General features: G+C 66.7%; 111 protein-coding genes (2 of these 111 only partly in view). 66 read left to right on the forward strand and 45 right to left on the reverse strand.

All coding sequences use genetic code 11. From position 1 onward, the window contains the following. Together RR42_RS27575 and RR42_RS27580 are read left to right on the forward strand one after the other, a co-directional pair. Positions 1–62 carry the final stretch of an MFS transporter gene (locus RR42_RS27575; protein WP_043354670.1) on the forward strand. It extends 1,096 nt beyond the left edge of the window, so 62 of the gene's 1,158 nt are visible here — the last part of the coding sequence; its start codon lies beyond the left edge, outside the window; it ends in the stop codon at positions 60–62. 85 nt (positions 63–147) lie between these two features. After that, the gene (locus RR42_RS27580; RefSeq protein WP_043354671.1) at positions 148–1,062 is read left to right on the forward strand and encodes a glutaminase; all 915 of its coding nucleotides are present in this window, start codon (positions 148–150) and stop codon (positions 1,060–1,062) included. A gap of 139 nt (positions 1,063–1,201) precedes the next feature. On the opposite strand, the gene RR42_RS27585 is transcribed toward RR42_RS27580, so the two are convergent. Together RR42_RS27585 and RR42_RS27590 are read right to left on the reverse strand one after the other, a co-directional pair. Continuing rightward, positions 1,202–2,005 (reverse strand): BPL-N domain-containing protein, encoded by an 804-nt coding sequence (locus tag RR42_RS27585; RefSeq protein ID WP_043354673.1) that lies wholly within the window; start codon positions 2,003–2,005, stop codon positions 1,202–1,204. Between the two features lie 68 nt (positions 2,006–2,073). Further along, positions 2,074–2,718 (reverse strand): LysE family translocator, encoded by a 645-nt coding sequence (locus RR42_RS27590; protein WP_043358072.1) that lies wholly within the window; start codon positions 2,716–2,718, stop codon positions 2,074–2,076. 288 nt (positions 2,719–3,006) lie between these two features. Between RR42_RS27590 and RR42_RS27595 the strand changes: the two genes are divergently transcribed. Both RR42_RS27595 and RR42_RS27600 read left to right on the forward strand, forming a co-directional pair. Beyond that, complete coding sequence (locus tag RR42_RS27595; protein WP_043354674.1) at positions 3,007–3,249, forward strand: hypothetical protein; 243 nt, start codon at positions 3,007–3,009, stop codon at positions 3,247–3,249. 460 nt (positions 3,250–3,709) lie between these two features. Continuing rightward, positions 3,710–4,006 carry a hypothetical protein gene (locus RR42_RS27600; protein ID WP_043354676.1) on the forward strand — a complete coding sequence of 99 codons (297 nt, stop codon included), beginning with the start codon at positions 3,710–3,712 and terminating at the stop codon, positions 4,004–4,006. Positions 4,007–4,021: 15 nt separating this feature from the next. Here the strand turns inward: RR42_RS27600 and RR42_RS40030 are convergent, their stop codons facing one another. After that, on the reverse strand, positions 4,022–4,225 hold the full coding sequence (locus tag RR42_RS40030) for a hypothetical protein (protein ID WP_144409978.1): 204 nt from the start codon (positions 4,223–4,225) through the stop codon (positions 4,022–4,024). A 13-nt stretch (positions 4,226–4,238) separates the two neighbouring features. On the opposite strand from RR42_RS40030, the gene RR42_RS27605 reads away from it, so the two are divergent. Next, positions 4,239–5,045, forward strand: a complete 807-nt coding sequence (locus RR42_RS27605) for a GntR family transcriptional regulator (RefSeq protein ID WP_144409979.1) — start codon at positions 4,239–4,241, stop codon at positions 5,043–5,045. 49 nt (positions 5,046–5,094) lie between these two features. Here the strand turns inward: RR42_RS27605 and RR42_RS27610 are convergent, their stop codons facing one another. The 3 genes from RR42_RS27610 to RR42_RS27620 form a co-directional block, all read right to left on the reverse strand. Continuing rightward, positions 5,095–6,429, reverse strand: coding sequence for an MFS transporter (locus RR42_RS27610; RefSeq protein WP_052495016.1), 1,335 nt, complete (start codon positions 6,427–6,429; stop codon positions 5,095–5,097). A gap of 209 nt (positions 6,430–6,638) precedes the next feature. Beyond that, a complete protein-coding gene (locus RR42_RS27615; protein ID WP_043354679.1) occupies positions 6,639–7,526 on the reverse strand; it encodes an alpha/beta fold hydrolase in 888 nt (295 codons plus the stop codon). Between the two features lie 47 nt (positions 7,527–7,573). Beyond that, complete coding sequence (locus tag RR42_RS27620; protein ID WP_043354680.1) at positions 7,574–8,629, reverse strand: sugar phosphate isomerase/epimerase family protein; 1,056 nt, start codon at positions 8,627–8,629, stop codon at positions 7,574–7,576. A 174-nt stretch (positions 8,630–8,803) separates the two neighbouring features. On the opposite strand from RR42_RS27620, the gene RR42_RS27625 reads away from it, so the two are divergent. Then, a complete protein-coding gene (locus RR42_RS27625) occupies positions 8,804–9,352 on the forward strand; it encodes a TetR/AcrR family transcriptional regulator (RefSeq protein WP_236702208.1) in 549 nt (182 codons plus the stop codon). Positions 9,353–9,665: 313 nt separating this feature from the next. Beyond that, positions 9,666–10,661, forward strand: a complete 996-nt coding sequence (locus RR42_RS27630; RefSeq protein WP_419188913.1) for an SGNH/GDSL hydrolase family protein — start codon at positions 9,666–9,668, stop codon at positions 10,659–10,661. 95 nt (positions 10,662–10,756) lie between these two features. On the opposite strand, the gene RR42_RS41520 is transcribed toward RR42_RS27630, so the two are convergent. Further along, complete coding sequence (locus tag RR42_RS41520) at positions 10,757–10,885, reverse strand: hypothetical protein (RefSeq protein WP_269083432.1); 129 nt, start codon at positions 10,883–10,885, stop codon at positions 10,757–10,759. 230 nt (positions 10,886–11,115) lie between these two features. Beyond that, complete coding sequence (locus tag RR42_RS40545; protein ID WP_158408322.1) at positions 11,116–11,361, reverse strand: DUF3562 domain-containing protein; 246 nt, start codon at positions 11,359–11,361, stop codon at positions 11,116–11,118. A 446-nt stretch (positions 11,362–11,807) separates the two neighbouring features. Here RR42_RS40545 and RR42_RS27640 point away from each other — a divergent pair, with 446 nt between their 5' ends. Together RR42_RS27640 and RR42_RS27645 are read left to right on the forward strand one after the other, a co-directional pair. After that, positions 11,808–12,584 carry a CDP-diacylglycerol diphosphatase gene (locus RR42_RS27640; protein WP_043354685.1) on the forward strand — a complete coding sequence of 259 codons (777 nt, stop codon included), beginning with the start codon at positions 11,808–11,810 and terminating at the stop codon, positions 12,582–12,584. Positions 12,585–12,673: 89 nt separating this feature from the next. Continuing rightward, entirely contained in the window at positions 12,674–12,928 is a 255-nt protein-coding gene (locus RR42_RS27645) for a hypothetical protein (protein WP_043354686.1), read from the forward strand. A gap of 75 nt (positions 12,929–13,003) precedes the next feature. Here RR42_RS27645 and pstS read toward each other — a convergent pair whose 3' ends face one another. From pstS to RR42_RS27660, 3 genes are all read right to left on the reverse strand, one after another. Continuing rightward, positions 13,004–14,047 (reverse strand): phosphate ABC transporter substrate-binding protein PstS, encoded by a 1,044-nt coding sequence (pstS, locus tag RR42_RS27650; protein ID WP_052495018.1) that lies wholly within the window; start codon positions 14,045–14,047, stop codon positions 13,004–13,006. A gap of 237 nt (positions 14,048–14,284) precedes the next feature. Beyond that, the gene (locus RR42_RS27655; RefSeq protein WP_043354688.1) at positions 14,285–15,103 is read right to left on the reverse strand and encodes an alpha/beta hydrolase; all 819 of its coding nucleotides are present in this window, start codon (positions 15,101–15,103) and stop codon (positions 14,285–14,287) included. A gap of 121 nt (positions 15,104–15,224) precedes the next feature. Continuing rightward, positions 15,225–15,893 carry a helix-turn-helix transcriptional regulator gene (locus RR42_RS27660; RefSeq protein ID WP_043354690.1) on the reverse strand — a complete coding sequence of 223 codons (669 nt, stop codon included), beginning with the start codon at positions 15,891–15,893 and terminating at the stop codon, positions 15,225–15,227. Positions 15,894–16,064: 171 nt separating this feature from the next. Here RR42_RS27660 and RR42_RS27665 point away from each other — a divergent pair, with 171 nt between their 5' ends. Beyond that, the gene (locus RR42_RS27665) at positions 16,065–16,529 is read left to right on the forward strand and encodes a RidA family protein (RefSeq protein ID WP_043354692.1); all 465 of its coding nucleotides are present in this window, start codon (positions 16,065–16,067) and stop codon (positions 16,527–16,529) included. Between the two features lie 33 nt (positions 16,530–16,562). Here RR42_RS27665 and RR42_RS27670 read toward each other — a convergent pair whose 3' ends face one another. Then, complete coding sequence (locus RR42_RS27670; RefSeq protein ID WP_043354693.1) at positions 16,563–17,519, reverse strand: LysR family transcriptional regulator; 957 nt, start codon at positions 17,517–17,519, stop codon at positions 16,563–16,565. Between the two features lie 295 nt (positions 17,520–17,814). Here RR42_RS27670 and RR42_RS27675 point away from each other — a divergent pair, with 295 nt between their 5' ends. From RR42_RS27675 to RR42_RS27720, 12 genes are all read left to right on the forward strand, one after another. Beyond that, positions 17,815–18,738, forward strand: a complete 924-nt coding sequence (locus RR42_RS27675) for an alpha/beta hydrolase (protein ID WP_043354695.1) — start codon at positions 17,815–17,817, stop codon at positions 18,736–18,738. A gap of 143 nt (positions 18,739–18,881) precedes the next feature. Further along, positions 18,882–20,153, forward strand: coding sequence for an efflux RND transporter periplasmic adaptor subunit (locus tag RR42_RS27680; protein ID WP_043354696.1), 1,272 nt, complete (start codon positions 18,882–18,884; stop codon positions 20,151–20,153). Positions 20,154–20,376: 223 nt separating this feature from the next. After that, positions 20,377–23,568 (forward strand): efflux RND transporter permease subunit, encoded by a 3,192-nt coding sequence (locus RR42_RS27685; RefSeq protein ID WP_043354699.1) that lies wholly within the window; start codon positions 20,377–20,379, stop codon positions 23,566–23,568. A gap of 35 nt (positions 23,569–23,603) precedes the next feature. Beyond that, entirely contained in the window at positions 23,604–25,127 is a 1,524-nt protein-coding gene (locus RR42_RS27690) for an efflux transporter outer membrane subunit (RefSeq protein WP_043358077.1), read from the forward strand. A 187-nt stretch (positions 25,128–25,314) separates the two neighbouring features. Next, on the forward strand, positions 25,315–25,911 hold the full coding sequence (locus tag RR42_RS27695; RefSeq protein WP_052495019.1) for an SRPBCC family protein: 597 nt from the start codon (positions 25,315–25,317) through the stop codon (positions 25,909–25,911). Positions 25,912–25,994: 83 nt separating this feature from the next. Further along, positions 25,995–26,108, forward strand: a complete 114-nt coding sequence (locus tag RR42_RS41280; RefSeq protein ID WP_236702210.1) for a hypothetical protein — start codon at positions 25,995–25,997, stop codon at positions 26,106–26,108. A gap of 22 nt (positions 26,109–26,130) precedes the next feature. Beyond that, positions 26,131–26,394 (forward strand): oxidoreductase-like domain-containing protein, encoded by a 264-nt coding sequence (locus tag RR42_RS27700; RefSeq protein WP_052495020.1) that lies wholly within the window; start codon positions 26,131–26,133, stop codon positions 26,392–26,394. A gap of 73 nt (positions 26,395–26,467) precedes the next feature. Further along, the gene (locus RR42_RS27705) at positions 26,468–27,328 is read left to right on the forward strand and encodes an NAD-dependent protein deacetylase (RefSeq protein WP_043354701.1); all 861 of its coding nucleotides are present in this window, start codon (positions 26,468–26,470) and stop codon (positions 27,326–27,328) included. Between the two features lie 273 nt (positions 27,329–27,601). After that, positions 27,602–28,513, forward strand: a complete 912-nt coding sequence (locus RR42_RS27710; RefSeq protein WP_043354703.1) for a LysR family transcriptional regulator — start codon at positions 27,602–27,604, stop codon at positions 28,511–28,513. 3 nt (positions 28,514–28,516) lie between these two features. Continuing rightward, the gene (locus RR42_RS40550; protein WP_158408323.1) at positions 28,517–28,666 is read left to right on the forward strand and encodes a hypothetical protein; all 150 of its coding nucleotides are present in this window, start codon (positions 28,517–28,519) and stop codon (positions 28,664–28,666) included. Next, the gene (locus tag RR42_RS27715; protein WP_201777393.1) at positions 28,666–29,364 is read left to right on the forward strand and encodes a DUF4286 family protein; all 699 of its coding nucleotides are present in this window, start codon (positions 28,666–28,668) and stop codon (positions 29,362–29,364) included. Before RR42_RS40550 ends, RR42_RS27715 begins: the two co-directional genes overlap by 1 nt. Before the next feature lie 80 nt (positions 29,365–29,444). Beyond that, positions 29,445–30,704, forward strand: coding sequence for an MFS transporter (locus RR42_RS27720; RefSeq protein WP_201777405.1), 1,260 nt, complete (start codon positions 29,445–29,447; stop codon positions 30,702–30,704). Between the two features lie 5 nt (positions 30,705–30,709). Here the strand turns inward: RR42_RS27720 and RR42_RS27725 are convergent, their stop codons facing one another. Next, positions 30,710–31,420, reverse strand: a complete 711-nt coding sequence (locus RR42_RS27725; protein WP_043354704.1) for a GntR family transcriptional regulator — start codon at positions 31,418–31,420, stop codon at positions 30,710–30,712. A 102-nt stretch (positions 31,421–31,522) separates the two neighbouring features. Further along, a complete protein-coding gene (locus RR42_RS27730; protein WP_236702211.1) occupies positions 31,523–32,494 on the reverse strand; it encodes a tripartite tricarboxylate transporter substrate-binding protein in 972 nt (323 codons plus the stop codon). Between the two features lie 217 nt (positions 32,495–32,711). Between RR42_RS27730 and RR42_RS27735 the strand changes: the two genes are divergently transcribed. Both RR42_RS27735 and RR42_RS27740 read left to right on the forward strand, forming a co-directional pair. Beyond that, positions 32,712–33,440 carry a GntR family transcriptional regulator gene (locus RR42_RS27735; RefSeq protein ID WP_043354705.1) on the forward strand — a complete coding sequence of 243 codons (729 nt, stop codon included), beginning with the start codon at positions 32,712–32,714 and terminating at the stop codon, positions 33,438–33,440. Between the two features lie 140 nt (positions 33,441–33,580). Further along, positions 33,581–35,074, forward strand: a complete 1,494-nt coding sequence (locus RR42_RS27740) for a fumarate hydratase (RefSeq protein ID WP_043354707.1) — start codon at positions 33,581–33,583, stop codon at positions 35,072–35,074. 21 nt (positions 35,075–35,095) lie between these two features. Here RR42_RS27740 and RR42_RS27745 read toward each other — a convergent pair whose 3' ends face one another. Beyond that, the gene (locus RR42_RS27745; RefSeq protein WP_043354709.1) at positions 35,096–35,323 is read right to left on the reverse strand and encodes a DUF3820 family protein; all 228 of its coding nucleotides are present in this window, start codon (positions 35,321–35,323) and stop codon (positions 35,096–35,098) included. Between the two features lie 127 nt (positions 35,324–35,450). Here RR42_RS27745 and RR42_RS27750 point away from each other — a divergent pair, with 127 nt between their 5' ends. Continuing rightward, positions 35,451–35,915, forward strand: a complete 465-nt coding sequence (locus tag RR42_RS27750) for a DUF2127 domain-containing protein (protein WP_043354711.1) — start codon at positions 35,451–35,453, stop codon at positions 35,913–35,915. On the opposite strand, the gene rrtA is transcribed toward RR42_RS27750, so the two are convergent. Then, the gene (gene rrtA / locus RR42_RS27755; protein WP_052495022.1) at positions 35,890–36,471 is read right to left on the reverse strand and encodes a rhombosortase; all 582 of its coding nucleotides are present in this window, start codon (positions 36,469–36,471) and stop codon (positions 35,890–35,892) included. The genes RR42_RS27750 and rrtA overlap by 26 nt on opposite strands. A gap of 49 nt (positions 36,472–36,520) precedes the next feature. Further along, positions 36,521–38,647: an ExeM/NucH family extracellular endonuclease gene (locus RR42_RS27760; RefSeq protein ID WP_173430732.1), complete on the reverse strand. Its 2,127-nt coding sequence runs from the start codon at positions 38,645–38,647 to the stop codon at positions 36,521–36,523. A gap of 162 nt (positions 38,648–38,809) precedes the next feature. Between RR42_RS27760 and RR42_RS27765 the strand changes: the two genes are divergently transcribed. Both RR42_RS27765 and RR42_RS27770 read left to right on the forward strand, forming a co-directional pair. Beyond that, positions 38,810–39,433, forward strand: coding sequence for an HAD family hydrolase (locus tag RR42_RS27765; protein WP_043354713.1), 624 nt, complete (start codon positions 38,810–38,812; stop codon positions 39,431–39,433). A 114-nt stretch (positions 39,434–39,547) separates the two neighbouring features. Continuing rightward, positions 39,548–40,180: a CDP-alcohol phosphatidyltransferase family protein gene (locus tag RR42_RS27770; protein ID WP_043354714.1), complete on the forward strand. Its 633-nt coding sequence runs from the start codon at positions 39,548–39,550 to the stop codon at positions 40,178–40,180. Positions 40,181–40,209: 29 nt separating this feature from the next. Here RR42_RS27770 and RR42_RS27775 read toward each other — a convergent pair whose 3' ends face one another. From RR42_RS27775 to RR42_RS27820, 11 genes are all read right to left on the reverse strand, one after another. Continuing rightward, positions 40,210–42,414, reverse strand: coding sequence for a phosphocholine-specific phospholipase C (locus RR42_RS27775; RefSeq protein WP_043354715.1), 2,205 nt, complete (start codon positions 42,412–42,414; stop codon positions 40,210–40,212). A gap of 133 nt (positions 42,415–42,547) precedes the next feature. Further along, positions 42,548–43,999: an aldehyde dehydrogenase family protein gene (locus tag RR42_RS27780; protein WP_043354717.1), complete on the reverse strand. Its 1,452-nt coding sequence runs from the start codon at positions 43,997–43,999 to the stop codon at positions 42,548–42,550. 210 nt (positions 44,000–44,209) lie between these two features. Beyond that, entirely contained in the window at positions 44,210–46,021 is a 1,812-nt protein-coding gene (locus tag RR42_RS27785; RefSeq protein WP_043354719.1) for a hybrid sensor histidine kinase/response regulator, read from the reverse strand. 3 nt (positions 46,022–46,024) lie between these two features. Next, positions 46,025–46,687, reverse strand: coding sequence for a response regulator transcription factor (locus RR42_RS27790; protein WP_043354721.1), 663 nt, complete (start codon positions 46,685–46,687; stop codon positions 46,025–46,027). Positions 46,688–47,177: 490 nt separating this feature from the next. After that, positions 47,178–48,041 (reverse strand): phosphodiesterase, encoded by an 864-nt coding sequence (locus RR42_RS27795; RefSeq protein ID WP_043354723.1) that lies wholly within the window; start codon positions 48,039–48,041, stop codon positions 47,178–47,180. Beyond that, complete coding sequence (locus tag RR42_RS27800) at positions 48,038–49,111, reverse strand: ABC transporter ATP-binding protein (protein WP_043354725.1); 1,074 nt, start codon at positions 49,109–49,111, stop codon at positions 48,038–48,040. Before RR42_RS27800 ends, RR42_RS27795 begins: the two co-directional genes overlap by 4 nt. Continuing rightward, positions 49,104–49,985 (reverse strand): ABC transporter permease, encoded by an 882-nt coding sequence (locus RR42_RS27805; RefSeq protein WP_043354726.1) that lies wholly within the window; start codon positions 49,983–49,985, stop codon positions 49,104–49,106. Before RR42_RS27805 ends, RR42_RS27800 begins: the two co-directional genes overlap by 8 nt. Before the next feature lie 11 nt (positions 49,986–49,996). Then, complete coding sequence (locus tag RR42_RS27810; protein ID WP_043354728.1) at positions 49,997–50,815, reverse strand: ABC transporter permease; 819 nt, start codon at positions 50,813–50,815, stop codon at positions 49,997–49,999. Beyond that, complete coding sequence (locus RR42_RS40040) at positions 50,808–51,062, reverse strand: hypothetical protein (RefSeq protein WP_144409981.1); 255 nt, start codon at positions 51,060–51,062, stop codon at positions 50,808–50,810. The genes RR42_RS27810 and RR42_RS40040 overlap by 8 nt, the downstream gene beginning before the upstream one ends. A 248-nt stretch (positions 51,063–51,310) precedes the next feature. Further along, positions 51,311–52,342 (reverse strand): ABC transporter substrate-binding protein, encoded by a 1,032-nt coding sequence (locus tag RR42_RS27815; RefSeq protein ID WP_043358092.1) that lies wholly within the window; start codon positions 52,340–52,342, stop codon positions 51,311–51,313. 59 nt (positions 52,343–52,401) lie between these two features. Continuing rightward, a complete protein-coding gene (locus tag RR42_RS27820; protein ID WP_043354729.1) occupies positions 52,402–53,511 on the reverse strand; it encodes a substrate-binding domain-containing protein in 1,110 nt (369 codons plus the stop codon). A gap of 518 nt (positions 53,512–54,029) precedes the next feature. Here RR42_RS27820 and RR42_RS27825 point away from each other — a divergent pair. The 8 genes from RR42_RS27825 to RR42_RS27860 all read left to right on the forward strand — a co-directional run bounded on the left by RR42_RS27825 (position 54,030) and on the right by RR42_RS27860 (position 61,091). Further along, positions 54,030–54,695, forward strand: coding sequence for a fumarylacetoacetate hydrolase family protein (locus RR42_RS27825; protein ID WP_052495263.1), 666 nt, complete (start codon positions 54,030–54,032; stop codon positions 54,693–54,695). Continuing rightward, positions 54,692–55,456 (forward strand): fumarylacetoacetate hydrolase family protein, encoded by a 765-nt coding sequence (locus RR42_RS27830; RefSeq protein WP_043354731.1) that lies wholly within the window; start codon positions 54,692–54,694, stop codon positions 55,454–55,456. Before RR42_RS27825 ends, RR42_RS27830 begins: the two co-directional genes overlap by 4 nt. Before the next feature lie 59 nt (positions 55,457–55,515). After that, on the forward strand, positions 55,516–56,976 hold the full coding sequence (gene hpaE / locus RR42_RS27835) for a 5-carboxymethyl-2-hydroxymuconate semialdehyde dehydrogenase (RefSeq protein ID WP_043354734.1): 1,461 nt from the start codon (positions 55,516–55,518) through the stop codon (positions 56,974–56,976). 37 nt (positions 56,977–57,013) lie between these two features. Continuing rightward, positions 57,014–57,862: a 3,4-dihydroxyphenylacetate 2,3-dioxygenase gene (gene hpaD / locus RR42_RS27840; RefSeq protein ID WP_043354735.1), complete on the forward strand. Its 849-nt coding sequence runs from the start codon at positions 57,014–57,016 to the stop codon at positions 57,860–57,862. A gap of 65 nt (positions 57,863–57,927) precedes the next feature. Continuing rightward, the gene (locus tag RR42_RS27845) at positions 57,928–58,317 is read left to right on the forward strand and encodes a 5-carboxymethyl-2-hydroxymuconate Delta-isomerase (protein ID WP_043354736.1); all 390 of its coding nucleotides are present in this window, start codon (positions 57,928–57,930) and stop codon (positions 58,315–58,317) included. A gap of 63 nt (positions 58,318–58,380) precedes the next feature. Continuing rightward, on the forward strand, positions 58,381–59,184 hold the full coding sequence (gene hpaH / locus RR42_RS27850; RefSeq protein WP_043354739.1) for a 2-oxo-hept-4-ene-1,7-dioate hydratase: 804 nt from the start codon (positions 58,381–58,383) through the stop codon (positions 59,182–59,184). 21 nt (positions 59,185–59,205) lie between these two features. Beyond that, positions 59,206–60,009 (forward strand): 4-hydroxy-2-oxoheptanedioate aldolase, encoded by an 804-nt coding sequence (hpaI, locus tag RR42_RS27855; RefSeq protein WP_043354740.1) that lies wholly within the window; start codon positions 59,206–59,208, stop codon positions 60,007–60,009. Positions 60,010–60,083: 74 nt separating this feature from the next. Beyond that, the gene (locus RR42_RS27860) at positions 60,084–61,091 is read left to right on the forward strand and encodes a Bug family tripartite tricarboxylate transporter substrate binding protein (protein ID WP_144409982.1); all 1,008 of its coding nucleotides are present in this window, start codon (positions 60,084–60,086) and stop codon (positions 61,089–61,091) included. Between the two features lie 7 nt (positions 61,092–61,098). On the opposite strand, the gene RR42_RS27865 is transcribed toward RR42_RS27860, so the two are convergent. Beyond that, entirely contained in the window at positions 61,099–61,938 is an 840-nt protein-coding gene (locus RR42_RS27865) for a DNA-binding transcriptional regulator (protein ID WP_052495023.1), read from the reverse strand. Between the two features lie 179 nt (positions 61,939–62,117). Between RR42_RS27865 and RR42_RS27870 the strand changes: the two genes are divergently transcribed. The 7 genes from RR42_RS27870 to dmpG are packed head-to-tail and all read left to right on the forward strand — an operon-like array spanning position 62,118 to position 69,764. Further along, complete coding sequence (locus tag RR42_RS27870) at positions 62,118–63,053, forward strand: alpha/beta fold hydrolase (RefSeq protein ID WP_052495024.1); 936 nt, start codon at positions 62,118–62,120, stop codon at positions 63,051–63,053. A gap of 33 nt (positions 63,054–63,086) precedes the next feature. After that, positions 63,087–64,949: a bifunctional 3-(3-hydroxy-phenyl)propionate/3-hydroxycinnamic acid hydroxylase gene (locus RR42_RS27875; RefSeq protein WP_052495025.1), complete on the forward strand. Its 1,863-nt coding sequence runs from the start codon at positions 63,087–63,089 to the stop codon at positions 64,947–64,949. A 1-nt stretch (position 64,950) separates the two neighbouring features. Further along, positions 64,951–65,901, forward strand: a complete 951-nt coding sequence (locus RR42_RS27880; RefSeq protein ID WP_043354743.1) for a 3-carboxyethylcatechol 2,3-dioxygenase — start codon at positions 64,951–64,953, stop codon at positions 65,899–65,901. A 17-nt stretch (positions 65,902–65,918) separates the two neighbouring features. Further along, positions 65,919–66,710: a 2-keto-4-pentenoate hydratase gene (mhpD, locus tag RR42_RS27885; protein WP_162484922.1), complete on the forward strand. Its 792-nt coding sequence runs from the start codon at positions 65,919–65,921 to the stop codon at positions 66,708–66,710. A gap of 52 nt (positions 66,711–66,762) precedes the next feature. Beyond that, a complete protein-coding gene (locus RR42_RS27890) occupies positions 66,763–67,743 on the forward strand; it encodes a Bug family tripartite tricarboxylate transporter substrate binding protein (RefSeq protein ID WP_043354745.1) in 981 nt (326 codons plus the stop codon). A 26-nt stretch (positions 67,744–67,769) separates the two neighbouring features. After that, entirely contained in the window at positions 67,770–68,720 is a 951-nt protein-coding gene (locus RR42_RS27895) for an acetaldehyde dehydrogenase (acetylating) (RefSeq protein WP_043354746.1), read from the forward strand. 27 nt (positions 68,721–68,747) lie between these two features. Further along, positions 68,748–69,764, forward strand: a complete 1,017-nt coding sequence (dmpG, locus tag RR42_RS27900; protein ID WP_043354748.1) for a 4-hydroxy-2-oxovalerate aldolase — start codon at positions 68,748–68,750, stop codon at positions 69,762–69,764. A gap of 207 nt (positions 69,765–69,971) precedes the next feature. Here dmpG and RR42_RS27905 read toward each other — a convergent pair whose 3' ends face one another. Next, positions 69,972–70,619, reverse strand: a complete 648-nt coding sequence (locus RR42_RS27905) for a hypothetical protein (RefSeq protein ID WP_043354750.1) — start codon at positions 70,617–70,619, stop codon at positions 69,972–69,974. A 152-nt stretch (positions 70,620–70,771) separates the two neighbouring features. Then, positions 70,772–71,527, reverse strand: a complete 756-nt coding sequence (locus RR42_RS27910) for a Crp/Fnr family transcriptional regulator (RefSeq protein ID WP_236702212.1) — start codon at positions 71,525–71,527, stop codon at positions 70,772–70,774. A gap of 159 nt (positions 71,528–71,686) precedes the next feature. Here RR42_RS27910 and RR42_RS27915 point away from each other — a divergent pair, with 159 nt between their 5' ends. The 3 genes from RR42_RS27915 (at position 71,687) to RR42_RS27925 (ending at position 75,445) form a co-directional block, all read left to right on the forward strand. Next, positions 71,687–73,324 (forward strand): acyl-CoA synthetase, encoded by a 1,638-nt coding sequence (locus RR42_RS27915; RefSeq protein ID WP_043354751.1) that lies wholly within the window; start codon positions 71,687–71,689, stop codon positions 73,322–73,324. Positions 73,325–73,994: 670 nt separating this feature from the next. Further along, positions 73,995–75,014, forward strand: coding sequence for a M35 family metallo-endopeptidase (locus tag RR42_RS38920; RefSeq protein WP_082055128.1), 1,020 nt, complete (start codon positions 73,995–73,997; stop codon positions 75,012–75,014). Further along, entirely contained in the window at positions 75,014–75,445 is a 432-nt protein-coding gene (locus RR42_RS27925) for a hypothetical protein (RefSeq protein WP_043354752.1), read from the forward strand. The genes RR42_RS38920 and RR42_RS27925 overlap by 1 nt, the downstream gene beginning before the upstream one ends. A gap of 135 nt (positions 75,446–75,580) precedes the next feature. Here the strand turns inward: RR42_RS27925 and RR42_RS27930 are convergent, their stop codons facing one another. The 3 genes from RR42_RS27930 to RR42_RS27940 form a co-directional block, all read right to left on the reverse strand. Then, positions 75,581–76,765, reverse strand: coding sequence for a M20 aminoacylase family protein (locus RR42_RS27930; RefSeq protein WP_052495027.1), 1,185 nt, complete (start codon positions 76,763–76,765; stop codon positions 75,581–75,583). 53 nt (positions 76,766–76,818) lie between these two features. After that, positions 76,819–77,868, reverse strand: a complete 1,050-nt coding sequence (locus RR42_RS27935) for an MFS transporter (RefSeq protein ID WP_236702213.1) — start codon at positions 77,866–77,868, stop codon at positions 76,819–76,821. 799 nt (positions 77,869–78,667) lie between these two features. Further along, the gene (locus RR42_RS27940) at positions 78,668–79,591 is read right to left on the reverse strand and encodes a LysR family transcriptional regulator (protein ID WP_043354754.1); all 924 of its coding nucleotides are present in this window, start codon (positions 79,589–79,591) and stop codon (positions 78,668–78,670) included. Positions 79,592–79,940: 349 nt separating this feature from the next. Between RR42_RS27940 and hfq the strand changes: the two genes are divergently transcribed. Then, positions 79,941–80,315 (forward strand): RNA chaperone Hfq, encoded by a 375-nt coding sequence (gene hfq / locus RR42_RS37950; RefSeq protein WP_052495028.1) that lies wholly within the window; start codon positions 79,941–79,943, stop codon positions 80,313–80,315. A 189-nt stretch (positions 80,316–80,504) separates the two neighbouring features. Here hfq and RR42_RS27950 read toward each other — a convergent pair whose 3' ends face one another. The 4 genes from RR42_RS27950 to RR42_RS27965 all read right to left on the reverse strand — a co-directional run bounded on the left by RR42_RS27950 (position 80,505) and on the right by RR42_RS27965 (position 87,001). Beyond that, the gene (locus RR42_RS27950) at positions 80,505–80,909 is read right to left on the reverse strand and encodes an FKBP-type peptidyl-prolyl cis-trans isomerase (protein ID WP_043354756.1); all 405 of its coding nucleotides are present in this window, start codon (positions 80,907–80,909) and stop codon (positions 80,505–80,507) included. A 179-nt stretch (positions 80,910–81,088) separates the two neighbouring features. Beyond that, a complete protein-coding gene (locus tag RR42_RS27955) occupies positions 81,089–82,543 on the reverse strand; it encodes a short-chain fatty acid transporter (protein WP_082055129.1) in 1,455 nt (484 codons plus the stop codon). Next, positions 82,540–83,532 (reverse strand): ornithine cyclodeaminase family protein, encoded by a 993-nt coding sequence (locus RR42_RS27960; protein ID WP_043354758.1) that lies wholly within the window; start codon positions 83,530–83,532, stop codon positions 82,540–82,542. Before RR42_RS27960 ends, RR42_RS27955 begins: the two co-directional genes overlap by 4 nt. A 43-nt stretch (positions 83,533–83,575) precedes the next feature. Further along, a complete protein-coding gene (locus RR42_RS27965; RefSeq protein ID WP_043354760.1) occupies positions 83,576–87,001 on the reverse strand; it encodes a molybdopterin-dependent oxidoreductase in 3,426 nt (1,141 codons plus the stop codon). Between the two features lie 95 nt (positions 87,002–87,096). On the opposite strand from RR42_RS27965, the gene RR42_RS27970 reads away from it, so the two are divergent. Both RR42_RS27970 and RR42_RS27975 read left to right on the forward strand, forming a co-directional pair. Further along, positions 87,097–88,014: a LysR family transcriptional regulator gene (locus RR42_RS27970; protein ID WP_043354762.1), complete on the forward strand. Its 918-nt coding sequence runs from the start codon at positions 87,097–87,099 to the stop codon at positions 88,012–88,014. 317 nt (positions 88,015–88,331) lie between these two features. Further along, on the forward strand, positions 88,332–89,564 hold the full coding sequence (locus RR42_RS27975) for an alpha/beta fold hydrolase (RefSeq protein ID WP_043354764.1): 1,233 nt from the start codon (positions 88,332–88,334) through the stop codon (positions 89,562–89,564). A gap of 65 nt (positions 89,565–89,629) precedes the next feature. Here the strand turns inward: RR42_RS27975 and RR42_RS27980 are convergent, their stop codons facing one another. After that, entirely contained in the window at positions 89,630–90,031 is a 402-nt protein-coding gene (locus tag RR42_RS27980; RefSeq protein WP_043354766.1) for an OsmC family protein, read from the reverse strand. Between the two features lie 202 nt (positions 90,032–90,233). Between RR42_RS27980 and RR42_RS27985 the strand changes: the two genes are divergently transcribed. From RR42_RS27985 to RR42_RS27995, 3 genes are all read left to right on the forward strand, one after another. Then, the gene (locus RR42_RS27985; protein ID WP_043354768.1) at positions 90,234–90,884 is read left to right on the forward strand and encodes a VTT domain-containing protein; all 651 of its coding nucleotides are present in this window, start codon (positions 90,234–90,236) and stop codon (positions 90,882–90,884) included. A gap of 196 nt (positions 90,885–91,080) precedes the next feature. Beyond that, positions 91,081–91,335: a type II toxin-antitoxin system Phd/YefM family antitoxin gene (locus RR42_RS27990; RefSeq protein ID WP_043354770.1), complete on the forward strand. Its 255-nt coding sequence runs from the start codon at positions 91,081–91,083 to the stop codon at positions 91,333–91,335. Next, the gene (locus RR42_RS27995; RefSeq protein WP_043354772.1) at positions 91,325–91,615 is read left to right on the forward strand and encodes a type II toxin-antitoxin system RelE family toxin; all 291 of its coding nucleotides are present in this window, start codon (positions 91,325–91,327) and stop codon (positions 91,613–91,615) included. Before RR42_RS27990 ends, RR42_RS27995 begins: the two co-directional genes overlap by 11 nt. Before the next feature lie 23 nt (positions 91,616–91,638). Here the strand turns inward: RR42_RS27995 and RR42_RS28000 are convergent, their stop codons facing one another. Next, positions 91,639–91,950, reverse strand: a complete 312-nt coding sequence (locus RR42_RS28000; protein WP_144409983.1) for a hypothetical protein — start codon at positions 91,948–91,950, stop codon at positions 91,639–91,641. Positions 91,951–92,013: 63 nt separating this feature from the next. On the opposite strand from RR42_RS28000, the gene phnC reads away from it, so the two are divergent. From phnC to RR42_RS28025, 5 genes are all read left to right on the forward strand, one after another. Then, a complete protein-coding gene (phnC, locus tag RR42_RS28005) occupies positions 92,014–92,853 on the forward strand; it encodes a phosphonate ABC transporter ATP-binding protein (RefSeq protein ID WP_043354773.1) in 840 nt (279 codons plus the stop codon). 69 nt (positions 92,854–92,922) lie between these two features. Next, complete coding sequence (gene phnD, locus RR42_RS28010) at positions 92,923–93,915, forward strand: phosphonate ABC transporter substrate-binding protein (protein ID WP_043354775.1); 993 nt, start codon at positions 92,923–92,925, stop codon at positions 93,913–93,915. A 108-nt stretch (positions 93,916–94,023) separates the two neighbouring features. Next, positions 94,024–94,815: a phosphonate ABC transporter, permease protein PhnE gene (gene phnE, locus RR42_RS28015; RefSeq protein WP_043354777.1), complete on the forward strand. Its 792-nt coding sequence runs from the start codon at positions 94,024–94,026 to the stop codon at positions 94,813–94,815. Between the two features lie 59 nt (positions 94,816–94,874). Further along, positions 94,875–95,411 (forward strand): phosphonate degradation HD-domain oxygenase, encoded by a 537-nt coding sequence (locus tag RR42_RS28020; RefSeq protein ID WP_043354779.1) that lies wholly within the window; start codon positions 94,875–94,877, stop codon positions 95,409–95,411. 43 nt (positions 95,412–95,454) lie between these two features. After that, positions 95,455–95,952: a GNAT family N-acetyltransferase gene (locus RR42_RS28025; protein WP_052495030.1), complete on the forward strand. Its 498-nt coding sequence runs from the start codon at positions 95,455–95,457 to the stop codon at positions 95,950–95,952. Between the two features lie 27 nt (positions 95,953–95,979). Here RR42_RS28025 and RR42_RS28030 read toward each other — a convergent pair whose 3' ends face one another. After that, positions 95,980–96,909, reverse strand: a complete 930-nt coding sequence (locus RR42_RS28030; protein WP_043354781.1) for a LysR family transcriptional regulator — start codon at positions 96,907–96,909, stop codon at positions 95,980–95,982. Positions 96,910–97,056: 147 nt separating this feature from the next. Between RR42_RS28030 and RR42_RS28035 the strand changes: the two genes are divergently transcribed. The 6 genes from RR42_RS28035 to RR42_RS28060 all read left to right on the forward strand — a co-directional run bounded on the left by RR42_RS28035 (position 97,057) and on the right by RR42_RS28060 (position 104,474). Continuing rightward, a complete protein-coding gene (locus RR42_RS28035) occupies positions 97,057–98,034 on the forward strand; it encodes a tripartite tricarboxylate transporter substrate binding protein (RefSeq protein WP_043354783.1) in 978 nt (325 codons plus the stop codon). 111 nt (positions 98,035–98,145) lie between these two features. Then, on the forward strand, positions 98,146–100,251 hold the full coding sequence (locus RR42_RS28040; RefSeq protein WP_043354786.1) for an acetate--CoA ligase family protein: 2,106 nt from the start codon (positions 98,146–98,148) through the stop codon (positions 100,249–100,251). Between the two features lie 146 nt (positions 100,252–100,397). Further along, a complete protein-coding gene (gene fabG / locus RR42_RS28045) occupies positions 100,398–101,147 on the forward strand; it encodes a 3-oxoacyl-ACP reductase FabG (protein ID WP_043354787.1) in 750 nt (249 codons plus the stop codon). Next, entirely contained in the window at positions 101,140–101,964 is an 825-nt protein-coding gene (locus RR42_RS28050) for an enoyl-CoA hydratase/isomerase family protein (protein ID WP_052495031.1), read from the forward strand. Before fabG ends, RR42_RS28050 begins: the two co-directional genes overlap by 8 nt. Then, entirely contained in the window at positions 101,961–103,157 is a 1,197-nt protein-coding gene (locus tag RR42_RS28055) for an acetyl-CoA C-acetyltransferase (RefSeq protein ID WP_043354788.1), read from the forward strand. Before RR42_RS28050 ends, RR42_RS28055 begins: the two co-directional genes overlap by 4 nt. Before the next feature lie 36 nt (positions 103,158–103,193). Further along, positions 103,194–104,474: a CoA transferase gene (locus tag RR42_RS28060; RefSeq protein ID WP_052495032.1), complete on the forward strand. Its 1,281-nt coding sequence runs from the start codon at positions 103,194–103,196 to the stop codon at positions 104,472–104,474. On the opposite strand, the gene phnN is transcribed toward RR42_RS28060, so the two are convergent. The 4 genes from phnN to phnF all read right to left on the reverse strand — a co-directional run bounded on the left by phnN (position 104,428) and on the right by phnF (position 107,881). Beyond that, the gene (gene phnN / locus RR42_RS28065; RefSeq protein WP_052495264.1) at positions 104,428–105,057 is read right to left on the reverse strand and encodes a phosphonate metabolism protein/1,5-bisphosphokinase (PRPP-forming) PhnN; all 630 of its coding nucleotides are present in this window, start codon (positions 105,055–105,057) and stop codon (positions 104,428–104,430) included. The two genes, RR42_RS28060 and phnN, sit on opposite strands and share 47 nt — an antisense overlap. Before the next feature lie 11 nt (positions 105,058–105,068). Beyond that, on the reverse strand, positions 105,069–105,830 hold the full coding sequence (locus RR42_RS28070; protein WP_043354789.1) for a DUF1045 domain-containing protein: 762 nt from the start codon (positions 105,828–105,830) through the stop codon (positions 105,069–105,071). A 26-nt stretch (positions 105,831–105,856) separates the two neighbouring features. Continuing rightward, positions 105,857–107,053 (reverse strand): alpha-D-ribose 1-methylphosphonate 5-triphosphate diphosphatase, encoded by a 1,197-nt coding sequence (locus RR42_RS28075; protein ID WP_043354791.1) that lies wholly within the window; start codon positions 107,051–107,053, stop codon positions 105,857–105,859. 93 nt (positions 107,054–107,146) lie between these two features. Further along, positions 107,147–107,881 carry a phosphonate metabolism transcriptional regulator PhnF gene (gene phnF / locus RR42_RS28080; RefSeq protein WP_043354793.1) on the reverse strand — a complete coding sequence of 245 codons (735 nt, stop codon included), beginning with the start codon at positions 107,879–107,881 and terminating at the stop codon, positions 107,147–107,149. A 196-nt stretch (positions 107,882–108,077) separates the two neighbouring features. Here phnF and phnG point away from each other — a divergent pair, with 196 nt between their 5' ends. The 4 genes from phnG to RR42_RS28100 form a co-directional block, all read left to right on the forward strand. Further along, complete coding sequence (phnG, locus tag RR42_RS28085; protein WP_043354795.1) at positions 108,078–108,596, forward strand: phosphonate C-P lyase system protein PhnG; 519 nt, start codon at positions 108,078–108,080, stop codon at positions 108,594–108,596. A 79-nt stretch (positions 108,597–108,675) separates the two neighbouring features. Then, positions 108,676–109,254 (forward strand): phosphonate C-P lyase system protein PhnH, encoded by a 579-nt coding sequence (phnH, locus tag RR42_RS28090; RefSeq protein ID WP_052495266.1) that lies wholly within the window; start codon positions 108,676–108,678, stop codon positions 109,252–109,254. Between the two features lies 1 nt (position 109,255). Next, entirely contained in the window at positions 109,256–110,410 is a 1,155-nt protein-coding gene (locus tag RR42_RS28095) for a carbon-phosphorus lyase complex subunit PhnI (protein ID WP_043354796.1), read from the forward strand. Then, positions 110,407–111,127: the 5' portion of an alpha-D-ribose 1-methylphosphonate 5-phosphate C-P-lyase PhnJ gene (locus tag RR42_RS28100; protein WP_043354798.1), read on the forward strand. 191 nt of this gene lie beyond the right edge of the window; only the first 721 of its 912 coding nucleotides appear in the window; its start codon is at positions 110,407–110,409; its stop codon lies off the right edge, out of view. The genes RR42_RS28095 and RR42_RS28100 overlap by 4 nt, the downstream gene beginning before the upstream one ends.

Here is a 111,127-nt window from a genome sequence, read left to right on the forward strand (position 1 = left end):
TGGCGTTGCTGGCGGTGGGGGTGTCGGCGTCGCTGGATCGGGGTGGGCGGGTGGCGGCTTAGTACCAGCCGCGCCATGGCACGCGGAGTCCCGGCGGGGCCAGTCGGGCTGTAGGATGTTGCCAGCAACGTTTTCTTTGGGCCCGGCATGGACTACGCACACATCCTCCAACGCATCCACCGCGACATCGCGCCCTTGCTCACCCAGGGCCGCGTAGCGGACTACATCCCCGAGCTCGGCAAGGTGCCCGCTACCCATTTCGGCATGGCGCTGGTGTTTGCCGATGGCCGCAGCCATTGCGTGGGCGACGCCGCGGTGCCGTTCTCCATCCAGAGCATCTCCAAGCTGTTTGCCTGCACGCTGGCGTTCCAGCTGCTGGGCGAGGACCTGTGGCAGCGGGTCGGGCGCGAGCCTTCCGGCAATGCCTTCAACTCGCTGGTGCAACTGGAGTACGAGCAAGGCAAGCCGCGCAATCCGTTCATCAACGCGGGCGCGCTGGTGGTGACCGACGTGCTGTGCAGCCGTTTTGTGCAGGCGGAGACCGCCATGGTGCAGTTCCTGCGCCGGCTCAGCGGCAACCCGGCGATCGATTACGACCCGCGCGTGGCGCAGTCCGAGCGCGAGCACGCGGACCGCAATCGCGCCATGGCGTATTTCATGAAGGACTTTGGCCGCCTTGAGATGCCGGTGGACAAGGTCATCGACGCCTATTGCCGCCAATGCGCCATCACCATGAGCTGCGAGGACCTGGCGCGCGCGGCGCTGTTCCTCGCGCATGGCGGGGTGGTGCCGTGGAGCGGCGAGCGCGTGCTGGACGCCAGCCCCACCAAGCGCCTGTCGGCCCTGATGCTGACCTGCGGCACTTATGACGCTGCGGGGGATTTTGTCTATCGGGTGGGCTTGCCGGCCAAGAGCGGCGTGGGCGGCGGCATTGTGGCGGTGCTGCCCGGCAGGTGGGCCGTGTGCGTCTGGTCGCCGGGGCTGGATCACAGCGGCAACTCGCTGGCCGGGGTGCAGGCGCTGGAATGGCTGACCACGTTGAGCGGGCATTCGATTTTCTGAGTGGGCAGCGAGAACAGGACAATATGGCTTCTGCCTTTCGCCTGGCGCTGCGGTAGGCAGGGCGCGATACCGCTCGGATCGAAGCGGCCCGGAGCCGGAAATCCGTTTGTTCCGGTCAACCCAGCCAGTCAGCCCAGCCTCAACCCAGCATCAGCCCGGCATGCGCCAGCAAGTGGCGAAACACCGCCAGCCGGGCGTCTCCCGTTTGCGCCAGCTTGCGGCAAACGTGCAGGTGCGCCGTCCTGTCGCTGTGTCCGCGCAGGGCGTCCTTGCACTCGCGGTCGGAGATTTCCAGGTGGATGCCCGTGAGGATGGCGCAGCCCTTGCCCACGGGCGCGCTGACGATGGCGGGCGGGGTGCCTTCCAGGCCCGTGTAGACGGCCAGGATCTGCGCAGCGTGGTGTGTTGCCTCGCCGAAGTCGAAGCGGCAGCCGCCGTGGTAGTGCGCATACAGCGTGATCGGGGCATGGGTCAGGCTATGGGTCGTGCGTATTTCTGCTGCCGCGGTGCTTCGCGGCGTTGCGTCATACGCGACGCCCCGGGTGAGTTCGGGCAAGCAGCCAACCGCGACGGCATCCACGAAGCTCAGTTCGCGCGGGCCGCAGATGGCGCCTGCGGTGCCGGCATGGAAGGCGAGTTCCCTGCAGGCGTAGTACGCGCCCGCGCAGATGCCCAGGTAGGCGCCGCCTTCTTCGACAAAGCGCCGGATGCGCGCGTTGGGCGCGCCGTTCAGGGCTGCGCAATAGGGCAGGTCAGCACCGCCTGGCATGACAAACATCACGGCATCATCGAAGAGCGTCTCGTCTTGCCGGATGTCGTCGGCCATGACCGCGCGGATCTCGTACGCGCCGGGAAGCAACTGCTGCCCGATCATCCGCATCAGGCGCGCGGTCCCGTCCGAGGTGCCGGCGTCGATATAGGTCAGGATCTGGGGCTTTTGCATGATGGTCTGGCTCGGTTGGTCCGCTTGGTCCGTTTGAGCGCGCTGGTGCGGCAGCGGTGCTGCGTGCCTCAGGCTTGCGCGCGGCGGTAAAACGCCAGCCCGCCTGCCAGCGCAATCAGCGTGCCGCCCGACAGCCGGTTCAGCCAGCGCATGCCATCGCCACGAAAGGCGTGCACAATGCGCGCGCCCAGTGCCGCGTACACCAGCATGACGGCCAGGTTCAGCAGGCATTGGGCCAGCGTCAGGATGGCGTACTGCGGCAGCAACGCCGCGCTCGTATCGATGAACTGGGGCAGGAAGGCCGAGATGAACAGCAGCGCCTTGGGATTGGTCAGCGCCACCAGGAAGCTGCGCGAGAACAGGACGCGGCCGCGCGCCGCGGCCGTATCCGGTTCGGTCTGCCGCACCGTCTGCGCCGTCAGCGGCATTTTGCCTGCGCGCAGCATCTTCCACCCCACATAGGCCAGGTAGGCGGCGCCAAACCACTTGATCGCCTCGAAGGCATGCTCGGACGCGGCGATCACGGCGCCAAGCCCTGCGGCCACGGTGACGACCAGGATGACGTCGGCGGCCAGCGCCCCGGCCATGCCCCAGCACGCCTTGCGCACGCCATGCCGGGAGCCGTTGTTCAGGGCCAGCAGCACGGTCGGCCCGGGGGTGGCAATGGTCACGGCCGAGGCAAAGATGAAGAGCAGCAGGGTGGCGAGTGTCATGGTGCAATCTGGCTGGCGCACGCGTGGGCGGGCGGGAATCATAGGATGATTGCCTGCCGGCAGATTGTCCAGTGCCTGGCATGCCCGGCACTGCCGCGCCATGTGTCGCGCAATTGGCAAAAACGCAAGCCGGGATTGCACGAGATGAGCAGGCATGGCGTGTTTTGATACGATGATGGTTAGAACGCAACGGTAGCCCGCAACCGCCATGGCGCTTGCGATGCGCGCTTGAACGAGTCGCGTTCGGCCGGCTACGTTGCGGTTCTCCAATCAAGAGCAGAGACAGCCATGATCAAAGAATACGCGTGGAAGAAGCGGGTCTTCGAGACCCATGAAGTACAGGTGCAGGTGCGGCCGAGAACGCCCACGGTCTGGGAGTACACGGTGCGGGTCTGCCGCCCCGGCACGAACATCCGGGCCGCCGGGACGTTGCTGGAATCGTCCAAGGTAACGGACCTGTTCCACACGGCGGACGCGGCGGAGACGGCGGGTTTTGCCCACGGCGCCGAGCTGGCGAAACGGCTGGCCTAGGGTGCGGTTGCAGCCCGGAAAGGGTTGGTAAACGTCGATTTGGTGCTTTTTACCGGCGGATGGTGTAGCAGTGTGACTTTTTGTAGCGGGTGGTTTGTAGCGTACTTGGTGCCGTTATACTGCGCAGGTCGTTGCAACCACAGCGACCGGGTTTAGCAGCCCGCGGAAAAAGGTGGACAATCCGCCATCAGGCGGCTTTTTTGTCCGTCACGCCTTCGTGCGCCCCTACGGGCGGGCCTGGGCGGGGGAGCCTTCGGGCTCGCCGGTTCCTTTTTCCCGGTCTGCTAACCTCGCCTTGCGCCCGCCCACCCCGATTAGCAGCGGGGAGCGGAGTCGAATCCGCGTGAAAAAGGAGGCACACCCATGCCCCAGTCTTCGCTCGCCCGTCCCGGGCAACTCTCACCGCCCAAGCCAGCCATCCTCTGCCAGCGCCTGCGCGCCTCCCAACGGAGGGCGCCCGATGCATAGGTATCCGCAGTACAACATCACCGCTCAGCGTGCCGGGCGTGACACCTTCCTAACGGCCCACGCCCCTTCCGAAAGCCCGCTCAGCCTTGCCGCCGAGAAAACCGCGCAACTCAACGCGCTGCTTTCGGTGGCTGTCGAGAATGCTGCCGGCGGCTCCTTTTGCAACATCACCGAAAAGACGCAGAGCCATCTGCTTTCGCTGGCTGCCGTGCTCGCGCATGAAACGCTCGTGTTGAGCGAGTTGGCCGCCCAGGAGGATGCGGGTGAGGGCGAGGGCGGCGATGGATGATGGCTGGCGGCCCGTTTAGCCACAGCGGGCGAAGATGGCCGCGCGGCGCATGACACCGATACGGTACTTCGCGCGCATCTCGGCTTGGCGGCGCCAGACAAAGTGCACTGCAACACGCGCCGCCAATCGCCCGCTTGCAGCCCCATGCGGCCATCGACTATGTTGAATCTCAAGGCCGATGTGGCCGTGTCGATGGGGAGCCGTGATGAACAGGGTCATAGGACACCTGGCCGTGCTCGTTGCCCTGGGCCTGCCTGCCTTGCATGGCGCACAGGCCTCCGACATCGACTGTAAGTCAGCATCCGGCGCGGGATCGGTCCGCTGTGAAGATCCAAACGGCAACGGGATGCGATGTGGGCTGGTGACCGGCGGGCGCCCGCGTAACAAGCACCTGGTCTGCGATAACGCGGAGCTTTCGACGCGCTACGAGCGCATCTATGCCGAACAGCAGAAGCTGCTGCGCAGCGGCATCACCAACGATGCCGACGTTCGCGCCTGGCGCGGCAAGCGCGATGCCTGCGGCTCCGTGCGCTGTCTTGATAGCCTGTTCCATGAATGGTGGCGGTGGCGCGATGCCGCCCGCATGAGGCCAGCGCGGCCCGCCGTTGCGCCGAGCACGACCGTTGCGCCAAGCACTGCCGTTGCGGCCCCTGTCCCGCCAAAGCCGGAGCCAGCACCTCCCGCGCAAGACCTGGCGACGCCGGTTCAACTGGCTGCCGTGCCAGAGAGCGCGAAGCCGAGCGAGCCGACAGCGCCGGCCGCCGCCGACGTTCAGGCCCCGCCGACCTCAATCGGAACCGGGCAAGTCCCGTCCGAGCCAGCCTCCGGCACCGTGGCGATGTCAGGCTTGATGTCAGGCTTGCTGGCGGGCCTCGCCGCCGTCGGCATTGGTGTGGCCTGGGTTTGGAAGCGCAAGCGAGACCGGCGCGCCTCGCTAAAACATGAACCGCGCCCGGCCATCTCCGCAGGCATGGCACTTCTTTATGGCTTGCTTATCGTGAACGTGCTGCTTCTGGCGTTCACGCTGAGGTCAAGTTGACCCCATGCTCCCGACGGTCCAGAAGGGCCAGACGGCACTAGTCACGCGCTCACGTTTCCCGGATCTCGCTTAGCACCTCGGCCTCGACCTCCGGGTTCTGTTCGCCATCCCTGGTGGCAATCAGTTCTTTCGGCGTCAGCAGGATCAAGGGCAGGATCAGTGCGTACACCACGGTCGTCGCGATCACGCAGTAGGTGAATCCGTGCGTTGGGCTGCTGCCGTAGATCCATGAGCCCAGCAGATCGCCGGCACGCGCCGAGAGCGCGAAAACGCCATCCACCAGCATCATCAAGGTGCCTTGCAAGCCTGGCGGACAGGACCGCATCGCGAGATCGAGGTAGGCAGCCGTGGCGACACCGCCCATCAGCCCGATCGGCGCCGCCAACACAAGCGCGAGATTGGCTGAGTGAATGAAGGCCAGCGGAATCATCTGCGGCACCGCGACGATCGTTCCCCAGCACAGCAGCTTGTTCAGCGGTACTTTCTTGCACAGAAAGCCATAGAGCAAAAATGTCGGGATGAACGCGGCGGCAAAGATCCCGTTGTAGTACGAGTAGACGGAATCCGATGCGTGCAGCGTATTGGTCAGGTAGAACTGCAGCGCAGTGGCCGCTCCTGGCGCAAAGTTCCACAGAAAGCAGATGAGCACCGCTGGATAGACGGCCTTATGCTTGGCCAGCCGCCTGACATTGCCAACGAGATCCGCGCCCCTGGCTTGCGGCTGCTCGTAGATCTGGCCGAAGACGGAAGCGGGCTTCCAGAGCCCCAGCACGGCAATCATTAAAGTGACTGTCGCCACCAGGATGAAGGCTTCTTTCGCGGCAAGATGATCGGAGATGTACCCGGAAGCGAACGCGCCCGCAACGACCGGGACGGAACTGACCACGTTGCACAGCGCGCTCAGGCGCCCAGACATGCGCTTTTCCTGGCCGACCAGGGCGATCAGGCCCTGATAGGCTGCGGCGACAAATCGGGACGACAGCATGGCCAGCAGCATCCCGATGAGCAGTCCCGCATATGAGAAACCGGAAAACGCGATCCAGAGGAATGCCACCGCGGTCACCGGGGCGAAAATCAGGAAGAAGCCGCGATCGCGCAATCCCAGCGGGTTCCATTGGTCGCGCGCGAGGCCAAAAGCAAACGCGATGTACACGGGTATGCCCGTCATCAGCCGGAACGTCGAGATCTGCGTCGCCGTTGCATGCAACTGATTCTTGAGCAGGTATGACGTCTGTATATCAACCAGGAACCCGGCCGGCGTTGCCAGATAGATGAACAGGGTCAGCCAGCCGAAATACAGCAGGGTTCGGTCGCTGCCCTCGGCAATATGACGAGCGGGCGCGGCCGGCGTTTTCACAGAGGCGCGTTTGAAGTGCTTGGACATGGGGGACCACGTACACGTCCTCGGAAAACCAATCGAAGGTGCCCCCGTGAATGTGCGGGCTGCGCCACCGGGCATGGTTTACAGAATAGAGCGCCAGTGCGGAAAACGTGTAGGTAAAAAATGGGGCTTGATGTTCCGGGGCCGACCGCATTCGCGCGGAGAATGCCGCCCGCGAGCGATATGCTGCGCTGCTCGCGGGCGGCGGCGCGTCAGCTTGAGCGGACATGCGCATGCCCTGCCTGCTGCGCTTCCAGGAACGGCAGCAGTTCAGCCATGAATGCCTCTGGCGCCTCTTCCATGATGAAGTGGCCGCAGTCCGGTACCACCACGCCGCGCAGGTCGATGGCGTTGTCGCGCAGCGTCACCAGCGGCGCGTCGTTGGTCGCGTGCTCCGCGCCGATGGCTAGCACCGGCATCGCCAGCTTGCGCTTTGCGCGTTCGCGGTTCTGCCGCACCGTTTCCGGAATTGCGCGGTAGTAGGCGAAACCGCCGCGCAGGCCGCCCGGCGCCGAATAGGCCGCGATGTAGGTGTCCACGGCCACGCGGTCGCGGCGATGGGACCACTGGTCGAACATGAAATTCAGGTAGGCGGCCTCGCGGCCGGCGATCAGCGTCTCGGGCAGATCGGCTACCTGGTTGAACATGAAGTGCCACAGGAACTTGTTTTCAGCAGGCGGCGCGAAGATGCCCGGAGCAGGCGCAAGTCCGGGGATCACGGCTTCCGTCAGCGCCAGCCGCGTGACGGCGCCGGGATGGTCGCAGGCCAGCGCGTAGGCCACCCACATGCCCACATCGTGGCCGACCACCTGATAGCGGTCATGGCCCAGTGCGGCCATGACGCGGTGCAATGTGTGGGCAGTGGCGCCGGTGTCGTAGCCCGTGGGTGGCCGGTCGGAATGCCCGGTGCCCGGCGGGTCGACCGCGACGGCGAGGAAGCCGCGTTGCGCGAGTGCCGCCATGACATGGCGCCAGGCGAACCACGTCTGCGGCCAGCCGGGAATCAGCAGAACCGGCTGGCCGCTGCCTGCGGTGACGCAGTGCACACGGTGGCCGTCAATGCGCACATAAGTGTGCGTGTGTTGGGCGTTGTCTTGCATGGATGTCCTTGGTGGATGGCGTTGATGGATTGGATGCATTGCCGGTGTCAGGCGATGCCGAGCATGCGGCCGATCTGCGCCTTGTTGACCGTGGCGCCAGCAAAGTCGTCGAAGATGCGCGAGGTCGTGCGGATGATGTGGCGGTTGATGAAATCCACGCCTTCGCGTGCACCGTCTTCCTGGTTCTTCAGGCAGCACTCCCACTCGAGCGTGGCCCAGCCCTGGTAGTCGTATTGCGCAAGCTTGGAGAAAATCGACTTGAAATCGACCTGGCCATCGCCCAGCGAGCGGAAGCGTCCGGCGCGCTCGGTCCACGAGGTATATCCGCCGTAGATGCCTTGCCGCCCGCTCGGATTGAACTCGGCATCCTTGACGTGGAACATGCGGATGCGGTCGCGGTACAAGTCGATGTAGTCCAGGTAGTTCAGCTGTTGCAGCACGAAGTGGCTGGGATCGAACAAGATGTGGCAGCGTGGATGGTCGCCAACCAGGCCGAGGAAGCGCTCGAAGGTGGCGCCGTCGTGCAGGTCTTCGCTGGGGTGGATCTCGTAGCAAAGGTTGACGCCTTGCGCATCGCAGGCGTTCAGCACCGGCAACCAGCGTTTGGCGAGTTCGTCGAAGGCGGCTTCGATCAAGCCCTCCGGGCGCTGCGGGAACGGGAACAGGTAAGGCCACGCGAACGAGCCGGAGAAGGTGCCCATCTCGGTCAGGCCGAGCCGGCGCGACGCCCTGGCGGCAAGCTCGAGGCGTTCCAGCGCCCACGCGGTGCGCGCCTGCGGATTGCCGCGCAGCGTGGGCGGCGCGAAGTTGTCGCACATCGCATCGTAGGCGGGATGCACCGCCACCAGCTGCCCGAAGATATGCGTGGTCAGTTCGCTGATGACCAGGCCGTGCTCGGCCAGCGTGCCTTTGACTTCGTCGCAGTATGTCTGGCTTTGCGCTGCGGCTTTCACATCGAACAGGCGCTCGTCCCAAGCCGGGATCTGCAATGCCTTGAACCCTGTTTCGGCGGCCCATTTGGCGATGGCGGGCAGCGTGTCGAACGGCGCTTGTGTGTCGCTGAACTGGGCGAGGTGGAGGCTTGGGCCTTTGATCGTTTGCATGGATTGAATCGCCTATTATTTGTCGAGCGACAAAGAATAGACGGCAAGGATGACGAAGTCAACCGTGTTAGGCGCGGCGACGGTAAAATGCACGCCGCAACAGCATTCACTCACGAGCAGAACATGGCCGGACGCCCCAGAGAATTTGATCGAGACCAAGCCCTGAATACGGCCATGACCGTGTTCTGGGAGCGAGGGTATGAAGGCGCGTCGATGTCGACGCTGGTCGAGGCGCTGGGCCTGGCCTCGGCGCGCATCTACGCGGCGTTCGGCAGCAAGGAAGCGTTGTTCCGGGAAGCGGTGGCGCTATACGAAGCAGGCGAAGGCGGTTTCGCGGATCGCGCCATGCAGGAAGAAGAGTCGGCCAGGCAGGCCATCGAACGTTTGCTCAACGACGCGGCGCGGACCTACACCAAACGTGGCCGTCCGCATGGCTGCCTGGTGGTGTCCGCCGCCAGCAGCTGCGCCATCGAGAACGAAGCGGTGGCTGACTGGCTGGCGGAACATCGCCGCCAGCGCACGCAGTCCATCATTGACCGGCTGCATGCGGCGGTGGAAAGTGGTGAACTGCGGCAGGACACCGACATCGCCGCGCTCGGCGATCTGTACGGCGCGCTGCTGCACGGCATCTCCGTGCAGGCCCGAGACGGCGTCAGCCGCGCCCGCTTGCAGGCGATGATCGCGCCCGCGATGCTGGCTCTGGATGCCGCCGCGGCCTGCTGATCGGGGCAGGATCGACATCCGAATGACCACCATGTCCGGCACCGTACCGACAGCACGGCGCGTCCAGGTCACTATACTCAATGGGTCAGGCTGCATCGCGCAGAGACCTTTGCTTGTCTCCTGATGGGCCGCTGATCAGCGGCGAGGCGGCAATGTGCGCTTTGCACTCGTCAGCCTGACAAGGTGCCTGTCGCAACAGCGCACTGCGGGCTGGCGATCAGCCCGCCACGTGGGGGCGGTTGCCCGGCCAACCTGCGGGGGAGAAACCATGCAAGGAAGCCATGAAGGAAGCAATGACAAGTTGCGTGCCGCAATGCTTGCCGTGGTGATTTCGCTGGTTGCCGCGTGCGGCGGGGATGGCGGCGCAGGCGGCTCGGGTAACGGCAGCGGCGCGGGCGCCCCGGCGGGCGGCATTGCTCTGCAAGTTGTCTCGTTTGGCGACAGCCTGTCGGACGTCGGGACCTTTGCGCCGATCGCTAGCGCGGTCGGCGGGGGGCGATTCACAACCAATCCGGGGCAAGTGTGGACACAGGACGTTGCGCAATACTACGGCGATACGCTAAGCGCCGCGTTTACGATCGACATCACGCATCAGTTACATGCGCAAAGCGGCCTGGGTTATGCGCAGGGCGGCGCTACGGTGGCAACGCCGGCAAACCTGAACGATTTTCTTACCGACGTGATCGGCAACGTCGAAATGCCCGTCAACCAGCAGGTTTCGAGCTACTTGTCCGCACACGGGAGCTTCAACGCTAATCAGCTGGTGCTGGTCTGGGGCGGCTCGAACGACGTGCTTCGCGCCGGGGCACTGCCGGCCGCGGCGCAGACCGTGCAGGCGGCGGCAGCCACCTTGGCTCAAATTGTCGGACAGATCATCCAGAACGGCGCCACGCATGTCGTCGTGGTCAATGTCCCGAATGTCGGACTGGCGCCCAAAGGCGTCGCCTCGGCCGACGGCGGGGCAAACCTGACCCAGCTATCGCAAATCTTCAACAACAGCTTGAACGCTGCCTTGCAGGCCGATGGCCTGCAAGGCAAGGTCATCCAGATCGATTCTTATGCATGGGAGAACCAGGTCATCGCGAGCTTTCAGGCCAATGGCTTTGTCGTGTCAAACACCGGCGTCGCCTGCGATCCCGCGAAAACGCCTCACGACACGGCCTTGCTGTGCGCGCCGGCTACCTACGTGACGGCCAATGCCGATCAGACCTACATGTTCGCCGACGACCTTCATCCGGCGACGCGCCTGCATGCATTGTTCGCCCAGTTCGTGGAGCGGCAGATCGCCGGGAGCGGTCTTGGTCGCTGAGCCTGGTGACGGATAGACTCACCTGCAGAATCGTCGGGTTCCAGCGCGTTCGCTCTTTTCAGGCATGGCCCCACAGCACGCGGGCGTGCTTGCGCTCAGGCCAGCCGCTCGAGCTGCCGGCTGGCTTCGTCGAGCCAGGCCTGCTGGCGTGCGGCAATCTGCGCAAACTCTGAACTGGCCGGCGGCTGAGTGGGCAGTGTGAACGCGGGCAGGCTGTCGCGCATTGTGCCGCTGCGCTTGGGGGCCAGAGTCCTCTCGATAGAAGCTGATCGATAGTGGGGGAGAGCGTGTGCGGCGTAGGAGGTTTGTCCGTGTCCGTGCTACGCGGACAAGCGGAAAAGGTCGCACAAAGCGGCGTTTGGTACGCAGAAAGCCGGTGGTCTTAGGAAAGGCGCTCTGCCGCCGCTCTAGTTCAGGTGCGGCGCGCCAACGATGACTTCGGCCCCTTCGGCTGCTAAACGTAGCGCGGCGGCACGGCCGATGCCGGAACAGGCGGGGGTGGCAGCGCTGCGGATTGGCGCTGTCTGCGAAACGCCTCCGTCACGCGCCTGGCGGCAAACAGTGGCAGGTAGTCGTGAATCTTGGCGTCGGCCTGAAGCTCGTGCCAGGCGGCGAGATACGCGCGCTCCACCTCCTCCACCGGGACTTTCAGGGCTTCGGATATCCTGGCGATCATTGAGGATTGTGATTCGGTTCTCATATTGCCTGCCACCCTGCAGGAAGCGGCGGTGCGTGATGCGGTGCTGTGCTGTCGCCTGTCGCTTGAGGGCGAAAGGGCGAAAGAGCGAAAGGGCGAAAGAGCGAAAGGGCGAAAGGGCTTGGTCAGGCACTCGCCTGACAATCGGTGGCGCGCATTGTTGAGTATAGGAATGCAGCGTCGCCAAACACGCCATCGTGTTGCCATGTTTGTCCTGCACAATGCACGCTATGCCGACTCAGGTGGATAAGTTCTGCATGCCAATACCCACGACTGCCCCAGGCCTGGATCGTCGTAGCGAGTCGGTTGGCCACTTTCTCGCCTTGTTGTCTCGCCGTGCGTCCAGGAATGCCGGGGATGGGGTGTGCTTTGCTTGTTTGTTCGCGGGGTGTGGAGCCGTCAGGTTGATGGCTCTTTTTGTTTTTGGTGCCACGGCGCGGCGATTGGCCATGCTGCTGGTGCTATGCATGGCGCCGAGCGCCTGGGCCGATGCGGACGTCGGGTTGCTTGCGATGTTTGCCAAGGACGGGCTGTGGCGTAACGTGCAGGCGCGCTGCCTGGTGCCCGGCGCGCCGCAGCACCCCGATTGCGTGGTGGTGGACCGTGACAAAGGCTTTGTGCTCTACAAGGATGCAATCGGCCGCTCGCACTTTCTCGTCATTCCGGATCATCGGGTGACTGGCGTGGAGGATCGCGGCGTGTGGGAGGACGGCGCGGCGAACCCGTGGGCATTCGGCTGGGACGTGAGACGGTTTGTCGGGCGGGCACGCGCACGGCCGTTGCCCGATGGCATCCTGGGGCTGGCGATCAATGCAAAGGCGGCGCGCAGCCAGGAGCAGATGCATATCCATCTGGACTGCATCAGCCGGGATGCCAGGGACTTTGTCGCTGGTGCGCGCGCGCGTATCGGCACCACCTGGACGGCGTTGCGGTTCATGGGCAAGCCGGTACAGGCGGTTTTCGTGCCTTCGCCGCAGGGAGCGATGTCCATCAATCCATTCCTGCTCATCAAGCATCGTCTTGGCGAGGCGGCGTCAGCCGTGCCGGACCGGGGCGTGTTTGTCACCTATGTGGCGGATGCCGCGGACAGGGGCGGCTTTGTCATCGTGGACCAGCCGGTCGATCGTGCGGCTGGCAGCAACGGCCACGCCAGCGATTTCCTGGATCGCCAGTGCAAACTGGCGCAGGAGGACGTGCAAGAAGACGCGCCAGCGGCGCTTGAGTAACCTCGGCTTCGAGGCTGCCAGAACGGGGTTGCGCTCGCGCAAGCCGTTGCTAGAATGAATGTCCCCGATCAGCATGCAGGAGTGCAGTCATGGCAACGTATCAGCGCGGCGATCTGTTCCTCGTCACTTCTGTTGAGGAATTGCCCTGGGGGCGTTACAGAGGGTTTGTGACCATGACCGAGGGCACGCAGACGCAAGCGTCATCACGCCACACTTGCCCCATGTGCAGGGACAATCCGCTCCAGGCCCATGAGGACGCCGATGCCGATGTCGAGTACGCCTACAGGCACTATCTCTCGGACCATATCGACTGGAGCGCCCACGCCGGCGATACGGAGCACTGAGCGGAAACCGGGAACCCGGGAACCCGCTGCAGCGCAGGGCTACCCGAACTCGCTACCCGAACTCACCGCTCGCACTCACTTCAGGTTCTCTCCCCAGTAGGCTTCGATCTGCTTGACCAGCGCGGGTGGCAGCGCCACGTAGTGCTCTGCCGCGGCGTCGGCCTGCCCGTCATTCAGTGCCCAGCGGAAGAACGCGAGCGCGGCTCTGGCGCCGGCGGGATCCTTCGGGGACTTTGGCATGATCACGAACACGGCGCCGGTAATTGGCCATGCCTGCATGCCGGGCGCGTCCGTGATGACCTGATAGAAGTCGGGGTGCTGGCTCCAGTCCGCGGACGCCACCGCTGCGCTGAAGCTCTCCCGCGCGGGCTCGATAAACGCACCGTCCCGGTTTCGCACGGCCGTGTAGGGCAGCTTGCGTTGCAGTGCGTAAGTTAGCTCGACATAGCCGATCGCCCCTTTGACATTCTTGATGTAGGTGGCCACGCCCTCGTTGCCGTTGGCGCCGACGCCTGCCGGCCATTTGACGGTGGTGCCCGAGCCCACGCTGCCTTTCCATTCGTCGCTGACCTTGGACAGGTAGTCGGCCCAGTTGAAGGTTGTGCCGGAGCTGTCGCTGCGATGCACGACCAGGATCTTTTGATTGGGGAAGTGGATGCCGGGGTTGATCGCGCCGATGGCCGGGTCAGCCCAGTTGGCGATCTTGCCCAGGTAGATATCCGCCAGCAGTTGGCCGGTAAAGCGGATCTGGCCCGCGGCTACGCCATCCAGGTTGACGATCGGCACCACGCCACCGACAACCAGCGGAAACTGGACCAGCCCGGCTGCGCGTAATTCATCGGGCTTGAGCGGCATGTCGGAGGCGCCGAACGTGACATTGGCTGCCTTGATCTGCCGGATGCCGTTGCCCGAGCCGGTGGGCTGGTAGTTCACCTCCTGGCCGGTCTTGGTGTAGTAGGTGGCCGCCCATTTCACCAGCAACGGATAGACGAAGGTGGAGCCCGCGCCGGTGATATCGCCCGCGTGCGCGCAAGGCGCACAGCTGGCGAACAGGCTGATGAGCAGACTGGTGAGCGTGGCGCTGCGTTTCACGTTTTGCCAAGAGAGGGTCGGAGTCATTTTGGAACCTCCCGGGCATGTCAGTGAACGGCGCACTTGGCGCACGTACGCCCGTATTGGACGTACTGCATGTAACGCTGCAACGGCGTGGGCCGCCGCAGAGGTCACAGGCTTATCCTAGCACTCGCTGCCTTGTTACCGGCAAGGCGTTTTGCACGTGCGACGGGGCGGCGCAACGGTGCGTCATCGCGTTGTCATGATGCTGTTGCCGGACTGTCATGATGGCTTGCCGAGTCTTTATTTTTCCGCCATCCATCCCGCCACCGCTTTCACCACTTGCGGCTCGATCCCGTTGAACCCGTGGTAGGACATGGCCTCGCACGGGTCTCCAACGCTTTTGCCGCCGGCGAAATGGATCAATCCGGCCTTGGGGGCTTTGGCCAGTTTGTCCATCAGACCTTGCACCTCGTCGTACGGGCACTGCTTGCAGCCATCTTGTTCGTGATGAACCACGAGCACGGGAATCTTGAGCTTGTCGAGGGCCATCGCCGGCACCTGTTGGCCGCGATCGTCGCGCAGGATGGTGGCGGTCAGCACGATGCCATCGGGGCCGCCATCGTCCGCTAGCCGGATCGCGGTGGACGCCACCGACTGGGTGCCGCGGCTGGTGCCGACCAGCCAGACGGGCAGGTTGGTGTGGCTGCGCATCCAGGCGATCACAGCCTTGGTGTCTTCGGCATGCTCGGCGGACAGGCGGAAGCCGCTCAGGTAGGGCCAGGACAGCCGGTCGCTCGGCGCATCAATGACGGCAACCGCGAAGCCGTTGTCGACGAAGAGTTGGCGCGAGCGCACCAGGAAATTGCCGGCACCCCAGGCAATGCCCCCGTTGGGGTAGATGTTCAGGCCACCATGCCCGCCCGCGTAAAGGATCACCGCGGCCGTGGGCTGTGCGGGCGCCAGATACAGGAAGCGCTGCGTCACGCCCGGGCGGGTCGGGATGTCAACGACTTGTGGCGCGGTCTGCGCGCGCGCAGCCAGGGTGCAGAGCAGCAGCGTGAGGCTGAGCGTGGCCTGGCGCAGCCATCGCGCCGGCGTGTTTGCTTGGTGGCAAGGCATGGGATGTCTTCAGCGGGGTTAGAACTTCGAATTGGCTGGCGGGGTACGGCGGCTGTGGCTGCGCAGCAAGATAGCACCGGTGGCGGGGATGACCAATCCACGCAAACACCAGCTTTGCCGGCTATGCCGCCTGCGCTGCGGCGCTGACCCGATACACGCAGCGCCGCGCGTTGCTCAGCAGATGTTCTTCGCGGGTGACGGTGGCTTGCGCGCCGACGACCTCCTGGAAGATCCGCAGCTCTGCCCGGCAGAACCCCTGGCAGGTCTGCGCAGCGGCGCAGATCGGGCAATGGTCTTCGATCAGCAGCCAGTCGTTGCCGTCTTGCTCAAGGCGCGCCATGTAGCCTTCGGCGCAGCGCAGCGCGGCGAGCGTGGCCAGCCGCTGCGGCAACTCGCCCTGGCCGGCGACGGCCGCCAGATATTGGGCGCGGGTTTCGGACTCGCGCTGGCCGATGAGCTTGTCCATGCCTTGCTCGCCGAACAACTGCCGCACCGATCCGATCAGCTGGATGGTGAGTTGCGCGTGGGTATCGGGAAAGCGGCCGTGCCCGCTGGCGGTGAGGGTCCAGTCCTGGCGCGGCCGGCCTGCGCCGCTGGCGCCTTGCTGGCGGCCCTCGATCAGCCCGGCGGCGAGCAGCTTCTGCACCTGCTGGCGCGCGGCCTCGACGGTGCCGCCCAGCGCCTGGGCGATTTGCGTGGTCGATGCCGCGCCCTTGGTCTTCAGCAGGAACAGGATGCGATCACCCGGAGACCCTGTAGGGTTATCCAAGTTATTGTTTGCATAATTCATGGGTGCGCCCTAATATCCAAAAACTGTCTTGGATATTAGGGCAGGCGGGCGGTGATGTCGAGCCTGTCCTGCATCCGGCCAAGCCGATGATTGCTGTCTCAACGCTGTCTCAACGCTGTCTCAGTGCTGACTCAGTGCTGTCCCAGTGCTGTCTACCAAGGAAATCGTCCCATGCAAGCCGCTCGTACCCAACACGCATCGCGTCAGCTCGCCATGCTCAATCCGCTTGGCCTCTATGATCCCAGCGCCAACGGTTATTCCCATGTGGCGATGGTCGCGCCCGGCGCGGGCCTGGTCTGCGTGGCCGGGCAGGGTGGGGAGCGCGTGGATGGCAGCCTGCCGGACAGCTTCGAGGCGCAGGTGCGCCAGGCGTTCGACAACCTGGGCGTGGCGCTGGCCGCCGCGGGCGCGCAACTGCGCCATGTGGCCAAGCTGACCGTGCTGGTGGTGGATCACGATGAGGCGCGCCTGGCCGTGCTGGCGGCGGCGGTGGAGCGGGCCTGGGGGGACGCGCCCAAGCCGGCGTGCACCTTGATTCCGGTGCCGCGGCTGGCGCTTGACGGGATGTTGTTCGAGGTGGAGGCGCTGGCCGTGGCGGAGGGCTCGACGTCTTCCGCGTCCTCCGGCGCGGTGTAGCCGGTGCCAGTGCGCAGTACGCCGGTGTTGTGCTCAGGCTGCCAGTTTGGGTTGCCGGGATGGCTGAGGCTGTCCTGCCTGGGTCTCGCCAAACTGCGGATGTTGCGCGAACAGTTCGGCCACCCAGTTGACGAACACGCGGACCTTGGCCGACAGGTGGCGGTTCTGCGGGTACATCGCGGCGATCGGCAACGAGTCCGTAGGCCAGTCGGGCAGGACTTCGACCAGCCGGCCGCTTTCCACATAGGGCAGGGCCATGGCGCGCGCGATGCGGGCGATGCCGTGGCTTTCCAGCGCGCAGCTCAGGTAGACGTCGCCATCGTTGGTGGAAATGGACGAGGGCAGCAGCATTTCCGTGCGCTGCTCGCCTTGCCCGAGCGGCCACGGTACTTCGCGGCCGGTGCGGTTGGACAGGTAGTTCACGGCCCGGTGCTGCATCAGTTCGCTGGGCTGGGCGGGCGTGCCGTTGCGCTTGAGATAGACCGGCGAGGCGTAGAGCCCCAGCCGCAGCTGGCCGATGCGGCGCGCCACCATGGTGTCGTCCACCGGGTCGCCCACGCGCAGCACCACGTCCACGCCTTCCTTGAGCAGGTCGATGGGCTTGCCGTTGATGGTGAGTTCCATCTTGAGTTCGGGGTAGGCGGCAAAAAACTCGTGCAGCTTGGGGATCAGCACCAGTTGCGCCAGCCCGGCGGTGGTGTCCACGCACAGCGTGCCGCGCGGCGTGTTGTTCTGGTGGGTGAGGGATTGCTCGGCCTCTTCCACGTCCGCCAGGATCCGCACGCAGCGCTCGTAATAAGCGGCGCCGTCGGTGGTCACGCTGATGCGCCGGGTGGTCCGGTGCAGCAGCTTCACGCCGAGATGGGTTTCCAGGTTCTGGATCAGCCGGGTGAGCGTGGCCTTGGGCAGGTCCATGGCCTCGGCTGCGCGCGCAAAGCTGCCGACATCCACCACGCGGGTGAAGGCCTGCATTGATACGAGACGATCCATGTTCACTCCCCTGGGTATGGAAACAAGCAGGTCTGGCTGGCGGGGCAGGTACCCGGGTGGGGTGCGGCCCAGCGTGGCTCATGACGGCTTGCGCGGATGCGCAGGTGCGGGAGTGGAGCACAAAATGGATGACCTTGCACAGCAAAGGGTTTCCCTGGCGCCACATGCCCGATTATTTCACCGGAGAAACAGTGCATTGGTAAAGCCTCGCTTTATCCCACCTTCATCAACCACCATAATTCGCTGCATCGCAATATGCAATGGATGCGTCGCCCTCGCGCCGCACGTGACCGACATGTCGCCCTCGCAATCGAAAGCCGCAGCAGCAGCCTTAGCAGCCGAACTGGCCGAGGGGCGCGTGACCGAGCATGAGGTGGAGAGCTGCGGGCGCACCATCACGGTGCGCTTGAATTACCCGCCGGGCTATCCGGAGGGTAAGGCGGCGCCGTTGCTGCCGTGGCTGATCTACCTGCATGCGGGCGGTTTTGTGGACGGCAGCCTGGAGAAATCCCAGCGCCTGGCGCGCTCGCTGGCGGTTACCGTGCCAGCGGTGGTGGTCACTCCGGCGTATTCGCTGGCCCCCGATTTTCCGTTCCCGGCGGCGCCGGAGGACGTGTTTCATACCGCCGAATGGGTGCTGCGCCATGCGCGCCGCCTGAAGGTGGACAAGCTGCGCTTTGCCCTGGTGGGTGAAGAGGCGGGCGGCAACCTGGCGATCGCGCTGTCGCAGATGCTGCGTGACCGCGGCTTGCCCGAGCCGCGCGCGCAGTGGCTGATCCGCCCGGTGACCGATCCGTGCCTGCAGCACGCCTCGTGCTCGGTCGGGCAGGGCGGGCGCAGCGTGCCGCTGGAAATGCTCCAGCGCCTGGCGGGCTACTACCGCGATTACCTGCCGACCCCGGCCGCCAGCGTGCATCCCTACGCGGCCCCGGCGCTGGCGTCGCGGCTGGCCGGCCTGCCGCCCACCTTTGTGCAGGTGGCGGAAGAAGATGCCTTGCGCGCCGAAGGCGAAGCCTTTGTCAGCCGCCTGTGCACGGCGAGTGTGCCCGCGCAGGTCCAGATCATGCCCGGTGCCTGTGGCGCCGGCGTGGAAGTGTCCCACGACCGATGTCAGGTGTGGATAAACGAAGGCGCGCGTTACCTGCAAGGCCATCTTGCCGGCGACGACGACGCCTCACCCAAGGCCGAACGCCAGACAGGAGCCAGCCCGCCCGGCTGATCCCGCGTTACCAACAAGCCAAGCCGGCCTGCGAGCAGCAGGCGTACCGGGCGCGCCTCCTTGGCGCGCTCCGGCGGGGGCGTTCGTCCTATTTTTGCTTTCCAGTTGAAGAAAACCCGCAGACGGAATACGGAGTCAAGAAAATGAATCAGCAAACTCGACGCACCATGATTGCCCTGGCCATCGTCGCAGTGCTCGGCGCTGGCCTGGCCACCTCGATCTTCAAGCCCTGGCACGCTGGCGAGGCGCAGGCCGTGCCTGGCCCGGCAGCACCCGCCACCGTGGACGTGGCAGCGGCCCTTGGCAAGACCATCACCGAATGGGATGAGTTCTCCGGCCGTCTGGAAGCGGTGGACCGGGTCGAGATTCGCGCCCGCGTTGGCGGCACCATCGACGCCGTGCACTTCCGTGAAGGCGCGCTGGTGAAGAAGGGCGATCCGCTGTTTACCATCGACCCGCGTCCTTATGCCGCAGAGGTGGCGCGCGCCGAAGCCGCGCTGGCCGCCGCGCAAGTGCGTGCCGGCCACGCGCAGACGGAGCTGGCCCGCGCGCAGCGCCTGGTGCAGGACAACGCGGTATCGCGCCGCGAGTTCGATGAGCGCGACAACGGTTCGCGCGAAGCCATCGCCAATGTGCGTGCCGCGCAGGCCTCGCTGGATGTGGCTCGCCTCAACCTGACCTATACGCGCATCACCGCGCCGGTCAGCGGGCGCGTATCGCGCGCCGAGATCACGGTGGGTAACCTGGTGGCGGCCGGTGCCGGCACGCCGGTGCTGACCACCGTGGTATCGGTCTCGCCGGTGTATGCCAGCTTCGAGCTCGATGAGCAGACCTACCTGCGCTATACGGCGGACAAAGCGTCCGGAGCGTCCGGTGGCGAAGGTGGCCAGTCAAAGCTCCCGGTGTTCCTGGGCCTGGCCAACGACGAGGACTATCCGCGCGAGGGCCATATCCAGTCGCTGGACAACCGGCTCGACACCAAGAGCGGCACCATCCGTGTGCGCGCCGTGTTCGACAACCCGGACGGCCGCCTGCTGCCGGGGTTGTATGCGCGCATCAAGCTCGGCGGTGGCTCGCCGCACCCGGTGGTGCTGATCAACGACCGCGCGATCGGCACCGACCAGGGCAAGAAGTTTGTGCTGGTGCTCGATGGCGCCAACAAGCTGGCCTATCGAGAAGTCACGCTTGGGCCGTCGTATGAAGGGCTGCGCGTGATCCGCCAGGGTTTGAAGGCCGACGAGAAGATCGTGGTCAACGGGCTGCAGCGTGTGCGCCCCGGCATCACGGTCGCACCCAAGCCGGTCGATATGGCGTTCAAGCGCGAACTGGATCAACGCGGCGAATCGGCTGACCGCAAGCAAGCGGCCACGGAGAAAGCCACGGATAAGGCGGCCGACGCAAAGCCGGTGACCTGAGCCGATCCGGCATGAGCCGCATGCGCTGAATCCGTCAAGGGTTTGCTCCCCTCTCCCGCATGGCGGGAGAGGGACGGGGGAGAGGGCGGGCGCATCCACAGTGCGCCGGCTTTGAACGTACCTCTGCCCCGAGGCCAGACCATTTTTAGCTTCCCCGCTCCACATGGCGCCTGCCATTCAGGCCGCCAGGGGGAGCCCTTTCGCCAAGACTGCCGAGACTGAGATGAATCTCTCGAAATTCTTTATCGACCGGCCTATCTTTGCCGGCGTGCTATCGGTGCTGATCTTCCTGATCGGCGCCATCTCGATGTTCAAGCTACCCATCTCGGAGTATCCCGAGGTGGTGCCGCCGTCCGTGGTGGTGCGCGCGCAGTATCCGGGCGCCAACCCCAAGGTGATTGCCGCGACCGTGGCGTCTCCGCTGGAGGAGCAGATCAACGGCGTCGAGGACATGCTCTACATGTCGTCGCAAGCCAATAGCGATGGCCTGCTGACGCTGACCGTCACCTTCAAGCTCGGCACGGATCCGGACAAGGCCCAGCAGCTCGTGCAGAACCGCGTGGCGCAGGCCGAGCCGCGCCTGCCGGAGGACGTGCGGCGCCTGGGCATCACCACGGTGAAAAGCTCGCCCGACCTGACCATGGTGGTCCACCTGGTCTCGCCGAACGACCGCTACGACATGACCTACCTGCGCAACTACGCGGTGATCAACGTCAAGGACCGCCTGGCGCGGATCCAGGGCGTGGGCCAGGTGCAGCTGTTCGGCTCGGGTGACTATTCCATGCGCGTGTGGCTGAACCCCGAGAAGATGGCCGAGCGCAAGCTGGTGGCCGCCGACGTGGTCAAGGCCATCCGCGAGCAGAACGTGCAGGTGGCCGCTGGTGTGATTGGCGCCTCGCCCGCGCTGCCGGGCGCTGACCTGCAGCTCTCCGTGAACGCGCAGGGCCGCCTGGAAACCGTGGAGGCCTTCGGCGACATCATCGTGGCGACCTCGCCCGATGGTGGCGTGACCTACCTGAAGGATGTGTCCCGCATCGAGCTGGGCGCGTCGGAGTACGCACTGCGCTCGCTGCTGGACAACAAGTCCGCGGTGGCCATTCCGATCTTCCAGGCCCCGGGCTCCAACGCCATCCAGATCTCGGACGACGTGCGCAAGACGATGGAAGAGCTCAAGCAGAACTTCCCCGATGGCGTGGACTACAGCATCGTCTATGACCCGACGCAGTTCGTGCGCCATAGCATCGAAGCCGTGACCCATACGTTGTTCGAAGCCATCGCCCTGGTGGTGCTGGTGGTGATCCTGTTCCTGCAGACGTGGCGCGCCTCGGTGATTCCGCTGCTGGCCGTGCCGGTGTCGATCGTGGGGACGTTCGGGCTGATGCATGCCTTTGGCTTCTCGATCAATGCGTTGTCACTGTTCGGGCTGGTGCTCGCCATCGGGATCGTGGTGGACGATGCGATCGTGGTGGTGGAGAACGTCGAGCGCAATATCGCCGAGGGGTTATCTCCGAAAGAGGCCACCTACAAGGCCATGCGTGAGGTGAGCGGCCCGATCATCGCGATCGCGCTGACGCTGATCGCCGTGTTCGTGCCGCTGGCCTTCATGACGGGCCTGACCGGTCAGTTCTACAAGCAGTTCGCGCTGACCATCGCCATCTCGACCATCATCTCGGCCTTCAATTCGCTGACGCTGTCGCCGGCTTTGTCCGCGCTGCTGCTGCGCGGCCACGATGCGCCGAAGGACTGGCTCTCGCGCGGCATGGATCGCGTGCTGGGTGGCTTCTTTGGCCGCTTCAACCGTTTCTTTGGCGCCAGCGCCGATCGTTACGGCAAGGGTGTGAAGGGCGTGATCTCGCGCAAGACGGCGGTGTTCGGCGTCTACGCCGTGATGCTGGCGCTGACCTGGGGTGTGTTCCAGCTGGTGCCCAAGGGCTTTGTGCCGGCGCAGGACAAGCAGTACCTGGTGAGCTTTGCCAAGCTGCCTGACGGCGCCACGCTGGACCGCACCGAAGACGTGATCCGCCAGATGTCCGACATCGCGCTCAAGCAGCCGGGCGTGGAATCGGCGATTGCCTTCCCGGGCCTGTCGATCAATGGCTTCACCAACAGCCCGAGCGCCGGCATCGTCTTTGTCTCGCTCAAGCCGTTTGAAGAACGCAAGACCAAGGAACTGTCGGGCAACGCCATCGCGGCGCAGCTCAACGGCAAGTACGCCGCGATCCAGGACGCCTTTATCGCCGTGTTCCCGCCGCCGCCGGTTCAGGGCCTGGGTACCATCGGCGGCTTCAAGATGATGATCGAGGACCGTGCCGCGCTGGGTTACGACGCGCTGTTCGACGCGACCAACGCCTTTACCACCAAGGCGCGTGCCACGCCTGAGCTGGCCGGTATCTTCACCAACTACCAGGTCAACGTGCCACAGCTGGATGTGAAGCTGGATCGGGTGAAAGCCAAGCAGCTGGGCGTGCCGGTGACGGATGTGTTCGACACGCTGCAGACTTACCTCGGCTCGGCCTATGTCAACGACTTCAACAAGTTTGGCCGGACCTACCAGGTCAAGGTCCAGGCGGATGCGCAGTTCCGCGCCCACGCCGAGGACATCCTGCAACTGAAGACGCGCAACAGCGCGGGCGACATGGTGCCGCTGTCGTCGCTGCTCACCGTCAACCAGGGCTTTGGCCCGGACAGCGTGATCCGCTACAACGGCTTCACCGCGGCCGACATGAACGGCGGCCCGGCCCCGGGCTTCTCCTCTGGCCAGGCGCAAGCCGCGGCCGAGCGCATTGCGGCCGAGACGCTGCCCAAGGGCATCAAGTTCGAGTGGACCGACCTGACCTACCAGGACATCCTGGCCGGCAACGCGGGGGTATGGATCTTCCCGCTGTGCGTGCTGCTGGTGTTCCTGGTGCTGGCCGCGCAGTACGAAAGCCTGACCTTGCCGCTGGCCGTGATCCTGATCGTGCCCCTGAGCCTGCTGGCCGCCATGACTGGCGTATGGCTGACCAAGGGCGACAACAACATCTTCACGCAGATTGGTTTCATCGTGCTGGTGGGGCTGTCAGCGAAGAACGCGATCCTGATCGTGGAGTTTGCGCGGGAGCTGGAGCATGAAGGCCGCTCCATCGTGGCCGCCGCCATTGAAGCCAGCCGCCTGCGCCTGCGCCCGATCTTGATGACGTCGTTCGCGTTCATCATGGGTGTGGTGCCGCTGGTGGTGTCCACTGGCGCGGGTGCCGAGATGCGCCATGCGATGGGCGTGGCGGTGTTCGCCGGGATGCTGGGCGTGACCTTCTTCGGGCTGTTCCTGACGCCGGTGTTCTACGTGGCGCTGCGCCTGCTGGCGACCCGTGGCGAGCGCCGCACGGTGTCGGACGCGCCGTCGGCGAGCCACAAGGCTATCGCCTCTGCTGAGTAAGGGTGATCGACATGAACGCAACATTGACATCCAAGATGACATCGATACTCCCCGCGGCGCTGCCGCGCCTGGCCACGCTGGCCGTGGCCCTGATCCTGGCTGGCTGCTCGCTGGCGCCGACCTACCAGGTGCCGCAAAGCGCAACCGCCGCCACGCCGGCCTACAAGGAAGCGATGGCCGCGCAAGCCGAAGGCTCGCAATGGAAGGTGGCCACGCCCGCCGAAGGCGCGCAGCGCGGCGAATGGTGGAAGATCTTCGGTGACGCCGATCTCGACCGCCTGATTGCCACGGCCACCGAGTCCAACCAGGATCTCGCGATCGCCGCGGCGCGCCTCAAGCAGGCCCGCGCCTTCACCGGCGTGGCCGAGGCGGACCAGTACCCGCAGTTGAGCGTGGGCCTGGACCCGACCCGCACCCAGTCCTCGGCCGCCTCGCAGGGGTTGCCCGACGGCACGCCGGTAAAGCCGCAGACGGTGCTCAAGGCGCGCGCCATCGCCAGCTATGAGCTGGACCTGTTCGGCCGCGTGGCGGACAACGTCAAGGCGGCGCGGGCGGAGGGCGACGCCGCTGAAGACCTGTACCGCTCGGTGCTGCTGGCGCTGCAGGCGGACGTGGCGCAAGCCTACTTCGCGCTGCGCACGCTGGACAGCGAGCGCGACCTGCTCAACGCCACCATCACCTTGCGTGAGGACGCGCTCAAGCTGCTCAAGCGCCGGTTCGACGAAGGCGAGACCACGGATCTGGACCCCGCGCGCGCCGAAGCCGAGCTGGGTACGGCCCGCGCGGATCTCGCCGGCATCGAGCGCCGCCGCGCCAACCAGGAGCACGCGCTGGCGGTGCTGACGGGCGCGCCGCCGGCCGCCTTCACAATGGCCGCGCGCCCGCTGGACGCTGCGCAGATCGCTGTGCCGGCGGGGCTGCCCTCCGACCTGCTGGAGCGCCGCCCCGACATCGCCCAGGCCGAGCGCCTGATGGCGGCGGCCAACGCGCGCATCGGCGTGGCGAAGGCGGCGTTCTATCCGCGCATCACGCTCACCGGCTTGTTCGGCTTTGAGTCGAACGACCTGTCGAACCTGTTCAAGTGGTCGTCACGCGCGTGGATGCTGGGGCCGCTGGTGGGCAGCACGATCGCCGCGCCGATCCTCGACGGGGGCCGCAACAAGGCCAACCTGGCGGCGGCGCGCGCGCAGCACGAGGAGGCGGTGGCGAGCTACCGCCAGAGCGTGCTGACCGCGATGCGCGAGGTGGAAGACAGCCTGGCGGACGTACGCTGGCTGAGCCAGCAGGCCGGCGCATTGGACGGCGCACTGGGCGGCGCCCGCCGCGCGGCCAAGATCTCGCGCAGCCGCTACGAGGCGGGCGCGGTGGACTACCTGACGGTGATCGACGCGGATCGTACGGTGCTGCAGTCGCAGCGCGATGCCAACCAGGTGGCCGGGCTGCGTGCTTCCGCCACGGTGGCGCTGGTACGCCGGCTGGGCGGTGGGTGGGGGCCGTTGCCGGATGCCGCACCCAGTGTGGCGCAGGCGGGCCCCGGCCCGCTGGCCGTGAACCACTGAGCGCAGGCGCCAGGCCTCCAAAACGCGGCAGCCGCCCTCGCGCGGTTGCCGCGTTTTGTCGTTGCCGCGCCAACGCGGCGAAAAAATCTGACTACACTAAAAGCATCGCGGCCACCTCAGCCGGAAAGGCCGCAGGCCGCAGCCCGCACCGCAGCCCGCCGGCGCATTGATTGTCCAGGCTCCCAACATGAGCAGGCGGCGAATCCACAGAAGGCGGACCCATGGACGGCGGCGGACCCTGTTCGTCGCGCTACTGATCCTTCTGTGCGCGGCGACTGTCCTGTTGCTCCCCTTGCCGCGGCCGTGGCGCCCCGTCACGCATATCGTCAACGAGGTGACGATCGCGCAGCCCGATGCCGTGGTGTTCGACTACGTTTCCACGCCCGCCAACTGGCCCGACTGGCATCCATCGTCGCTCGCCGTGACCGGCGCATCGGCCGGGCATTCGCTCCTGCCCGGCGAGCAGGTCACCGAAACCTTCTTGGTGGCCGGGCGGCGCGGCCAGGTGGTGTGGACCGCGGCCGAGCGCAGCCCATCCTCGGCCTGGATGATCCAGGGCACTATGGATGGGCGCGAAGCGGGCGCGGTCCGCTACACGCTCGCCCAGACGCCGGAGGGCACGCACTTCCGGCGCGAATTCAGCTACCCCGCGCCGAACCTGCTGTTTGCGCTGACCAACTGGCTGGTGCTGCGCAAGCGCATCGAGGCCGAGTCAGCCGAGGCGGTGACGCGGTTGCGGGCGGTGTTGGAGGCCCGCAAGCCCTCGTCCGGTACGGGCGGCTGATCTGCCGTGTTGCCTGCCTGTGTGCGCAACCTGCGCTGGGATGTGCTGGCGCGTGCGCGCCGGGCCATCGCAATACGCTGCGCATGATCTTTCCGGACCCGGCCGTGCACGAGCGCTTTGCCGGCTGGGAGGCGCAGGCGCCACAGATGCTGGCGACCTTTCGCCGCGACCTGGTCCGCGCGCCGGCAGTATACTGACCGCGCAATTCAATTGGAGTCGATGGTGTCGGTAGAAAACCTGGCGTCCGCCACAGGACGCACCCCAGATACGGCGGCTACGCCGGAGCCGGCAGCGCAGGCATTGCCGCCCAAGCCCGTGGCGCCGCCCACGCCGGATATCAATGATTGCTGCGGCAATGGCTGTGATCCCTGCATCTTTGACCTGCATGCCGCGGCCATGGAGCAGTACCGTGCCGAGCTCAAGGCCTGGCTGGCGCTCGCCGGCCAGACGGCCGAAGCCGGCGCGGGCGGTCCCAGCTTCTGACCTGGCTGGCACGCCACGCGTACCAGACACGTACCACGCAAGCACCAAGCAAGTACCACACAAGGAGCCTGCCTTGAGCGTCACCGACCGGAACATGCTGGCCGACCTGCACGCGTTCGTGCGGGACCATCCGCGCCTGCTGGTGCTGACGGGGGCCGGCATCAGCACCGATTCCGGCATTCCCGGCTACCGTGACGCGCAGGGCAACTGGCAGCGCACGCCGCCCGTGCAGGCGCAGGATTTCTTTCGCTCGCATGCGGTGCGCCAGCGCTACTGGGCGCGCAGCATGCTGGGCTGGCCGGTGCTAGCCAATGCGCAGCCTAACGCCGCGCACTTCGCGCTGGCTCAGCTGCAAGCGGCTGGCTACGTGCGCCAGCTTGTCACCCAGAACGTGGACGGCCTGCACCAGCGCGCCGGCAGCACCGGCGTGATCGAGCTGCATGGCCATGTGGGCAGCGTGATCTGCCTGCAATGCGGCACGCGCCGCCCGCGCGCCTCGCTGCAGGCGCAGCTCGAGGCGGACAACCCGGCGCTAGCCGAACTGCGCGCGCTGCCGGCTTCCGATGGCGATGCGCATCTGGAGCTGGCCAGCTTCGAGGCCGTGCGTATTCCCGCGTGCGGGCACTGCGGCGGCGTGCTCAAGCCCGATGTGGTGTTCTTCGGGGAGTCGGTGCCGCGCGAGCGCGTGGATGTGTCCCTGCAGGCGCTGGATGAGTCGGATGCCTTGCTGGTGATCGGCTCGTCGCTCACGGTGTTTTCCGGTTACCGTTTCTGCCTGGCGGCGCAAAAGCTGGGCAAGCCGGTGGCGGCCATCAATCTTGGCCAGACCCGTGCCGATGCGCTGCTGGCGTTGAAGGTGGATGCCTCGTGCGCGGCGACGCTGACGGACCTGGCCGGGCGGCTGGACTTGCCCGCGGGTGCCGTGGCTCAATAGGCCCGCTCAGCGACCGCCACCCGTCGTCAGAGGGGGCTTGCCGCAGCCGGACGGCATGAAAGCAAGCTAGGGAATCCCACTACAGCACTGGCGCGGATATTGCATAAAAATCCGCTGTTAATACTGTGAAATTTCACAAGGCGGACAAAATGGAAGTAGCGAGGCTGGCCAGCCCTGGCCGGGAGCCGAATTGACGAGCAGGGTGCACCGCGGCGGGGCACGGGTGAGGTGCTGCGGGCGCTGCGGGTGCGGTGCCAGTGCAGGCCCGGCGCCATGAACACGCGCTTTGTCGAAGCCTTCATGTGGGTAGCGAGGCTAGGCAGCTTTCGCGCGGCGGCCGAGAAGCTGCACATCACGCAGGCGGCCATGTCCAATCGCATTGCCTCGCTGGAGCAGGAGATTGGCGCGCGCGTGTTCGAGCGCGAGGCGCGGGACCTGCGGCTCACGCCGGTGGGCCTGCGCCTGCTCGGCTACGGCGAGCGGCTGCTGGAGTTGCAGCGGGAGATCATGGTGCTGGGGCGCTCCGGCCACGAGTTGCTGGGGCTGGTGCGCATCGGCGCCATCGAGAGCGTGGTGCATACCTGGCTGGTCGACTTCCTGCGGCACCTGCAATCGTCCTATCCGGGCATCGAGGTGCAGATCACTTCCGAGACCACCGAGGGCCTGCACAAGACCCTGCGCGCCGGCGGCATCGATATCGCCTTGCAGACGGACCCCGCGGTGGGCGAGGGCATCACCAGCACGCCGTGCCTGCCGATGGCGATCGGGTGGGTCGGGCCGCCCGGCGCGGCGCAGCCCGATGAAGGGAAACTGGCCACGTTGCTGCAGTACCCGACCATCACCATGAGCCCGGGATCGCAGCCGCACGTGGCGCTCAAGGAGCTGTACCGCAAGGCCGGGCTGCCCGTTGGCAAGGTGCACTGCGTGAGCTCCATCGCGGCCATCGTGCGGCTGGTGAAGGCGGGCTTTGGCAATGCGCTGATGCCGCTGGCGCCGGTGCGTGAAGAGGTGGAGCGCGGCGAACTGCGCGTGATCTGTTGCGATGTGCCGCTGCCGCATCAACGGCTGGTAGTGAGCCATCTCGACCATGCGGCGTCGGAGGCGATTCGCCTGGTGGCGGATCTGGCCTGCCGCGAATCGGATCGCTTCGTGCGTTCGCTGCCTGCACCGTTTGCGCCGGAGTGAAGCATGGTCGCGCGCCAGGCTGGTGCGCGAACGCAGCCGGATCGAACAGAAAAACTGATCGGAAACGCGAAGAAAAACCCGTTTGTCGCGCGCGGCGATCGCGCCGATCATCAGCTCACCGCTTTGTATTGGCGTGGCAACCGGAGAGTTTGATGAGCGAGATGTTTGCGACCGAAAGTTTGGCGACAGAGAGCGCGGCAGGCATGGCCCCGCAGGGCATGCTGTTTGTCGCGTCGAATGTGGATGCGGCCGACGAGGCCGATTTCAATCAATGGTACGACCGCGAGCACGTGGAAGAGCGCGCCCGCATCGAAGGCTTCATCTCTGCCGCGCGCTATGAAGCCGTGCAGGGCGGCCCCAAGTATCTCGGCCTGTATCGCACCGAGTCGCTCGGTGCATTCACCAGCGCGGCCTACAAGGCGGCCTTTCGCCGCCAGACGCCGTGGTCGGTGGCCAACCTGGACCGCATGCGCCAGCCGATGCGCCGCGTGAGCGAAGTCACTGCCACGGTCGGGCAGGGCAGCGGCAGCTGGCTTGCCGTGCTGCCGCTGGCGCAGCCGGAGGATCCGCTGGCGCTGGTCGACCTGGCGGGCGAGGTTGGCGGGCAACTGTCCGCGCAGCCCGGCTTTGTCCAGTCCTACCTGCTGATGCCCGATGCCGAGCTAAGCCAGCCGTTGCCCAAGGAGAGCCTGACCGACCGGCAATTGCTGCCCATCCTGGTGATCGAGAGCAGCGCCGAAGCCGCGAGCGAGCAGGCACTGCAGGAAGCGGCAAAGCGCCTGGGCGCATCGACGCAGCAGGCCGCACGCTATGCATTGAAATGGAAGCTCTTCTCCGGGGAGGTGGCGTGATGACCAACGCAAGCACGATATCCACCGCGCGCAGCGCAGCCGGCACGCTCGATGCGGCCACCCATGCCGCCAAGCCCGGCATGGGCCGGCTGGCCGCGGCCAGCACCATCGGCACCACGCTGGAGTGGTACGACTTCACGGTCTATAACCTGATGGCCGCGCTGGTGTTCAACGCGGTTTTCTTCCCCTCGTTCGATCCGCTCACGGGCACGATCCTGGCGTTTTCCACCTATGCGGTGGGCTATGTCTCGCGCCCGCTTGGCGGCGTGCTGTTCGGGCATCTGGGCGACAAGCTCGGCCGGCGCTTCGTGCTGGTCGCCACGCTGATCCTGATGGGCGTGGCCACCGGGCTGATGGGCGTGCTGCCCACTTACATGTCGTGGGGCATCTGGAGTCCGATCCTGCTGGTGGCGCTGCGCTTCCTGCAAGGCGCGGCGATCGGCGGCGAATGGGCTGGCGCGGTGTTGCTGTCGATGGAGCATGGCGAGCAGCACCAGCGCGGGCGCAACGCATCGTTTACGCAGGTGGGGCCGTCGTGCGGCACGCTGCTGGGCACCGGCTTTATCGCCGTGGTGTCGCTGTGGCTGAGCCCGGAAGATTTCCAGGCGTGGGGCTGGCGCGTTCCGTTCCTGTCGAGCGTGCTGCTGGTGCTGTTCGGGCTGTGGCTGCGCAAGGGCGTTGAGGAAACCCCGCTGTTCAAGGAAATGGAAGCGCGCAAGAGCACGGCCAAGACGCCGATCAAGGAAGTGTTCGTGGATCACTGGCGGCGGCTGCTGGTGGCCGGCGGTGTGCGCATCGGCTCCGACGTGCTCTACGCGCTGGTGGTGGTCTTCACGCTGACTTACGTGACCAGCGTGCTGCACCTGTCCCGGCCGCTGGCGCTGAGCGCGACCATGATCGGCGCGGCGTGCAACGCCATCGCGGTGCCCTTGTTCGGCAGCCTGTCGGACAAGCTCGGCCGCCGCCCGGTATACATCGCCGGGGCCGTGCTGGCCGTGGTGTGGGCCTTTGTGTTCTTCCGCCTGATGGACAGCGCGCAGCCGCTGCAGATCTGCGCCGCGGTGGTGGTCGGGCTGATCATCCACGCCATGATGTACGGCCCGCAGGCGGCCTTCGTGACCGAGCAGTTCCCCACGCGGGTGCGCTACGCCGGGTCATCGCTGGCCTATACGCTGGCGGGCATCGTGGGCGGCGGCTTTGCGCCGCTGATCATCGCCAGCCTGTACAAGTCGTACGGCTCGACACTGGCGATCTCGCTGTATGTCAGCGCCGCCGTGGCGCTGACGCTGGTGGCGCTGCTGGTGGCGCGGGAAACCGCGAACAAGCCGCTCGAAAGCTGATCCGGCTAGCCCTCGAGCGCCGTCGCGAAGACCGTTTCGCGGCGGCCCTGCAGCAGCGCCTGGCGAAAGGAAAGCACATGGGCCGTGACCGCGCTGGCCGCTGCCGCGCCGTCGCCGTCGCGCAGCGCCTTCAGGATGGCGCGGTGCTCGGCGCCGACCTCGGCCAGGTGCCCTTCGGATGACAGCGAAATGGCCCAGAAGCGCTGCGAGCGCGCGTGCAGCACCTTGAGGATTTCGATCAGGATCGGGTTGCCCGAGACCTGCGCGATTTCCTCGTGGAACAGGCGGTCCAGGTTGGTCACCTCGGGCAGGTTGCGCTGCGCCACAGCGTCTTCCACCTGGCTCAGCAGGCGTTCGAGCGTGTGAAGGCCGGCGGCGGTGATGCGCTCGGCAGCTAGCCTGGCGCACAGCGTTTCGTTGGCCAGGCGCACGTCGATCAGGTGCAGCGCATCGTCGATGGACAGTGGCGAGACCACCACGCCCTTGCGCGGCAGGATCTGCACCAGTCCTTCGTTGGCCAGCCGGTGCAGGGCCTGGTTGATGGGCGTGCGGCCAAGGTCAAGATCGTCGACCAGGGTGGAGATGTTGAGATGCTCGCCGGGGCGGTAGACCAGCGTGGTCAGCCGCTCCCGCAGGCCGGTATAGGCCAGCTCATTCTGCGATGGTTCTTCGGTCCTGGCCCGGGCGCGCGATGTGCCGGCGCTACGGCGATCCACTGATGGCAAAACTCTCTCCCGACAACACGGCAACGCGTGCAAGGGCGATATCGTACTACCAAAAGCAGGCGCGGCCCGAGGCGCTGGGCCAATGCTGCACGCCTAATCCAGCTTGATGTCCGCTGCGGTGATCACGGTCTTCCACTTGGCCACTTCGGCCGCGGTGTGCTGGTTTAGCGCGGCGGGTTTGTAGGCGGCATCCGGTAGCAACTGGATGCCCTGGTCGGCCAGCTTCTTTGCAAACTCCGTGTCGGCGATGGCCTTGGCGAACGCGGCGTAGTTGCGGGCGATGACGTCCTTGGGCGTGCCCTTCGGCGCATATAGGCCGTACCAGGTGGATGCCTCGAAGTTGGGCACCACGGTTTCCGCCACGGTGGGCACGTTGGGAAACTGCGGCACGTGTTGCTTGGCGGTCTGCGCGATGGCGATGACCTTGCCGCCCTTGACCTGCGGCAGGGCGGTGTTGGTTTGGTCGAACATGCCATCCACCTGCCCGCCCATGACATCGGTCAAGGCCGGGCCGGCGCCTTTGTACGACACCGGGGTCACCTTGATCCTGGCCTGCTGGGCGAACATGGCGGCGACCAGATGCGAGGTGGAACCCACGCCCGCGTTGCCGAAGTTGAGCTTGCCCGGATTGGCACTGGCAAAGGCGACCAGGTCCTGCACGGTCTTGAACTTCGAGTTCGCGCCGACCAGCAGCACCAGCGGCGTATCGGGGAAGCGGAACACGCCCTCGAAGTCCTTGACCGGGTCATACGACAGCTTCTTGTACAGCGACGGCGCCGCGGCCATATAGCCCATATGCCCGACCAGGAAGGTATAGCCATCGGGCGCGGCCTTTGCCGCCTTGCCCGCGCCGATGGTGCCGCCGGCGCCGGCCTGGTTCTCGATCAGTACCGGCTGGCCCAGATCGCGCCCGACGCGATCCGCGATATTGCGGGCAAGCGCATCGGTGGGGCCGCCGGCCGCGAAGGGCACGATCCACGTGATCGGGCGGGTGGGGTAGTTTTGCGCCAGCGCGGCGGTGGACAGGGCTAGCAGGGCCAGGGTGGCGCCCAGTTTCTTGGTCATTGTTGTCTCCATCATCAAGGTGGTTTCGGTTGTTTTGAGATGATCGGTGCTGCTTATATGTGCATTTAATAAATATGTTTAAACATATTCTAGGAATGTGGCACTCGACCGTCAAGCCGGAACCGCACCTCGTTTACCCTTTGCGCTTGGCTTACGGGCCGCCAGGCGCTAGCATTTGCTACGCCTCAGGCACATCGATCGATCATTCAGGGAACCCATGGAGCCACGCCACGCCGAGTTGACCAAGGCACTTATTCACGACATCACGAGCGGGGTCTATCCGGTCGGGTCAAGCCTGCCGGGCGAACTGGAGCTGGCCGAGAAGCACGGCGTCAGCCGGGGCACCGTGCGGGTGGCGCTGATGCGCATCCAGGAGCTAGGCTTGGTCTCGCGTAAAAAGCGCGCAGGCACCCGGGTGGAAGCCTCCGCGCCGCGCAGCAGCGAGTACACGCCCAAGCTCTCCACCATCGACGAACTGGTGCAATATGGCGCCGCCACGCAGCGCAAGATCCACGGTGCGCGCGAAATCGTGATGGATATAGAGCTGGCCACCCGGCTGGGCTGTCAGCCGGGCTCGCGCTGGCTGCATATCGAGACCTCGCGCACCAACCCCGAGGCGCCATCGCATCCGTTGTCATGGTCCGACGTCTACGTGATGGCGGCTGACGGCGCCAAGATCCGCAAGCTGCTCAAGACAGATCCCAGCCTGATCAGCGAACTGGTCGGCAAAACCACCGGACGCCTGGTCAAGGAAGTACGCCAGACCGTGCGGGCGGTGGGCGTGCCCGCCGCGCTAGCGGACGTGCTGGGCACCGCGCCCGATGCGCATGCGCTGGAATTCGTGCGGCGGTATTTCGACCAGTCGGACCGGTTGTTCGAAGTGGTGGTGAGCTTGCATCCGGCCGATCGCTTCACGTATTCGACGGTGCTGCAGCGTCAGGCTTGAGCCGTCGCTAGCCGTCGCTAGCCCGAAGATCGTCTGGGGACGGCGGCCAATGGGTTGCTTTCCGGTGGCGGAACGTGTCATTATGTATAGACATAATGACTGGCAGCAGCCGTTGTCCCGCCTGCTGCGCCCACCCCGCCATGATCGTGATCTTCCAGGAAGACGTCGTCGACAGCATTGCCGACGCGCTACAGTACGTCAGCTACTACCATCCCGTTGATTTCGTGCAGGCGCTCAAGCGCGCCTTTGCCGCCGAACCCGCTGGCGCGGCGCGCGATGCCATCGAGCAGTTGCTGGTCAACAGCCGCATGAGCGCCGAGGCGCACAGGCCGATCTGCCAGGACACCGGCGTGGCGCAGGTTTTCATGACCGTGGGCATGGACGTGCGCTTTGCGGCGCGCGATGGAGCCGCGTTGCTGTCCGTGCAGCAGATGGTGGACGCCGCCGTGCGCCGGGGCTACACGCACAGCGCCAATCCGCTGCGCGCCACCATGGTTGGCTCGGCCCTGGGCGAGCGGCGTAACACCGGCGACAACACGCCGGGATTCCTGCAACTGGAACTGGTGCCCGGCAACACCATCAAGATGACGGTGGTGGCCAAGGGCGGCGGCGGCGATGTCAAGGCGAAGTTCGCCACGCTCAACCCAAGCGATTCGCTGGTCGACTGGATCCTCGCCGCCATCCCGCAGATGGGCGCCGGCTGGTGCCCACCCGGCGTGCTTGGCGTCGGGGTGGGCGGCACGCCGGAGCAGGCCATGCTGGCGGCCAAGCGCGCGTTGTTCAGCCCCATCGATATTCATGCGTTGCGCGACAAGGGGCCAGCGAACGACACCGAGCGGCTGCGGCTGGCACTGTTCGAGCGCATCAACGCGCTCGGCATCGGCGCGCAGGGGCTGGGCGGGCTGGCCACCGTGCTGGATGTCAAGGTAGCTGCGCTGCCGTGTCACGCCGCGACGCTGCCGGTGGCGCTGATTCCCAATTGCGCGGCCACGCGTTTTGTCACGGTGGAGCTTGATGGCTCAGGGCCCGCGCGGCTGGAGCCACCTCCTGCTGACACCTGGGATGGCATTCCCGGCGCGTTGACCGCCAAGCCGGGGCGCGTGGTCGACCTGGACAATCTGGATGCCGCGCAGGTGGCGCAGTGGCAGGTTGGCGAGACCTTGCGGCTGCGCGGCCGCTTGCTGACGGCGCGCGATGCCGCGCATAAACGGCTGGTAGCCATGCTGGATGCGGGCGAGCCGCTGCCGGTGCCGCTGCGCAATCGCGCGATCTACTACGTGGGCCCGGTCGATGCCGTTGGCGACGAAGCGGTGGGGCCGGCAGGGCCTACCACGGCCACGCGCATGGACAAGTTCGTGCCGCAGTTGCTGGAGCAGACGGGCTTGCTGCTGATGATCGGCAAGGCCGAGCGCGGGCCAGTGGCCATCGAGGCCATCCGCCGCCACGGCGCGGCCTACCTGATCGCGGTGGGTGGCGCGGCCTACCTGATCTCCCGGGCGATCCGCAAGGCACGCGTGCTGGCCTTTGCGGAACTGGGGATGGAGGCCATCTATGAGTTTGAGGTGGAGGATATGCCAGCCACGGTGGCGGTGGATGCCACAGGGCGGTCGATACATCGGATCGTTGCGGGCTAAGTCCCACAGTGCTCCCAGGTGCTACGCCTGGGGCCGATAGCGCCCGCGCAGCGGATCCAGCAGGCTGGTCAGGCCGTTGTGGTCGAGTTCATGCATCAGGGCCAGCAACTGGCCGATCTCGCCCGGCGGAAAGCCTTCGCGCGCGAACCAGTTCAGGTAGGTGCCCGGCAGGCTGGCGATGACGCGGCCCTTGTACTTGCCGTAGGGCATGGTGCGGGTGAGCAGGAGTGGCAGGTGTTCGGGATTCATGGAGCAACCTCAGGCGGGCCTCGGATGGCGCCGGCAGGGGGATGTTACCAGCGTGCCGCGCCCGGTTTGCCGCCGCCGGCCGCGCCGGGGTACGATCCTGGCCTTACCGCTGACGAGGACAAGCAAGATGGCAAAGCAAGGCACAGGCGCTGGCCTGAAAAGCATCGCCCTGTTCGAGGCCGCCAAGGGTCTGCTGGTGATCCTGGCGGGGCTGGGCCTGGTGGCGCTGCTGCACCGGGACGCACAGGCGCTGGCCGAGGCCATTGTCGCCCGCCTGCACCTGAACCCGGGGAGCCGCTACCCGACCATTTTCCTGTCGCTGATGGCCCATCCGAGCGACGCGCGCCTGTGGGCCATTGGCGGATCTGCCGCGATGTACGCAGCCATGCGTCTCACGGAGGCCTACGGCCTGTGGCGTCAGCGCGTGTGGGCGAAATGGCTGGGCGTATGGTCGGGCGCGGTCTACATTCCGGTGGAACTGTACGAGGCGGTGGTGCGTCCCAGCGCAATTCACGTCGGGCTGGCCATTGCCAATGTACTGATCGTGGCCTACCTGGCCAACAGCATCAGGCGCAATCCGGCCGGCGCCTAGCGGTCGCGGGCGCCTCCCGGCGTGGCCAGGCCAGCAATGCGCCAGCCGCCAGGCCGTACAGGTGGGCGCTGGCCACGACCGGGCCGCCCAGCCACGCGCCTGCGTCCTCGGCGGGCCCCGCCAGGATCTGCCAGCCCGCGCGCGCCGTCAGCGCGACCAGCAGCATCGCCGCGAGGCCATCGCGGCGGGCCCGGGGCAGCAGGGCGACCATGGCAAGCCCGTAGTTGATGCCGGAGAAGCCCGCATAGCGGAGCAGCTCCGGCTCGCCGGCTAGCAGCAGCAATCCTGTCATGGCCGCCAATGGCGGCACCACCCGCCATGCGCGCATGCGCGCCGGCAGGATCGCCGCCAGCATCAGCAGGCCCGCCACGTTGAGCAGGCAATGCGCCCAGCCGAGATGCACGAAATGGCAGCTCAGCAAGCGCCAGGTCTGGCCGGCGAGCATGGCCTCGCGGTCAAAGCGCAGGGCCTGCGTTAGCGCAGGCCCTGCCGCCTGGAGCGCGACCAGCGCCAGCGCCAGCAGCAGCCACCCGCCAGCGGCGCGCCGCGGCGTCATTGGCCAGCGCGTGGTCGATGTAGCCGGCCGCCCAGGAGAAGCTCGCGGCTCACGCCAGCCAGCGCGGCAGGACGCGGCGCACAAACCAGTGCCACGCGGTGAGCGCCGTGGCGCCCGCCAACGCCCAGAGCAGCCAGGGATCCGTGGCGCCAGCGCCGGCTTGCGCTTTCTCGATGGATTCCTTGCTGGCATTCGCGCCGGTGCCACCGCCGGCGCCATTGTGCGTGCTGGTACTTTCCGCGCTGCCGTCTGTGCCTGCTGTGCCCGCTGAGCCCGCTGAGCCGCCCGTGGCCACGCCATCGCCGCGCATGGCAAGGTCGACCACCAGCGGGTCGTGGTCGGACGAGCGATAGGCGTCGGGTGCATAGAAGGATTGCTGCTGTGCCTCGCTCTTGTGGGCCAGCGCATAGGCCAGGGAGATCGGCTCGTCGGCGTTGATGTGCCAATGGCGCGCCGCGAGGGTGCGGCTCGCCGCCCCCGCATCGGCGAGCGCGTGGTCGATGTAGCCGGCCTCGCCGCCAAAGACATAGCTGTAGGAGGGGGTGCCGGCTTCGGCGAAGCGCGCGATCATATCCGCATAGCCGCGCTCCGCCAGCAGGCGGATCGGGTCTTCCTGTGCGTAACTGTTGAGGTCGCCAATCACGAGCTTGCCATCGTCCTGCACGCCGGTGGGCGAGGTGGCCAGCCAATCGGCAATGCGGCTGGCCGCCGCCACGCGCGTGGGATTCCAGCAGCTCTGGCCATCGCGCTGGTCCGCATTGACGCCGCGCGCGTCCTTGCAGCGCTTGGACTTGAAATGGTTCACCACCACCGTGAGCTTGGCGGGCTGGCCCGGCAGGCGGAAGGTGGCGGCCAGCGGCTGGCGGGTTCTCGCGCCCAGCGCCAGGGTGGCCGGCGTGCCGACGGGTTCCACCTTGCTGGCGTTGTAGACCAGTGCGACCTTGATGACGTCGCCGCCCAGTTGCTCCCGGCCGGGATGGATGAAGCGCCAGTCCGGCCCGAGCTTGCCCGCGAGCCGGTGGATGGCGCTCAACTCGCCATGGCCATTGTTTTCGATTTCCATCAGGCCGATCACGTCGGCGTTCAGGCCTTGCAATGCGCTCAGGATCTTGGCTTCCTGGCGGGCGAACTCAGCGGCCGTCTTTGCGCCGCGATTGCCGGGGTCATCGAAGCCCGCGCCGCGGCCGTCGCCGTTGAAGTAGTTCTCGACATTGAACGCCGCCACGCGCAGATCGGTGTGGGCGGCGCGTGCCGGGGCGCCGGTGCGCGGGTTGGCAGGCTGGAACGCCGGTAGCGGCGCGCCGGGGAGCGGCTGGATGCGCCAGGCGTTTGCGCGCCATTCCAGCACGCCCTGCACATTGGCGACGGTGTCCCCGCTGCGCAGTGTGTTCGATGCGCTCAGGCCCGGTGCGGGATGGATGACGCGCGGCGGGTTTTGCCGGCTGTAGCCGTCGTCCAGCACCAGGCGATTGAGCGCATTGGCGGCAGCCTGTGCGGCGGCGGCTTCCCCGGGCAAGGCCACGTTGGTGGGCAGCGGCGGGCGGCCGAGGCTGAGCACCACGCTGCCGTAGCGGCCGAGTTCGAAGGTCTCGCTGACGGTGAGGGTCTGCGGCAGCCGCACCAGCATGCCCTCATAGGCCGCCAGCGAACCCGTGTGCGGCGTGGGCAGCGTGATGGTTTCCGGGGTGACCGCCTGGCCCCCCGCGCACACCGTGGCCGGGCCGGACAGCCTCAGCCGCATCTGGCCCGCGCGCTCCTCCACCGTGCCGAGCACGCGCACCAGATCGCCTGCCCGCGCGGCCGCGCGCGGCGCATGGACGAACATGCCCTCCGACACGCCTGGACGACGCTGGCGCTGGGCGTCGGCCTGCTGCACGAAGAAGCCGCTGAGGCCGTCGGCGCCCGAGTAGTCGGCCGTGACCACCGCCTCCAGCGCGACCCTTCGCCCGATCGACGGCGTGCCCTCGCTTTCGTCCCGCAGGTTCGCGATCGGCGTGGCTGGCGCGCCGCATTGCGCGGTGGGCGGGGGCAGCAGCGCCCGCGCCTGATCGCGATAGCCCGCGTCGGCATGGGCGGGCAAGGTAAAGCAGAGCAAGGCCAGCCAGGGTGGCAGGCAGCGCGGCAGAATGCGCGGCAGGCAGCCGTGGAGGAAAGGCTTTGGCAAGAACAGGCGCATGGATGGGTCTCCAGGGTATCGGCGCAATGTGGGTCCGGATGGACTGCCGATGCCAAGCGTAGGACCCATGGCCGGCTCGCGGATTGAGCCAATTCTCATATTGGCCGCGGCGCAGAGTCTGCGAGAATGCAGCCTTGTCCTCAACGCAGCTGACGAGATACCGTGACTGTCCGTGCCGTAGTGTTCGATTTTGGTGGTGTGCTGTTCGACTGGAACCCGGAATACCTGTATCGCGAATTGATTCCGGATCCGCAGGAGCGCGCCCGGTTCTTGTCGGAGGTGTGCTCGCCGGCATGGAATATCCGCCAGGATGCCGGCAGGCCGCTGCACGAGGCCACCGAGTCCCTGGTGGCCGAGCATCCCGCGCAGGCCGGCCTGATCCGCGCGTTCTATGGCCGCTGGCCGCAGATGCTGCGCGGCACGCTGGCCGATGGCGTGGCGCTGCTGCAGCGCTTGCACGATGCGCAGGTGCCGCTGTTCGGGCTGACCAACTGGTCCAGCGAAACCTATCCGCATGCCGTGCGCATCGGTGATTTCCTGTCATGGTTCCGCGATATCCTGGTGTCCGGCGAGGTTGGCGTGGCCAAGCCCGACCCGGCCATCTACCGGCTCATGCAGGCGCGCATCGATGCCAGCCTGCCGGGCGTCGCGCCAGGAGAGCTGCTGTTCATCGATGACAACGCGGCCAATGTGGCTGCGGCAACCGCGCTGGGCTGGCAGGCCGTGCAACACGCCAGTGCCGCGCGGACCGCAAGCGCGCTGCGCGCGGCAGGGTTGCATTTCTAGCCAGAACAGCCAGATCGATTGCCTGGTTTGCTTCTTGCGGGCAGACCTTGTTTTCCGACCGTCATTCCGACAGTCTTGCGTCTTACGCGCCAGAGGATTCAGGAGCACGCCGCCATGGCATCCCCACCCGAACGTCCCAAGCATTTCTCCATGATCCGCGAGTTGCATCTTGCCGATCTGTTCACACTGGGCAACGCCGCCTGCGGCATGGCATCGGTGTTTTTCGCCATGTTCTACATCGCTTCGGGCTCGTCAGCGCATTTCATGGCGGCGGCAGCGCTGGCGCCTGCGGCCTTCATTTTCGACGTGCTGGACGGGCGCATCGCGCGCTGGCGCCACCAGCATTCCGCGCTGGGCCGCGAGCTGGACTCGCTCGCCGACATCATTTCCTTCGGAGTCGGCCCGGCCACGCTGGCGTTCGCCGCGGGCATGCGCGGCGGCTGGGACATGGCGGCGCTGATCTACTTCGTCTGCTGCGGCGTGAGCCGGCTGGCACGCTTCAACGTCACCGCCGAGACCTTGTCCGAGGGCAGCGACAAGGTGGCGTATTTCGAGGGCACGCCGATTCCCACCAGCGTGCTGCTGACCGCCGTGCTGGCCTTTTGCGCGTGGCAGGGCCGGGTGGGCGACGCGCTCTACGGCGGCGTGTGGTCGATCGGCCCTGCGGACCTGCATCCGCTCGCGCTGCTGTTCGTGCTCTCCGGCTCGCTGATGATCAGCAAGACCCTGCGCATCCCGAAGATGTAGCGCCGCGCGAGCATTGCTGCGCAGGTGCTTCACGCATGCTGGCTGGAGGATTCCGGCGGCCGCCACTGCTCCCCGATGGCACGGCCGCCCATGGCGGGATCGCTGACCGATGGCGCACCCGTTTCCATGCGCCCGGCGCAGCGCCGCGCGTAGCCGGGCAGGGCGGCCACCGTCACGGTGAAGTCGTACCAGCCGCCCGACGCATGCACCGGCCACGCCAGCGTGTGCCTGGCGCGGGCCGGCACGGTGACGTTGCTGGCCGCGCCATCCACGTACGCGTTGGCGGCAAGCACGAACTCGCAGGCCTGGTCCGCGTCATTGCGCAGGCCAATGCGCAGGCTTCGCGCGGGGACGTCGTAGCCGATCTCGATCTCGGGGGCCGGGCCCGTACTGATACTGGCGCCACCTGCCGATCCGATGAAATGCCGGTGCCAGCCATTGGGGCCGAGCACCCAAAGGTCATAGCGCCCCCCGTCGGCACGCGTGTCCCAAGTGCCAGTCAGGCGCTTGCCGGCTTCGACGGTATAGCGGCGCGGCACACGGTCCAGGTGCAGCCTGTCGTAGACGTGGAATACCGCCCCTGCCTGGCCGCTGCTGGCCAAGCTCAGGTGTACTGCCGCATGGCCGGCATCGGCCAGGGCCTGCGCGTGCAGCGCGTATGGCAGGGCTCGCGACGGGCGCGTGCCGCTGGCCTGGCTGGGCAATTCGGCAAGCGCCGGGATGGCAGGCGTACGCGTGCCGGGCAGCGCGCCCGCCCGGGAGGCAAGCGCGGCGGTGGCCGGCAGCGAGGCCACGACGCTGGCGTGGTTTGGCGTGGCGAAATCGAATAGCGACGTGAGATCGCCGCAGACCGCGCGGCGCCACGGCGTGATGTTGGGCTCGGGCACACCGAAGCGGGCCTCGATGAAGCGGATCACCGACGTATGGTCGAACACTTCGGAGTTGACCCAGCCGCCCTTGCTCCAGGGCGAGATCGCCACCATTGGCACGCGCATGCCCAGGCCGTAGGGCCGGTGGAGGTAGCGCGGATGGTCGTCGGCTTCCACCCCGGTGATCAGGCCGTGGTACTCGCCACGGGTGTCGACCGTGGAGGCCCCGGCAAGCACAGCTTGCGCCGGGTCTGCATGCCACGAGAGGTAAGACGGCGCTGCCGGCGGCGGCACATGGTCGAAGAAGCCGTCGTTCTCATCGAACATCAGCAGCAGCACGGTCTTGCTCCACACGGCCGGGTCGGCAATAAGCGCGTCGAGCACGGCGCTGACGTAGGCGGCGCCCTGGGCCGGGCTGGACGGCCCGGGATGCTCCGATCCCTGGCGGGTGGGGCAGATCCACGACACCTGTGGCAGGCGGCCATCGAGCACGTCCTGGCGCAACAGGCCCAGGCTGCGCGTGGAGAGCGCCTTGTCCTTGAGCGTGGCCTGCGCGCCAGGCGCGCCGCGAAAGGCGTCACGATAGCGCTTGAAACCGGCGGTGGCATTGAGCGCGAAGTTGTTCGCCATGTCCTGGTAGATCTGCCAGGACACGCCGGCGGCTTCCAGCCGCTCGGGATAGGTGGTCCAGGCATAGCCGCCGTCGGGCTTGCCGCCGCCCAGCTTGTTGTAGGTGTTGCCGATGGCCGGGCCGTTGCCCTTGCCCAGCGGGTCGTTGGTGCCGCTCCACAGGAAGCAGCGGTTGGTATTGGTGCCCCCGAGAAACGAGGCATGATAGGCGTCTGCCACGGTAAAGGCCTCGGCGAGCGCGTACTGGAAGGGCACGTCGGCCTGGCTGAAGTAGCCCATGGCGTGGCCATTCTTGAAGGTGGGCCAGTGCTGCATGCAGCCTTCGCCCCAGGCGTCCTGGGTGTTCGACCAGGTGTGGGGCGTGCCGGTGATGCGCATCAGCTCGAACAGGCGCCCGGTGTCCAGGTGGAACGGCGCCAGCGTGGCAGGCGCGCCAGGCTGGCTTTCGTCGCGCTGGTACCAAACCGTCTTGCCGGTAAGGCCCGGGGCATCGGCCACCGGCACCGGGAAGCGGTCGGCAAAGCCGCGCACGCCCCGCATTGCGCCAAAATAATGGTCGAAGGCGCGGTTTTCCTGCATCAGCACCACGATATGCTCAACGTCGCGCAGGGTGCCGGCGCGATGGTTGGCGGGAATGGCCAGTGCCTTGCGGATGGCTGGCGGCAGCAGGCCAAGCGTGCTGGCGGCGGCGACGGTGCCAGCCGCCGAACGCAGGAATCTACGTCTGTCGGGCATGAAAGGGCGTGGCGCGGATTGGGTGCGGATCGGATGCGGATCGGACGCGCTGCGGGACGGCTTGTTATCGCATGCCCGCCATCTTAACGCGGCGCGGGCGCGCCGGCTGCGCGCCCGCGCCGCAGGTTGGCCACTATTGCCGCAGCGACAGCCAGATCGCCTTGGGCTCGGTGAAGTTGTCGATGGCAGCGTCGCCATGCTCCCGGCCCAGCCCCGAGTCGCCGGCCCCGCCCCAGGGCAGGCGTACGTCGGTATGGCCATAGGTGTTGATCCACACGGTGCCGGCCTTGAGCTCGGCGGCCACCTGGTGCACGCGGCCGATGTCGGCGCTCCACACGCCCGCGGCCAGGCTGAAGGCGGTGCCGTTGGCGATGCGCACGGCGTCGGCTTCGTCCTCGAAGCGGATCACGCTGGCGACCGGCCCGAAGATTTCCTCCTGCGAGACCCGCATCTCGTGCCCGACGTTGGCGAACACGGTGGGCTGCACGTAGTAGCCCTTGCCGCCCACGCGCTCGCCGCCGGTCACGGCAATGGCGCCTTCGCGCTTGCCGATTTCCACATAGTCCAGCACGGTCTTCATCTGCGTGGACGACACCAGCGGCCCCATGGTGGTGTCCGGCGCGGCGGGGTCTCCCACGCGGATCGAGGCGGCGCGCGCCGCCAGCTTTTCCACCACTTCGTCATAGACCTCGCGCTGCGCCAGGATGCGCGAGCCGGCCGAGCAGACTTGCCCGGCATTGAAGAAGATGCCGGAGGCGGCGGCGCGCACCGCGGCATCCACATTGGCGTCGGCGAAGATCAGGTTGGCGGACTTGCCGCCTAGCTCCAGCGTGATGCGCTTGAAGTTGGCGGCGGCGCCTTGCATGATGCCGCGCCCCACGCCGGGCGAGCCGGTGAACGTCACCTTGTCGATGCCGGGGTGGGCTACCAGCGCATTGCCCACGACGCTGCCTTTGCCGGTGACGATATTGAGCACGCCGGGCGGCAAGCCGGCCTGCAGTGCCAGCTCGCCCACGCGCAGCGCGGTCAGCGGCGTGATCTCGGCGGGTTTGACGATGAGGGTGCAGCCGCAGGCCAGCGCGGGGGCGATCTTCCACATGCCAATCATCAGCGGGAAATTCCACGGCACGATGGCGGCGACCACGCCCACCGGCTCGCGCACGGTGTAGGTCAGCGCGCCGGGGCGGGTTGGCACCACCTGGCCGTTGATCTTGTCGGCCCAGCCTGCGTAATAGCGCACGGTGTCGATCACCGCCGGCATGTCCTGGCGCCGCACGGCGGCCAGCGGCTTGCCGGCATCCAGGCTTTCCAGCGCGGTCAGCTCTTCCTGGTTCGCTTCCAGCAGGTCGGCAAAGCGGTACAGGATGCGGCCACGCTCGGCCGCGCGCAGGCCGCACCAGACCTTGAGCGCGGCGCGCGCGGCGCTCACGGCCAGGTCGACGTCGGCCGCGCTGCCTTGCGCGACCAGGGCGATCGGGAGCTCCGTGGCCGGATTGATGTCGGTGGAATACTCACCGGTGCCGGGTGGCAGGCGCTTGCCGTCGATCAGCAGGTCGTGTCTTGGCAGTTGGGGCTGCGTGCTCATGGTTGCTCCTCGCTTGGGGTCGGTGACTTGGGGGCGGTGAACCTCGCGGCACGTTAGCGCAAGCAATACGGCTTGCCGGTGACGCCCGTGCCTGCTGTCACGAAGCAGTGTGGGTGGGCGTTGGCACTAAGTCCAATTAATAGGACGGATTGATTAATACGAAAAAAGCATGAATACAGATGGGATAAAAGCGTGGGGCAGACGCATCCGTCAGCCTTCGGCGCATGTTGTCCGGTCCGCGGCGCCCCGGGGAATGTCCGGTCGCCAGCCGGCATCGCGCAGCAGCGCCGTCATGGCCGTGTGCAACTGATGCGCCACAACTGGCTTGTGCAACAGCGCGGCGCCCCCGGCATGGACACTGCGTAGCCGGTCCGGGGCGGTGTCGCCGGTGATGATGACGGTGGGAATGGCTTGTCCCAGCCGCTCGCGGATCGCCATCATGGCTTGCTGGCCGGTGCGTTCGCCGCGCAGGCGATAGTCGGCCAGCAGCAGGTCGGGCTGGAAGGTGCCAAGCGCGGCCAGCGCGTCTTCCTCGGACTCCACGGCCAGGCACACCGATTGCCAGCTCTCCAGCAGCGCCGCCATGGCGACCCGGATTTCCTGGTCGTCGTCGATCACCAGCACGCGCAGCCCCTTCAGGCTTGGCTTGTGATGCAGGCCGGCGCTCTGGGTTTCGCCGCGGTCCTCGGTCAGGGGCAGGGCAAAGCGGAAGACCGAGCCGCGGCCAGGCCGGGAGTTCAGCAGGATGCGGGTGGAAATGGTGCGCGCCAGCCCTTCCACGATGGCAAGGCCCAGCCCGAGGCCCTTGCGCTGGTCCCGCTCCGGATTGCCCAGCTGGTGGAACTCCTTGAAGATCGCGCGATGCTGGGTCATGGGAATGCCGACCCCGGTATCCCAGACCTCGATCATGGTGCGCTCGCCGCGGCGGCGGCACGCCACCAGCACGCCGCCATGGGTGGTGTAGCGGATGGCATTGGCGATCAGGTTGCGCAGGATCAGCTCGACCAGCGTCGGGTCGGCGAACACCGTGGCGGTGGTATCCCGGGTCCGGTAGAACAGGCCGCGGCCATCGGCCTGCGGCGCAAACTCGTTCTCCAGCTTGTAGAGCAAGGGCTGCAGGCGGAAGGCGCGCGGCCGGGCGGTGATCACGCCCGCGTCCACCTTGGAGAAGTCCAGCAGCGTGTTGAGCATTTCGCGCGCGGCCCCGGAGGCAGCCTCGATGTGCGTGAGCAGCTGGCGCTGCTTGTCGGTGAGGTCGGAGCGGCTTAGCGTGACCACGAACAAGCCGAGCGCATGCAGGGGTTGGCGCAGGTCGTGGCTGGCCGAGGCGAGGAACACCGATTTGGCGCGGTTGGCTTCCTCGGCCTCGCGTTGGGCATATTCCGCGCGGGCCGTCTGCTCGCGCAACTGCGAGATCAGTTCCACGTTGGCAAAGCGCAGCGCAATGCCGTGCCGTGCCACGCGCGCATAGTTGCGCGCAAAGATCATCAGCACGATGAGATAAAGCGGCGCGCCGAGGAACATGGGCAGGTAAGCGACGTCGCCGGTGACGATGAAGACTGCCCAGACCGGCACGATGGCCGGGATGAAGAAGCCCACGGCAACCGGCAGGCAGGCGGAGAATACCGCCAGCGCGGCCGCGCTCATGCCCGCGATCAGCGACAGGATGCAGATCACCGTCGCGGGTGTCTTCACATCCATGTAAAGCCATGCCGCCAGCCCCCAGAGCGCGCCGATCAGCGTCAGCAGCAATGTCATGCCGCGCGCGTAGCGCCCGGCATGGGCTTCGGCCGTGCGTTCGGGTATCAGGCGCCGCCCGAAATGCCCGGCGGCGCAGGCCAGCCCCATTGTCAGCGCCCAGGGCAGCGCACCCGGATGCCCGCCGCCGAGGACCAGCCCAAGGGCCAGGATGAACGCCGCCAGCGCGCAGCCCAGCATGGCGATGCCGAAGCTCTGGTCGATCAGCTCCATTTGCGCGGCCAGCAGCCGCGGTTCGTCAAAGCGGGGGAGGAGAAGCGCCATGGCTTACCTGCCCGTCTGCACCAGGCCGCGGCGCTGGGCTTCCAGCACCGCCTCGACCCGGCTGACCACGCCCAGGTAATCGAGAATGGCCGCCACGTGCACGCGCACCGTGTTTTCGGAAAGTCCCAGATGGTGGGCAATGATCTTGTTGGAGCGGCCCTGGCTGAGCTGGTCCAGCACTTCGAGCTGGCGCGGCGTGAGCGAGCTGGCCTGGTAGCCCTGGCAGGGATTGCCGCAGGCATGGCCATCCGGGTTGCCGCAGCCGGCGCCGGCAGGGACGGCGTTGAAGTAGGTGTCACCGCGAAGGCAAGAGGCGATGGCGTCTTCGATCTCGACGCTGCTCGCGGATTTTGGCAGGAAGCCGGCAATTTCCTTGCGCGCGGCGGCGGGAATGGTTTCCAGTCCGGAGGTGCCCGACACGATCAGGATGCGTGCTGCGCAGAAGTGGCGGCGCAAGACCTTGATGCCCTCGATCCCGTTGAGGCCGGGCATCTGGATGTCCAGCAGGATGATATCCACGCTGGCGGCACGGTGTGCCTCCACCGCGCCCATGACGGAGCCCGCCTCGATGATGCTCGCCACGCTTGGGCTGTCCGCCAGCACCAGGCGCAGGCCGGTGCGGAACAGGGTGTGGTCGTCGATGAGCAGCAGGTGGGCGTTGAGCATGGATTGGGGGGTGGCCGGCGCACGGCGCGCAGGCTGCGGCCGATGGAACAAGTGGATCAAAATGTGACGCGCTGTGCTCCGGTCTACGCGAGCGCCAGGGCAAATTGGACTCGATTATGGTGGGCTTGTCCATTTCCCCACTAAAGAGGGGAAAGGATGGGTGGGGCGCAGTGGCATCTGGCAGGGTACCGCCCCGCAGATGGCCTGTGCGCTGGCGCTCGGGGGAGATGGCCCTGCCGCATGCAGGCGCCGGAGGCTTGGCGCGGGGATGGTCACTAGTCCGGAAGGATTATTTTGTTTGCGGGCGTCTGGTGTCACCATGCAGGCATGGGTGATTTCCGCGACTCGCCCATACCACTTTTGTTACCCACTACCACCCGGCAGTGGGTTTTTTTTCGGCCACGGTTTCGTGTTGCCGGATGGGCTGGCCGCTGGGGGATGCAACCTGTTGCTGGCCGACGTGCCGCTGCCTTCTTGGTCGACCGGCCGGTCAGTCGATCAGCTTGCCTGCGGCATCGAAGAAAGGATGGTCTGCGCCAAAGTCACCGATCACCGCCGCGTGGCTGACCAGGCCATGGGCGGGATCCCACTGATGCAGCAGGTAGCCGGGCGGCTCCATGCGAAACCGCGAGGCCGCCTGCGGATCGAGATCGAGCGTGACCTGATGCGCGGGACCCGGCGCCGTCATGGCGATGGTGCCGCCAAAGCGGTGCGTGATGTGCCGGTGCAGGTGGCCGCACAGCACGCGCTCGACCGTCGGGTGCCTGCGCACCACCGCCTCCAGCAGCGCGGCATCCGCCAGGCCCTGCCGGTCCATGTGGCCGATGCCGGTGTGAAAGGGCGGGTGGTGGAGCATCAGCAGCGTGGGCCTGCCAGGCTCGGCCGCGAGCGTGGCCTCTAGCCACGGCAGCGCGGCGGGATCGACCTGGCCGCCCGGCTTTCCCGGCACCGTGCAGTCGAAGGCCACCAGGCGTAGTGGCCCGGCCTCCACACTGTAGTGAACCGGCGCGTCGCCGTCGCCGTTGGCGAACAGGTAATCGTGATCGGCAAACACGCGGCGCAGCGTGGCGCGGTGATCATGGTTGCCGGGCAAGAGCCGCACCGGCATCGGCAGCGTTTGCAGGATGCCGCGCAGGAAGCGGTATTCCTCCTCGGTGCCGAAGTCCACCAGGTCGCCGGTGATGACGACGGAGTCGGGCTGCTGCGGCGCCGCCAGCAGCGACGCGATGCAGCGCCGCAGCGCGCCTGCGGTGTCTACCATGCGGTAGGACAGCTTGCCGCCGGCCTTGATGTGCAGGTCGGTGATGTGGGCCAGCAGGTAGGTGCCGGCCGGGTTGTCGTTGGTGGTGTTCATGCGGCGAGCGCTTCGGGGAGCGTGATCAGGTGGCCGGTATCGAGGCGCAGGCCCACGCGGTCGCCCGCGAGCCAGCCATCGCGCCGGGTGGTGTCGACGACAAGCGGCGCCGGCGCGCCCACGTCGACCAGCAAGCGTGTGTAGTTGCCCAGGAACAGCGCGGTGACGACTGAGCCGCCCAGGTGGGCATCCTCGGCCTGTGCCAGCGCCACGTCTTCGGGGCGGAACAGCAGTTCGGCGCGCGGCGAGGGCGCGGCGGCGAGGCTTGCGGCGGTGCCATGGCGTGGCACCAGGCCGCCCGGCACGCGCCAGGCATCGGCCTCCAGCACGGCCGGCAGGCGGTTCATGGTGCCGATGAAATCCGCCACGAAGGCATTGGCCGGCGCGCGGTAGATCTGCTGCGGCGTGCCGGTCTGCGCGATGCGGCCACGGTCCATCACGATGATGCGGTCGCCCAGCGCCATCGCCTCGGCCTGGTCGTGGGTGACGTAGACGGCGGTGATATGCAGGCTGCGCAGCAACTGGTTGATGTCGGCGCGCAAGGCGTCGCGCAGCTTTGCGTCCAGCGCGGTCAGCGGCTCATCGAGCAGCAGCACGCGCGGCTGCACGGCAATGGCGCGGGCCAGCGCCACGCGCTGGCGCTGGCCGCCGGAGAGCTGGTCGATGCGCCGCTCGGCAAACGGCCCCAGGTGCATCATGGCGAGCATCTCGTCCACCCGGCGGCGGCGCGCGGCCGCGTCGATGCGGCGCACGCGCAGGCCGTAGGCGATGTTCTCCGCCACGGTCATGTTGGGGAACAGTGCGTAGCTCTGGAACACCATGCCCACGCCGCGCTGCTCGATCGGCAGCGGCGTCACATCGTTATCGCCAAACATGACTACGCCGCCGGCGTCGGGGAACTCCAGCCCGGCGATGATGCGCAGTGTGGTGGTCTTGCCGCAGCCCGAGGGGCCGAGCAGCACCACGGTTTCGCCTGCGCCGATGTCGAGGTCGAGCGGTTGCAGCGCCAGCGTGCCGTCGGCGAAGGTCTTGCCGCAGTGGCGCAGCGTGATGGTGGTCGGTTCATGCATGGCGGGCCTCGGAAGTGGAGAGCGGATCGGTGCCGGGGATCGTACTGGCGTCGGCGCCGTCGGCAAGCGGCTGGTGCTTGCGGGCGCGCGCGCCCAGCGCGGACAAGCCCTGCATCAGCACCAGCAGCGGGATGATCATGAAGAAAAACACGATGGTGTAGGCCGAGCCGATCTCCAGGCGCATCGAGGCGTAGCTGTCGGCCAGCCCCACGGGCAGCGTCTGCGTGGTGGGTGTATGCAGCATCCAGGTCAGGTTGAACTCCCCCACCGACAGCGTTACCACCATCAGCGCCCCGGCCAGGATGCCCTGGCGGCAGTTCGGCAGCACCACGGTAAAGAAGCGCTGCATGCGGTTTGCGCCCAGGCTGGCGGCAGCGTCCTCCAGCGTGCGGATATCGATGGCCGACATGATGGCCAGTACCGAGCGCACCATGAACGGCAACGTAAACAGCACGTGGCCCACGAGGATAAACAGCCAGCTCGTGCGAAATGCCTGCCAGCCGCCATAGAGCAGGATCAGCCCAAGCGCGGTGGCCAGCCCGGGCACCGCCACCGGCAGCATCAGCAGCTCCTCGATCAGGCGCGTCACGCGCCCGCGCCGCAGCGCCATGTAGTAGGCCGCGGGCACGCCCAGCACCAGGGTGCAAGCCAGGCACGCCAGGGCAATGCCCAGCGACAGGAAGATGGTGTTGCGGTAGAGCGCCCACACCTCTACCAGCCAGCGCGTGGTGAGGCCGCTGGACACGCCGACAAAGATGTTGTTGGTGAGGCCGGCGAGCACAGACAGCACCACCGGCACCACCATGAACAGGCACACCAGAAGGGTAAGCGCGAGCTGCAGCCAGTAGGCATTGCCGCGGCGGGAAGACGTCATCATGGGTAGCCTCAGGCAGTAGCGGCGACGGCGTCGCCCGAGAACCAGCGCGCCACCGCCAGCAGGGCCCAGGTGACCGTGCCGAGCAGCACGGACAGCGCGGCGGCCATGCCGAAGTTGGCGTAGTTGGTGAACTCGTTGTAGATGGTCAGCGGCAAGACATCGAGCTGCGTGGCCAGCGTGAAGGCGGTGCCGAAGGCGCCCATGCTGGTGGCGAAGCAGATCGCGCCGCTGGAAATCATGGCCGGCATCAGCGCGGGCAACATCACGTCGCGCACCACGCGCCAGCGGCCCGCGCCGAGCGAGCGGGCGGCTTCTTCCAGCGACGTGTCGAGCTTGGCAACGGCTGCCATCACCGTCAGGATCACGCGCGGGATGGAGAAGTACAGGTAGCCGACGAACAGGCCGGCCAGGCCGTAGGCAAAGGTCCAGCGGTCTCCCACCAGCCAGTCGCTCACCATGGCGAGCAGGCCGTTGCGCCCGCCCAGCATGATGACCATGAAGCCGATGACGACGCCGGGGAAGGCGAGCGGGAACGTCAGCATGGCGACCAGCAGCGCCTTTCCGGGCACCGCGTTGCGCTCCAGGAAGGTGCCGGTGATGCCGGCGATGATCAGGGTGGCCAGCGTGACCGTTGCCGATAGCAGCACGGTGACCATCAGGCTGTGCAGATAGCGCTCGCTTGAGATGACGGTCCAGTAGACGCTCGCGCCTTTTTCACCCGTGACGCTGATCGTCAGCAGCTTCGCCATGGGCAGACAGAAGAAGGCAAAGAAGACGATCAGGGCCGGGAGGGCGAAGAGGAGGAGTGGGGGGCTTCGTTTAGGCATGATGGGTTTGTTTTTTCCCGGGGTGGGTGGGGATCAGCTTCAACGTTGATTGTTTGGGGTCAAGGGCAACTTCAACTTCAACTTCAACTGCTGTTTCACCACGCCTGCGGCGCGGCGACCTACTTTTTTGTCTTGCCAAAAAAGTAGGCAAAAAAGGCGCGCCGGATGGGGCGACTACCCCTCGGGCTTCGGCGAAAAGAGCGGCCGGGACCCAAACTCGCATCGCCTTAAGGCGATACTCAGACATGGGTCCCTCTTTTCCGCTCTTTTCGCCGAATCCCGAGGCGCCCCATACGGCCTGGGTAAACCTTGACGGCTCGCTTCGCATCGCGCTGGGGTGTTTCCCGCCCCTTCGGGCGGGAAACACGGCTACACCGAATCGTTCGCTATGTCCGCTGGTTGGCGCCCCTCTCCCGCTTGCGGGAGAGGGGACGGGGGAGAGGGCGGGCGCTCGCCAGGCGCGCGATGCCGCACTCATCCACTAGCGCTCGCCATTCAACGGACTTCCTTCAGATACTGTTCGCTGAAGCCTTTCTGCGCATCCGCCATCTTTCCGAAATCCACCGGTTTGGCCCGTGCGTAATCCGCTGCCGGCAGGAACCGCGCCTGCACTTCCTTGGGTATGGCGGCGCTGCGCACGGGGCGCAGGTAGGCATTGGCCCACAGGGCTTGCCCTTCATCGGACAGCACAAAGTCCAGCACCTTCTTGCCTTGCGCATCGTGCGGCGCCTTGTTCACCAGGCTCATCACGTACGGCACCACCACCGTGCCTTCCTTGGGAATCACGAAGGCCACGTTGGACTTGTCCTTGTAGCGGGCGCGGTAGGCGTTGAAGTCGTAGTCCAGCAGGATCGGGATCTCGCCGGAGAGCACGCGGGCGTAGGCGGTTTGCTTGGGGACGATGGGCTGGTTCTTCTGCAGGTCGCGGAAGTACTTGAAGGCCGGGCCGAAGTTGTCCATCGAGCCGCCCATCGCCTGGTTGACGGCAACCGCGCCGACGTAGCCGACAAAGGCGCTGGCCGGGTCAAGGTAGCCGATCAGGCCCTTGTACTCGGGTTTGAGCAGGTCGGCCCAGGACTGCGGCACGGGCTTGCCGCGCAGCGCGTCGACGTTGACCATGAAGCCGAGCGTGCCGGAGTGGATGGCGAACCAGTTGCCTTGCGGGTCCTTGAGGCCGTCGGGGATGTCGTTCCAGTGGGCCGGCTTGTAGGGGGCGGTGACGCCGTCCTTCTTGGCCTGGATGCCGAAGGTCACGCCGTAGTACACCACGTCCGCTACCGGGCTGCCCTTTTCGGCGACCAGCTGCGCGAGCGACTGGCCGGAGTTCTTGTTGTCGTGCGGCACGGTGACGCCGGTTTTTTCCTTGATGGCGCGGATCTGCGAGGCCCAGTCTGCCCATTCGGGCGGGCAGTTGTAGCAGATCGCGGTTTGCGCTGCAGCGCCCTGGCTGAATGCGCAGACGGCGGCGGCGCCGAGCGCGCTGGCGATCCGGCGCAGCGGTTTGTGCCAGGAACGGGTTGCTTGCATGGTGAACTCCTTGGGTTGCATACGACGGCTGGGGCTGGGGGAAAGCGGTGGGTGAAGGGTCATGCCGGTGCGGCTACCGTGCCGCCCAGGCGCAGGCCGTGGGGCAGCAGGGTAATGCGCCCGGGTCTGGCGCCGGATACGCGGGATACGTCGGGTATGCCGGATACGTTGGAAACGCCGGCAGCCGCGAGGCCGAAGCGCGCAAGCAACTGCGCAACGGCGCGCGCGCCGATTTCGGGGTTGGGCTGCACCACCGATGCTAGTGGCGGCTCCACCAGCGCGCCTAGCGCGATGCCGTCGTAGCCCAGCACTGAGATGTCGCGCGGCACGCGCAGGCCGAGCCGTTTCAGGTCAGAGATCACGCCGATCGCCAGCAGGTCGTTGGTGCAGAAAAAGGCAGTGGGCGCATCGGGCCCCGCGGCCAGCGCGCCGATCTGGTCGGCGTTGCTGGCGGTGTGAGTGGGCAGGCAAAGCGGCGGCGCGGCTTCCAGGCCGTGCGCGTGCATGGCGTCGCGGTAGCCCTCGAAGCGCTGGCGCGCGCGGTCGGAGGCGATGAAGGCGCCGGAGACCACGCGGATGCGGCGGTGCCCGGCCGCGATCAGGGCTTGCACGCCTTCGCGAGCGCTGCCGCGGTTGTCTACCGAGACGGAGTGGCGCTGGCCGCGCGCGGCTGCCTGGTTGTACGCCAGCACATAGGGCACGCCTTCGGCATCGAGCTGGTCGAGCACGGCGCTGCGGGCGGCGTCGGCCACGGTGAGCACCATGCCGTCGACCCGGTGGCGCAGCAGGTATTCGATGCGCTCGCGCTCGCGCGCGGGGTCGTAGGCGCTGGTCACCAGCATCAGCGAGTAGCCGGCGGCCAGCGCGGCATCCTCGATGCCGCGCCAGCATTCGGCGAACACGGCGTTTTCCAGCGTGGGCAGCATCACGCCGATCATCCGGCTTTGCTGCGCGCGCAGCTTGCTGCCGAGCAGGTTGGGGCGGAAGCTCAGTTGCCGTGCGGCGTCCAGCACGCGCTGCACGGTGCCTTCGCGCACCAGCGCCGGGCTGTTGAATGCGCGCGATGCGGTGGCTAGCGATACGCCCGCCGCTTGCGCAACGTCCACCAGCGTGGCGTTGCCGGCGGCGTCCGGGGCGGTGCTGCTGGAACGGTCCTGGGTGCGCTTCACGTCAGAGCTTCCGGTCTTGGTTTCGGGGTCACATTGCGCGCATGGCGAACCGGGCGCGCAACTGCGGTAAAAATGAAAACGTTTTCATTCAAGCCGCAAAAAAATCGGGTCGCAAGCCTTTTTGCTGCTGCGGTGCATTAGCTCAATCACGCTGCGGCAAGGCAAAACCCGGTACAGAGCGAATTCTGGGGATGCTGCATGACAGCACGATGACAGGCGCAGACGAGGGCGCGAAGGGCCGGGCGGCCAGATCGCCGCGCCGCGGATCACAATGGGGTTGAAACTACCCTGCAATATCATTAACATGTTAATAACAGGCGGAGCCAACGGGCGATCCGCCGTCGACGATCCGCCGGCCCGGCAGCGCAAGCGCCCGGCCAGCGCGGGCGCAACCAGAGAGGAGCACGATGCGACAAGCCAGAATCGCCGCCGGCGGCCGGCCAGTGCGGGCAGTGCCGGTGGACGGTGCCACCTTGCTGCCGCTGGACGGTGGGCGCGCCCTGCGCGAGGATGAATTCATGTGGCAGCCCGCCATCACCGGCACGGTGTACGGCACGCTGCTGAACTTCAAGGGCGCGCTCGCGGCCCTTGGCGACAGCGTCAATGCGGCCCCTTACCAGGCGCCGCCTGCTGGCCCGATCCTCTACATCAAGCCTGCCAATACCCTGGCTGCCCATGGCAGCCTTGTCGAGCTGCCGCCGGGCCAGGAAACCCTGGAAATCGGCGCCGCGCTCGGCATCGTGATCGGCCGGCGCGCAACCCGCATCGACCCGGCGCAGGCCGGGGACTATATCGCCGGGTACACGGTTGTGTCGGATGTGAGCGTGCCACATGCCAGCTATTACCGCCCGGCGGTGCGCCACAAGTGCCGTGACGGCTATTGCCCGATCGGCCCGTGGGTGATGACGCGTGAGCAGGTCGGCAACGCCGATGCGCTCAGCATGGTGGTGCGCATCAATGGCGAGGAGCGCCAGCGCAACCACACCGGCAACCTGCTGCGCCCCGTGGCGCAATTGCTGGCTGATGTGACCGCCTTCATGTCGCTCGAAGCCGGCGATGTGCTGCTGGCGGGCGTGCCCGAAGGCGCGCCGCTGGTGCGTGCCGGCGACATGGTGGAGATCGAAATCGAACAAGTAGGGCGCCTGCGGCACGGCATCAAGGCAGCACCCGGGGAGGCAGCATGAGAACCGCACGCGTAGCCTTCGATGGCTTGGTCCACACCGCACAGCCGGCCGGCGAAGGCGTATTGCGCCTGGACGACGGCCGTGTGGTCAGCGAGGACGGCGTGACGTGGCTGCCGCCCGTGGTGCCGCGCACCACCTTCGCGCTTGGCCTGAACTATGCTGACCACGCGCGCGAACTGGCCTTCAAGGCGCCGGAAGAACCACTCGTCTTCCTCAAGGGGCCGGGCGCGTTCATCGGCCACCGGGCGCATACCATCCGGCCGGAGGGCGTGAAGTACATGCATTACGAGTGCGAGCTGGCGGTGGTGATCGGCAGCACGGCGCGCGGCGTCAAGGCGGCGCAAGCCTATGACTACGTGCGCGGCTATACGGTCGCCAACGACTACGCCATCCGCGACTACCTGGAAAACTACTATCGCCCCAACCTGCGGGTGAAAAACCGCGATACCTGCACGCCGCTGGGGCCGTGGCTGGTGGACCGCGACGACGTGCCGGATCCGATGAACCTCGCGCTCACCACGACGGTCAACGGCAAGCTGACGCAGCAGGGCAGCACCCGCGACATGATCTTCGCCATCCCGTGGCTGATCGAGTACCTGAGCAGCTTCATGACGCTGGAGGCGGGCGATGTGATCCTGACCGGCACGCCGGAAGGGCTGGCCGACACGCAGCCGGGCGACGAGATCGTCACGGAGATCGAAGGGGTGGGGCGGCTGGTGAACACCATCGCCTCGGCTACCGAATACGGCAGTGGGCGCTGAAGGGCGCTGAAGCGAACCCGGGCGCACCGGGGCGCACCAAATGCCAACAGGAGACAACCATGATCAAGCATTGGATCAACGGCAAGCAGGTCGACAGCAAGGACACGTTCACCACCTGGAACCCGGCCACCGGTGAAGAGATCGCCACGGTGGCCGCGGGCGGGGAGGCCGAGGTCAACGCCGCGGTGGCGGCCGCCAAGGCTGCATTCCCCAAGTGGGCCAATACGCCGGCCAAGGAGCGCGCCCGCATCATGCGCCGCCTGGCCGACCTGATCACCGAGCACGTGCCGCACCTTGCCGCGCTGGAGACGCAGGACACCGGCCTGCCGATCGCGCAGACCGGCAAGCAGCTGATCCCGCGCGCCGCCGAGAACTTCAATTTCTTCGCCGAAGTGTGCGTGCAGATGAACGGCCGCACCTATCCCGTCGATGACCAGATGCTCAACTACACGCTCTACCAGCCGGTGGGCGTGTGCGCGCTGATCTCGCCGTGGAACGTGCCATTCATGACCGCCACCTGGAAGGTCGCGCCATGCCTGGCGCTGGGCAATACCGCCGTGCTGAAGATGTCGGAGCTGTCGCCACTCACGGCGGACCAGCTCGGCATGCTGGCGCTGGAAGCGGGGGTGCCGGCCGGTGTGCTCAACGTGGTGCAGGGCTACGGCGCCAGCGCGGGGGACGCGCTGGTGCGCCATCCGGACGTGCGGGCCGTATCGTTTACGGGCGGCACTGCCACCGGCAAGCGCATCATCGAGCGCGCGGGCCTGAAGAAATTCTCGATGGAACTGGGGGGCAAGTCGCCGGTGCTGGTGTTCGACGACGCCGACCTGGAGCGCGCGCTGGACGCCGCGCTGTTCACCATTTTCTCGATCAACGGCGAGCGCTGCACCGCGGGTTCGCGCATCTTCGTGCAGGACACGGTCTACGACGACTTCGCCGGCAAGTTCGCCGAACGCGCCAGGCGCTTGCGCGTGGGCGACCCGACCAGCGAGCAGACACATGTGGGCGCCATGATTACCCAGCAGCACTGGGAGAAGGTCACGGGCTATATCCGCCTGGGCGAGCAGGAGGGTGCCACCATCCTGGCCGGCGGCGCCGAGCGGCCGTCCGACCTGCCGGCGCACCTGCGCAACGGAAACTTCGTGCAGCCCACGGTGCTGGCCAATGTGGAAAACCACATGCGCGTGGCGCAGGAAGAGATCTTTGGCCCGGTGGCCTGCCTGATCCCGTTCAAGGGCGAAGACGATGGCCTGGCCATGGCCAACGACACTGCCTACGGCCTGGCCTCGTACATCTGGACGCAGGACGTGGGCAAGGTGCACCGGCTGGCGCGCGGCATCGAAGCCGGCATGGTGTTCGTCAACAGCCAGAACGTGCGCGACCTGCGCCAGCCGTTTGGCGGCACCAAGGCATCCGGCACGGGTCGCGAGGGCGGCGAGTTCAGCTTCGAGGTGTTTGCGGAGGTGAAGAACGTTTGCATCTCGATGGGCGGGCATCATATTCCGCGCTGGGGCGTTTGAGCGCAGCCCGCACCAAAACAAAACAGGAGACACCGCCATGGGCAAGCTATCCCTCGCCGCCAAGGTCACGCACGTGCCGTCGATGTACCTGTCCGAGCTGCCGGGCAAGCACCACGGCTGCCGCGAGGCGGCGATTGCCGGGCACCGCGAGATCGGCCGGCGCTGCCGGGAGCTGGGCGTCGATACCATCGTGGTGGCCGATGTGCACTGGCTGGTCAACGCCGGCTACCACGTCAACTGCAACGCGCACTTCGAGGGCATCTACACCAGCAACGAGCTGCCGCATTTCATCAAGGACATGGCCTACGCCTACGACGGCAATCCCGAACTGGGCCGGCGGATCGCCAGCACCGCGTGCGAGCAGGGCGTGATGACCCGCGCTCACGAGATCGCCAGCCTGGAGCTGGAATACGGCACGCTGGTGCCGATGCGCTACATGAATGCCGACCGCCATTTCAAGGTGGTCTCCATCGCGGCCTGGTGCGCCTGGCACCAGCTCGATGAAAGCCGCCGCTTTGGCGAGGCGCTGCGTGCGTCCATCGAGGCCAGCGATGCCAATGTGGCGTTTCTCGCCAGCGGCTCGCTGTCGCACCGGTTCAACGACAACAACAGCCCCGAGGAAAGCATCCACCAGATCAGCCGCGAGTTCTTCAAGCAGGTGGACCTGCGCGTGGTGGAGCTCTGGAAGCAGGGCGACTGGGCCACCTTCTGCCGCATGTTGCCGGAGTACAACGAGCATTGCATCGGCGAAGGCGGCATGCATGACACCGCCATGCTGCTGGGCCTGCTGGGCTGGGACAAGTACGACCGCCCGGTGGAGATCGTCACCGACTACTTCACCAGCTCGGGCACCGGCCAGATCAATGCGATCTTCCCGGTGCGCTGAGGGATCACCGATCACCGAACGCCGATCACGGACAACGATTCACGCTTCATCGGAGAGGCCTGCCAATGCCCCACATCATCGTCGAGTACACGGACAACATCCGCGCCGACGCGCGCGTGCCCGCCCTGCTCAAGACCATCAACGACGTGCTGATCGCGCAGGACGGCGTGTTTCCCATCGGCGGCATCCGCTCGCGTGCGCTGGCGCTGACCGACTACCGCATGGCCGACGGTGAGGAGGACTACGCCTTCGTCCACATCACGCTGAAGATCGGCGCAGGGCGTCCCGAGGCGGCCAGGAAGGCGGCCTGCGATGCGCTCTTCGAGGCGGTCAAGGCGCACTTTGCCGAGCTATATGCACGGCGCTACCTGGCGCTGTCGATGGAGCTGGTCGAGTTCAACGAGGGTGGCAGCTACAAGCACAACAACGTGCACGCCCGCTTCAAGAAGGCCTGACCGGTTCCATCGTCAACCAACAGGCCCCTGCGCACAACGCACAACGCTTCCCACGGAGACCCCATGCTCAGCCCAGAGCTGATCCACCAGATCGCCCATCGCCTGCACGGCGCCGAACAATCGCGCCAGCAGATCCGGCAAATCTCGCTGGACCACCCTGACATCACGATTGAAGACGCCTACGCCATCCAGCGCGAGTGGCTGGCCCACAAGCTGTCCGAAGGCCGCACCATCAAGGGCCACAAGATCGGCCTGACCTCGCGCGCCATGCAGCTTTCCTCGCAGATCGACGAGCCTGACTATGGCACCTTGCTGGACGACATGTTCTTCCAGGACGGCGCGACGATCCCCCCGGGCCGCTTTATCGTGCCGCGCGTGGAAGTGGAGCTGGCCTTCGTGCTGGACAAGCCGCTCAAGGGGCCGAACTGCACGCTGTTCGATGTGTATGACGCTACCGCCTACGTGATTCCCGCGCTGGAGATCATCGATGCGCGCAGCCATGGGATCGACCCCGACAGCAAGCGCCCGCGCAAGGTGTTCGACACCATTGCCGACAACGCGGCCAATGCCGGCGTGGTGATGGGCGGACGCCCGGTGCGGCCGTTCGATGTGGACCTGCGCTGGGTCTCGGCCATCATGTCGCGCAACGGCGTGATCGAGGAAACCGGCGTGGCCGCCGGCGTGCTCAACCATCCCGCCAACGGCGTGGCATGGCTGGCCAACAAGCTGCATCCGCATGGCGTGGGCCTGGAAGCGGGAGAGGTGATCCTCGGCGGCTCCTTCACGCGGCCGGTGGCGGCCAGCCCGGGTGATACATTCCACGTGGACTATGGCGCGCTGGGCGCCGTGGCCTGCCACTTCGGCTGAACGCCTGACCCGGACGCCATCATGGAAATCCCCCTCAATACCTTCAAGCGCGCGCTTGCCGCCAACGAGCAGCAGATCGGCCTGTGGCTCGGCCTGGCCAGTCCCTACACCGCCGAAGTGCTGGCCGGCGCCGGCTTTGACTGGCTGCTGATCGATGGCGAGCACGCACCCAACACCGTGCCGACCATCCTGGCGCAACTGCAGGCGCTGGCCGCCTATCCCGTGCGGCCGGTGGTGCGTGCGTCGTGGAACGACACCGTGCAGATCAAGCAGTTGCTTGACCTGGGCGTGCAGACCCTGCTCGTGCCGATGGTGCAGGACGCCACCGAGGCGGCCGCCGCGGTGGCCGCCACCCGTTACCCGCCGCAAGGTGTGCGCGGCGTGGGCAGCGCAATGGCGCGTGCCTCGCGCTGGAACCGTGTCGGCGGCTACCTGGCCCAGGCCAACGGCGAGATGTGCGTGCTGGTACAGGTGGAGACGCGCGCGGGGTTAGCGCACCTCGATGCCATCGCCGCCACCGAAGGCGTGGATGGCGTGTTTATCGGCCCAGCGGATCTTGCCGCCGACATGGGCCATCTTGGTAACCCGGGCCACCCGGAGGTGCGCAGCGCCATTGCCGACGCCATCGTGCGCATCCGCCGCGCCGGCAAGGGCGCGGGTATCCTCAGTGCGGACGTGGCGCAGTCGCGCCAGTACGTGGCGCTGGGCACCACGTTCACCGCCGTTGGCGTGGATGCCACGATGCTGGCCCGGGCGGCAGAGAGTCTTGCCGCGCAGTTCAAGGGCCACGGCAGTGCGGGGACTAGCCCGGATAAAACTTACTAGACAGTGTCCCGTCGCGCTTCAGGGCGCATTGCACAAAGAACAGACAGAACAGAAAAATCGGAGGAGACCCAATCATGCAAGCAAACGCCTGCGCCCGGCGCACGCGCTTCCATGCCATGGCGCAGCATGCTTCGCGCGTTGTCACGGGGCTGGCGATCGCGCTGGGCGGCACCAGCGCCGCCCATGCCGCCGACCCCGCCGCACGCTGGGTGGTGCCCTACACCGCTGGCGGCGGCAGCGACCTCGCCACGCGCATCGTCGCGCAGAAGATCGCGCCGGCCATGCACCAGAACTTCGTGGTCGACAACAAGCCGGGCGGCGCCACCATCCTCGCCGCGCAGGACGTGGCCAAGGCGCGTGCCGACGGCGCTACGGTGCTGACTGCCGGGCAGGGTACGCTGGTACTTAACCCAGCGCTGTATCGCAAGCTGCCCTATGACGCCGCCAAGGATTTCACGCTGGTGAGCTCGCTGGTGAAGCTGCCCGTGATACTGGTCGCCAACCCGGCCTTGCCGGTAAAGACCTTGCCCGAGTTCATCACGTGGCTGAAAGCGGGGCAGGGCAAGGCGACCTATGCCTCTGTGGGCACCGGCAGCCCCCACCACCTGAGCGCCGAGCTGCTGCTCGACCGCGTGCAGGCCAGCGCCGTCCACGCGCCGTACAAAGGCACGCCACCCGCGTTGCAGGACGTGGCGGGCGGGCAGGTCGATTTCATGATGGCCGATCTCGCGGCCGCGGTGCCGTTGATCCGCGCCGGCCGCCTGCGCGCCATCGCGCTGCCCGCGCAGCAGCGCTCGGCGGTGCTGCCGGATGTGCCGACCTTTGCCGAGGCCGGGCTGGCTGGCTTTACGGCGTTCGCGTGGCAGGGCGTGGTGGTCCCGGCCGGCACGCCGCCGGCTTCGGTCGACAAGCTCAACGCGGCCATTGCCGCAGCACTGAAGGACCCGGCGGTGGTCAAGCAAATGCAGGAGCTTGGGCTGGAGCCCATGGGCGATAGCCGGGCGGGCTTTGCTGCGTTCGTGGACAATGAGCGCGCCAAATGGGGCGCCCTGATCCGCGCGCACAAGATCGCGCTGGATTGAGCCTCGCCTAAGTGGCCCGCCGCGTAGACGCTGGCGAGGCCATGGCTTCCTGCACGCGGCTGGCTATGTCCTGCAGCGGAGCCACGAAGCGCTTGACCGCCTCCTGCTCGCTCAGGGCACGCGAGAGATACACCACATTGAGGCTGCCGCGCACGCGGTCCTGGTGCCGGATCGGTACCGCGACCGCACCGATCTTGCGCTGCTCCAGCCAGTCGCCGCGATTCGACCCGAAGCCATCCTCGCGCACGCGCGCAACCAGCTTGCGCACATAGGCCGCGTTGTTGGCCAGGGCTGCCTGCTCGTCGCCGCCGCCGCCTGAGCGCAGCAGGTTAAGGATGTCCTCCCGTTCCCCTTCGCTACAAAACGCAAAATAGGCCCGTCCGGCGGCCGTCGACAGCATCGGCAGGCGCCGGCCCACCATCGCCCGGTGGAAGGACAGCGGGCTGAAGCGGTGCGTGGTTTCGCGGATGATCATGGCGTCGCCATCCGGCGTGGTCAGGTCCGACGGCCATAGCACGCGCTGCAGCAGCTCGCCCATCAGCGGCGCGGCGATGGTGGAGATCCACTCATCGTCATTGAAGCCTTCGCTCAAGGCCCTGACCTGCAGCGTCAGGCGATAGCTGTCGTCCGACTCGCTGCGGCGCACGAAGCCTTCGGTGATCAGGGTCTCCAGCAGGCGCCGGACCGTGGTGCGGTGCAGCCCGGTCAGCTCGCTCAGCTGCTGCGCGGTGCCGCGCCCGCTTTCCATCCGGTTGAGCGCCTTCAGCACGTCCAGGCCACGGGTCAGCCCGCGCACGCTGGCATAGGGCGAGGTTCGGCTATCGGGCACGCTAGGTACCTTAGGCATCTCAGGCGCCTTAGACATCGCAGGCATAAAAAACCCTTTCAAATCAACGTTGTGCACTCCTTGCACATTCTGTTCGTTTTTTTGTCGGGATGCAATCGGCTCTCTACACTCCGCTGTACTCGCTGTACCAGTTAGCCATTCAAAAACATTCAAAAGCATTCACGAACGAAGGAGACACGATGTCGACCGCCGCCACGCCCCTCAAGTCCGTCCCGTCCAGCCAGCCCGAGCTGCCGTTCCAGAGCATCTGGGGCGAGTTGCGCGGCGTTTCCTTCAGCCAGGGCTGGCTCGATGCCAAGGGCATCCGCACCCGCTACCTGCACGCCGGCAGCAGCGGCAAGCCGGCGCTGATCCTGCTGCACGGCGTCGGCGGCCACGCCGAGGCCTACGTGCGCAACCTGCAATCGCACGCCGAGCATTTCGACGTGTGGGCCATCGACATGATCGGCCACGGCTGGACCGACAAGCCGGCGGGCGGGCGCGAGATTTCCGACTACGTCGACCACGTGATCCGCGTGATGGATACCCTCGGCATCGCGCGCGCTGCGTTCAGCGGGGAATCGCTGGGCGGCTGGGTGGCCGCGCGCCTGGCGATCGACCATCCCGAACGCGTGGAGCGGCTGGTGCTGAACACCGCGGGTGGCTCGCAGGCGGACCCGGTGGTGATGGAGCGCCTCAAGACGCTGTCCATGCGCGCCGTGGAAGAACCAGGCTGGGATTTCATCAAGGCTCGCGTGCAATGGCTGATGGCCGACAAGGCCAAAGCCTTTGACGACCTGATCGCCACGCGTCAGGCCATCTACGCGCAACCGGGCATGGTCGAGGCCCAGCGCGGCAACATGGTGTTGCAGGACATGGAAACGCGTCAGCGCAACATCCTTCGCGCCGAGCACTATGGCCGCATCAAGGCCCCGACGCTGGTGCTGTGGACCTCCGACGACCCCACCGCCGATGTGTCGGAGGGACGGCGCATCGCCACCATGATTCCCGGCGCGCTGTTTACGGTGATGGACGGCTGCGGCCACTGGCCGCAGTTCGAGGATGCCGACACCTTCAACCGCATTCACCTGAATTTCCTGCTCGGCAATGCCGTGCCGGAAGCGACCACGGTTTAAGCCGGCAAGTACCGGACAAGCAGGAGAGGAGACATGAACAACGCCATCGAGATGGCGGGCGCAGACGCTCGTCCGCAGGATCTGGACACCGACGTCGCCATCATCGGCGCCGGCCCGGTTGGCCTGATGATCGCCAACATCCTTGGGCTGCAGGGCGTGCGCGTCGTGCTGGTCGAGAAGCTGGACCAGATCATCGACTACCCCCGCGCCATTGGCCTGGACGACGAGGCGCTGCGGGTATTCCAGTCGGTTGGCCTGGCCGATGCACTGCTGCCGCATATCACGCCGCACCACTGGATGCGCTTTGTCACGCATACGGGCCGCTGCTTTGCGTCGATCGAGCCACGCACCGACGAGTTTGGCTGGTCCCGCCGCAACGCCTTTATCCAGCCGCTGGCGGACCGCATCCTGTACGAGGGCCTGCGGCGCTTTCCCCATGTGCAGGTGCTGTTCGGCCACGGCGTATCGGCCTTCACGCAAGACGAACACGGCGTGACGATCCGCGCGGAAGACGCGCACGGACGTGTCACCGCCATCCGCGCCGCCTACCTGGCCGGCTGTGATGGCGGCAACAGCGTCGTGCGGCGCACGCTGGATGTGCCGTTTGAAGGCCGCACCAAGCCCAACCAATGGATCGTGGTGGACGTGCGCAATGACCCGATCGGCACGCCGCATATCTACATGCACTGCGACCCGATGCGTCCCTATGTGTCGGCCGCGCTCCCGCACGGGATCCGCCGCTTCGAGTTCATGGTCATGCCCGGCGAGACGGAAGACGAGCTGTCCCGGCCGGAGAACCTCGCCGCGCTGATCCGCAAGGTGGTGGCCGATCCGGACAAGGTCGACTACATCCGCAAGCGCGTCTACACCCATAACGCGCGCCTGGCGCGGACGTTCCGCGTCAAGCGTGTGCTGCTGGCGGGCGACGCCGCGCACATCATGCCGGTCTGGCAGGGGCAGGGCTACAACAGCGGCATCCGCGACGCGAGCAACCTGGGCTGGAAGCTGGCGATGGTGGTCAAGGGCGTGGCGCAGGACCGCCTGCTGGACAGCTACGGGGTGGAGCGCCGCGCCCACGCGCGCTCGATGATTCACCTGTCCGAGGTGGCGGGCGACATCTTCGCGCCTGCCAGCCGCTTCGGTGCGTCGTTGCGCGATGGCCTGACCCGCGTGCTGAACGTGTTTCCCTCGGTCAAGCAGTACTTCGTGGAAATGCGTTTCAAGCCCATGCCGCGTTATGAATCGGGTGTGGTGCTGTTGCCCGAGCGCCAGGGTGACGACCGGTTCCTGGCACGCTTGCTGGAGCGCTCCGGCAACTCGCCGCTCGGACGCATGCTGGGCCTGATGAGCGAGAAGCGGGATTCGCTGGTCGGCCGGCTCGTTCACGGCCGCGATCCGGCGGGAAGCTCGCCGGTCGGGCGCATGTTCATCCAGCCAATGGTGCGGACCGAGCAAGGCCATACCGTGCGCCTGGACGACGTGATCGGCAATCGCTTTGCCATTATCGCCTGGGGCGCGGACCCGACCTTCGGCCTGACGCCGCAAGCGCGCGCCGTCTGGGAAAAGCTGGGCGCGTGCTTCGTCATGGTCAAGCCCGATACGCAGCTTGCCTATCGCGACGACGTGCCGCAAGGGGTGATCGCCATCGGCGACACTGCCGGGCGTCTCAAGGATTGGTTCGGCAAGCTGCCCGGCTCCGTGGTGCTGCTGCGCCCGGACCGCTTTATCGCCGGTATGTGCTCGCCGCAGCAGGTGTCCGATGCCATCCAGGCGCTGGCCGGAAAGCTGGCGCTGTCCGACGCGTCCCCTTCAGCCGCCGCACCGGGCGCGTTGCCCGCGCAGCCAGGTACCCAGCCGGCGCGCGACCACGCCATCGCCTTTGCGCGGGGAGCCTGACATGCCGATGCATCTCGAATGCCTGTCCCACACGCCGCTGCACGGCTACCACGATCCCGCGCCGGAGATCGTGGCCGAAGTAGAGCGCGTGCAGGCCGCGGCGCGCGCTCGCGTGCAAGCCTTTGCGCCGGAGCTGGTGGTGGTCTTTGCTCCGGATCACTTCAACGGCTTCTTCTACGACGTGATGCCGCAGTTCTGCATCGGCGTGGCGGCCAGTGCCATTGGCGACTTCAAGAGCCTGGCGGGCCCGCTCGATGTGCCGCGCGACACCGCTCTGGCGATGGCGCAGGCGGTGCTGGACCGCGACGTGGATGTGGCCGTGTCGTACCGCATGCAGGTGGACCACGGCTGCGCGCAGGCGCTGGAAGTCCTGCTGGGCGGGCTGGACGTTTGCCCGGTCATCCCCGTCTTCATCAACTCGGTGGCACCGCCCATGGCAACGTGCCGGCGGGCGCGGCTGCTTGGCGACGCTATCGGACGCTTCCTGCAGGGCCTGGGCAAGCGTGTGCTGGTGGTGGGGTCGGGCGGCATCTCGCACGAGCCGCCGGTGCCGGAAATCGCCTCGGCCAATGTGGAGACCGCCGAGCGCCTGATCGCCGGGCGCAATCCGCCGCCCGAGTCGCGTGCTGCCCGCCAGGCGCGTACCGTGGCCGCCGCACAAGCGTTCACCAAAGGCGACAGCCCCCTGCATCCGCTCAACCCGGCATGGGACCGCGCCTTTCTGGAACGGCTGGCCGGCGCAAACCTCGCGGCGGTGGATGCCATGCGCAATGACGACATCACGCGCGACGCCGGCAAGTCGGCGCACGAGATCCGCACCTGGATCGCCGCTTTTGGCGCGCTGGCTGCTGCCGGGCCTTACCAGGCATCGATCGAGTACTACCGGCCCATCGACGAGTGGATCGCAGGCTTCGGCGTGATGCAGGCACAGCCCGCCACCGGGCACGCTTAACCCAACCAGGACCCACCATGTCAAACCAGGAAATGACGCTCGCGCTCGCCAGGCGGCTGCGCGAAGCAGAGCAGACGCGCACGCCGGTCGAGCCGCTGCGCGGCGAAATCCCACCGGGCGATGCAGCGATGGCTTACGCCATCCAGCGCGCCAACGTCGACGCGTGGCGGGCCCAGGGCCGCCGCGTGGCAGGCCGCAAGATCGGCCTGACCTCGCCCGCGGTGCAGCGCCAGCTTGGCGTGGACCAGCCCGACTTCGGCACGCTGTTTGCCGACATGGTCTTCGGCGACGACGAGCCGATACCCGTTGCCCGCACCTTGCAGCCGAAGGCCGAAGCCGAGGTCGCGCTGGTGCTCTGCCGCGATGTGCCGCAGAAGGACGCCACGTTGGTCGACCTGATCAACGCCGTCGCCTATGTGCTGCCTGCGATTGAAGTGGTCGGCAGCCGCATCCGCAACTGGGATATCTCGTACGTGGATACGGTGGCCGACAACGCCTCCAGCGGCCTGGTGGTGCTGGGCGCGGTGCCGGTGCCGCTGGCTGGCCTGGACCTGAAGACCGTGAAGATGGAAATGCTGCGTGATGACGAGCGCGTTTCCACGGGTTCCGGCGCGGATTGCCTTGGCCATCCGCTGAACGCCGCAGTCTGGCTGGCCCGGAAACTGGCCGCGCTGGGGGACCCGCTGCGTGCCGGCGACCTGATCCTGACCGGTGCGCTGGGGCCGATGGTGGCCGTGGCGCCGGGGCAGTGCTTCGAGGCCCGTATCAGCGGCATCGGCAGCGTGCGGGCACGGTTTGCGCCGGGCTGACGCGCGGCGCCTCAAGTTTTTTCATCTCATTAAAAATACACAAGGAGACAACATGCAACCCACCAGATCCATTCTCGCAGGCGCACTGCTCGTGACCGCTGGCGCGCTTGGCAGCGCCCCCGTCCATGCCGACACGTTCCCCAGCCACCCGCTGACCATCGTGGTGCCGTTCCCCGCCGGCGGCGTGACCGACATGATTGCGCGTCAGATGGCGCAGCAGATGCAGACCAGCCTTGGCAAGCCGGTTGTGGTCGAGAACCGTCCCGGCGGCGGCGGCCAGATCGCGGCGCAATCGGTCAAGCGCGCCGACGCGGATGGCTATACCATGTTCGTGGCCGCCACCGAAATGTTCGCGATCAATCCCGGCCTGTACCGCAATTTCTCGTACGACCCGCTCAAGGATTTCAAGCCGGTGACGGCGCTGGCATCGTCGCCCCTGGTGCTGGTGGTGCCGCAGGGCAGCCCCGTCAACTCCGTCAAGGACCTGGTAGCGTTGTCCAAGAGCAAGCCCAACGGCGTGAACTATGCCTCGCAGGGGATCGGCTCGATCGGCCACCTGCTGGGCGGCTTGTTTGCCGACAAGGCCGGCGGCCACATGACGCACGTGGCTTACAAGGGCTCCGCCCCGGCCTTGCAGGATGTGATGGCCGGGCAGGTCGACATGATGTTCGACCCGGTGATCACCACCTCGCCGCTGATCAAGGGCGGCAAGGTCAAGCCGCTGGCCATCGCCGCGCCGCGCCGCTCGCCTTCGCTGCCGGACGTGCGCACGCTCTCAGAACTCGGCATCGGCGGGCTGGATGCCGGCGTCTGGTTTGGCATGGTGGTCAAGGCCGGCACGCCCGATGCCATCGTCGCGCGTCTCAACGAGGCAGCACTCAAGGCGCTCAAGGCACCCGAGGTGACCAGGCGCTTTGCCGACCAGGGTCTGGAAGCGCTGCCCATGACGCCGCAGCAGTTCGGCGCCTTCCTCAACAGTGAAAGCACGCGTTGGGCCCCGCTGGTCAAGGCCAGCGGCGCCAGCGTGGAATGACGCAAGAGATCCAACAGGAGAGATCCATGACCCGCAAACTGAAAGCCGCCATCATCGGTTCCGGCAATATCGGCACCGACCTGATGATCAAGATCCTGCGCCATGGCGCGCATGTCGAGATGGGCGCGATGGTCGGCATCGACCCGGCATCGGACGGCCTGGCGCGCGCCGCGCGCCTGGGCGTGGCGACCACCCACGAAGGCGTGCAAGGATTGACGCGCCTGCCGGTGTTCGGCGAAATCGATGTGGTGTTCGATGCCACCAGCGCTGGCGCGCACGTGAAGAATGACGCGTTCCTGCGTGGCCTGCGGCCGTCGCTGCGCATGATCGACCTCACGCCGGCGGCCATTGGCCCTTACTGCATCCCGGTGGTCAACGGCGATGCGCACCTGGACGCGCACAACGTCAACATGGTCACCTGCGGCGGACAGGCCACCATCCCCATGGTGGCGGCCGTATCGCGGGTGGCGCCGGTGTTGTATGCCGAGATCGTGGCCAGCATCTCCAGCAAGAGCGCGGGCCCCGGCACGCGCGCCAACATCGACGAATTTACCGAGACCACCTCCAAGGCGATCGAAGCGATCGGTGGGGCTGGCAAGGGCAAGGCCATCATCGTGCTCAACCCGGCCGAGCCGCCGCTGATCATGCGCGACACGGTGTATTGCCTGAGCGAGATGGCGGACGAGGCCGCGATCGCCGCGTCGATCGATGCCATGGCCGCCGAGGTGCGGCAGTACGTGCCCGGCTATCGCCTCAAGCAGAAGGTGCAGTTCGACCGTATCCCGGCGGATGCGCCGCTGGTGGTGCCCGGGGTGGGGCGTGTGAGCGGGCTCAAGACCTCGGTGTTCCTGGAGGTGGAAGGCGCGGCCCACTACCTCCCAGCCTACGCCGGTAATCTCGACATCATGACCAGCGCCGCGCTCACCATCGCCGAGCGGATGGCGAGCGCCATGCTTGCCCAACGCGCCGCCGCCTGACTCACCCGCAGATAAGGAGTGCCTGCCATGCAAGGCCAAAAGAAGATCTACATTTCCGATGTGACGCTGCGCGACGGCAGCCACGCCGTGCGCCACCAGTACAGCGTCGAGCAGGCCCGGCAAATTGCCAAGGCGCTGGATGACGCCAAGGTCGATTCGATCGAAGTGGCCCACGGCGATGGGCTGCAGGGATCCAGCTTCAACTATGGCTTTGGTGCCCACACCGACCTGGAATGGATCGAGGCCGTGGCCAGCGTGGTCAAGCACGCAAAGATCGCCACGCTGTTGCTGCCCGGCATCGGCACCGTTCACGACCTCAAGGCTGCTTATGATGCCGGTGCGCGCATTGTCCGCGTGGCCACGCATTGCACCGAGGCGGACGTCTCGCGGCAGCACATCGAGTACGCGCGCCATCTGGGCATGGAAGCCGTCGGCTTCCTGATGATGAGCCACATGACCACGCCGCAGAACCTTGCCGCGCAGGCCAAGCTGATGGAGAGCTACGGCGCCACCTGCTGCTATGTGGTGGACTCCGGCGGCGCGCTGACCATGAACGATGTCCGCGACCGCTTCCGTGCCTTCAAGGCGGTGCTCAAGCCGGAAACGCAGACCGGCATGCACGCGCACCACAACCTGAGCCTGGGCGTGGCCAACTCCATCGTCGCGGTGGAAGAAGGCTGCGACCGCATCGACGCCAGCCTGGCCGGCATGGGCGCCGGCGCTGGCAACGCGCCGCTGGAGGTCTTTATCGCCGCGGCCGAGCGCATGGGATGGGACCACGGCTGCGACCTGTACAAGCTGATGGACGCGGCCGATGACATCGTGCGTCCGCTGCAGGACCGTCCCGTGCGGGTCGACCGCGAAACGCTGGCGCTGGGCTATGCCGGCGTGTACTCCAGCTTCCTGCGCCACAGCGAGGCCGCCGCGAGCAAGTACGGCCTGAAGACCGTCGACGTGCTGGTCGAGTTGGGTCGCCGGCGCATGGTGGGCGGGCAGGAAGACATGATCGTCGACGTGGCGCTGGATTTGCTGAAGGCGCGTTAGGGAAAGGCGCAAGGCGCGTGCCACGGCTGTGCGCTGGCGCCACATGGGAGGGTTTTGCGGCGGCGGATGCCCGGGGAATGCCGCTAGCCAGGGTCTTGCCCGCCCTTTTTACAAAGCCCGCCGGTTTTTACAAGCTGATCGGCAGCGCCACCGACAGCACGAAGCGGAAGATCCGCGAGTGCACGGCCACCGCCAGGACCCGGCCTCTTATGCCGCCAGGTGCAAGCGCGGCGCCGGACCTGGCGGGGTTCCGCGCTTGTCGCCAGGTTCGAGCAGGCTCAACGCGGCAGGGCCCAGCGTGTTCGCGCAAGCGCAGGCCAGCGCAGCAACGCTGCCCAGGCCCACTTGCGCGGCCAGCCAATCGGTGCGCACGCCGCTGCTGCCCGCAAGCAGGTACACGGCGCGCGCGACGCGCTGCTCGCGCAGCAGCACGCCTAGCGCCTCGCCCTCGGCGAACAGCCGTGCGCGTACCAGCCGCGGGGTGACTTCCCATTGCTGCGCCACCAGTGCCGCATTCCACGGTAGCCGAGGCTGGCCGAAGATCTCGCCGGCAAGCGCGCGTGACCAGTGTTTCTCCGAATGGCACGGGCAGCCCGGCAGGGTGGCCAGGGTCATGCGCGGGCATGCGTCGTCCGGCACTTGCTGCAGCGTGATGGCAGTGCTTTGCCCCGGCGCTGGCAGCAGGTCGCAGTCGAAGTACGCAAACGCCGGCACCACGAACGGGTTGCCAGGCGTTACCTCCCGCCGCGCGTTCGCGTCGCGCAGGCGCGCGGTGCCGTGCAGCGCGGCGACGCGCACGGCAAAGGGAAAGCGCAGGTGAGACAGGCGCAGATCGGTGCTGCTGACGAGGGCCATGCGAAGCTCAGGTGACGCAGGCTGGCGCGCATCGGGCGCGGTGCCAGGGGAAAGATCGCATTGTACGGCTTCGCGCGGCCAGTGAGTTTCACGATGGCGAAGGCGGGTTTTAACGCCGGCCATGGCCGCGACCGCTGCGCTAGGGCCGCTGCCTACAGCTCCGACAGGCCAAAGTGACGCAAACGCTCAAGGTCGGTCACCCGGATGCTCTGGTACGACAAATCGACCATGCCCTCCGCCGCCAGGCGCCGCAACGCCTGGTTGACCCGCTGGCGCGAGAGCCCCGTCAGCAGGCCGATCTCCTCCTGCGACAGCTCCAGCACCGAGCTGGTACGGGGGTACAGCGCCGGGTGGAAGAGTTGGGCAACCGCCTGCGCCACGCGGGCATCGACGCTCAGCAGCCGCTCGTTCTGCACGGTGGCGATGAACTGGCCCATGCGCTCGTTCAACTGGCGCACCACGAAGCTGGCAAACGGCAAGCTTTCGTTGAGCAGGGTATGGAACACTGTGTCGGGCACCAGCGCCAGGCGGGAATCGCGGATGGCGATCACATCGTATCTTCGCGCTTCGCGCTTGATGACGCTGCCTTCTCCGCACCAGCCGCCCGCCGGTACCCCCGAAAAGGTGCAACCGCGCCCGTCCGGCGTGTAGACCGCAAGCTTGATCAGGCCGGTCTCCACCCCGATCCAGTAGCGCGACGGCTCGCCACGGTGCGCGACGAAGGCGCCGGCGGCAAAATCCTGCACCACCACCTGCCGCGCTGCCAGCGCCTGGTGGCTGGGCGCGAGTGCGGCGAACCATTCATGCCGGGAAAGCAGGGCGGCATGCCCGGCGCCGGGCGGCGGTGTCGTGATATCTGCGGGGGGAGGGGGAGGCGATCTGGGCGTGGCTGCGGGCAGGCTGGTCATGATTTCGGCTTGGCCCGGCACGGGCATTGTCATCCGGACGACAGAGCTTGGTCCTGTGTGATGATAGCCTTGCACGGTGAAAAGTAACAGCGACCGGCGGCGCGCGGCTCATCCTGAGGGCCAATACCCGCACAACCGGCGCATGCGGAGACTACGGCAATGCCAAGCGATTTCGACACCGGCCTGGGCAAGAACCCGGCCAATCACGTTCCCCTCACACCCATCGATTTCCTGGCGCGCGCGGCCAGCGTGTATGGCGACCGGCTGGCCATCGTGCACGGCCCGGTGCGCCAGAACTGGCGCGACACCTACGCGCGGGCACGGCGCCTGGCCAGCGGGCTGGCCAGCCTGGGCGTGGGCAAGGGCGATACCGTTGCGGCCTTGCTGCCCAATACGCCTGCCATGGTGGAGGCGCACTTTGGGGTGCCGATGGCGGGGGCGGTGCTCAATGCGCTGAATATCCGGCTCGATGCTTCCAACCTGATCTTCATGCTGCGCCATGGCGAAGCGCGGGTGCTGCTGGCCGATACCGAGTTTGCCGACGTGGCGCGGCAGATCGCCAACGAGATTCCCGGGCTGAAGGTGGTGGCGGTGCTGGACGCGCTCGGCCCGCAGGACGCCCCGGCCTTTGGCGAGACCGACTATGAGCGCCTGCTGGCCTCGGGCGACCCGGAGTTCGCCTGGCAGATGCCCGCTGACGAGTGGGATGCGATCGCGCTCAACTACACCTCGGGCACCACCGGTGACCCCAAGGGCGTGGTTTACCACCATCGCGGCGCGGCCATCAACGCCATCTCCAACATCCTGGAGTGGGACCTGCCCAAGCACGCGGTGTACCTGTGGACGCTGCCGATGTTCCACTGCAACGGCTGGTGCTTCCCGTGGACCATCGCCGCACGCGCCGGCGTCAACGTCTGCCTGCGCAAGTTCGAGCCCAAGCTGGTGTTCGACCTGATGCGCGACGAGGGCGTGACGCACTATTGCGCCGCGCCGATCGTGCATACCGCGCTGGTCAACGCCCCGCTGGCCTGGCGCGATGGCGTGCGCGGCCCGGTGCGCGGCATGGTCGCGGGTGCGCCGCCGCCCGCCGCGGTGCTGGCGCAGATGGAGGCCATGGGCTTCGCGTTGACCCATGTCTATGGCCTGACCGAAACCTACGGCCCCGCCGCGGTATGCGCCGAGCAGGACGACTGGGCCAGCCTGTCGCAAGAGGACCGCGCCACCAAGAAGGCAAGGCAGGGCGTGCGCTACCACCTGCAGACGGAGGTGGCCGTGCTGGACCCGGACACCATGCAACCGGTAGCCTCGGACGGCGAGGAAATCGGCGAGATCATGTTCCGCGGCAACATCTGCATGAAGGGCTACCTCAAGAACGAGAAGGCCACGCGCGAGGCATTTGCCGGCGGCTGGTTCCATACCGGCGACCTGGGCGTGTGCACGCCGGACGGCTACGTCAAGATCAAGGACCGCAGCAAGGACATCATCATCTCCGGTGGCGAGAATATCTCCAGCGTGGAAGTGGAAGACGCGATCTATCGCCATCCCGCCGTGCTGGCCGTGGCAGTGGTGGCCCAGCCGGATGTGAAATGGGGCGAGACGCCCTGCGCGTTCGTGGAGCTGAAGGATGGCGCCAGCGCCACGGCCGACGAGCTGATCGCCCATTGCCGCACCCTGCTGGCGGGCTTCAAGGTGCCCAAGGCGGTGTACTTCGGGCCGTTGCCCAAAACATCGACGGGCAAGATCCAGAAGTTCGAGTTGCGCAAGAAGGTCAAGTCGGATGCGGCGATCGACGTGTAAGGGCTTTGTCCGAAGCCGCGAGATGCGCCAGAGCCGTCTGCAATGAAGGCGGCTGCCACCTCCTCTGCTCACGGCTGCTCTCCCGCAAGCTGGAGAGGGTGACTTGTACCTGCAAGTCCGTGGCGGGCCACACATTGCCCGATAACCGGTCCTTGCCCAAGAGGTCCGGGCCGAAGTTGAGTTGGCATATGGCAGGGATGACCACCTGCCGTAGCGGCGCGGCAGGGTAGCCGGATGGGATGTCTATTGCGCTGGCCTTTAGCTATCCCTGCCCCAGCAACGCGGGGCTTCTTTCTGAAAATTCCTTGCATTTTTTCGGAATTTTCCCAATGACATTGAGCGTCCTTTTGGGTGAAGCTAGCTAGCATTCAACTCAAAAGGAGCAGCATTGTCGCAACAGATCAAGAGCGTTCGCTCTTGCGGGCGCGTCCTCCACGGCTCACCAGGCGTGTTTATCCTCGTCCGCAACAAGCTGGCGAAGGGCGAGCCGCCGTGCATCGTGCGAATACCCAGATCCGGGGAAGCCTGAAAGGGCGATAGCGTCTCGGTCTACCTTCCTCCCCCCCTTTTTTTGACGTCTACATCGAAAGCAAGGCCTCGCCCGCAACAGCCGCGTGGGAGAGGGACTGTTCAACGTATTCACTGCTAGCACGGATGACTTGGAGGCCCAATGGCTGAAACTCGCAACGCACTCCGCAATGGAGATAAAACAAGCACGAATGGCATACTCATCGCTACCGGTCAAAGCGCTTTCCATCACAACGTAACGTTCGGTGTCGAAGGTGACTATGCAACCTGTCCTGCTTGCAAGGCTGGTGGCCCTGTGATGAACGACTGCTACCCGGCCTTCGACATAGACGGCAAGCAGGTGCTTGTAAGCGGAGCACGAGTCTTCTGCAACTGTTCAACAAAGCCGTTTGTTATTCCCTCACAGAGTGACTTCACCATCGAGGTGAACCGAGGAGGATACCGCGGTGCGGCACCGATCAAACCAACAAGCAATCTAGGCCCGGATGCATCGAACAAGCTTGTTGAGGATATGCAAAATCAACAATACGTCGAGGACGAGAGCTTGATTTGCCCAAACATGAGCAACGTCGAATTTCATGCAACCATGATGCAACTACGCGACAAGGCGGTACGGCTGCTGAGTGATCGGCTTTTCGAGTTGTCGCGGTGGAATCAAGCAGACCAGGACAAGGTGATCCTGTGGTTCGGTCACACGGCTGGCAATACGCGGCAAACGCTACGCGATGGGTTGACCAGAATCCGTGACATCATGGGAAGCTTGCGCGAAAAGAACTTTGAACGTCATTCAGAAGAGGGACTCCGGCGCGTGGGGTGTGTACCGCGTGCCCGCGATGGGGAGATTGAAGCTACCGCGAGTGTTTGCAAGCCGGATGGCACCTACACCATTTTTGTCGGCCCAAAATTCTGCCATCTGGATCACGAGCAGAATAGCCCAGAGGGAATCCCCTTCGATAATGATAGTAAGCTAACAGTACTCATTCATGAGGTTTCACACTTTCCGGAGGCGATGAGCTCTGAAGACAAGTGGTACAACATTCTCCTGTCAAGGCTTCGGGCCAAAGCGCGCGATCAGTTTTGCATCGTCAATGCAGACAACATCGCGTACTACGTGACGAACATCCCAAATTGGAGCTACAGGCCGCCAGCATGGAAACCGTGATGAAAAAGCTGCTCGTTGCATTCGTATTGCTTTGTGTGATGCCTGCATATGCCTGCCGCCCTGCATTCCTGACGCACGAACCCATCTTCGAGCGTGGGGCCGCGAAGCTCTCTGCTCCCGAAATTGCTCGGCTGGCCGCGTGGCGCAGTGATACGCGGCAAGCGTTTCCTGCGGGCTTTGAGGTATTCATGTCGCTGTGGCAGAACGAGAGCGCCGGAATCTCCAGGAAGCTTGCCGAAGCACGTGCACGCTGGCTTGCTGATCTGCTTGAGCGCATGGATATCAACGGCGCCGACATCCACCAGCCAGAGATTCGCGATATCGACAACCGCCACGTCTCACCAGGGGATGCCGCTACGTTCCTGAACACCGTTACGATCGCTGTAAATCCGCGATGCCCGCACGCATGCTGCGACAAAGCGAGCCGGTGAGCTGTTTCCCGTGCGTACGGGGCGTGCCCCCTGGGTCGACGTACCCGCCTGCAGGCGGATATCCCTGATGCTCTCACCATGGCCTCGGATAAGGCCATGGTGAGAGAAAGTGGGCAGGCGGGCCATGTTGACGCCTCAGGCGCGCAGATAGCCTTCGGCCAGCGCCACCCAGCACGCAGCGCCAAGCGGAATCAGCTGGTCATTGAAATCATATCCATCGTTGTGCACCGAGCAGCCCACCCACTCGCCGGTGCCATTGCCCAGCGCAAAATAGCAGCCCGGCATCCTCTCCAGCATCCAGGCGAAATCCTCGCTGCCCATCTGCATCGAGGGCGGCACCTGGATGACCTTGTCGTTGCCCAGCACGCTGGCCACGGCCTGCCGTGCGATGGCGGTTTCTTCCACGGTATTGCAGATCGCGGGCGCCAGGCGCTCATAGGCGATGTCCACCGCCACGCCGCACGAGGCGGCCTGGTGCGTCACCACCTCGCGGATGCGGGTCTCCAGCAGGTCTCGCACCTCCGCCACGGTGGCGCGTACGCTCAGCTTCAGCGTTGCGGTCTCCGGGATGATGTTGTAGGTGCTGCCGGCCTGCATCTCGCCCACGCTGATCACCGCGGCGTCGACCGGCGCCACGTTGCGCGCCACGATGCCTTGCAGCGCCACCACGGTCGAGGCGAGGGCCAGCGTGGGGTCGGTGGCGCGGTGGGGCATGGCGCCATGGCCACCCTTGCCGCGGAACGTGATCGTGGCGCGGTCCGAGGAGCCGCCCATCGGGCCGCTTTGCACGACCGCCATGCCCACTGGCAGGCCGGGCGCATTGTGAAAGGCGTAGATCGCATCGCAGGGGAAACGCTCGAACAAGCCGTCGTTCATCATGGCCAGCGCGCCGGTCATGCCTTCCTCGTCGGGCTGGAAGATCAGGTTGAGGGTGCCGTCGAAGTGGCGCGTGGCGGCCAGGTACTCGGCTGCGGCCAGCAGCGTGGCGGTGTGGCCGTCATGGCCGCAGGCGTGCATGCGGCCTGCTACCTGGCTGGCATAGGGCAGGCCGGTGCGCTCCTGCAGCGGCAGCGCGTCCATGTCGGCGCGGATGCCGATGGTGCGCGCGCCGTTGCCCACCTTCAGTTGCGCCACCAGCCCGTGGCCGCCCAGGGTGTGCACGCTATAGCCCCACTCGCGCAGCAGCGCGGCGGCCATTTCGGCGGTGCGTGGCACGTCGGCGCCCAGCTCCGGGTGGGCGTGGATGCGGTGGCGCACTTCGGCGAAGCGCTTGGCGGATTCGGTCAGTGCCGGCGGGATGTTTCCGGGGTGATTTGTCATGGCTGCAGGGTGTGTGTCGTGATTTCGGATGGGATGGGTTTTTGCGCCACGGGTCAGTCGCGGCCAGGGTGGCTGGGGAACAGCGCCAGCGCGCTCAGGCTGATGCAGGAGGCCGTGATCAGGTATCCGGCGGGCGCCATGTTGCTGCCCGTGGCGCTGATCAGCCAGGTCACGATCAGCGGGGCGAAGCCGCCGAACACGGTCACGCCAAAGCTGTACATCACCGACATGCCGGTGGCGCGTTGGTGGCGCGGCAGCGCTTCCATCATCAGGGCGGCACCCGCGCCGCTGCCGACCGAGCCCAGGGTCACGGCGGCGCCGATCAGCGCCATGGTGAGCGGCAGGCTGGGGCCTGCGGACAGCAGCGTGAAGTTGGGGTAGACCAGCGCCAGCGAAGTCAGCCCGCCGGCAAACAGCAGGGGCTTGCGGCTCGGCAGCCGGTCGGCCAGCAGGCCGAACAAGGGCGCCATCACCAGCATGGCAGCGCCTGCCGTGCATGCCGCCAGGAAGGCGGTGACAGGTGGCATGTGCAGGGCGCTCACCAGGTAAGTGGGCATGTAGAACACCATGATGTACATGGATGACGTGCTGCCGGTCATCAGCAGCATGCCCAGTAGCAGTGTGCGGCCATGTTCGCGGAACACCGTGCCGACGCCGCCATGCGCGCTGCCGCCTTCGTGGGTTTCTTGCAGGTGCCGGCGGATATACATGCCCACCGGCGCAATCAGCAGGCCAAGCATGAACGGCAGGCGCCAGCCCCACTCAAGCATGGCGTCGGGGCTGAGCAAGGCCGATGCCGCGGCACCCGTCAGCGCGCCCAGCAGCGCGGCACCGCCTTGCGTGGCGGCTTGCCAGCTGACCAGGAAACAGCGGTTGCGCTTGCTGGCGGACTCAAGCAGCAAGGCCGATGCGGCGCCGATTTCCCCGCCAGCCGACAAGCCTTGCAGCAGCCGGCCGATGACCACCAGCACGGTGGCGGCCACGCCGATGCTGGCATGGGTGGGGGTGAAGGCGATCAGCGCGGTGCCCGCTGTCATCAGCACGATGGTGAGCGTGAGCGCCGCCTTGCGGCCGCGCTGGTCGGCCAGGTTGCCGATCAGCACGGCGCCCAGGGGGGCGCATCACGAAGCCGACGCCAAAGGTGGCGAAAGACAGCAGCAACGATGCCAGCGGGCTGCTGGACGGAAAGAACAGTTTGCCGATGGTGGCGGCAAAGAAGCTGTAGACCGTGAAGTCGTACATTTCCAGCCCGTTGCCGATGGCGGCGGCAACGATGGCGCGGCGCGAGTGCGGGCGGGCGGCCGTGGCGCCAGTGGCGTGACTGGCGGGTGCGGCGCCGGCCGGATGGCCTGGCGCGGTGTGGGCAGCGGTCATGCGGTCCTCCTCGGGTGGGGTAGACGGGCAATGGGTGCGGCGTGGCCCCGTTGCTCTCGGTGTGGGGGCATGTTAGGGGCCGAGCGAGGGATAAGCACTTCGCTTTTTTTCATGGGTATGCGCATTGGGAATCAGAGCCCGGCCGCAGGGCGCGGCGCCGCCGGCCACCACGACCGGGCCGCTCCCTGTCGGCACATAGGGCGCGGCAAGGTACCCGGTGCTGCTGACGTGCCCGGCCCGCACGCCACGGGGGCTTGCCGCGTGTGCTCCTGCCATTGCCGCTGGCTTCCAATCCCGTCGCCTCGCTCGCCTGGCATGGCACACCAGAATCGGCGTGATGCGCTATCTTCGCGGCGGCGCGCGCAGTGGGGCAACTCGCTTGCCTTTATTGCCCTTCGATTTGGCTGTGGTGCGTAACTTATTGATTGTTATTGGTTTTTTGCGGACGGCGGATGGCCTCATGCTGCGCCCGCGCAGTGTTGGGGCATGGCGTGGCCAGCATGCGCGCTGCCGGCGCATGCCGTTCGGTCAGGGGGCGGCGGTGCTGCGCGGTGGCGGGTAGTGATCCGCCAGCGCCTGCAGCACGGCGTCGTGCAAGCGCGCTGCCGCCCACGTCAGCACATGCCGGTCGCGCGAGACCAGCGAGATGATGCGGTCGGGCACGGGCTCGGCGACTTCGATGAAATCCATCCGCTCGGTGATGTATTTGCTGCCAAGCGACTCGCTGGAAAGCAGGATCAGGGTGTCAACCTGCCAGCACAGGTCCAGCGCCAAGCCCATCGATGTGCATTCGACCACCCGGGCCGGCACAGCCAGGCCGTTAGCCGCGAACAACTGATGAAAAGGCGAGCTGGCATCGGACAGCGGGTCCAGCGCGAGCCAGTCCGCCTGCTGCAGCACGCGCACCGAGCGTGCCGCGCGCAGCGCATGCCCGCGCCGGGCACCGATCACGGTTGGCAGCCGGCACACCTGGGTGCAGTCCAGCCCGCGATCCAGCGGCAGCAACTGCGAGGTCACCGCGAAATCCATGGTGCCCTCGCGCAGGTGCTCCAGCAACTGCGCCGGACGCATTTCCAGCACCCGCAGCCGGGCGTTCGGAAACTCGCGGCGGAAGGTGCCCAGGCAGGCCGCCATCGGCCGCATCAGCGCCGTGACCGGCGTCACCCCCACGGTGATCTCGCTTTGCACCGTGCCTTTCATGTCTTCCAGGTCTTCGCGCGCGCGCCGCACATTCTCGCTGATCAGCCGCGCGTGCGAGACCAGCCGCTGCCCGTAGGGCGTGAGCTGCACGCCCTTGCTCGAGCGCACAAACAAGGTAGCGCCCACGCTGCTCTCCAGCTCCTTGATCGCCTTGCTCAGCGCGGGCTGCGTCAGGTGAAGGATGCGCGAGGCTTCCTGGATGCTGCCGGTTTCGGCAACGGCGGCCAGGGCGCGCAGCTGGTTGAGCTTCATGTGGTGGCCTGCTGGATGGTGGGCGGACATGTTAATGGCAAAGCGGGCGGCGCGAAAGAATGGCAGCCTGGCGTTGTGATCGGCGTGCGAGGTGGCCTCGAGGTGGCTTTCAACCGGGCGCCGGAACCGTTGGCATGCTCTTTGCGCGGGGAACTGCATCCGGCTTGCGCTAGAATGGCAAGTCTAGCCACTGCAAGCAATGATGATGCGCTGCCATCCCGGCGTGCCTGATTCATCTTGCGTTAGCGCGTGCGCACCGATATTGTGCATCGGTGCACCGCCGACGAAGCTGCGCCGCAGTAGCCATCTTTTTCTCGCAGCGCTTCGTCTGCCTTACTCTCAATATCCCATGCAGCTTGACGACACCAACCCGCAAAACTCCTTCCTGAACACCACGCGCAAAGAGCGCAAGCGTGTGCAGGTGTACCTGGTCAGCGGCATCCGGCTCGTCGGCTCCATCGAGTCCTTCGACGCGTTCGTGGTGATGCTGAGCACGCCCGGCGGCATGCAGACCATCTACAAGCGCGCCATCTCGACGATCCAGCTCGATACCGGCACGCGTCCTCCCGGCGGCGGTGGCGGCGCACGTCCGCCCGGCGCAGGCCCGCGCACGCCGGGCTCGGGCCCTCGTCCGCCGCGTGTGTCTTCGGAAGGCAATGCCCAGGCACCCCTGGTGGTCACGCGCAAGCGCCGCGCCATGGCGCCAGGCGGTTCAGGCGAGTAATGCTGGCCGTCCTGGCCGGGCGGGGCGGCCTGCTACGTTCCGCCTGACCCGTTCATTGCCGGAACCGTTGTGTGCGAATCCGGCGGGCGTGCCTTGCTTGCCAGTGGTGCTGGAATCGTGTCCATCGTGCCCCGGCCAGGAGGCCGGGGCCTTGCGAAATGCGGTGAGGCCGCGTCGCGTCAGTTGCCGTCAGTTGCCGATGCCGAGCAGCTCGACTTCAAAGTTCAGCGTGGCGTTCGGCGGGATCGTGCCGGGCACGCCGCGCGCGCCATAGGCGGTTGGGCCCGGGCACACCAGCTTGGCCTTGCCGCCGACCTGCATCTTCTGCACGCCTTCCGTCCAGCAGGGAATGACGCGGTTCAGCGGGAACGAGATCGGCTGGCCGCGCTTGTAGGAGCTGTCGAACTCGGTACCGTCGGTGAGCGTGCCGCGGTAATGCACCTTGACCACATCGGAGGCCTTCGGCGTGGCGCCGGTGCCCTTGACAAGCGTCTGGATGGACATGCCGGACGGCAGGGTTTCCGCGGCCGGGGCGGCAGCGTGGGCGATGGACGCCATGCCCAGGGCGGCAACTAGCAGTGCAATCTTCTTCATGTGTGTGCTGGCAGAGTGGAGGGGGAAAGTCGGCCGGTCGCGCCGGCGGGAAAACCAGCATCTTAAACCGGGAATGGAATCCCTCCGGGAATGTCTGCCGCCGTCGACGTGGCCGCCAGTCCTGCCAAGCCACTCAAGGGCAAGGCGCCACGGCATCAAGGCATCAAGGCATCAAGGCATCAAGGCATGACGGGCGGACTGTAAGGCAGCGTCGCAGCAAAGGCCCACAGCATGAACAGCACAAGCGGCGCGTGGACCAGCAACTGGGTGAAAGTAAAACCGACCACGTCCTTGGCCCGGATCCCCAGCACGCCCAGCAGCGGCAGCATCCAGAACGGGTTGATCAGGTTGGGCAGCGCCTCCGCGGCGTTGTACACCTGCACCGCCCAGCCCAGGTGGACTTGCAGTTCATTGGCAGCCTGCATCACGTAAGGTGCCTCGATGACCCATTTGCCGCCGCCCGATGGCACGAAGAAGCCCAGCACGGCGGAATAGACGCCCATCACCGCGGAGAACGAATCCTTGGTGGCGACCGAGACGAAAGCCGATGCCAGGTGGTGCGACAACGTCGTGCCATCCATGCCGGCTGCCTTGGTGAGGATGAACGCAATGCCGCCGTAGAGCGGAAACTGGATCAGCACCCCGGCGGTGGATGGCACGGACCTGGCCACGGCGCGCAGGAAGCGCTTGGGACGCCAGTTCAGCAGCATGCCCAGCATCAGGAACAGGAAGTTGTAAGTGTTGAGGTTGGAGATCGCGAGGATCGGGTCCTTGGTGGTGAATTCATGCACCAGCCAACCGGCGCCGAGGGCCACGATCAGCAGGGTCAGCAAGGGGCTGTATTCCAGCCATTCGCCGGGGCGCGTGGGGCGGCCAATGCCATCGCCGGCATCGTCGATATCCACGCCCATGTCCTGCGCGGTGCGCGCGCGCTCGCCCGCCGGCGCTGAAAAATACGCTACCAGCAAGGAAGCGACGATCAGCACGGCTGTCATCGCCATCGATTGCCACAGGAAGATGGTCTGCGAAAACGGAATCACGCCCGTGATATCCAGCAGCGACTTGGGCAGGCTGGCGGGATTGGCCTGCAACTGCGCTGCGGACGAACTCAAGCCCAGTGCCCAGGTGGCGCCCATTCCCAGGTAGGCGGCGGCGCTGGCCGCGCGATAGTCCACGCGCAGCCCGGTGCGTCGTGCAATGGCCCGCACCAGCAGCCCGCTGAAGATCAGGCTGATGGCCCAGTTGAGCAGGGAGGTCAGCAGGCTGACCAGCGCGACAAAGGCGATGGCGCCGCGTGCTGTGCGCGGCAGGGCGGCTAGCCGCTCGATCAGCAGGGAAGCCGGCGGCGAGGCCGCCACGACATAGCCCGAGATGGCCACCACCGCCATTTGCATGGTGAACGGGATCAGGCTCCAGAAGCCGTCGCCAAATGCGCGGGCCACGCCATGCGCGGGCGCGCCGATGGCCATCGCGCCAAGCGCCACGACGATCACGGCGATGGCGGCAAAGATATACGAGTCGGGGAACCAGCGCTCGGACCAGTCGGTGACCTTGACGGCCAGACGCTCCAGTCCGCCGCGGCCCGGGTGGTCCGGGTGGTTGGCTGCGTTCAGGGGCAGGGGGGTGCTTTTCATGCTTGTCTCCTTACATTGCCATGGCTTTCTGCGCGCGGCGTGGTGCGCGGCAAGCCTTCGAATCCTTCATAAGCCATGACGGCGGCCGCGAGGTCTTCCAGCGCGGTGCCGACAGCCTTGAAGACGGTGATTTCCGTGTCATCCGTGCGGCCGCGATGGCGCTGCTGGCACAGGTCCGCGAGCGTGCCCCGGATATCGGTGGCCTTGAGCACGCCAGCTTCGATCGGGTGGAGCAGGTCGCCGGCCTTGAGCACGGCTTCGCTGGTGTCGACGAAGACGGCGGTTGACTCGAAGCAGCCGTCGTCGGCCTCGCGCATGGCCGGCGTGAAGCCGCCGATCAGGTCCAGGTGGGTGCCGGGCCTGAGCCACGCGCGCTGCACGAGCGGCGAGGTGGAGAGCGTGGCGGAGGTCACAATATCGGCGTCTTCGCAGGCGGCGGCGATCGTCGCGACAAAGCGCGCCTCGAAGCCGTCGGCCCGCAATCTTGCCGCCAGCGCTTCGCCTTGGCTCGCGTTGATATCCCAGACGGCAACGCGCTGGATCGGCCTGACGGCGCGATAGGCTTGGGGCAGCAGGCTGGCTACGCGGCCCGCGCCGAGCACCAGCATCGACGAAGCATAATTGGGGCTCAGGTAAGAGGCCGCCAGCGCCGACGCGGCGGCGGTACGCCTGGACGTGATCTCGTTGCCATCGATCATGGACAACGGTTTGCCGGTGCACGCATCGTGCAGCAGGTAGGTCGAGTACAAGCCCGGCAGCCCGGACAACGTATTGCCCGGGTAGATGGTCACGGTCTTGACGCCGAGATAGGCGTCGGCCTGCCAGGCGGGCATCAGCAGCATTGTCCCCGGCGCCGCGCCGTGCGTATCGATGACATGGCTGTGGCGCTGCGGGACCTCGCAGCCGCGGATAAACGCGTCGCGCAGGGCAGGCACGAGTTTGGCGAACGGCAGCAGCGCGCGGGTGGTGTCGGAGTCGAGTATCAACATGTTGGCTTGGGTGGGGTTGGAAGAAGGGCGGCGGCGGGCGCGATCATGCGTTCAGCACGATGTCGCTGGCAGGCACGGCCTGGCACGCCAGGCACATGCCGGCATCGTCGGGTTCCTCGCCGTGCAGGTGCCGGATGCGGCCCGACACGACGGAAACCGCGCAGCTCTCGCACTGGCCGACCCGGCAGCCGCTGGGCAGTGCCAGGCCGAGCTTTTCAGCGAAGCCCAGCAGTGGGCCGTCCGCCGAGCGCCAGGTGCCGGTGGTGCCGGACCTGGCGAACACCACATTGAACTGCTGGCCTGGCCCGGCCGCCACGCGTTCGGGCGAGCGGAACACTTCGCGCAAGATGTCGGCGCGCGGCACGCCACGCTCGGCCAGCGCGTTGGCGAAGGCGGTCATCATTGGCGCGGGGCCGCACATATAGACGAGCGGGCGCTGGCCGAGCAGTCCGGCCGGGACATGCTCGGCGCTGACGCGTCCGGCCACGTCGTAGTCGACGCCGGGTACGTCGCCTTGCGCGGGACTGTCGTAGAAATTGACGACTTCCAGCGTCGGCAAGGTGTGCCGCAGTGCCAGGATGCGTGACCGGAACGCATGGGCCAGGCCGTTCTGGTTCGCGTACAACAGCAGTATCTTTGGTGCATCAGCGAGCCCGGCCAGCGATTCGAGCAGGCTGACAAACGGCGTGATGCCGATCCCGCCGGCCAGCAGCACCAGTGGGCGCCGGGTGCGCACCGGCATGACAAAGGTGCCGGATGGCGAACGCAGCGAGACGATGTCGCCAATCGCAAGGCACAGGTTGATATGCGACGAAGCGCGCCCGAACACGGCCTCGCCGGTATCGGTCAGGCCCGCCGCGCGGCGCACGGAGATTGAGTAGCCACGCCGCATCGGCAAGACGGCGGGGCCGGTCAGCGAATACGAGCGTACGATCTCTTCGCCGGCGGGCGGCACGGTGAGCTTGATCGTCACATGCTGGCCCGGCAGGAAGTCCGGCAAGCCGCCGCCATCGATGGGTTCCAGGCATACCGACGTGACCTCGCGCGCTTCCTTCACCAGGCTCGCGACGCGAAAGGCGCGATAGCCGTCCCACCGGCGGCGCGTCACATCGAAGGCCGGGTCGTGCTCGACGTTGCAGCGGTAGGCCCGCAGCGGCACGGAGCCGCTGACCGGATCGATGCTGTCCGCGGCGATCAAGCCGTTGTAGTTGCTGTTGTTCTCGCCCGTGACGCCGAGCGCGGTCTGCGCAAGCGCATCGCAGCCCTGCCACCAGCCAAATTCGCCGACCACCACGCGGGGATGCAGGCCTTCCCGGATCTTGGCGATAAACCTTGTGCTGCCCATGGACGTGGTCACCCGGATCGCATCGCCGCTGGCAATCCCGCGCGCGGCTGCCAGCGCGGCCGGGATTTCCGCTTCGGGTTGCAGCGCGCGGCGCCGCAGCGAGGGCAGCCCGCGATGCTGGCTGTGGCAGTAGTAGCCGCTCTTGGCCGAGGTCAGGACGAAAGGATAGGCGTCGCCGGCAGCGTCGTCTGCTTCTTCGGGGCACTGGCCGGCGCGTGGCAGTGGCGGATAGCCGTGGCGCAGCAACTGTTCGGAGTACAACTCCACCAACCCCGTTTGTGTGTTGAAGGCGCGAGCGCGCGGCCGGCCCGCATACTTGCGCTCCACGTCGGCAACGGGCACGCGGATGCCTTCCGGTTGCTCACGCAGCTTGTCCACTGTCAACCCTGACGGGGCGAGCATGTGATTCCATCCCGCCTCCAGGCTGCCGCCAAAGAACGCCTGCCCCATGCCCAGCCTGACGGCGAGATCGAACACGATGTCGTTGTCCGAGCGCGACTCCCCGCGCGGCGACACCATGCGCTGGCGCAACTGCACCAGTTGCTCGGCCTCGGCGGAGATCTCGAAACCGATGCGCAGTCCCTCGCGCTCCCACGGCGTGTTGACCGGCAGCAGGATATCGGCGTAGCGGGAACTGGGGGTTTCGAACAGATCGCAATGGACATAAAAGTCCAGGCTGCGCAGGGCGCGCTCGCCGTCGTCCACATCGGCTTGCGAGAGCAGGGGATTGGTGCCGAATGCCATCAGCGTGCGCACGGCGTAGGGCTGCGCGTGCAGGATCGCCCGGTAAAGGTCGCGCGCGGTGACCCATCCCTGCGCGGGCGGCCCGAGCGGCCTCGCGTCATAGCCCAGTGCCTTGCTCTTCTGCGCCGGCGGCAGCAGGTCGAAGCTGTTGACCGGGTTGTACGGGGGCTTTTGAAAGATCCGGTTGCCACCCGGCTTGTCGAAACTGCCGGTCAAGGCATAGAGGCACGCGATTGCCCGGTCCGTCTGGGTTGCGTTGTCATGCTGGCCAACGCCGGACCAGGCGTGATAGGCCACGCGCCTGGCCGAGCCGAACAGGCTTGCCGCATGGCGGATATCCGCCTGCGCCACCCAGGTGAGCCGCTCGGCTACGTCAGCGGGGTAACGGGCGCATTCGCCGGCATACAGGTCGAAGGCGGGTCGGCAAGCGAGCGTGGCCGTGCCTGTGGCGTGGCCCACTTCGAAAGTGCCTCTTAGCGCGACATGCTCGAAATCCCGCCCGGTCAGCGTCGACGACGGCCGGGCTTGTCCGGCATGGGCGTCCCAGGCCAGGTAGGCATCGCCGTCGGCCAGCCCCAGGTCGCGGCCCCGCAGGAAGCGCCCGTTGTCGCTGCGCACCAGCAAGGGGCCATTGGTCCATTGCCGCACGAAGGCCAGGTCGAACGCATTGGCTTCGATCAGCAGGTTGGCGATCGCCATGGCGAGCACGGCGTCCGTGCCCGGCCGCACGCGCAGCCATTGCTCCGCCTGGCCAGCCAGCGCTGTCTGCCTGGGGTCTACCACCAGCAGCTTCGCGCCGGCGGCCCTGCCGGCACCAATCGCTTCGGCCTGCGACAGCCAGGTGTTGGTCGGGTTATGGCCCCACAACACGATGAGTTCGGCGTTGCGGTAATCCGCGGTCGGCATGCCGCAGCCGAAGGTGAAGGCGTGCGCATAGTCCTTGTGCCAGTTGCAGATTTCCGTGGCGTAACAGGTGTTGGGACTGCCAAAGAGCCGGATAAGCCGCTCGATCCAGTCGATGCTGTCGGACAGCGGCGTGCCGCTCGGCGTGGTGACGGCAAAGGCGACCGATTCGGCGCCGCCCTCGCACCTGGCCTGGAGCAGGCGCTGCGCAACCTCGGCCAGGGCATGCTCCCAGCTAATGCGCTGCCAGCCGGGATCCGCGTCGGTCTTGGGCGTGGTCCGCCGCATCGGATACAGCACGCGGTCGGCGCCATGGACCAGCTCCGGCGCGGATTTTCCTTTCATGCACATCGCCTTGCCCGTGGGGTGCGAGGTGTCCGGGCGCACTGCGATCAGCGCATCGTTCTCCACCACGTTCACCGTGCCGCATCGGGAGCGGCACAACGTGCAGTAGCCGCGCTTGTCTTCCTGAATCATGGTTGTCACCGCATCTTGTCTCCTGACCGGATGCTAGCTAGGATGAGGAAGTATTTCTAATTCATAATTTCGACATAGTAATATCGGAAAAATCGATGCTCCCCACTCTAAAGCAACTGCAGCATTTCGTGGCCATCGCCGAGACGGGGCAAGTGTCGCGTGCGGCACTTCGTTGCCACGTATCGCAGTCGTCCATGACGGCCTCCCTGAAGAGTCTGGAGCAAGCGGTGGGCGTGCAGTTGTTCACCCGGCACGCCGGCGGCGTGCGCCTTACCGAAGCCGGTACGCGTTTCCTGCGGCATGCGCAGCAGATCGAGGACGCCGTGCTGGATGCGGTGGAAGCCGTCAGCGTGGCGCCGGTAGACATCGCGGGCACGGTGCGCATGGGCGTGACCGAAACCATCACGGCTTATGTGCTGCCCGGCTTGCTAGAGTCCATCGAGAGAAAATTCCCCAGGCTGCGGCTTGAGCTGCTGGAGCGGGAACGGCATGACATCGAGCGGGGCATCCTGCGTGGCGAGATCGATATTGCCCTGCTGCTGGTTTCGAACCTGCCCGGGCTCGACCATGTCACCTGCGAAACGCTGCTGCGCTCGCCAAGGCAGCTATGGGGCCATCCCGAGCATCCGCTGATGACGGCGGACCGCATCGGCCTGGCGGACGTGGCGCGGCATGACTACATCCTGCTCGACATGGACGAGCACATTGCCACGGTCGGCAAGTACTGGGGGCAATATGGTCTGGCGCCCCAGGTCCGCTACCAGAGCTGCTCGATCGAGGCGGTCCGCAGCCTGGTGGCGGCCGGGCGCGGCATCGCCATCCTGTCCGACCTGGTCTACCGGCCGTGGTCGCTGGAGGGGCAGCGCATCGTGCGGCGCGGGATTGCCGACAAGGTGCCGTCGATGGACGTGGGGCTGGTATGGAAGCGGGAACCCGCCACCGCGGGCAATGTGGTGGCGCTGGCGGACTACCTGCGCAGTGCGCTCAAGGGCAGGGAGAAAGCACGCATGTGAGCCGGCGGGCCTATGCCAGGATCAGTGGCCGGCGACGGATTGCCGACTTGCACAGGTTGATCGGGCTATGCCACGCCAATGACGCCACTGGCTCGTACCCCTTGATGGAAACGCTGTGCGTGTCCTGCTAGCTGTCCGGCACCTTCGGCGTGGGCGCGCCCCCGGTCTTGGGGGCCACGCTCTTTCGCCATGAATGGCAAGCTTGCCGGCGCTACTGCGTGTTGTGCGCGGACAGCCATGCGGCGCCAGTGGCACACGGCGGCAAACTTGGCTAGAGTGGGAACCTCATACAGTTCGCGTCAAGCATGAGGATACCCATGGAAGCCCAGCGCCTGCAGTTCCCGGGAAGTGATGGTCAGCAACTCAGCGCACGGCTGGATTTGCCAGTTGGCCCGGTGCGCACCTTTGCCTTGTTCGCCCATTGCTTCACTTGCGGCAAGGACGTGCTGGCGGCGACGCGTATCGCGCAGGCGCTGACGGCGCACGGCATCGCCGTGCTGCGCTTTGATTTCACCGGCCTTGGCGGCAGCGGCGGCGATTTCGCCAATACCAATTTCTCGTCCAACGTGGCCGACCTGCTGGCGGCGGCGGACTACCTGCGCCAGCATCACCGGGCGCCGGCCTTGCTGATCGGCCACAGCCTGGGCGGCGCGGCGGTGCTCAGCGCCGCGCACGGCATCCCCGAAGCCAAGGCGGTCGTCACCATCGCCGCGCCGAGCGATCCGAGCCATGTGGTCGGCCTGTTCGGCGACCAGGCCGCGCGCATCGAGGCCGATGGACAGGCCGAGGTCCGGCTCGCCGGCCGTGCGTTCAAGATCAAGCGGCAATTCATCGAAGACGTGGCCGAGCAGAAGCTGCTCGATAGCGTAGCCAAGCTGCGCAAGGCGCTGCTGGTCATGCATGCGCCGCAGGACGACACCGTCGGCATCGACAACGCCACGCAGATCTTCATTGCCGCCAAGCACCCCAAGAGCTTCGTCTCGCTCGACCGCGCCGATCACCTGCTCACGCGCAAGGCCGATGCCGTCTACGTGGCCAACACCATCGCGGCATGGAGCCAGCGCTATCTCGACATCGATGCCCTGGATGTGCCGGCCGCGGTGGCCGAGGAAGGGCTGGTGCGGGTGGAGGAAAGCCACGTCGGCAAGTACCAGGAGCGCATCACCGCCGGGCCTCATCACTTGCTGGCCGACGAGCCCGTTTCGTTTGGCGGCCTCAATGGCGGGCCTGCGCCTTACGACTTGCTGCTGGCGGGGCTGGGCGCCTGCACCGCCATGACCATGCGCATGTATGCCGATCGCAAGGGCTGGCCACTGGAACACGTGGCCGTGACGCTGCGCCACGAGAAGATCCACGCGACCGATAGCGCGGAGTGCTCCACCACCGAAGGCAAGATCGACTGGATCGAGCGGGAGATCACCATGCGCGGCCCGCTGGACGAGGCGCAACGCGCGGCGCTGATGGAGATCGCCGACAAGTGCCCGGTCCACCGGACCCTGCATTCGGAGGTGGTGGTGCGGACCCATCTGGCGGCGACTGCCGCCAGGTAGGCCGCCGGCGCGAACCGGACGAGTCGGCCTGCGGGCTGTCCCTTCCGGTTTTGCCCGGGGGCTTCTCAGAGGAAGGTTGTCTCGATCCTTGACGCACCCTTGAGGAACAGCGTCACCGGCGTGCGCTCGCAGATCTGCGCGAGCCGCTCGCGCTCGGCCTCGCCCAGTTCCACGCCGCCAAGCCGGACTTCGCGCCGGATGAAGCGTGCCTCATCCTTGCCCTGGAAGACTGCCGTGACTTCCACATCAGCCACGGGCCACTGTTTTCTCTGCATATACATTTTCAGCGTGATGGCGGTGCAGGACACCAGCCCGGACAGCACGAAGGCAAAGGGCGGCGGGCCCTGGTCCGTGCCGCCCAGCCCGGCGGACTCGTCACCGACCAGTGCGTGGCTGCCGGCCTGCAGGTGCACAAGGTAGTTGGCATCGGCCGAGCCGATCCGGGCGGTGGCTTGGGAGTTTGACATGGGTTTTCCTAGGGTTGTTGGTGCAGAGGATTGTGCGGATTGTGCCCGATATTATGCGGGTGCGCGCCGCAGGGAAAGGCTCTTCTCGGCATAATTCCCGCTTGTCATCGGCATTGGGGGCCAGGGCACCGTAGCTATCCGAGGTCCGCGGTGGCCAGGGCACGCCTACACTGTAGCCATCACTTCAAGATCAGGGGCGCGCATGGAAGCATCGCAAGTCTTGCCGTTGCTGCTGCATTTCGACCAGCATCTTGGCCCTGCCATCGCGCAATACGGCGTCTTGGTCTACGGCATCCTGTTCGCCATCGTGTTCTGCGAGATCGGGCTGTTGCCGCTGTTCTTCCTGCCAGGCGACCCGCTGCTGTTCCTCTGTGGCGCGTTCTGCGCGGCGGGCGCGCTCAAGCTATGGATCCTGCTGCCGGTGCTGCTGATCGCCGCAGTGGCCGGCAGCCTGCTGAACTACGCCATCGGCAAAGCCATCGGGGAGCGCGTGTTCACGGGCGGCTACCGATGGATCAATCGCGACGCACTGCGCAGGACGCATGACTTCTACCAGCGCCACGGCGGGCTGACTTTGCTGCTGTCCCCTTTCGTCGCCGTGGTGCGCACCTTTGCGCCCTTCGTTGCGGGCGTGTCCGCCATGTCCGCGACGCGCTTCGCGCTGGCCGCGAGCGCTGGCGCTACGGTGTGGGTGGTGTCGCTGCTGGCCGGCGGCTATCTCTTCGGCAATGTGCCGCTGGTGCGCGATCACATGAGCGCCATCGTCCTGCTTGGGCTTGCGCTTGGGCTGGGGTCGCTGGTGGTGGCGAGTGCGTGGCGGGCGGTGAAGGGGAGGCAGGGGGCGCGGGGGTGAGTTGTTCGCGCTTGCGGCGGCGCGCAAGCATGGACATGAAAAGTCTCGGGTCGCCCGGCCTCCAGTGGCGGATCGTTAACACAAAAAGTACACATATTTTTGTGCTAAATTATGTGCTTTATTACGGGTAATAAACGGACTGCAAGCCTGTCCATGCAGTCTGATTGGAACCCGCTACACCAGGCAACCCAAAGATATGACTGTCACACGCGCCATCTACGCTACCGCGACCGTAAGCATCACGGACCTTCGCCGCAACCCCGGTGCCATCATTGAGGAGGCCGGTAACGAACCCGTGGCAGTCCTCAATCACAATCGCCCGGCCGCATACCTGGTTCCCGCCCAGGCTTTCGAAGCACTCATGGACAGGCTCGAGGACATCGAGCTTGCAGAAATCGTTCGGCAGCGTCGCGGCGGGAAGTCCGTAAAGGTGTCGCTGGATGAGTTATGAGCTCGCCTTTCACGAAGACGCTTTGAAGGAATGGAAGAGACTCGATGCGTCGATCAAGGATCAGTTTCGAAAACAGCTCGAGAAACGTCTGGCCGAACCCCGGGTGCAGTCTGCCAAGCTCAGCGGCAAGGACATGAAAGACGTCTACAAGATCAAGCTGCGCGATGCCGGGTACCGGCTGGTGTACGAGGTCAACGATCGTACCGTCACTGTGCTAGTGCTCGCTGTTGGACGACGGGACAAGAGTGAGGCGTATCGCCGGGCCGGTGTGAGGCGATAGCGGTCACCTTGTTTATGCCCGGCCTATGGTTCGCATTTTCCATCTCGCGTGGCAACTGCATCATCCTGCCGGCTCGTGCTCCACAAGATGCACGCCAGCAACAACACCTGCACCACCAGCCGGATACCCAGCAGGCTCGGCGGAATCTTCGGGAATAGCTCGGGGTGCTGCCACATGTAGACATTGGCAGGCGTGACCGCAAGCGTCAGCAGTGCCAGGCCGTATCCCGCCGCTCGCCGGGTGGGCAGCCACAGCACCCCCATCGCGCCCGGTTGCCAGTGTGGCCCAGCAGCCCAGCAGCCCGGCGGGCCTCCCAATTCGAGATTGCTCTCCAACCTTCATCGTTTTGTCATCCGCACCACCCAGAATGCGCTCACTGTTGATGCAAGGAGTGTGGGATGACGCATGCGATTGAAGTGCGCGGCCTGTCCAAGTCGTTCCAGGCGGGACGCAAGGCGCTGGATGACGTGAGCCTTGCCGTTGCCCCTGGTGAAATGGTGGCGCTGCTGGGTGCCTCGGGCTCGGGCAAGTCCACGTTGCTGCGCCACGTGGCGGGGTTTGTCGCTGCCGATGCGGGCGGCGCTGGCGAGGTGCGGGTCAATGGCCGGGCCATCCAGCAAGGCGGCCGGCTGGCGCGTGATGTGCGCGCGGCAAGGGCAGAGATCGGTTTTGTGTTCCAGCAGTTCAACCTCGTGGGCCGCCTGCCGGTGATCACGAACGTGCTGACCGGCATGCTGCCGCGCGTGCCGCTGTGGCGCAGCCTGATCCGCTTGTTCCGTGTCGGCGAGATCGACGCAGGGCTCGAAGCGCTTGCCCAGGTTGGTATAGACGACTATGCCTTTCGGCGGGCCTCCACCCTGTCGGGCGGCCAGCAGCAGCGCGCGGCCATTGCCCGTACGTTGGTGCAGAACGCGCGGGTGATCCTGGCCGACGAGCCGATCGCTTCGCTGGATCCCGAATCCGCGCGGCGCGTGATGGAGTTGCTGGCGCAGATCAACCGGGCACGCCGCGTGGCGGTGGTGGTGTCGCTGCACCAGGTGGATGTGGCGATGCGCTATTGCCCGCGCGTGGTCGCGCTGCGCCACGGCAAGGTGGTCTACGACGGCCCGTCCGCCGCGCTCACCCCCGCCATGCTGCGCGAGCTGTATGGCACGCAAGCCGCCGAGCTGTTGCCCGATGGCGCGGGGCTGGAAGTTGCCGCGCCCGCCATGCCGCATGGCGGCCTGGCGGCGGCCTGATTGACCCCGGATTTCCTCGCAATGTTTCCCGCAAACACCCCCAACAAGGCTTTTCCTCGGAGTTCCCTCATGCTGCGCAGAACCCTTTTTGCCCTGATCGTCTCGAGCGCCGCTGGCGCGCTCTCGCTGCCCGCCTTTGCCCAGGAAGGCAAGGTCCTCAACATGGGCTTTATCTCGACGGAAACCTCGTCCAACCTGAAGTCCGCCTGGCAGCCGGTGGTCGATGACCTGAGCAAGCAGTTGGGCGTGCAGGTCAAGCCGTTCTTTGCCTCCGACTATGCTGGCATCATCGAAGCCATGCGCTTCAACAAGGTGCAGATCGCCTGGTTCGGCAACAAGTCCGCCATCGAAGCGGTGGACCGCGCCAGCGGCGAGGTGTTCGCCTCGGTGATCGACAAGGACGGCAACCCGGGCTACTGGTCGCTCCTGATCGTCAACAAGGACAGCAACCTCAAGACGCTGGATGACGTGCTCAAGCAAGGCAAGTCGCTGAGCTACGGCGCGGGCGATCCGAACTCCACCTCGGGCACCGCCGTGCCGGGCCACTACCTGTGGGGCGCCCACAAGATCGAGCCGAAGACCTTCTTCAAGACGGTGCGCGTGAGCAATCACGAAACCAACCTGCTGTCGGTGCTGAACAAACAGGTCGACGTGGCGGTCAACAACACCGAGAACATGGAGCGCTACCGCATCAACACCGGCAAGAACGCCTATGACCAGGTACGCGTGCTGTGGAAGTCGCCGCTGATCCCGGCGGATCCGCTGGTCTACCGCAAGGACCTGCCGGCCGATGTCAAGGCCAAGGTGCAGACCTTCTTCGTGAACTACGGCAAGGGTGCCGATGCCGCGCGCGAGAAGGAGAACCTCGCCAAGCTGACCTACCAGGGATTCCGCGCGTCCAACGACAACCAGCTGGTGCCGATCCGCCAGATCGAGCTGGCCCGTGAGAAGGCCAAGATCGAGTCCGACACCACGATGGCCGCGCCGGACAAGGAAAAGCGCCTTGCCGACCTGAGCAGCAAGCTGGCTGCGCTGGACAAGATCGCCGCCAGCGCGCAGTAACGCGCCCATCGTCGGCCCGCCCCAAAGCCGGGGCGGGCCGCGCAGCGTCGCCTCACCTTAGCCTTAGCCTTAGCCCGAGTATCCATGCATTCTTCCGCCAACTCCACCATGATCCCAGCCACTCCGCCTCGTGCCGTCCGTGCGCCGCGTGCCAGCCTGCCTGTCATGTTCGTCTGGGCGGTGGTGCTCGCCTTGCTGGCCATGTCGTGGCAGGGCGCCGACATGCGTCCGCTCGACCTGTGGAGGGATTCCGGCAACATGGCGAAATTCGCTGCCGACTTCTTCCCGCCCAGTTTCCGTGACTGGCGCATCTACCTGGACGAGATGCTGGTGACCGTGCAGATCGCGATCTGGGGCACCTTCCTGTCCATCGTGTTTGCCGTGCCGCTGGGGCTGGCGTGTTCGGCCAATATCGTGCCGGCCTGGGTCTACCAGCCGATGCGCCGCGTGATGGACGCCTGCCGCGCCATCAATGAGATGGTGTTCGCCATGCTGTTTATCGTGGCGGTGGGGCTAGGCCCCTTCGCCGGCGTGCTCGCGCTGTGGGTGCACACCACCGGCGTGCTGGCCAAGCTGTTCTCGGAAGCCGTGGAGGCCATCGACCCGCGCCCCGTGGAAGGCGTGCGCGCCACCGGCGCCAGCGCGCTGGAAGAGGTGGTCTACGGCGTGATCCCGCAGGTGCTGCCGCTGTGGATCTCCTATGCGCTGTACCGCTTCGAATCCAATGTGCGCTCGGCCACGGTGCTAGGCATCGTCGGCGCGGGCGGCATCGGCACCGTGCTGTGGGAGATCATCCGCAGCTTCCAGTATGCCGAGACCTGCGCGGTGATCATCATCATCGTTGGCTTTGTCACGGTCATCGATTTGCTGTCCGCCCGGATCCGCAAGGCGCTGGTCTGACAGCGGCCTCAAGCCGCCACAAGCCGCCTCACGACACCAGCCCGCACACACAAATCATCATGACGATCCTCAGGCGCATCGAAATCCTCTTCTCCGGCCACGGCACCGCCTTCTATGGCGGCGAGGCCATCACCCAGACCGAACATGCGCTGCAGTGCGCGCAGCTGGCCGAGCAGGCCGGCGACCCCGAGCCGCTGATCGTCGCCAGCCTGCTGCACGACCTCGGCCACCTCGTGATGTCCGAGGACAGCACCACCGATTTGCGCCACCAGGAAGTCGGCGCCGACCTGCTGGCGGTCGGGTTTGGGCCGGAGGTGACCGAGCCGGTGCGCATGCATGTGGCCGCCAAGCGCTACCTGTGCGCTACCGAGCCGGGCTACCAGGCTATCCTGTCGCCGGCCTCGCAACACAGCCTGGCACTGCAGGGCGGCCCCTTTGGCGCGGCCCAGGCGCAGGCTTTCGTCGACCACCCCCACGGGCCGGCAGCCGTGCGCCTGCGCCGTTATGACGACCTGGCCAAGGTCGTCGGCCTTGCCACGCCGCCGCTGGAGCACTACCTGCCGATGGTGGCGCGCTGCCTGCGCCGTGCGCCCTGACCCGCATCGCACCGGCGCAATTTCACTCGGAACCGATATCCGCATGGACCTGCCTGAAGCACACCGCACCAGGGGCGGCCCGACCCTGCACGAAGTGACCGGCACCGATGCTGAACTGCTGCAGGTGGCCGCCTTGCTCGCCGAAATGGACAACGAGACGCCGCTGCCTTTGCAGCGCATGCGCGCGCTGTTCGCCCAGCTCAAGGCGATGCCGTACTATCGCTGCTACCTGATGCGCAGCGCCGCCGGCGAAGCGCTCGGCACGTTCTGCCTGCTGGTGTTCCCGGTGCTGGCGCACGACGGCCGCAGCGAGGCCATCGTGGAAAGCGTGGTGGTGACCCACGCCGCGCGCGGCACCGGCGTAGGCACGGCCATGATGCACGCCGCCATGCGGCTGGCCGAAGAGGCGGGCGCCTCAAAGCTGGTGCTGTCGTCCAGCGCGCGCCGGGTGCAGGCGCATCGGCTTTACCGGCGCCTTGGGTTTGCGGAGCACGGGACCAGCTTTAGCATAGGGTTGCCGGTGGCGGCGGTGCACCTCTGACAGTAGCGCTATCCCATCCGCTTGCCCCTACTTCGCCTGGCCGTTTCCCCCCCCGGCCCCGGGCGCCTTCTCCGCCGGCGCCTCGATGCTTTCGCGAAAACGCTGCGTGACAGCGGTTTCAGCGAGCGCGTGATACGCCAGGGAAATGCCGATCGACGCATCCGGCGGCAGGTCGGAGATCGGGCGGAACACTACGCGGCCCGATGCGTGCGATGCGTTGACCGATGGCACCAGGGCCACCCCGAGCCCGCTATCCACCAGCCCTACCACGGTCTGCACCTGTACGGCTTCCTGCGCGATGTAGGGGCTGATGCCGGCGCGTGCGAACAGGTGCGACACCGCGGCTTGCAGGCCGCCCACGCGTGAGGGCGTGTAGCCGATCAGGGGACAGTCGGCGAGGTCGTGCAAGGCAACCTGCTTGTGCTTGGCCAGGGCGTGGCCGCGCGGGAGCGCGGCACAGAATACGTCGGTCTGGATCAGCTGGAAGCGGACGTTTTCCGGGCGGGCGGTGGGCACGCGCACGAAGCCCACGTCAAGCTCGCCGTTTTCCACTAGCGATAGCAGTTCGAGGTTGGTGCCTTCGCGCAACGCCAGCTTGACCTGCGGGTGGCGCTTGGCGAACGCCTGTATCAGCCGCGGCAGCAAACCGAACGTGACCGAGCCGATGAACCCGATGCGTAGCCGGCCGGCTTCGCCGGTGGCGCTCGCGCGCGCGGCCGTGCTGACTTCTTCCGCATTCTGCAGGCATTTCCTGGCGGCTTGCAGGGCGGCTTCGCCGGGGGCGGTCAGCCGTACCCCGCGGGCAGTGCGCTCGAACAAGGGCGTGCCGAGTTCTTCCTCCAGTTTGCGGATGGCGACGGAAAGCGGCGGCTGTGCCATGAAGAGCCGCTCCGCCGCCCGGCTGAAGCTGCTGGTCTCGGCGACGGCTACGAATTGCTTGAGTTGACGCAGGTCCATCCATATACCTCGTGTATAGCTAGGTGCATGCAAAGTATTGGATTAAGTATATGACATTGCTTACGATTGTTTCCGGAACAGGCACAAAGAAGCCGAGGGCGCCGGACACATGCTTGGCCGCGCCTGACCTCAGACCGGAGACAATCGATGATCAGCACGAAACGCTGGCTTGCCGCTGCCGTTGCGGCCACCGCCGCTCTCACCTTGCCCGCGCTTACCCTGGCGCAGGCTTTTCCTGCCAAGCCCGTCAAGATCGTCGTGCCTTACCCGCCGGGCGGCACCAATGACATCGTGGTGCGCCTGCTGGCGCAGAAGCTGGGTGACAGCATGGGCCAGCCGTTCGTGGTCGAAAACAAGCCCGGCGCTTCCGGCAACCTGGGTGCGGAGCAGGTGGCCCGCGCGGCGCCCGACGGCTACACGCTGCTGCTGGTGACGACGGGGCATTCGATTCACCCTTCGCTCTACAAGCACCTGCGCTACAACATCAAGACCGATCTCACGCCGGTGAGCGAGCTGACGCGCGGCCCGATGCTGGTGATGGTGACCCCGTCGCTGCCTTACAAGACGGTGCAGGACGTGATTGCCGCGGCCAAGGCCAAGCCGGGATCGATCAACTTCGGCTCGGCGGGCAACGGTTCGTCCACGCACCTGGCTACCGAGCTGCTGAGTTCGATGGCCGGCGTGAAGATGACCCACATCCCGTACAGCGGCAGCGCGCCTGCCATGGCGGACGTGATGGCGGGCAATGCCCAGCTGGTGATGGACCTGATGTTCTCGGCGCTGCCGCAGGTCAATGGCGGCAAGCTGCGTGCGATCGCCATCACCGGCGCCAAGCGCTCGCCGCTGCTGCCTGGTGTGCCAACGGTGGCAGAGTCCGGCGTGCCAGGCTTCGAGACCCTGGCGTGGAACGGGCTGATGGCGCCGGCAAACACGCCCAAGCCGATCATCGACAAGCTCAACGCCGAGATCCACAAAGCGCTGGACGCGCCGGAGATGAAGGAGCGCCTGCGCGCGCAGGGCTTCGAGCCGTCGCCGGGCACGCCAGAGCAGTTCGGCGCGTTGATCCGCGCCGAGATCGACCGTTGGGCAACGGTCGTCAAGACGTCCGGCGCCAAAGTCGAATAGGCCAGCCTTGCGAAGGCCTGGGCGGGTGCCGCCCCGGCCCGGTCGGCTCCGCCTTCACTTCTTTTCCGCGCCCTCTGCGCCGCCACCATTCTTCCTGCAAGCGATCTCGCCATGCCAGACCGTAATCCCCTTGTTCGTCTCCTTCGCCCGCGTTCCGTCGCCGTCATCGGCGCCTCGGACGATCCGCTGCGCATCGGCGGGCGGCCTATCGACTACATGCGCAGCCAGGGGTACCAGGGCCGCCTGATGCCGGTCAATCCCAATCGCGCCGCCATCCAGGGCCTGGAAGCCTACGCCAGCGTGGCTGGCCTGCCGCAGACGCCGGACGTGGCCATCGTGGCGGTGGCCGCCAAGCTGGCGCCCGACGTGGTGGCGGAACTGGCGGCGCGCGGCACGGCGGCAGCCATTGTGTTTTCCGCAGGGTTTGCCGAGGCCGGGGCCGAGGGCGCGCGGATCCAGCAGCGCATGGTGGCCTCGGCGCGCAAATACGGCATGCGCCTGCTTGGCCCGAACTCGTTGGGCGTGGTCAATCCCGGCACCGGCTTTTACGGCAGCTTCACCTCGGTGGTGGAAATGGGCTTTCCGGTGGCCGGGCGGGTCGGCATTGCCAGCCAGTCCGGCGCGTATGGCAGCCACATCCTGGGCATTGCGCGCGATGCAGGCATCGGCGTGTCGGCCTGCGTGATGAGCGGCAACGAGAGCGACATCAGCCTGGGCGACATCGTCCACGCCATGGTGGACGACGACAACACCGATGTGATCGCAGTCTACGCCGAGGGCATCCGCGACGGGCAGCGCCTGATGCAGGCGCTGGAGGCTGCGCGCAAGGCGCGCAAGCCGGTGGTCATGATGAAGGTTGGCACCAGCGCGGTGGGCAGCGCGGCGGCGCAGTCGCACACGGCCTCCCTGGCCGGCAACGACGCGGTGACCGATGCCGTGCTGGCCGAGTTCGGCGTGGTGCGGGCGCGCTCCACCGAGCATATGCTCGACGTGGCACGGCTGGCCACGCGCCGCATCTATCCCGCCAGCAATTCCCTGGGCGTGATTACCGTCAGCGGCGGCGCCGGCGTCATTATCTCCGATGCGGCGGAAGTGGCTGGCTTGCCGATGCCGGAGATGCCCCCTGCGACCCAGGAGCGCCTGAAAGCGTTGCTGCCCTTTGCCGCGCCGCGCAACCCCGTGGACTGCACGGCGCAGTTCCTGAACGACATGACCATCGCGGGCCGCTTCACGCAAGCGGTGGTGGCCGAGGGTGGCTACCAGTCGGTGCTGGGTTTCTTTACCTACACAGGCGGCGCCGACTCGATTGCGCCGCGCCTGCGCGAGCAGCTCAAGGGCGTGCGCGACAAGCATCCGGACCGGCTGTACCTGCTGTCGGTGCTGGCCTCGCCCGAGCGTGTGCGCGAGTACGAGGCCGACGGCTTTTCCGTGTTCGAGGATCCCACCCGCGCGGTGGTGGCCATCGAAGCCATGGGCCGTTTTGGGCAAGCGTTTGAGCGCGCTCCCGGCTTGCCGCCGCCCTCGGTGCCCGCGGTGGCGCTGCCAGACAGCACGCCTGACGAGGCGCAGGCCAAGCGCGTGCTGGCGCAGGCCGGCATCGCCGTCGCCCCGGAACGCGCTTGCGCCGCGGCCGGCGAGGCGGTGGCGGCGGCCGAGGCGTTGGGCTATCCCGTGGTGCTCAAGATCCTGTCGCCGGACATCCAGCACAAGTCCGAGATCGGGGGCGTGCTGCTGAATGTCACCGATGCCGAAGGCGTGCGTGCCGGTTTCGACCTGTTGATTGCACGCGCCGAGGAGGCCATGCCGGGCGCGCGCTTCGAAGGCGTGCTGGTCGCTAAACAGCTCAGTGGCGGCGTGGAATGCATTCTCGGCATCCAGCGCGATCCCGTCTTTGGCCCGGTAGCCATGTTCGGGCTGGGCGGCATCTTTGTGGAAGTGATGAAGGACGTGGTGCTGCACCGTTGCCCGTTCGGCGAGGACGTGGCCGAGCAGATGATCCGCTCCATCAAGGGCGCGCCGCTGCTGCTGGGTGCGCGCGGCAAGCCGCCAGTGGATATCAAGGCGCTGGCGGGCATGCTGGCGCGGCTGTCCGTGTTTGCGCACCAGGCCGGCCCGCGCCTGCAATCGGTGGACCTGAATCCGGTGTTTGCGATGCCGCAAGGACAGGGCGCCTTTGCCGTCGATGCCGTGATCGAGGTGACGGAGCTGCCCCGATGATTCGCGACGCCGAAACCCTCAACGCCCGGCGCGACAGCATCCGGCGCTTTGTGCGCGTGGCCCTGAGCCAGCCGCCGGCTCCAATCTGACCCAATCTGAAGCTGCTTGCGCAGCCATCCCGACACACGTATTCCGAGGAGAACCGAATGGACCTGCAGATCAAGGGCAAGGTCGCCATCGTCACGGGCTCAGCCCGCGGGCTGGGCGCGGCTACGGCTCGCCACCTGGCGCAAGAGGGCGTCAAGGTGGTGATCACGGACATCCTGCGCGAGCAGGCCGAAGCCACGGCCGCCGCGCTGCGCGCCGACGGCTTGCAGGCGCATTGCATCGTCGCCGACATCACCAGGGGCGCCGATGTGCAGCGGCTGGTGGATGAAACCATCGCGCACTTTGGCGGGGTGCACATCCTGGTCAACAACGCTGGCTTTCCGCGCGACAAGTACCTCGTCAAGATGACCGAGGAGGACTGGGACCTGGTGATGGAGGTCATGCTCAAGGGCGCTTTCCTGGCCACCAAGGCCGTGATGCCGCGTTTGATCGAGCAAGGCTGGGGGCGGGTCATCAACATCAGCTCGCGCGCGCACTTCGGCAATCCCACGCAAGCCAATTACGCGGCGGCCAAGGCCGGGCTGATCGGCATGGCCAAGGCGCTGGCGCTGGAGCAAGGGCGCTACGGCGTGACCGTCAATTGCGTGGCGCCCGGCTTCATGGAAACCGAGATGGTGCAGGCCTTGCCCACCTACGAGACCATCAAGGAGCGCGCCGTCGCCGCGCAGCCGATCAAGCGGGTTGGCCGGCCGGGCGACATCGCCGATGCGGTGGCCTTCCTGGCTTCGGAGCGCGCCAGCTTCATTACCGGCGAGGTGCTGCACGTCACCGGTGGGCGCTATGGCTGAGATCTCGGCAGGGCCGGTGCGTTGCTCCGCCAAAGACGGCATTGCCACGCTGACGCTGGACAACCCGCCGCTGAATGTGGTCTTCCGCGGCCTGACCGAGGCGCTTGACCGTGCGCTGGACGCGCTGGCGCGCGATCCAGCCGTGCGCGCCGTGGTGCTGACCGGTGCCGGCACCCGTGCCTTCTGCGCGGGATCCGATATCGCCGAGTTCCGCCCGCTGATGCGGCCCGGGCAGATCGTGCCGGGCAAGCTCGCTTTGCAGCATGCGGTGTTTGGGCGGCTGGACGATTTCCCCAAGCCGACGGTGGCGGCGGTCAACGGCCTGGCGTTTGGCGGCGGCCTGGAGATCGCGGTCTGCTGCGACCTGATCGTGGCGGACGAGACGGCGCGCTTCGCGCTGCCCGAGATCAAGCTGGGCGTGTTCCCCGGCAGCGGCGGCCCGGTGCGCGTCACGCGGCGCGTGGGCGAAGGCCGCGCCAAGGAGCTGATGTTCCTGGGCGAACCCATCGATGCGGCCACCGCGCTGGCCTGGGGCCTGGTCAACCGCGTGGCCCCGCCGGGCCAGGCGCTGCAAGCGGCATTGGCGCTGGCCGCCACGCTGGCGCGGCGCCCGCCGCTGGCGCTGGCGCTGTGCAAGCAGGCCATCGACCTGAGCTTTGACACCACTGAAGACGAGGCCATGCGGCAGGCGCTGCCGCTATCGGACCGCGTGTTCAGTTCCAAGGAGGCGCAGGAAGGCGTGCGCGCCTTCTTCGCCAGGGAAACCCCGCGGTTCGGCACTGACGAACTGCATCATGAACAAAGGATGCCATCATGAAACGAGCCGCAATCGTCTCCCCGCTGCGCACGCCCATCGGCGCGTTCGGCGGCAGCCTGCGCAGTATCCCCGTCGAAGAACTCGGCGCTACCGTGGCGCGCGCCGTGGTCGAGCGCACGGGCCTGGATCCGGCCCGTATCGAGGATGTGGTGTTCGCCCATTCCTACGCCAACGGCGAAGTGCCTTGCACCGGGCGCTGGGTGGCGCTGCAGGCCGGCTTTCCGATCAGCGTTGCCGGCATGCAGCTGGATCGGCGCTGCGGCAGCGGCCTGCAGGCCATCGCCACGGCGGCGATGATGGTGCAGACCGGCGCCGCCGATGTCGTGATGGCTGGGGGTGTCGAGAGCATGAGCAACGTGGAGTACTACACCACCGACATGCGCTGGGGCAAGCGCGCCGGCACCGTGAAGTTCCACGACCGTCTGGAGCGCGGGCGCGAGCGCTCGCAGCCCGAAGCCCGCTTCGGCCGCATCTCCGGCATGATCGAGACCGCCGAGAACGTGGCACGCGACTATGGCATCTCGCGCGAGCAGGCCGATGCTTTTGCGCTGCGCAGCCACCAGCGCGCCGCCGAAGCGTGGTCCAGCGGCAAGTTCGCGCAGGAGGTGGTGCCGGTCAGCGTTGCGCAGCGCAAGGGCGAGGCGCTGATCGTGAGCGAGGACGAGGGCATCCGCGGGGACCTCACCATCGAGCAGCTCGCGCGGCTCAAGCCCCTGATGAAGGACGGCATCGTCACTGCCGGCAATGCCTGCCAGCAGAACGACGCCGCCGCCGCCTGCCTGATCGTGGCCGAAGACAAGCTGGAAGCGCTCGGCCTGGCGCCCATCGGCTACCTGCATAGCTGGGCCGTGGCCGGTTGCGAGCCGTCGCACATGGGTATCGGCCCCGTGCCAGCCGTCAAGAAGCTGTTCGGCAAGAACGGGCTGGGCTTCGACGACATGGGCCTGGTGGAACTGAACGAAGCCTTTGCCTGCCAGGCGCTGGCCTGCGCCAAGGGCTGGGGCTGGAACGATCCGGATCGCTTCAATGTGAACGGGTCCGGCATCTCGCTGGGGCATCCGGTGGGCGCCACCGGCGTGCGCATCATGACCTCGCTGATGCACGAACTGGGCCGGCGCGGCGCGCGCTACGGCCTGGAAACCATGTGCATCGGCGGCGGGCAGGGCATTGCAGCCGTGTTCGAACGCGCCTGACGCCGTCATTACGCCACTACGGACCGGACCGCTCCCATGACCTACCCATTGCTCAACCGGCTGCGCGTAGTCGAAAGCTCAGCATTTATCGCAGCGCCGCTGGCCGGCCTTACGCTGGCTCAGTTCGGCGCCGACGTGATCCGCGTAGACATGATCGGCGGCGGCATCGACTACATGCGCATGCCGCGCATGCCGCAGGCCGGCGGCAAGGGGCGCAGCCTGTACTGGACCGCGCTGAACAAGGGCAAGCGAAGCATCGCGGTCGATCTGCGCAAGCCCGAAGGGCGTGAACTGGTGCAGGCCCTGGCGACGGCGCCCGGGCCGGACGCAGGCGTACTGCTGACCAATATCGGCACGCCGTGGCTTGCGCACGAGGCGCTGGCCGCGCGGCGCGCGGACATGATCAGTTGCACCATCCAGGGCAACGGCGACGGCAGCACGGCGGTGGACTACACCGTCAATTGCGCCACCGGGTATCCGGCTGTCACCGGCGGCGGGTCGCGCGAGCGGCCGGTCAACCATGTGCTGCCGGCCTGGGACATCGCCTGCGCCTACCAGGCCGCCTTTGCCGTGGTCGCCGCGGTGGAGCAGCGCCGGCGCACGGGTGCAGGCGCGGAGCTGAAGCTGGCGTTGTCCGACATGGCCTTCACCATGCTGTCGCATCTTGGCCTGCTGGCCGAGGCCGAATTGCTGCAGCAGGAGCGGGCGTCGATCGGCAATCACCTGTATGGCGCCTTCGGCCGCGACTTTGGCACGCTGGACGGCGGCCGCCTGATGGTGGCGGCGATCTCGGCTGGGCAATGGAAGGCGCTGGTGGAGGCTTGCGGCATCGCCGGGCAGGTGGCTGCGCTGGAGCAGCGCACGGGCCTGAACCTGGGCGACGAGGCCGATCGCTTTGCCTGCCGCGAGGCCATTGCCGAGCTGGTCGCACCCTGGTTTGCCACTCGCACGCAGGCCGAGGCGGAAGGCCTGCTGGAAGCGCGCAAGGTCTGCTGGGGCCGCTACAGCACGGTCGGCGAGTTGCTGGCCGGCGATCCGCGTGTCAGTCTTGCCAATCCGGTGTTCGAGCGCGTTGCGACCCCAGGGATCGGTGAACATCTGGCGGCCGGTGCGGCGGTGCGGGTTGCGTCGATGGAGCGCGAGGCAACTTTGCCTGCTGCGTTGCTGGGCACGCATACCGACCAGGTGCTGCATGAAGTCCTGGGGCTGGATGGCGCCGCCGTCGGCTGGTTGCATGATGCCGGGGTGGTGGCGGGCCCGGAGCGGGACCCTACGGCTGGCGCTGGTTCAGGCGCTGGCGCGTGCGCTCGTGCGTGATCCGCATCAACGCGCTTGCCGCATCCTCCAGCGCGCCGCTGTTGTCGATCACCGTCAGCCGGCACCCCGCCGGCACGGCGAACGGCTCGCCCGCGCGCTGCAGGCGCCGCACGATGGCTTGCTCGTCCTCGCGGCCGCGCAGCCGCAGGCGCTCTCCCAGCACGTGCAGGCGCACGCTGACCTGCACGGCGTGCAGGGCCGGATAGCGCGCATGGGCGGCGGCCAGGTGCTCGCGTGACCCATTTACGACCACGCACAAGCCCTGCGCCAGCCAGTCGTCAAGCTCGGTCCCAATGCCGTAGCACAATCCGTGGCTGCGCCAGTGCAGCGCAAAGCCGCCTTGCGCCACGCGGTGCTCGAACGCCGCGGGGGTGATCGCCACGCTGTCTTCATCGGCGCTGCTGGCGCGGGTGATCCAGCGTTGCGCCACGCGTACGCCGGCGTCATCCTGCAACTTGTCGCGCATCACGCGCAGCAGCGAGTCCTTGCCGCTGCCGGAGGGGCCCATCAGGTAGACCAGGCCGCTGCCGTCCGGGGCTTCGGCACAGGGCGCGGCGATGTCGGCGCGCGCCGCGGTGCGCATGGCCTTGGCGCTCATGCCGCGGCTTCCAGCAGAGCCGCTCCGGCGGCATCGGTGGTGCTGCCATCAAAGCCATAGTGGCGGGCGGCCAGGAAGGGCGCATCCGGTGCGCTCTGCACGAACAGGCTGACGTCGCGTACTGTCATCGCTTGCTGGAGCAACGGTCCGCTCGCGGCCTGCAGCATGGCGATGGCGCTGTCTTGCTCGGCTTCGTCGAGCAGCCCCGTGAGCGTGATGTGGAAAATAAAGGTCTCGAACGCGTATGGGTAGCCCCACGCATCCAGCATACGCCGGGCTGGCTCGCTCAGTTGCCCTGGCTTGCGGCGTGCCAGCTCGGCGGGGGTGGGCGGCGCGCGGAAGCTGTCGAACTCGCGAACCGCTGCGTCCGCCAGCGCGTGCATGCGCGCATTGGCGCTGGCGTCGCCGCCGAGGCACCAGGCCAGGAAGCCCCGCAGGTTATGCAGTGCTAGCGGTACCGCGAAGGGTTGGCGGTACCGCGCGAAGGCGCGCATGGCGGCGTCCAGCCCGGCAGGCGTTTGGCCATCCGCCAGCCGGAACGGGGCCTTGAGCGTCGCATGCAGGCCATAGTGAGCCGGTGCTTCAGTCCAGCGGGCGATGTGGGCCATGCGGCGGGCATCGTCGGGTACGGTGCGCGCGATCGCCTCCCCTGTTTCGGCACTGCGGCCCAGCCATTGCTCGCCCACCCGCCGAAAGGGCGCGGCGGGATTGAGGTAGATGGCGTAGCGGTAAGCCTGTGGCAATGGATTGTTCGACATCGGGCTTGGCATCCTGTGCATGCGGGTCAGGCCGCGCGCCGCGCGCCGCCGGCCTGCACCAGCGGGAAGGCACGCGTGGCGTGGCGCAGCACACCGCCGACAATGGCGGCGCAGACCTGGGGCAGGGCGGGATCGCGGTCGTCGACGATGATGGCGTCGGCACGCAGGCCGGGGCTGAGCGCGCCGCGGTCGTTCATGCCGGCGGCGCGCGCCGGATTGCGCGAGACCAGGTCCCAGGCCGCCGGCAACGGCAGCACGCCGAGCTGTGCTACGCGGAACGCGGCTTGCAGGGGCGCCGGGTAGTAGTAGTCGGAGGCCAGCACGTTGCACAGCCCGGCGGCGATCATCTCGGTGGCATCCGGGGCGCCGGTGTGGCTGCCGCCGCGGATCACGTTCGGCGCGCCGAACACAGCGTGGTTGCGCAACGCGTGGGCGGCGCGGGCCACATCCACGGTGAGCGGGAATTCCGCCACGGTGCAGCCTTGCTGGTGGTAGCGCTGGCGGGTGGCGGCGTCGCCGTCGTCGTGCGAAGCGACTTGCAGGCCGGCGGCGCGGGCGGCGGCAATCAGCCGTGCCACGCCTTGGGGCACCCCGCCGGCCTGCGCGGCCGCTTGCTCCAGGCGCTGGCGGAAGATGACCGGGTCGCACTCCGCGCGGTCCGCGTACTGCGCCAGCTTGCGCGTGTCGTGCAGGCGGGTGGCCATCTGCGGCAGGTGGTCGTTGATGGCCAGGAAGCGCACCTTGCCGCTATCGATCCAGGCCAGTGCGGTTTCCAGCCCGGCCAGGTGATGCGCCTCGAAGCGCAGGTGCACATGGTGTTGCGCGCCAAGGGTGCCGCGCATGCGCTCCAGGCCGTCGAACATGCGCTGGGCGTAAGCCTCGCCGCGCAGGCCGCCCTCCCACGATAGCGTCACGCCGTGCAGCTCGGTGGTGATGCCATGGGCGAGCAACTGGCGGTCCACGTCGAACAGCGCGCTGGTGTACGGAAAGCTCACGCCGGGGCGCGGCATCACGGCACGCTCGAAGGCGTCGCCGTGAATGTCCACGATGCCAGGCAGCACCAGCAGGTCGCCCGCATCGAGGACCGGCCCAGCCGTGCTGGCCGGCCCCGCCAGGCATCCGTCGCGCAATGCGAAGGCGGCCGGCGCAATGCCGTTGGCGGTGAGAACGCGGCGGCCGCTCAGGCCGGCAAGGGTGGGGTGAGGTGCGTGATTGGTATCCATGCTGGCGACCTTAGCGCGGGCAGATGACAAACAGATGTCTAGACCAATTTGATCGGTAGGACGTGCGTTCCAAACGGCGGGCGATTGCGCATTTTAGTCCTGGTCGGCTACGGTCAGCTGAACCCAGTCGCCGGCAAAGCGCGTCACGCTGTATTGCAGCGGCGCGCCGTTCAGGTCGACGTTGAGCGCCTCCACCTGCAGGATCGGCCGCGTCTTGGGCTGGTTGAGCTGGCGGGCCACCGGCGCCGTCGGCATGGCGGCGGTGATGCGCGACCACTTGCGCGTGTAATCGGTAATGCCGTAATGGGCCAATGCCTTGGAGATCGACTGGCGCGCGCGCATCTGCGCGTCCATGTCGGCAAACCGCGTGGCATCGAAATAATGTTCGGCCACGTCGATGGTGCGGGCTTCGGCCTTGCCCAGCATCTGCACGCGCAGGATGGGCGCGCTGCGCGTCAGGCCCAGATGCTTGGCGATCTCGGGCGCGCGCAACGTTTGCGATTCCAGCACCTCGATGTGCCCGCGCATGCCCTGGCTGGCCAGGTTCTGCGAAAAACGCGTGCGCCGCCCGATGGCGTAGTCGATGGCGTGTTCCTGCACGAAGGTGCCCCGGCCTTGCTCGATGCGCACCAGCCCGTTTTGCTCCAGCTCGCCCATGGCGCGGCGGATGGTATGGCGGTTGACGGCGAAACGCGTGGCCAGCTCTGGCTCGGGCGGCAGGCGCTCGCCCGGGACATAGAGCTTGTTGCGGATGTCAAGCGCCAGGGCCTCGCCGATCTGGCGCCATACCGCAACTCCCGAACCTCGCTCGACTTCCTGTTCCACCATCGTGTCCCGCCTTTTCGTCATCCTGCGTTAATCATTTGCGTGCTTCAATAGGATGCGATTGTGCCTCAACCTGGCCGTGCCGTGCACGAGGCACAAGTGCACGGCACGGCGTCATGAAAGCTTCATCTGGCTGTGTTGTAGTTCGGCCATGGATGGTATTCTACATCTAAACGTATAGACGTATAGGGGATGTGAAATGGATCGAACCGATACCGAAGCGGGCACGCAGGCAGGGGAGGCGGCCCGGCAGCAAGCGGATCGCGCAGCTCAAGCGGCTCAAGCAGCCCGCGCCGCCTGGCTGCGCGTGCTGGCTCTGGCAGCTCCCGATGCCCTGGCGCAGGCCGTGGGCCGCCTCGGCGCGCTGCCGGCCTACCGCCTGCTGCGCAAGCCGCAGAGCGGCATGGCCATGGTGCGGGGGCGCGCCGGCGGCACGGGGGCGCAGTTCAACCTCGGTGAGGTCAGCGTGACGCGCTGCGCGGTGACGTTGGAGCCTGGCGTGGTCGGGGTGGGTTATGTGCAAGGCCGCACACACGCCCAGGCGGAGCAGATTGCCGTGCTGGATGCGCTGCTGCAGTTGCCCGATTGGCATGCGCGCGTGCAGGCCGAAGTGGTCGCGCCGTTGGCCCGGGCGCGCACGGCGCAAGGCGAACACAAAGCCGCCGTGGCGGCGCAGACAAAGGTGGAGTTTTTTACCATGGTGCGTGGAGAGGACTGAGATGTCAGGCCAAACGATTGCCGCCCAGACGGCTGGATACGACAACGTGCCCGCGGGGCGGCACGGCGCGCTTGCGCCGATGCTGCTGCCTGGCTTCGATGATGCGGTGCCATCGGCGCAGCGGACCTTCCGCGCCGCGCTGGATGCCATGTCCCACCCGGGCAGCATTGGCGAGCTGGCCGAGCCGTGCGGCGTGCCGCAGGGCTTGTCCCCGGGCTTGAGTGCACTGCTGCTCGCGCTGGTCGACAGCGATACGCCGCTGTGGCTGCCGCCCGAGACGCCCGAAGGCGTACGCGCCTTCCTGCGCTTCCATTGCGGCTGCCCGCTGGTGGCGCAAGTGGCGCAGGCGGCCTTCGTGGTAGTGCCGGCCGGCCATGCCGTGCCCGATCTGATGGCTTGCGCCCAGGGCGATCCGGCCTACCCGGACCGCTCCGCCACGTTGCTGATCGAGGTCGCATCGCTGGACAGCGGCCCCGAGGTCACGCTGCGCGGCCCGGGCATCGAGACCCACGCCACGCTGGCCGTGCAGGGCTTGCCGGCCGATTTCTGGACCCAGTGGCAGGCTAACCATGCGCGTTTCCCGCTCGGCGTGGACGTGCTGCTGACCAGTGGCAGCGCCCTGTGCGCACTGCCGCGCACCACCCAAGCGGAGGCTTGATATGTACGTTGCCGTCAAAGGGGGCGAGCGCGCCATCCTCAATTCGTACCGCATGCTGGATGACTACCGCCGTGGCGACCGCTGCGTGCCGGAGCTGACGCTGGCGCAGGTGCGCGAGCAAATGCCGCTGGCCGTGTCGCGCGTGATGGCCGAAGGCTCGCTATATGACCCGCACCTGGCCGCGCTGGCGATCAAGCAGGCCGCGGGCGACCTGATCGAAGCCGTGTTCCTGCTGCGCGCCTATCGCACCACGCTGCCGCGCTTTGGCTATTCGGTGGCGCTCGATACTGGCGCCATGCGCTTGCAGCGCCGGATCTCGTCCACCTTCAAGGACGTGCCGGGCGGGCAGGTGCTGGGGCCGACCTACGATTACACCCAGCGCCTGCTCGACTTCACGCTGGAAGCCGAGCGCGAGAACGCGCCGCTGCAGGCCGCGGCAACCACGCTTGACACACGCATGCCACGCGTGACGGACCTGCTGCGCCAGGAATCGCTGATCGAGCCGGAGACCGTGCCCGAGCACGACCCCGCGCCGCCCGACCTCACGCGCGAGCCGCTGGAGCTGCCCGCGGCGCGTCCGGCGCGCTTGCAGAACCTGGCCCGCGCCGATGAAGGCTTCCTGCTGTCGATGGGCTACTCCACCCAGCGCGGCTACGGCAACTCGCACCCGTTCGCGGCAGAGATCCGCTACGGCGAGGTAGAAGTGGAACTGTTCGTGGAAGAGCTGGGCTTTGCCGTGACCATCGGCGAGATCGAGGTCACCGAATGCCAGATGGTGAGCCAGTTCGCCGGCAACGCGCAGGAAGGGCCGAGCTTTACGCGCGGTTACGGCCTGGTGTTCGGCTATGGCGAGCGCAAGGCCATGTCGATGGCGCTGGCTGACCGCGCCATGCGCGCCGCCGAACTGGGCGAAGCCGCCGATGCGCCTGCCAACGACGTGGAGTTCATGCTCTACCACAGCGACAACGTGGAGGCCTCCGGCTTCGTGCAGCACTTGAAGTTGCCACACTACGTGGATTTCCAGACCAATCTCGAACTGCTGCGGCGCCTGCGCGCCGAGCGCGGGCAGGACGTGCCGTCCCCGGCGCCCACGCCGCCCGGGCAAGACGAAGCCGTCATCTCCCAAGTGCTGGCGCAGGAGGCCATCGCATCATGACCGACACCAATGCCAACACCGTCGTGCGCGACGAACACTACAACTTCGGCTACCTGGACGAATCCACCAAGCGCATGCTGCGCCGCGCACTGCTCAAGGCGGTGGCGATCCCCGGCTACCAGGTGCCCTTCGGCAGCCGAGAGATGCCGCTGCCCTACGGCTGGGGCACCGGTGGCATCCAGGTCACCGCCTCCATCATTGGCGGCGACGATGTGCTCAAGGTGATCGATCAGGGCTCGGACGACACCACCAACGCCATCAATATCCGCCGCTTCTTTGGCCGCGTGACAGGCGTGCAGACCACCGAGCGCACCGCACAAGCCACGATCGTGCAGACCCGTCACCGGATTCCGGAAACACCGCTGGCGAAGGGCCAGATCATGGTGTTCCAGGTGCCCATCCCGGAGCCGCTGCGCTGGCTGGAACCGAGCGAGACCGAGACCCGCACCATGCACGCGCTGGCCGAATACGGCGCGATGCATGTCAAGCTGTACGAGGACATCGCCCGCCACGGGCGCATTGCCACCACTTACGACTACCCGGTGATGGTCAACCAGCGCTACATGATGCGGCCGTCGCCCATCCCCAAGTTCGACAACCCGAAGCTGGACTACAGCCCGGCGCTGATGCTGTTCGGCGCGGGGCGTGAGAAGCGGGTCTATGCGGTGCCACCCTTTACCAGCGTGAAGAGCCTGGACTTCGACGACCATCCGTTCG

It is taken from the genome of Cupriavidus basilensis, assembly GCF_000832305.1.
In the GTDB taxonomy this organism is placed as follows: domain Bacteria; phylum Pseudomonadota; class Gammaproteobacteria; order Burkholderiales; family Burkholderiaceae; genus Cupriavidus; species Cupriavidus basilensis_F.

Coding starts and splice junctions, on each gene's coding strand:
- RR42_RS27580 (WP_043354671.1), top strand. CDS start 148: ATGGACTACGCACACATCCTCCAACGCATCCACCGCGACATCGCGCCC.
- RR42_RS27585 (WP_043354673.1), bottom strand. CDS start 2,005: ATGCAAAAGCCCCAGATCCTGACCTATATCGACGCCGGCACCTCGGAC.
- RR42_RS27590 (WP_043358072.1), bottom strand. CDS start 2,718: ATGACACTCGCCACCCTGCTGCTCTTCATCTTTGCCTCGGCCGTGACC.
- RR42_RS27595 (WP_043354674.1), top strand. CDS start 3,007: ATGATCAAAGAATACGCGTGGAAGAAGCGGGTCTTCGAGACCCATGAA.
- RR42_RS27600 (WP_043354676.1), top strand. CDS start 3,710: ATGCATAGGTATCCGCAGTACAACATCACCGCTCAGCGTGCCGGGCGT.
- RR42_RS40030 (WP_144409978.1), bottom strand. CDS start 4,225: ATGACCCTGTTCATCACGGCTCCCCATCGACACGGCCACATCGGCCTT.
- RR42_RS27610 (WP_052495016.1), bottom strand. CDS start 6,429: ATGTCCAAGCACTTCAAACGCGCCTCTGTGAAAACGCCGGCCGCGCCC.
- RR42_RS27615 (WP_043354679.1), bottom strand. CDS start 7,526: ATGCAAGACAACGCCCAACACACGCACACTTATGTGCGCATTGACGGC.
- RR42_RS27620 (WP_043354680.1), bottom strand. CDS start 8,629: ATGCAAACGATCAAAGGCCCAAGCCTCCACCTCGCCCAGTTCAGCGAC.
- RR42_RS27625 (WP_236702208.1), top strand. CDS start 8,804: ATGACCGTGTTCTGGGAGCGAGGGTATGAAGGCGCGTCGATGTCGACG.
- RR42_RS27630 (WP_419188913.1), top strand. CDS start 9,666: ATGCTTGCCGTGGTGATTTCGCTGGTTGCCGCGTGCGGCGGGGATGGC.
- RR42_RS41520 (WP_269083432.1), bottom strand. CDS start 10,885: ATGCGCGACAGCCTGCCCGCGTTCACACTGCCCACTCAGCCGCCGGCC.
- RR42_RS40545 (WP_158408322.1), bottom strand. CDS start 11,361: ATGAGAACCGAATCACAATCCTCAATGATCGCCAGGATATCCGAAGCC.
- RR42_RS27640 (WP_043354685.1), top strand. CDS start 11,808: ATGCTGCTGGTGCTATGCATGGCGCCGAGCGCCTGGGCCGATGCGGAC.
- RR42_RS27645 (WP_043354686.1), top strand. CDS start 12,674: ATGGCAACGTATCAGCGCGGCGATCTGTTCCTCGTCACTTCTGTTGAG.
- pstS (WP_052495018.1), bottom strand. CDS start 14,047: ATGACTCCGACCCTCTCTTGGCAAAACGTGAAACGCAGCGCCACGCTC.
- RR42_RS27655 (WP_043354688.1), bottom strand. CDS start 15,103: ATGCCTTGCCACCAAGCAAACACGCCGGCGCGATGGCTGCGCCAGGCC.
- RR42_RS27660 (WP_043354690.1), bottom strand. CDS start 15,893: ATGAATTATGCAAACAATAACTTGGATAACCCTACAGGGTCTCCGGGT.
- RR42_RS27665 (WP_043354692.1), top strand. CDS start 16,065: ATGCAAGCCGCTCGTACCCAACACGCATCGCGTCAGCTCGCCATGCTC.
- RR42_RS27670 (WP_043354693.1), bottom strand. CDS start 17,519: ATGGATCGTCTCGTATCAATGCAGGCCTTCACCCGCGTGGTGGATGTC.
- RR42_RS27675 (WP_043354695.1), top strand. CDS start 17,815: ATGTCGCCCTCGCAATCGAAAGCCGCAGCAGCAGCCTTAGCAGCCGAA.
- RR42_RS27680 (WP_043354696.1), top strand. CDS start 18,882: ATGAATCAGCAAACTCGACGCACCATGATTGCCCTGGCCATCGTCGCA.
- RR42_RS27685 (WP_043354699.1), top strand. CDS start 20,377: ATGAATCTCTCGAAATTCTTTATCGACCGGCCTATCTTTGCCGGCGTG.
- RR42_RS27690 (WP_043358077.1), top strand. CDS start 23,604: ATGACATCGATACTCCCCGCGGCGCTGCCGCGCCTGGCCACGCTGGCC.
- RR42_RS27695 (WP_052495019.1), top strand. CDS start 25,315: ATGAGCAGGCGGCGAATCCACAGAAGGCGGACCCATGGACGGCGGCGG.
- RR42_RS41280 (WP_236702210.1), top strand. CDS start 25,995: ATGATCTTTCCGGACCCGGCCGTGCACGAGCGCTTTGCCGGCTGGGAG.
- RR42_RS27700 (WP_052495020.1), top strand. CDS start 26,131: ATGGTGTCGGTAGAAAACCTGGCGTCCGCCACAGGACGCACCCCAGAT.
- RR42_RS27710 (WP_043354703.1), top strand. CDS start 27,602: ATGAACACGCGCTTTGTCGAAGCCTTCATGTGGGTAGCGAGGCTAGGC.
- RR42_RS40550 (WP_158408323.1), top strand. CDS start 28,517: ATGGTCGCGCGCCAGGCTGGTGCGCGAACGCAGCCGGATCGAACAGAA.
- RR42_RS27715 (WP_201777393.1), top strand. CDS start 28,666: ATGAGCGAGATGTTTGCGACCGAAAGTTTGGCGACAGAGAGCGCGGCA.
- RR42_RS27720 (WP_201777405.1), top strand. CDS start 29,445: ATGGGCCGGCTGGCCGCGGCCAGCACCATCGGCACCACGCTGGAGTGG.
- RR42_RS27730 (WP_236702211.1), bottom strand. CDS start 32,494: ATGACCAAGAAACTGGGCGCCACCCTGGCCCTGCTAGCCCTGTCCACC.
- RR42_RS27735 (WP_043354705.1), top strand. CDS start 32,712: ATGGAGCCACGCCACGCCGAGTTGACCAAGGCACTTATTCACGACATC.
- RR42_RS27740 (WP_043354707.1), top strand. CDS start 33,581: ATGATCGTGATCTTCCAGGAAGACGTCGTCGACAGCATTGCCGACGCG.
- RR42_RS27745 (WP_043354709.1), bottom strand. CDS start 35,323: ATGAATCCCGAACACCTGCCACTCCTGCTCACCCGCACCATGCCCTAC.
- RR42_RS27750 (WP_043354711.1), top strand. CDS start 35,451: ATGGCAAAGCAAGGCACAGGCGCTGGCCTGAAAAGCATCGCCCTGTTC.
- rrtA (WP_052495022.1), bottom strand. CDS start 36,471: ATGACGCCGCGGCGCGCCGCTGGCGGGTGGCTGCTGCTGGCGCTGGCG.
- RR42_RS27760 (WP_173430732.1), bottom strand. CDS start 38,647: ATGCGCCTGTTCTTGCCAAAGCCTTTCCTCCACGGCTGCCTGCCGCGC.
- RR42_RS27770 (WP_043354714.1), top strand. CDS start 39,548: ATGGCATCCCCACCCGAACGTCCCAAGCATTTCTCCATGATCCGCGAG.
- RR42_RS27775 (WP_043354715.1), bottom strand. CDS start 42,414: ATGCCCGACAGACGTAGATTCCTGCGTTCGGCGGCTGGCACCGTCGCC.
- RR42_RS27780 (WP_043354717.1), bottom strand. CDS start 43,999: ATGAGCACGCAGCCCCAACTGCCAAGACACGACCTGCTGATCGACGGC.
- RR42_RS27785 (WP_043354719.1), bottom strand. CDS start 46,021: ATGGCGCTTCTCCTCCCCCGCTTTGACGAACCGCGGCTGCTGGCCGCG.
- RR42_RS27790 (WP_043354721.1), bottom strand. CDS start 46,687: ATGCTCAACGCCCACCTGCTGCTCATCGACGACCACACCCTGTTCCGC.
- RR42_RS27795 (WP_043354723.1), bottom strand. CDS start 48,041: ATGAACACCACCAACGACAACCCGGCCGGCACCTACCTGCTGGCCCAC.
- RR42_RS27800 (WP_043354725.1), bottom strand. CDS start 49,111: ATGCATGAACCGACCACCATCACGCTGCGCCACTGCGGCAAGACCTTC.
- RR42_RS27805 (WP_043354726.1), bottom strand. CDS start 49,985: ATGACGTCTTCCCGCCGCGGCAATGCCTACTGGCTGCAGCTCGCGCTT.
- RR42_RS27810 (WP_043354728.1), bottom strand. CDS start 50,815: ATGCCTAAACGAAGCCCCCCACTCCTCCTCTTCGCCCTCCCGGCCCTG.
- RR42_RS40040 (WP_144409981.1), bottom strand. CDS start 51,062: ATGTCTGAGTATCGCCTTAAGGCGATGCGAGTTTGGGTCCCGGCCGCT.
- RR42_RS27815 (WP_043358092.1), bottom strand. CDS start 52,342: ATGCAAGCAACCCGTTCCTGGCACAAACCGCTGCGCCGGATCGCCAGC.
- RR42_RS27825 (WP_052495263.1), top strand. CDS start 54,030: ATGTGGCAGCCCGCCATCACCGGCACGGTGTACGGCACGCTGCTGAAC.
- RR42_RS27830 (WP_043354731.1), top strand. CDS start 54,692: ATGAGAACCGCACGCGTAGCCTTCGATGGCTTGGTCCACACCGCACAG.
- hpaE (WP_043354734.1), top strand. CDS start 55,516: ATGATCAAGCATTGGATCAACGGCAAGCAGGTCGACAGCAAGGACACG.
- hpaD (WP_043354735.1), top strand. CDS start 57,014: ATGGGCAAGCTATCCCTCGCCGCCAAGGTCACGCACGTGCCGTCGATG.
- RR42_RS27845 (WP_043354736.1), top strand. CDS start 57,928: ATGCCCCACATCATCGTCGAGTACACGGACAACATCCGCGCCGACGCG.
- hpaH (WP_043354739.1), top strand. CDS start 58,381: ATGCTCAGCCCAGAGCTGATCCACCAGATCGCCCATCGCCTGCACGGC.
- hpaI (WP_043354740.1), top strand. CDS start 59,206: ATGGAAATCCCCCTCAATACCTTCAAGCGCGCGCTTGCCGCCAACGAG.
- RR42_RS27860 (WP_144409982.1), top strand. CDS start 60,084: ATGCAAGCAAACGCCTGCGCCCGGCGCACGCGCTTCCATGCCATGGCG.
- RR42_RS27865 (WP_052495023.1), bottom strand. CDS start 61,938: ATGCCTAAGGTACCTAGCGTGCCCGATAGCCGAACCTCGCCCTATGCC.
- RR42_RS27870 (WP_052495024.1), top strand. CDS start 62,118: ATGTCGACCGCCGCCACGCCCCTCAAGTCCGTCCCGTCCAGCCAGCCC.
- RR42_RS27875 (WP_052495025.1), top strand. CDS start 63,087: ATGAACAACGCCATCGAGATGGCGGGCGCAGACGCTCGTCCGCAGGAT.
- RR42_RS27880 (WP_043354743.1), top strand. CDS start 64,951: ATGCCGATGCATCTCGAATGCCTGTCCCACACGCCGCTGCACGGCTAC.
- mhpD (WP_162484922.1), top strand. CDS start 65,919: ATGTCAAACCAGGAAATGACGCTCGCGCTCGCCAGGCGGCTGCGCGAA.
- RR42_RS27890 (WP_043354745.1), top strand. CDS start 66,763: ATGCAACCCACCAGATCCATTCTCGCAGGCGCACTGCTCGTGACCGCT.
- RR42_RS27895 (WP_043354746.1), top strand. CDS start 67,770: ATGACCCGCAAACTGAAAGCCGCCATCATCGGTTCCGGCAATATCGGC.
- dmpG (WP_043354748.1), top strand. CDS start 68,748: ATGCAAGGCCAAAAGAAGATCTACATTTCCGATGTGACGCTGCGCGAC.
- RR42_RS27905 (WP_043354750.1), bottom strand. CDS start 70,619: ATGGCCCTCGTCAGCAGCACCGATCTGCGCCTGTCTCACCTGCGCTTT.
- RR42_RS27910 (WP_236702212.1), bottom strand. CDS start 71,527: ATGACCAGCCTGCCCGCAGCCACGCCCAGATCGCCTCCCCCTCCCCCC.
- RR42_RS27915 (WP_043354751.1), top strand. CDS start 71,687: ATGCCAAGCGATTTCGACACCGGCCTGGGCAAGAACCCGGCCAATCAC.
- RR42_RS38920 (WP_082055128.1), top strand. CDS start 73,995: ATGGCTGAAACTCGCAACGCACTCCGCAATGGAGATAAAACAAGCACG.
- RR42_RS27925 (WP_043354752.1), top strand. CDS start 75,014: ATGAAAAAGCTGCTCGTTGCATTCGTATTGCTTTGTGTGATGCCTGCA.
- RR42_RS27930 (WP_052495027.1), bottom strand. CDS start 76,765: ATGACAAATCACCCCGGAAACATCCCGCCGGCACTGACCGAATCCGCC.
- RR42_RS27940 (WP_043354754.1), bottom strand. CDS start 79,591: ATGAAGCTCAACCAGCTGCGCGCCCTGGCCGCCGTTGCCGAAACCGGC.
- hfq (WP_052495028.1), top strand. CDS start 79,941: ATGCAGCTTGACGACACCAACCCGCAAAACTCCTTCCTGAACACCACG.
- RR42_RS27950 (WP_043354756.1), bottom strand. CDS start 80,909: ATGAAGAAGATTGCACTGCTAGTTGCCGCCCTGGGCATGGCGTCCATC.
- RR42_RS27955 (WP_082055129.1), bottom strand. CDS start 82,543: ATGAAAAGCACCCCCCTGCCCCTGAACGCAGCCAACCACCCGGACCAC.
- RR42_RS27960 (WP_043354758.1), bottom strand. CDS start 83,532: ATGTTGATACTCGACTCCGACACCACCCGCGCGCTGCTGCCGTTCGCC.
- RR42_RS27965 (WP_043354760.1), bottom strand. CDS start 87,001: ATGATTCAGGAAGACAAGCGCGGCTACTGCACGTTGTGCCGCTCCCGA.
- RR42_RS27970 (WP_043354762.1), top strand. CDS start 87,097: ATGCTCCCCACTCTAAAGCAACTGCAGCATTTCGTGGCCATCGCCGAG.
- RR42_RS27975 (WP_043354764.1), top strand. CDS start 88,332: ATGGAAGCCCAGCGCCTGCAGTTCCCGGGAAGTGATGGTCAGCAACTC.
- RR42_RS27980 (WP_043354766.1), bottom strand. CDS start 90,031: ATGTCAAACTCCCAAGCCACCGCCCGGATCGGCTCGGCCGATGCCAAC.
- RR42_RS27985 (WP_043354768.1), top strand. CDS start 90,234: ATGGAAGCATCGCAAGTCTTGCCGTTGCTGCTGCATTTCGACCAGCAT.
- RR42_RS27990 (WP_043354770.1), top strand. CDS start 91,081: ATGACTGTCACACGCGCCATCTACGCTACCGCGACCGTAAGCATCACG.
- RR42_RS27995 (WP_043354772.1), top strand. CDS start 91,325: ATGAGTTATGAGCTCGCCTTTCACGAAGACGCTTTGAAGGAATGGAAG.
- phnC (WP_043354773.1), top strand. CDS start 92,014: ATGACGCATGCGATTGAAGTGCGCGGCCTGTCCAAGTCGTTCCAGGCG.
- phnD (WP_043354775.1), top strand. CDS start 92,923: ATGCTGCGCAGAACCCTTTTTGCCCTGATCGTCTCGAGCGCCGCTGGC.
- phnE (WP_043354777.1), top strand. CDS start 94,024: ATGATCCCAGCCACTCCGCCTCGTGCCGTCCGTGCGCCGCGTGCCAGC.
- RR42_RS28020 (WP_043354779.1), top strand. CDS start 94,875: ATGACGATCCTCAGGCGCATCGAAATCCTCTTCTCCGGCCACGGCACC.
- RR42_RS28025 (WP_052495030.1), top strand. CDS start 95,455: ATGGACCTGCCTGAAGCACACCGCACCAGGGGCGGCCCGACCCTGCAC.
- RR42_RS28030 (WP_043354781.1), bottom strand. CDS start 96,909: ATGGACCTGCGTCAACTCAAGCAATTCGTAGCCGTCGCCGAGACCAGC.
- RR42_RS28035 (WP_043354783.1), top strand. CDS start 97,057: ATGATCAGCACGAAACGCTGGCTTGCCGCTGCCGTTGCGGCCACCGCC.
- RR42_RS28040 (WP_043354786.1), top strand. CDS start 98,146: ATGCCAGACCGTAATCCCCTTGTTCGTCTCCTTCGCCCGCGTTCCGTC.
- fabG (WP_043354787.1), top strand. CDS start 100,398: ATGGACCTGCAGATCAAGGGCAAGGTCGCCATCGTCACGGGCTCAGCC.
- RR42_RS28050 (WP_052495031.1), top strand. CDS start 101,140: ATGGCTGAGATCTCGGCAGGGCCGGTGCGTTGCTCCGCCAAAGACGGC.
- RR42_RS28055 (WP_043354788.1), top strand. CDS start 101,961: ATGAAACGAGCCGCAATCGTCTCCCCGCTGCGCACGCCCATCGGCGCG.
- RR42_RS28060 (WP_052495032.1), top strand. CDS start 103,194: ATGACCTACCCATTGCTCAACCGGCTGCGCGTAGTCGAAAGCTCAGCA.
- phnN (WP_052495264.1), bottom strand. CDS start 105,057: ATGCGCACCGCGGCGCGCGCCGACATCGCCGCGCCCTGTGCCGAAGCC.
- RR42_RS28070 (WP_043354789.1), bottom strand. CDS start 105,830: ATGTCGAACAATCCATTGCCACAGGCTTACCGCTACGCCATCTACCTC.
- RR42_RS28075 (WP_043354791.1), bottom strand. CDS start 107,053: ATGGATACCAATCACGCACCTCACCCCACCCTTGCCGGCCTGAGCGGC.
- phnF (WP_043354793.1), bottom strand. CDS start 107,881: ATGGTGGAACAGGAAGTCGAGCGAGGTTCGGGAGTTGCGGTATGGCGC.
- phnG (WP_043354795.1), top strand. CDS start 108,078: ATGGATCGAACCGATACCGAAGCGGGCACGCAGGCAGGGGAGGCGGCC.
- phnH (WP_052495266.1), top strand. CDS start 108,676: ATGCTGCTGCCTGGCTTCGATGATGCGGTGCCATCGGCGCAGCGGACC.
- RR42_RS28095 (WP_043354796.1), top strand. CDS start 109,256: ATGTACGTTGCCGTCAAAGGGGGCGAGCGCGCCATCCTCAATTCGTAC.